The 113,109-nt window shown below is 72.9% G+C and carries 105 protein-coding genes and 1 riboswitch (1 of these 106 running past the window's edge); of the genes, 46 read left to right on the forward strand and 59 right to left on the reverse strand.

What is annotated here, in order from left to right:
• The first annotated feature begins 192 nt into the window (after positions 1-192).
• A complete protein-coding gene (locus FHX78_RS36755) occupies positions 193-765 on the forward strand; it encodes a hypothetical protein (RefSeq protein WP_167531752.1) in 573 nt (190 codons plus the stop codon).
• On the opposite strand, the gene FHX78_RS12680 is transcribed toward FHX78_RS36755, so the two are convergent.
• Together FHX78_RS12680 and FHX78_RS12685 are read right to left on the reverse strand one after the other, a co-directional pair.
• Positions 762-1,868, reverse strand: coding sequence for an adenylate/guanylate cyclase domain-containing protein (locus FHX78_RS12680; protein WP_145867559.1), 1,107 nt, complete (start codon positions 1,866-1,868; stop codon positions 762-764). The genes FHX78_RS36755 and FHX78_RS12680 overlap by 4 nt on opposite strands.
• A 287-nt stretch (positions 1,869-2,155) precedes the next feature.
• The gene (locus FHX78_RS12685; protein ID WP_145867560.1) at positions 2,156-3,025 is read right to left on the reverse strand and encodes a biotin--[acetyl-CoA-carboxylase] ligase; all 870 of its coding nucleotides are present in this window, start codon (positions 3,023-3,025) and stop codon (positions 2,156-2,158) included.
• 110 nt (positions 3,026-3,135) lie between these two features.
• On the opposite strand from FHX78_RS12685, the gene FHX78_RS12690 reads away from it, so the two are divergent.
• The 4 genes from FHX78_RS12690 (at position 3,136) to FHX78_RS12700 (ending at position 5,890) form a co-directional block, all read left to right on the forward strand.
• On the forward strand, positions 3,136-4,725 hold the full coding sequence (locus FHX78_RS12690; protein ID WP_145867561.1) for an acyl-CoA carboxylase subunit beta: 1,590 nt from the start codon (positions 3,136-3,138) through the stop codon (positions 4,723-4,725).
• A gap of 18 nt (positions 4,726-4,743) precedes the next feature.
• Positions 4,744-4,950 (forward strand): acyl-CoA carboxylase epsilon subunit, encoded by a 207-nt coding sequence (locus FHX78_RS12695; protein ID WP_145867562.1) that lies wholly within the window; start codon positions 4,744-4,746, stop codon positions 4,948-4,950.
• Between the two features lie 159 nt (positions 4,951-5,109).
• Positions 5,110-5,238 carry a morphogenic membrane protein MmpB gene (gene mmpB / locus FHX78_RS37935; RefSeq protein WP_268257179.1) on the forward strand — a complete coding sequence of 43 codons (129 nt, stop codon included), beginning with the start codon at positions 5,110-5,112 and terminating at the stop codon, positions 5,236-5,238.
• A 31-nt stretch (positions 5,239-5,269) separates the two neighbouring features.
• Entirely contained in the window at positions 5,270-5,890 is a 621-nt protein-coding gene (locus FHX78_RS12700) for a Maf family protein (RefSeq protein ID WP_145867563.1), read from the forward strand.
• Here FHX78_RS12700 and FHX78_RS12705 read toward each other — a convergent pair.
• Positions 5,859-6,323 carry a hypothetical protein gene (locus FHX78_RS12705; protein ID WP_189908515.1) on the reverse strand — a complete coding sequence of 155 codons (465 nt, stop codon included), beginning with the start codon at positions 6,321-6,323 and terminating at the stop codon, positions 5,859-5,861. The genes FHX78_RS12700 and FHX78_RS12705 overlap by 32 nt on opposite strands.
• Positions 6,324-6,702: 379 nt before the next feature.
• Between FHX78_RS12705 and FHX78_RS12710 the strand changes: the two genes are divergently transcribed.
• Positions 6,703-8,475 (forward strand): acetyl/propionyl/methylcrotonyl-CoA carboxylase subunit alpha, encoded by a 1,773-nt coding sequence (locus FHX78_RS12710; RefSeq protein WP_145867565.1) that lies wholly within the window; start codon positions 6,703-6,705, stop codon positions 8,473-8,475.
• Between the two features lie 412 nt (positions 8,476-8,887).
• On the opposite strand, the gene FHX78_RS12715 is transcribed toward FHX78_RS12710, so the two are convergent.
• Together FHX78_RS12715 and FHX78_RS12720 are read right to left on the reverse strand one after the other, a co-directional pair.
• The gene (locus tag FHX78_RS12715; RefSeq protein ID WP_145867566.1) at positions 8,888-9,889 is read right to left on the reverse strand and encodes a DeoR/GlpR family DNA-binding transcription regulator; all 1,002 of its coding nucleotides are present in this window, start codon (positions 9,887-9,889) and stop codon (positions 8,888-8,890) included.
• Between the two features lie 116 nt (positions 9,890-10,005).
• The gene (locus FHX78_RS12720) at positions 10,006-11,553 is read right to left on the reverse strand and encodes an NAD(P)H-quinone dehydrogenase (RefSeq protein WP_268257178.1); all 1,548 of its coding nucleotides are present in this window, start codon (positions 11,551-11,553) and stop codon (positions 10,006-10,008) included.
• Here FHX78_RS12720 and FHX78_RS12725 point away from each other — a divergent pair.
• From FHX78_RS12725 to FHX78_RS12735, 3 genes are all read left to right on the forward strand, one after another.
• Entirely contained in the window at positions 11,552-11,992 is a 441-nt protein-coding gene (locus FHX78_RS12725; protein WP_145867568.1) for a gamma-glutamylcyclotransferase family protein, read from the forward strand. The two genes, FHX78_RS12720 and FHX78_RS12725, sit on opposite strands and share 2 nt — an antisense overlap.
• A gap of 102 nt (positions 11,993-12,094) precedes the next feature.
• The gene (locus FHX78_RS12730) at positions 12,095-12,919 is read left to right on the forward strand and encodes a purine-nucleoside phosphorylase (RefSeq protein ID WP_145867569.1); all 825 of its coding nucleotides are present in this window, start codon (positions 12,095-12,097) and stop codon (positions 12,917-12,919) included.
• Between the two features lie 316 nt (positions 12,920-13,235).
• Entirely contained in the window at positions 13,236-14,867 is a 1,632-nt protein-coding gene (locus FHX78_RS12735) for a phospho-sugar mutase (protein WP_145867570.1), read from the forward strand.
• Between the two features lie 46 nt (positions 14,868-14,913).
• Here FHX78_RS12735 and FHX78_RS12740 read toward each other — a convergent pair whose 3' ends face one another.
• A complete protein-coding gene (locus FHX78_RS12740) occupies positions 14,914-15,627 on the reverse strand; it encodes a PH domain-containing protein (RefSeq protein WP_145867571.1) in 714 nt (237 codons plus the stop codon).
• Positions 15,628-15,739: 112 nt separating this feature from the next.
• On the opposite strand from FHX78_RS12740, the gene deoC reads away from it, so the two are divergent.
• Genes deoC through FHX78_RS12755 form a run of 3 tightly spaced genes read left to right on the forward strand, consistent with a single transcriptional unit; the run spans position 15,740 to position 19,037 of the window.
• A complete protein-coding gene (gene deoC, locus FHX78_RS12745; protein WP_145871905.1) occupies positions 15,740-16,693 on the forward strand; it encodes a deoxyribose-phosphate aldolase in 954 nt (317 codons plus the stop codon).
• Positions 16,694-16,705: 12 nt separating this feature from the next.
• Positions 16,706-18,151, forward strand: coding sequence for an aldehyde dehydrogenase family protein (locus FHX78_RS12750; RefSeq protein WP_145867572.1), 1,446 nt, complete (start codon positions 16,706-16,708; stop codon positions 18,149-18,151).
• Positions 18,144-19,037 carry an aldehyde dehydrogenase family protein gene (locus FHX78_RS12755; protein ID WP_145867573.1) on the forward strand — a complete coding sequence of 298 codons (894 nt, stop codon included), beginning with the start codon at positions 18,144-18,146 and terminating at the stop codon, positions 19,035-19,037. Before FHX78_RS12750 ends, FHX78_RS12755 begins: the two co-directional genes overlap by 8 nt.
• Positions 19,038-19,112: 75 nt before the next feature.
• Here the strand turns inward: FHX78_RS12755 and FHX78_RS12760 are convergent, their stop codons facing one another.
• Positions 19,113-19,442 carry a hypothetical protein gene (locus tag FHX78_RS12760; protein WP_145867574.1) on the reverse strand — a complete coding sequence of 110 codons (330 nt, stop codon included), beginning with the start codon at positions 19,440-19,442 and terminating at the stop codon, positions 19,113-19,115.
• 59 nt (positions 19,443-19,501) lie between these two features.
• Here FHX78_RS12760 and FHX78_RS12765 point away from each other — a divergent pair, with 59 nt between their 5' ends.
• Positions 19,502-20,230, forward strand: a complete 729-nt coding sequence (locus FHX78_RS12765; protein ID WP_167531753.1) for a uridine kinase family protein — start codon at positions 19,502-19,504, stop codon at positions 20,228-20,230.
• Between the two features lie 348 nt (positions 20,231-20,578).
• On the opposite strand, the gene FHX78_RS12770 is transcribed toward FHX78_RS12765, so the two are convergent.
• Entirely contained in the window at positions 20,579-21,313 is a 735-nt protein-coding gene (locus tag FHX78_RS12770; protein ID WP_145867575.1) for a SigE family RNA polymerase sigma factor, read from the reverse strand.
• 243 nt (positions 21,314-21,556) lie between these two features.
• Here FHX78_RS12770 and afsQ1 point away from each other — a divergent pair, with 243 nt between their 5' ends.
• The 5 genes from afsQ1 to FHX78_RS12795 all read left to right on the forward strand — a co-directional run bounded on the left by afsQ1 (position 21,557) and on the right by FHX78_RS12795 (position 25,432).
• Complete coding sequence (gene afsQ1, locus FHX78_RS12775) at positions 21,557-22,234, forward strand: two-component system response regulator AfsQ1 (protein ID WP_189908514.1); 678 nt, start codon at positions 21,557-21,559, stop codon at positions 22,232-22,234.
• Positions 22,231-23,829, forward strand: a complete 1,599-nt coding sequence (locus tag FHX78_RS12780; RefSeq protein ID WP_145867577.1) for a sensor histidine kinase — start codon at positions 22,231-22,233, stop codon at positions 23,827-23,829. Before afsQ1 ends, FHX78_RS12780 begins: the two co-directional genes overlap by 4 nt.
• A complete protein-coding gene (locus FHX78_RS12785) occupies positions 23,826-24,449 on the forward strand; it encodes a hypothetical protein (RefSeq protein ID WP_167531754.1) in 624 nt (207 codons plus the stop codon). The genes FHX78_RS12780 and FHX78_RS12785 overlap by 4 nt, the downstream gene beginning before the upstream one ends.
• A 143-nt stretch (positions 24,450-24,592) precedes the next feature.
• Positions 24,593-25,174 carry a VanZ family protein gene (locus FHX78_RS12790; protein ID WP_145867578.1) on the forward strand — a complete coding sequence of 194 codons (582 nt, stop codon included), beginning with the start codon at positions 24,593-24,595 and terminating at the stop codon, positions 25,172-25,174.
• Positions 25,175-25,234: 60 nt separating this feature from the next.
• On the forward strand, positions 25,235-25,432 hold the full coding sequence (locus FHX78_RS12795; RefSeq protein ID WP_145867579.1) for a PspC domain-containing protein: 198 nt from the start codon (positions 25,235-25,237) through the stop codon (positions 25,430-25,432).
• Positions 25,433-25,552: 120 nt separating this feature from the next.
• On the opposite strand, the gene FHX78_RS12800 is transcribed toward FHX78_RS12795, so the two are convergent.
• Together FHX78_RS12800 and FHX78_RS12805 are read right to left on the reverse strand one after the other, a co-directional pair.
• The gene (locus FHX78_RS12800) at positions 25,553-25,897 is read right to left on the reverse strand and encodes an ATP-binding protein (protein ID WP_145867580.1); all 345 of its coding nucleotides are present in this window, start codon (positions 25,895-25,897) and stop codon (positions 25,553-25,555) included.
• 138 nt (positions 25,898-26,035) lie between these two features.
• Positions 26,036-27,193, reverse strand: a complete 1,158-nt coding sequence (locus FHX78_RS12805) for an adenosine deaminase (RefSeq protein ID WP_145867581.1) — start codon at positions 27,191-27,193, stop codon at positions 26,036-26,038.
• 113 nt (positions 27,194-27,306) lie between these two features.
• On the opposite strand from FHX78_RS12805, the gene FHX78_RS12810 reads away from it, so the two are divergent.
• Positions 27,307-28,068, forward strand: coding sequence for an alpha/beta hydrolase (locus tag FHX78_RS12810; RefSeq protein WP_145867582.1), 762 nt, complete (start codon positions 27,307-27,309; stop codon positions 28,066-28,068).
• Positions 28,069-28,095: 27 nt separating this feature from the next.
• On the opposite strand, the gene FHX78_RS12815 is transcribed toward FHX78_RS12810, so the two are convergent.
• On the reverse strand, positions 28,096-29,058 hold the full coding sequence (locus tag FHX78_RS12815; RefSeq protein ID WP_145867583.1) for a LysR family transcriptional regulator: 963 nt from the start codon (positions 29,056-29,058) through the stop codon (positions 28,096-28,098).
• A 63-nt stretch (positions 29,059-29,121) separates the two neighbouring features.
• On the opposite strand from FHX78_RS12815, the gene FHX78_RS12820 reads away from it, so the two are divergent.
• Together FHX78_RS12820 and FHX78_RS12825 are read left to right on the forward strand one after the other, a co-directional pair.
• The gene (locus FHX78_RS12820) at positions 29,122-30,411 is read left to right on the forward strand and encodes an MFS transporter (protein WP_145867584.1); all 1,290 of its coding nucleotides are present in this window, start codon (positions 29,122-29,124) and stop codon (positions 30,409-30,411) included.
• A 166-nt stretch (positions 30,412-30,577) separates the two neighbouring features.
• Positions 30,578-31,591 (forward strand): sigma-70 family RNA polymerase sigma factor, encoded by a 1,014-nt coding sequence (locus tag FHX78_RS12825; protein ID WP_145867585.1) that lies wholly within the window; start codon positions 30,578-30,580, stop codon positions 31,589-31,591.
• Here FHX78_RS12825 and FHX78_RS12830 read toward each other — a convergent pair.
• Entirely contained in the window at positions 31,475-31,870 is a 396-nt protein-coding gene (locus tag FHX78_RS12830; RefSeq protein WP_145867586.1) for an STAS domain-containing protein, read from the reverse strand. The genes FHX78_RS12825 and FHX78_RS12830 overlap by 117 nt on opposite strands.
• A 137-nt stretch (positions 31,871-32,007) precedes the next feature.
• On the opposite strand from FHX78_RS12830, the gene FHX78_RS12835 reads away from it, so the two are divergent.
• Complete coding sequence (locus tag FHX78_RS12835) at positions 32,008-32,928, forward strand: AEC family transporter (protein ID WP_145867587.1); 921 nt, start codon at positions 32,008-32,010, stop codon at positions 32,926-32,928.
• A gap of 1 nt (position 32,929) precedes the next feature.
• Here FHX78_RS12835 and FHX78_RS12840 read toward each other — a convergent pair whose 3' ends face one another.
• The 13 genes from FHX78_RS12840 to FHX78_RS12900 form a co-directional block, all read right to left on the reverse strand.
• Entirely contained in the window at positions 32,930-33,514 is a 585-nt protein-coding gene (locus FHX78_RS12840; RefSeq protein WP_145867588.1) for a Uma2 family endonuclease, read from the reverse strand.
• Positions 33,515-33,609: 95 nt separating this feature from the next.
• A complete protein-coding gene (locus tag FHX78_RS12845) occupies positions 33,610-34,887 on the reverse strand; it encodes a thymidine phosphorylase (RefSeq protein WP_189908536.1) in 1,278 nt (425 codons plus the stop codon).
• 89 nt (positions 34,888-34,976) lie between these two features.
• Positions 34,977-35,375, reverse strand: coding sequence for a cytidine deaminase (locus FHX78_RS12850; protein WP_145867590.1), 399 nt, complete (start codon positions 35,373-35,375; stop codon positions 34,977-34,979).
• On the reverse strand, positions 35,372-36,646 hold the full coding sequence (locus tag FHX78_RS12855; protein ID WP_145867591.1) for an ABC transporter permease: 1,275 nt from the start codon (positions 36,644-36,646) through the stop codon (positions 35,372-35,374). Before FHX78_RS12855 ends, FHX78_RS12850 begins: the two co-directional genes overlap by 4 nt.
• Entirely contained in the window at positions 36,643-37,767 is a 1,125-nt protein-coding gene (locus FHX78_RS12860) for an ABC transporter permease (RefSeq protein WP_145867592.1), read from the reverse strand. The genes FHX78_RS12855 and FHX78_RS12860 overlap by 4 nt, the downstream gene beginning before the upstream one ends.
• Positions 37,767-39,326 (reverse strand): ABC transporter ATP-binding protein, encoded by a 1,560-nt coding sequence (locus tag FHX78_RS12865; protein ID WP_145867593.1) that lies wholly within the window; start codon positions 39,324-39,326, stop codon positions 37,767-37,769. The genes FHX78_RS12860 and FHX78_RS12865 overlap by 1 nt, the downstream gene beginning before the upstream one ends.
• Before the next feature lie 194 nt (positions 39,327-39,520).
• Complete coding sequence (locus FHX78_RS12870; RefSeq protein ID WP_145867594.1) at positions 39,521-40,570, reverse strand: BMP family lipoprotein; 1,050 nt, start codon at positions 40,568-40,570, stop codon at positions 39,521-39,523.
• Between the two features lie 264 nt (positions 40,571-40,834).
• The gene (locus FHX78_RS12875) at positions 40,835-41,884 is read right to left on the reverse strand and encodes a BMP family lipoprotein (protein WP_145867595.1); all 1,050 of its coding nucleotides are present in this window, start codon (positions 41,882-41,884) and stop codon (positions 40,835-40,837) included.
• Between the two features lie 269 nt (positions 41,885-42,153).
• Complete coding sequence (locus FHX78_RS12880) at positions 42,154-43,383, reverse strand: M20 family metallopeptidase (protein WP_145871910.1); 1,230 nt, start codon at positions 43,381-43,383, stop codon at positions 42,154-42,156.
• A gap of 339 nt (positions 43,384-43,722) precedes the next feature.
• Entirely contained in the window at positions 43,723-44,787 is a 1,065-nt protein-coding gene (locus tag FHX78_RS12885; RefSeq protein WP_145867596.1) for a hypothetical protein, read from the reverse strand.
• 49 nt (positions 44,788-44,836) lie between these two features.
• A complete protein-coding gene (locus FHX78_RS12890; protein ID WP_145867597.1) occupies positions 44,837-45,772 on the reverse strand; it encodes an N-acetylneuraminate synthase family protein in 936 nt (311 codons plus the stop codon).
• Positions 45,773-45,786: 14 nt separating this feature from the next.
• Positions 45,787-47,016: an N-acylneuraminate cytidylyltransferase gene (locus FHX78_RS12895; protein ID WP_145867598.1), complete on the reverse strand. Its 1,230-nt coding sequence runs from the start codon at positions 47,014-47,016 to the stop codon at positions 45,787-45,789.
• A 32-nt stretch (positions 47,017-47,048) separates the two neighbouring features.
• Positions 47,049-48,392 (reverse strand): DUF6716 putative glycosyltransferase, encoded by a 1,344-nt coding sequence (locus tag FHX78_RS12900; protein WP_145867599.1) that lies wholly within the window; start codon positions 48,390-48,392, stop codon positions 47,049-47,051.
• A 198-nt stretch (positions 48,393-48,590) separates the two neighbouring features.
• Here FHX78_RS12900 and FHX78_RS12905 point away from each other — a divergent pair, with 198 nt between their 5' ends.
• From FHX78_RS12905 to FHX78_RS12940, 8 genes are all read left to right on the forward strand, one after another.
• The gene (locus FHX78_RS12905) at positions 48,591-49,577 is read left to right on the forward strand and encodes a glycosyltransferase family 2 protein (RefSeq protein ID WP_145867600.1); all 987 of its coding nucleotides are present in this window, start codon (positions 48,591-48,593) and stop codon (positions 49,575-49,577) included.
• Entirely contained in the window at positions 49,577-50,908 is a 1,332-nt protein-coding gene (locus FHX78_RS12910) for an alpha-2,8-polysialyltransferase family protein (RefSeq protein WP_145867601.1), read from the forward strand. Before FHX78_RS12905 ends, FHX78_RS12910 begins: the two co-directional genes overlap by 1 nt.
• 133 nt (positions 50,909-51,041) lie before the next feature.
• The gene (locus FHX78_RS12915; RefSeq protein WP_145867602.1) at positions 51,042-52,298 is read left to right on the forward strand and encodes a tetratricopeptide repeat protein; all 1,257 of its coding nucleotides are present in this window, start codon (positions 51,042-51,044) and stop codon (positions 52,296-52,298) included.
• Positions 52,295-54,487 (forward strand): polysaccharide pyruvyl transferase family protein, encoded by a 2,193-nt coding sequence (locus FHX78_RS12920; RefSeq protein ID WP_145867603.1) that lies wholly within the window; start codon positions 52,295-52,297, stop codon positions 54,485-54,487. The genes FHX78_RS12915 and FHX78_RS12920 overlap by 4 nt, the downstream gene beginning before the upstream one ends.
• Positions 54,488-54,531: 44 nt before the next feature.
• On the forward strand, positions 54,532-55,497 hold the full coding sequence (locus FHX78_RS12925) for a glycosyltransferase family 2 protein (RefSeq protein WP_145867604.1): 966 nt from the start codon (positions 54,532-54,534) through the stop codon (positions 55,495-55,497).
• A gap of 3 nt (positions 55,498-55,500) precedes the next feature.
• Complete coding sequence (locus FHX78_RS12930; protein ID WP_145867605.1) at positions 55,501-56,856, forward strand: polysialyltransferase family glycosyltransferase; 1,356 nt, start codon at positions 55,501-55,503, stop codon at positions 56,854-56,856.
• Between the two features lie 132 nt (positions 56,857-56,988).
• The gene (locus FHX78_RS12935; protein ID WP_145867606.1) at positions 56,989-58,074 is read left to right on the forward strand and encodes an acyltransferase; all 1,086 of its coding nucleotides are present in this window, start codon (positions 56,989-56,991) and stop codon (positions 58,072-58,074) included.
• A gap of 205 nt (positions 58,075-58,279) precedes the next feature.
• Positions 58,280-59,206: a class I SAM-dependent methyltransferase gene (locus FHX78_RS12940; protein ID WP_145867607.1), complete on the forward strand. Its 927-nt coding sequence runs from the start codon at positions 58,280-58,282 to the stop codon at positions 59,204-59,206.
• Between the two features lie 19 nt (positions 59,207-59,225).
• Here the strand turns inward: FHX78_RS12940 and leuE are convergent, their stop codons facing one another.
• Together leuE and FHX78_RS12950 are read right to left on the reverse strand one after the other, a co-directional pair.
• Positions 59,226-59,873 (reverse strand): leucine efflux protein LeuE, encoded by a 648-nt coding sequence (leuE, locus tag FHX78_RS12945; protein WP_145867608.1) that lies wholly within the window; start codon positions 59,871-59,873, stop codon positions 59,226-59,228.
• A gap of 102 nt (positions 59,874-59,975) precedes the next feature.
• Complete coding sequence (locus FHX78_RS12950) at positions 59,976-61,556, reverse strand: acyl-CoA mutase large subunit family protein (protein WP_145867609.1); 1,581 nt, start codon at positions 61,554-61,556, stop codon at positions 59,976-59,978.
• A gap of 294 nt (positions 61,557-61,850) precedes the next feature.
• On the opposite strand from FHX78_RS12950, the gene FHX78_RS12955 reads away from it, so the two are divergent.
• Complete coding sequence (locus tag FHX78_RS12955; protein WP_167531755.1) at positions 61,851-62,711, forward strand: L,D-transpeptidase family protein; 861 nt, start codon at positions 61,851-61,853, stop codon at positions 62,709-62,711.
• A 188-nt stretch (positions 62,712-62,899) separates the two neighbouring features.
• Here the strand turns inward: FHX78_RS12955 and FHX78_RS12960 are convergent, their stop codons facing one another.
• The 9 genes from FHX78_RS12960 to FHX78_RS13000 form a co-directional block, all read right to left on the reverse strand.
• Positions 62,900-64,087: a hypothetical protein gene (locus FHX78_RS12960; protein WP_145867610.1), complete on the reverse strand. Its 1,188-nt coding sequence runs from the start codon at positions 64,085-64,087 to the stop codon at positions 62,900-62,902.
• The gene (locus tag FHX78_RS12965) at positions 64,087-64,761 is read right to left on the reverse strand and encodes an RNA polymerase sigma factor (protein ID WP_145871914.1); all 675 of its coding nucleotides are present in this window, start codon (positions 64,759-64,761) and stop codon (positions 64,087-64,089) included. Before FHX78_RS12965 ends, FHX78_RS12960 begins: the two co-directional genes overlap by 1 nt.
• 401 nt (positions 64,762-65,162) lie before the next feature.
• A complete protein-coding gene (locus FHX78_RS12970; RefSeq protein WP_145867611.1) occupies positions 65,163-66,125 on the reverse strand; it encodes a hypothetical protein in 963 nt (320 codons plus the stop codon).
• Between the two features lie 251 nt (positions 66,126-66,376).
• Positions 66,377-66,994, reverse strand: coding sequence for an RNA polymerase sigma factor (locus FHX78_RS12975; RefSeq protein WP_145867612.1), 618 nt, complete (start codon positions 66,992-66,994; stop codon positions 66,377-66,379).
• Positions 66,995-67,198: 204 nt separating this feature from the next.
• Positions 67,199-67,630, reverse strand: a complete 432-nt coding sequence (locus FHX78_RS12980; RefSeq protein ID WP_229923839.1) for a hypothetical protein — start codon at positions 67,628-67,630, stop codon at positions 67,199-67,201.
• A 207-nt stretch (positions 67,631-67,837) separates the two neighbouring features.
• On the reverse strand, positions 67,838-68,233 hold the full coding sequence (locus tag FHX78_RS12985; RefSeq protein ID WP_167531756.1) for a hypothetical protein: 396 nt from the start codon (positions 68,231-68,233) through the stop codon (positions 67,838-67,840).
• 146 nt (positions 68,234-68,379) lie between these two features.
• The gene (locus FHX78_RS12990; protein ID WP_145867614.1) at positions 68,380-68,940 is read right to left on the reverse strand and encodes a hypothetical protein; all 561 of its coding nucleotides are present in this window, start codon (positions 68,938-68,940) and stop codon (positions 68,380-68,382) included.
• A 108-nt stretch (positions 68,941-69,048) separates the two neighbouring features.
• On the reverse strand, positions 69,049-69,555 hold the full coding sequence (locus tag FHX78_RS12995) for a hypothetical protein (RefSeq protein WP_145871918.1): 507 nt from the start codon (positions 69,553-69,555) through the stop codon (positions 69,049-69,051).
• Between the two features lie 102 nt (positions 69,556-69,657).
• Positions 69,658-71,268: a beta-N-acetylhexosaminidase gene (locus tag FHX78_RS13000; RefSeq protein ID WP_145871920.1), complete on the reverse strand. Its 1,611-nt coding sequence runs from the start codon at positions 71,266-71,268 to the stop codon at positions 69,658-69,660.
• A gap of 381 nt (positions 71,269-71,649) precedes the next feature.
• Between FHX78_RS13000 and FHX78_RS13005 the strand changes: the two genes are divergently transcribed.
• The 6 genes from FHX78_RS13005 (at position 71,650) to FHX78_RS13030 (ending at position 76,703) form a co-directional block, all read left to right on the forward strand.
• Positions 71,650-72,063, forward strand: a complete 414-nt coding sequence (locus FHX78_RS13005) for a 2-oxo-4-hydroxy-4-carboxy-5-ureidoimidazoline decarboxylase (RefSeq protein ID WP_341874761.1) — start codon at positions 71,650-71,652, stop codon at positions 72,061-72,063.
• A gap of 253 nt (positions 72,064-72,316) precedes the next feature.
• Positions 72,317-72,697: a succinate dehydrogenase, cytochrome b556 subunit gene (sdhC, locus tag FHX78_RS13010; protein WP_078903214.1), complete on the forward strand. Its 381-nt coding sequence runs from the start codon at positions 72,317-72,319 to the stop codon at positions 72,695-72,697.
• A gap of 5 nt (positions 72,698-72,702) precedes the next feature.
• Positions 72,703-73,185 carry a succinate dehydrogenase hydrophobic membrane anchor subunit gene (locus FHX78_RS13015; RefSeq protein ID WP_145867616.1) on the forward strand — a complete coding sequence of 161 codons (483 nt, stop codon included), beginning with the start codon at positions 72,703-72,705 and terminating at the stop codon, positions 73,183-73,185.
• 19 nt (positions 73,186-73,204) lie between these two features.
• Complete coding sequence (sdhA, locus tag FHX78_RS13020) at positions 73,205-74,959, forward strand: succinate dehydrogenase flavoprotein subunit (RefSeq protein ID WP_145867617.1); 1,755 nt, start codon at positions 73,205-73,207, stop codon at positions 74,957-74,959.
• Complete coding sequence (locus tag FHX78_RS13025) at positions 74,959-75,738, forward strand: succinate dehydrogenase iron-sulfur subunit (protein ID WP_145867618.1); 780 nt, start codon at positions 74,959-74,961, stop codon at positions 75,736-75,738. Before sdhA ends, FHX78_RS13025 begins: the two co-directional genes overlap by 1 nt.
• Before the next feature lie 182 nt (positions 75,739-75,920).
• Positions 75,921-76,703 carry a TetR/AcrR family transcriptional regulator gene (locus FHX78_RS13030; protein ID WP_145867619.1) on the forward strand — a complete coding sequence of 261 codons (783 nt, stop codon included), beginning with the start codon at positions 75,921-75,923 and terminating at the stop codon, positions 76,701-76,703.
• On the opposite strand, the gene FHX78_RS13035 is transcribed toward FHX78_RS13030, so the two are convergent.
• Complete coding sequence (locus FHX78_RS13035) at positions 76,594-79,632, reverse strand: type 1 periplasmic-binding domain-containing protein (protein ID WP_145867620.1); 3,039 nt, start codon at positions 79,630-79,632, stop codon at positions 76,594-76,596. The genes FHX78_RS13030 and FHX78_RS13035 overlap by 110 nt on opposite strands.
• 193 nt (positions 79,633-79,825) lie before the next feature.
• Complete coding sequence (locus tag FHX78_RS13040) at positions 79,826-80,191, reverse strand: DoxX family protein (protein ID WP_145867621.1); 366 nt, start codon at positions 80,189-80,191, stop codon at positions 79,826-79,828.
• 61 nt (positions 80,192-80,252) lie between these two features.
• Here FHX78_RS13040 and FHX78_RS13045 point away from each other — a divergent pair, with 61 nt between their 5' ends.
• Complete coding sequence (locus FHX78_RS13045) at positions 80,253-81,131, forward strand: LysR family transcriptional regulator (protein ID WP_145867622.1); 879 nt, start codon at positions 80,253-80,255, stop codon at positions 81,129-81,131.
• Between the two features lie 262 nt (positions 81,132-81,393).
• Here FHX78_RS13045 and FHX78_RS13050 read toward each other — a convergent pair whose 3' ends face one another.
• Together FHX78_RS13050 and FHX78_RS13055 are read right to left on the reverse strand one after the other, a co-directional pair.
• Positions 81,394-82,740, reverse strand: a complete 1,347-nt coding sequence (locus tag FHX78_RS13050) for a metallophosphoesterase (RefSeq protein WP_145867623.1) — start codon at positions 82,738-82,740, stop codon at positions 81,394-81,396.
• 24 nt (positions 82,741-82,764) lie between these two features.
• Entirely contained in the window at positions 82,765-83,013 is a 249-nt protein-coding gene (locus FHX78_RS13055) for an SCO4848 family membrane protein (RefSeq protein ID WP_145867624.1), read from the reverse strand.
• 91 nt (positions 83,014-83,104) lie between these two features.
• Here FHX78_RS13055 and FHX78_RS13060 point away from each other — a divergent pair, with 91 nt between their 5' ends.
• Positions 83,105-84,394, forward strand: a complete 1,290-nt coding sequence (locus FHX78_RS13060; protein WP_229923838.1) for a D-alanyl-D-alanine carboxypeptidase family protein — start codon at positions 83,105-83,107, stop codon at positions 84,392-84,394.
• Here the strand turns inward: FHX78_RS13060 and FHX78_RS13065 are convergent.
• Genes FHX78_RS13065 through FHX78_RS13080 form a run of 4 tightly spaced genes read right to left on the reverse strand, consistent with a single transcriptional unit; the run spans position 84,342 to position 87,200 of the window.
• A complete protein-coding gene (locus tag FHX78_RS13065) occupies positions 84,342-85,259 on the reverse strand; it encodes a YihY/virulence factor BrkB family protein (RefSeq protein WP_145867626.1) in 918 nt (305 codons plus the stop codon). The two genes, FHX78_RS13060 and FHX78_RS13065, sit on opposite strands and share 53 nt — an antisense overlap.
• Positions 85,247-85,738 carry a GtrA family protein gene (locus FHX78_RS13070; RefSeq protein WP_145867627.1) on the reverse strand — a complete coding sequence of 164 codons (492 nt, stop codon included), beginning with the start codon at positions 85,736-85,738 and terminating at the stop codon, positions 85,247-85,249. The genes FHX78_RS13065 and FHX78_RS13070 overlap by 13 nt, the downstream gene beginning before the upstream one ends.
• Complete coding sequence (locus tag FHX78_RS13075) at positions 85,735-86,670, reverse strand: decaprenyl-phosphate phosphoribosyltransferase (RefSeq protein WP_145867628.1); 936 nt, start codon at positions 86,668-86,670, stop codon at positions 85,735-85,737. The genes FHX78_RS13070 and FHX78_RS13075 overlap by 4 nt, the downstream gene beginning before the upstream one ends.
• Complete coding sequence (locus tag FHX78_RS13080) at positions 86,667-87,200, reverse strand: phosphatase PAP2 family protein (RefSeq protein WP_145867629.1); 534 nt, start codon at positions 87,198-87,200, stop codon at positions 86,667-86,669. The genes FHX78_RS13075 and FHX78_RS13080 overlap by 4 nt, the downstream gene beginning before the upstream one ends.
• A gap of 133 nt (positions 87,201-87,333) precedes the next feature.
• Here FHX78_RS13080 and dprE1 point away from each other — a divergent pair, with 133 nt between their 5' ends.
• A complete protein-coding gene (gene dprE1, locus FHX78_RS13085) occupies positions 87,334-88,689 on the forward strand; it encodes a decaprenylphosphoryl-beta-D-ribose oxidase (protein WP_145867630.1) in 1,356 nt (451 codons plus the stop codon).
• Between the two features lie 19 nt (positions 88,690-88,708).
• Complete coding sequence (gene dprE2 / locus FHX78_RS13090) at positions 88,709-89,464, forward strand: decaprenylphospho-beta-D-erythro-pentofuranosid-2-ulose 2-reductase (protein ID WP_145867631.1); 756 nt, start codon at positions 88,709-88,711, stop codon at positions 89,462-89,464.
• Positions 89,465-89,476: 12 nt separating this feature from the next.
• On the opposite strand, the gene FHX78_RS13095 is transcribed toward dprE2, so the two are convergent.
• The 6 genes from FHX78_RS13095 to pdxR all read right to left on the reverse strand — a co-directional run bounded on the left by FHX78_RS13095 (position 89,477) and on the right by pdxR (position 96,186).
• Entirely contained in the window at positions 89,477-90,055 is a 579-nt protein-coding gene (locus tag FHX78_RS13095) for a 2'-5' RNA ligase family protein (protein ID WP_145867632.1), read from the reverse strand.
• A gap of 213 nt (positions 90,056-90,268) precedes the next feature.
• Positions 90,269-91,282, reverse strand: a complete 1,014-nt coding sequence (gene trpS, locus FHX78_RS13100) for a tryptophan--tRNA ligase (RefSeq protein ID WP_145867633.1) — start codon at positions 91,280-91,282, stop codon at positions 90,269-90,271.
• A gap of 156 nt (positions 91,283-91,438) precedes the next feature.
• On the reverse strand, positions 91,439-92,890 hold the full coding sequence (locus tag FHX78_RS13105; RefSeq protein ID WP_145867634.1) for a glycine hydroxymethyltransferase: 1,452 nt from the start codon (positions 92,888-92,890) through the stop codon (positions 91,439-91,441).
• A 33-nt stretch (positions 92,891-92,923) separates the two neighbouring features.
• Positions 92,924-93,023: riboswitch (ZMP/ZTP riboswitch) on the reverse strand.
• Positions 93,024-93,084: 61 nt separating this feature from the next.
• Positions 93,085-94,269: a glutathionylspermidine synthase family protein gene (locus tag FHX78_RS13110; protein ID WP_145867635.1), complete on the reverse strand. Its 1,185-nt coding sequence runs from the start codon at positions 94,267-94,269 to the stop codon at positions 93,085-93,087.
• 7 nt (positions 94,270-94,276) lie between these two features.
• Entirely contained in the window at positions 94,277-94,630 is a 354-nt protein-coding gene (locus tag FHX78_RS13115; RefSeq protein ID WP_145867636.1) for a hypothetical protein, read from the reverse strand.
• A gap of 170 nt (positions 94,631-94,800) precedes the next feature.
• Positions 94,801-96,186, reverse strand: coding sequence for a MocR-like pyridoxine biosynthesis transcription factor PdxR (gene pdxR, locus FHX78_RS13120; protein ID WP_145867637.1), 1,386 nt, complete (start codon positions 96,184-96,186; stop codon positions 94,801-94,803).
• Positions 96,187-96,233: 47 nt separating this feature from the next.
• On the opposite strand from pdxR, the gene FHX78_RS13125 reads away from it, so the two are divergent.
• From FHX78_RS13125 to FHX78_RS13135, 3 genes are read left to right on the forward strand one after another with little or no spacing between them, the layout of a single operon-like run.
• Positions 96,234-96,737 (forward strand): carboxymuconolactone decarboxylase family protein, encoded by a 504-nt coding sequence (locus FHX78_RS13125; protein WP_145867638.1) that lies wholly within the window; start codon positions 96,234-96,236, stop codon positions 96,735-96,737.
• The gene (locus FHX78_RS13130; RefSeq protein WP_145867639.1) at positions 96,734-97,219 is read left to right on the forward strand and encodes a carboxymuconolactone decarboxylase family protein; all 486 of its coding nucleotides are present in this window, start codon (positions 96,734-96,736) and stop codon (positions 97,217-97,219) included. Before FHX78_RS13125 ends, FHX78_RS13130 begins: the two co-directional genes overlap by 4 nt.
• Positions 97,216-97,938 (forward strand): isocitrate lyase/PEP mutase family protein, encoded by a 723-nt coding sequence (locus FHX78_RS13135; protein WP_145871922.1) that lies wholly within the window; start codon positions 97,216-97,218, stop codon positions 97,936-97,938. Before FHX78_RS13130 ends, FHX78_RS13135 begins: the two co-directional genes overlap by 4 nt.
• 3 nt (positions 97,939-97,941) lie before the next feature.
• Here the strand turns inward: FHX78_RS13135 and FHX78_RS13140 are convergent, their stop codons facing one another.
• The 9 genes from FHX78_RS13140 to FHX78_RS13180 all read right to left on the reverse strand — a co-directional run bounded on the left by FHX78_RS13140 (position 97,942) and on the right by FHX78_RS13180 (position 110,369).
• Entirely contained in the window at positions 97,942-98,892 is a 951-nt protein-coding gene (locus FHX78_RS13140; protein WP_145867640.1) for an ABC transporter substrate-binding protein, read from the reverse strand.
• 1 nt (position 98,893) lies between these two features.
• The gene (locus FHX78_RS13145) at positions 98,894-100,843 is read right to left on the reverse strand and encodes an ABC transporter permease (RefSeq protein ID WP_145867641.1); all 1,950 of its coding nucleotides are present in this window, start codon (positions 100,841-100,843) and stop codon (positions 98,894-98,896) included.
• Entirely contained in the window at positions 100,843-102,060 is a 1,218-nt protein-coding gene (locus FHX78_RS13150) for a quaternary amine ABC transporter ATP-binding protein (RefSeq protein WP_145867642.1), read from the reverse strand. Before FHX78_RS13150 ends, FHX78_RS13145 begins: the two co-directional genes overlap by 1 nt.
• A complete protein-coding gene (locus FHX78_RS13155) occupies positions 102,060-103,601 on the reverse strand; it encodes a GMC family oxidoreductase (protein ID WP_145867643.1) in 1,542 nt (513 codons plus the stop codon). The genes FHX78_RS13150 and FHX78_RS13155 overlap by 1 nt, the downstream gene beginning before the upstream one ends.
• Positions 103,602-103,699: 98 nt before the next feature.
• Positions 103,700-105,220 carry an aldehyde dehydrogenase family protein gene (locus FHX78_RS13160; protein ID WP_145867644.1) on the reverse strand — a complete coding sequence of 507 codons (1,521 nt, stop codon included), beginning with the start codon at positions 105,218-105,220 and terminating at the stop codon, positions 103,700-103,702.
• A gap of 274 nt (positions 105,221-105,494) precedes the next feature.
• Entirely contained in the window at positions 105,495-106,484 is a 990-nt protein-coding gene (locus tag FHX78_RS13165) for a malate dehydrogenase (protein WP_145867645.1), read from the reverse strand.
• Between the two features lie 803 nt (positions 106,485-107,287).
• Positions 107,288-108,457, reverse strand: coding sequence for a helix-turn-helix domain-containing protein (locus tag FHX78_RS13170; protein ID WP_145867646.1), 1,170 nt, complete (start codon positions 108,455-108,457; stop codon positions 107,288-107,290).
• A 561-nt stretch (positions 108,458-109,018) separates the two neighbouring features.
• Entirely contained in the window at positions 109,019-109,525 is a 507-nt protein-coding gene (locus tag FHX78_RS13175) for a DUF3017 domain-containing protein (protein WP_145867647.1), read from the reverse strand.
• Positions 109,515-110,369, reverse strand: a complete 855-nt coding sequence (locus FHX78_RS13180; RefSeq protein WP_145867648.1) for a bifunctional methylenetetrahydrofolate dehydrogenase/methenyltetrahydrofolate cyclohydrolase — start codon at positions 110,367-110,369, stop codon at positions 109,515-109,517. Before FHX78_RS13180 ends, FHX78_RS13175 begins: the two co-directional genes overlap by 11 nt.
• A gap of 296 nt (positions 110,370-110,665) precedes the next feature.
• On the opposite strand from FHX78_RS13180, the gene FHX78_RS13185 reads away from it, so the two are divergent.
• Both FHX78_RS13185 and FHX78_RS13190 read left to right on the forward strand, forming a co-directional pair.
• A complete protein-coding gene (locus tag FHX78_RS13185) occupies positions 110,666-111,259 on the forward strand; it encodes a hypothetical protein (RefSeq protein ID WP_145867649.1) in 594 nt (197 codons plus the stop codon).
• 416 nt (positions 111,260-111,675) lie between these two features.
• Positions 111,676-113,109: the 5' portion of a protein kinase domain-containing protein gene (locus tag FHX78_RS13190; protein ID WP_145867650.1), read on the forward strand. 270 nt of this gene lie beyond the right edge of the window; 1,434 of the gene's 1,704 nt are visible here — the first part of the coding sequence; the start codon lies at positions 111,676-111,678; its stop codon lies beyond the right edge, outside the window.

The following is a 113,109-nucleotide window of genomic DNA, read 5'->3' on the forward strand; positions in this document are numbered from 1 at the left end:
AACGTGACTCGCCATCGATCATCGCAGCCGGCGCCCACCCGGAAAAGGGCGCACGGCCGGTTCCCCCGTCACCCCCCGCCCACCCGTTCGAGTGACATCCGCCCGACTCCCGCCCCGCCACCCCCACGCCGGCGCATAGCGTGCGCACACCGCGGCGCGTCGGGGAGCGCGCACGCAGGGGAGGGAAGCGCGATGCCACGGACCACACCACCCGACGAGCCGCCGAGGGCGCCCCGCTTCCGGGGCCGTCACCGCAAGCCGCGCCCGCGCAAGGCCCTGCTGGCCGCAGGGGGCCTGGCCCTGGCCGCGGGCGCCGTGAGCCTGGTCCGCCTGGCCGCCGCTCCCGACGCCGGCACGGACATCGGCGTGGAGGCGGGCCCCCGCCCCGTCGTCCCCCACGCGGACACCACCACACCCCGCCCGATCCCCACGCCGGACACGGTCACCCCCGAGGCGAGCCCGTCCTCCCCCACGGCCCTGGGCGCCAAGAACCCCACCCCCCTCACCACACCCGCCCCGGAGAAGTCCGCTCCGGACACCACGCACACCCCGACCAGCCCACCCCCGGAGAGCGGTCCCGCCACCCCGGGCCCGCCCCCACCCGCTCCCCCCACACCACGGGACCCGGCACCGGACCGCCCCCACCCGTCGCGCCCCCACCCCACGCCGGAACCCACACCCGAGCCGACGCCCGAGCCGAAGCCCGAGCCCGGCCTGTGCGTACCGATCATCGGCATCTGCGTGGGCGGCGAAGGGCCGCGCTAGGAGGAGGGGACCCCGTTCCGCCGCGTGAGCAGCCAGGGCTCCACCACTCCCAGACCACGCACCGGCCGCTGCCACATCGGCTGGAGCGCGAACCGGTACACCGGCGGCTCCTCGCCCTCCTTCTCGGCGGTGGCCAGCGCCTCGGCCGCCGCCGCCTCGGAGGCGGGGGCGTCACCGGTGCGGATGAGCTCCTCCGCGAACGCGGTGTCGACGAGCACGGCGTCCCGGGGAGCTATGGAGGTGAGCCGGGAGGCCAGATTCACGGTCGTACCGAACACATCACCCATCCGGGTGGTGACCGTGCCGAACGCCATGCCGACCCGCAGCTCGGGCATGGTCTCGTCGTGCGCCATGGTCTCGATCAGCCGCATCGCGATCTCCGCGGCCACACCCGCGTCGTCGGCGGCGTACAGCACCTCGTCGCCCAGCGTCTTGATGAGCCGCCCGCCCCGCGCGGCGACCAGATCGGCGGCCGTGGTCTCGAAGGCCTCGACCAGCTCGCCCAGCTCCTCCTCCTCCATCCGCCGGGTCAGCCGTGTGAACCCCACGAGGTCGGCGAAGGCGACGGCGAGCCGCCGGTCGACCATCTCCTCGTCGTCGGCGCCCTGCACGACCCGCCCGGCCGAAGCGGCGAGCTGCCGCCGCCAGACGTACACGAGGAACTCCTCCAGCTCGGGCAGGAGCAGCTCGACGATCGGATACGTCACCTCGGTACGGGTCATCCCCGGCTCGGGCGGCTCGGTCAGCCCCTCCAGGAAGGAGTCGATCTGCCATTCGGCCAGCCGCGCGGTGGTCTGCCCGGTGGACCGGGCCACCTGCACCGCCATGGCCTCGCTGAGCAGCCCCGCCTCCACCAGGCCGGCCAGCCGCCGCAGCGCCAGCACGTCCGCCTCGGTGAGCGCCTTGGCCTGCCCGACGTCGGCGAAGCCCATGGCCCGCCAGAACCGCGTGGCCAGCTCCATGGTGACGCCGGCACTGCGGGCGGCCTGGAACGGGGTGTAACGGCGCTCGGCGCCCAGGATGAGCTGTTCGAGGCGCAGAGCAAGCGGATCCTCGCCGGCGCCCTGCGCGTCCGTACCGGAACCCGAGTCGTCGACGGTCACGCGTTGCTGCCCTTCCGATCTGCCACGGCCATATATCGACCGGCCACAACTCTACGGCAGGTGTGCGCCAGCTCACTCCGTGAGGTTGGGCCAGGGGTGAGCCGGCCGACTCTCCTGGCACCCGACACGGGTGCGGACCGTAAAGCGCCACGCAGCCCGCACCTCCGGAATACCGCCCAGCGGCCCGACTGCCCACCGTGGGCGAGGCGGGCGATGTGCCGCGTACGGCCAGGAGGGGACGCGCTACGCGCACCCCCACCGAACAGCCCCCTGCGCCGCAGGCACCCTCACCCCGCCGGCCGCAGATGCACGATGTCCCCCGCCCCCACCGGCTCCTGCACCCCCTCCTCCGTGGCCAGCACCAACCGCCCGTCCCCGTCCACCGCGACCGCCTCCCCCACCAGCGCCCGGTCCCCGGGCAGCTCCGCCCGCACCGTCCGCCCCAGCGTCGCGCACCCCGCCGCGTACGTCTCCTGCAAGCCGCACGCCCCCGCGTCCCCCCCGGCCTCCCGCCACCGCCCGTACCACTCCTCCAGCGCCCGCAGCACCCCCCGCAGCAGCGGATCCCGGTCCGTACTCACCGCACCCGCCAGCGCCAGCGAGCCCGCCGTCGGCACCGGCAGCTCGTCCGCCCGCAGGCTCACATTGATGCCGACGCCCACCACGACACCCCCCTCCCCGGCCCCCTCCGCCAGGATCCCCCCGGCCTTGCGCTCCTCTCCCCCCACCGTGACCAGCACGTCGTTCGGCCACTTCAGCGCCGTATCGACCCCGGCCGCCCGCGACAACCCCGTGGCCACGGCGACCCCCGTCAGCAAGGGCAGCCACCCCCACCGGTCCACCGGCACCTCGCGCGGCGTGAGCAGCACGGAGAAGAACAGCCCGGACCGGGGAGGCGCACTCCACTGCCGATCCAGCCGGCCCCGCCCGGCGGTCTGCTCCTCCGCGACGAGGACGGCCCCCTCACCCACCGTCCCCGAGACCGCCCGCGCGACCAGATCGGAGTTCGTCGACCCGGTCCGCTGCACCACGTCCACCTGTGACCACAGCGCCCCCTCCCGCACCAGCCCTCGCTTCAACGCGCCCGCGTTGAGCGGCGGCCGCTCCAGGTCGGACCAACGGCTCCCGTACGGATCTGATGCATCTTTCGGCGTCATGCAAGCCACCCTAGGTGTGGTAAACGCCGCACTGCCGAAGCGGAGGCCCCCCACTACGCTACGGATGAGTAACCGTCCCCCCTTTTGAGCAGGCAGGGAGCCGCATCCCGATGTCCGAGCCGGAAGAGCAGCAGCCTGACATTCACACGACCGCGGGCAAGCTCGCGGATCTCCAGCGTCGTATCGAAGAGGCGACGCACGCCGGCTCCGCACGCGCCGTCGAAAAGCAGCACGCCAAGGGCAAGCTGACGGCCCGTGAGCGGATCGACCTCCTGCTCGACGAGGGCTCCTTCGTCGAGCTGGACGAGTTCGCCCGGCACCGCTCCACCAACTTCGGCCTCGACGCCAACCGCCCCTACGGCGACGGCGTCGTCACCGGTTACGGCACCGTCGACGGCCGCCCGGTCGCCGTCTTCTCCCAGGATTTCACCGTCTTCGGCGGAGCCCTCGGCGAGGTCTACGGCCAGAAGATCGTCAAGGTGATGGACTTCGCGCTGAAGACCGGCTGCCCGGTCATCGGCATCAACGACTCCGGTGGCGCCCGCATCCAGGAGGGCGTCGCCTCCCTCGGCGCGTACGGCGAGATCTTCCGCCGCAACACCCACGCCTCCGGTGTGATCCCGCAGATCAGCCTGGTCGTCGGCCCCTGCGCGGGCGGCGCGGTCTACTCCCCGGCGATCACCGACTTCACGATCATGGTCGACCAGACGTCCCACATGTTCATCACCGGCCCGGACGTCATCAAGACGGTCACCGGTGAGGACGTCGGCTTCGAGGAGCTGGGCGGCGCCCGCACCCACAACACCGCGTCCGGCGTCGCCCACCACATGGCCGGCGACGAGAAGGACGCGATCGAGTACGTCAAGCAGCTCCTGTCGTACCTCCCCTCCAACAACCTCTCCGAGCCGCCCGCCTTCCCGGAGGAGGCGGACCTGACGCTCACCGACGAGGACCGCGAACTCGACACCCTCGTCCCGGACTCGGCGAACCAGCCCTACGACATGCACACCGTCATCGAGCACGTCCTCGACGACGCCGAGTTCTTCGAGACCCAGCCCCTGTTCGCGCCGAACATCCTCACCGGTTACGGCCGCGTCGAGGGCCGCCCCGTCGGCATCGTCGCCAACCAGCCGATGCAGTTCGCCGGCTGCCTGGACATCACCGCCTCCGAGAAGGCGGCCCGCTTCGTCCGCACCTGCGACGCCTTCAACATCCCGGTGCTCACCTTCGTCGACGTCCCCGGCTTCCTGCCCGGCGTCGACCAGGAGCACGACGGCATCATCCGCCGCGGCGCCAAGCTGATCTACGCCTACGCCGAGGCCACCGTCCCCCTCATCACCGTCATCACCCGCAAGGCCTTCGGCGGCGCCTACGACGTCATGGGCTCCAAGCACCTGGGCGCCGACCTCAACCTGGCCTGGCCGACCGCCCAGATCGCCGTCATGGGCGCGCAGGGCGCCGTCAACATCCTGCACCGCCGCACCATCGCCGAGTCGGACGATCCCGAGGAGACCCGCGCCCGCCTGATGCGGGAGTACGAGGACGCCCTCCTCAACCCCTACGTCGCGGCCGAGCGCGGCTACGTCGACGCGGTGATCATGCCGTCCGACACCCGCCGCCACATCGTCCGGGGCCTGCGTCAGCTGCGTACCAAGCGGGAATCCCTCCCCCCGAAGAAGCACGGCAACATCCCCCTCTGAGCCCTGCAAGGAGCCGACGTGATCAAGGTCGTACGGGGCAACCCGACCCCGGAGGAGCTGGCCGCCGCACTGGCGGTGGTTCGCGCACGCGCCGCGGCGGCGTCCGCCCTGCCGTCCGGCGCGCCCGCTCCCCGCGACTCCTGGTCCGACCCGTCCCGCGTCGCCGCCCACCGCCTGCCCCAGCCGGGGCCGGCCTCTTGGACGCGCACGTACTGGCCGGCCTAGCAGTCCCCCCGGGGCCGGGCCGACACCCGGCCCGGCCCCGGACACCTGCGCCACACCCCTTCCCACTTCACCTCACCCCACCGCGCCGCGCCGCGCCGCGCCGCAACTTGAGTACCCGTACTCAGGCGCCCTCCCCCGGCTCAGCCGCACGCTAGGGGGATGCTGTGGTCCGACCCCGAGAACGAGCCGCCCGAGGAACTGCGGGACACGCAGGAGATGCTGCGGCGGCTGGGCATTCTCGTGGCGCTGGCCATGGTGCTCGCGATGCTCGTGATCGGCGTGAGGTGAGGCATCCGGGCGACGTCGATACGCTGACCGCATGACAGATCAGCCGCGCCGCCGACTCGTGCTCGCCTCCCAGTCCCCCGCCCGGCTCGGACTGCTCCGCCAGGCGGGCCTCGACCCCGAGGTGATCGTCAGCGGGGTCGACGAGGACGCCGTCACCGCCCCCACCCCCGCCGAGCTGGCGCTCGCCCTGGCCGAGGCCAAGGCGTCCGTCGTCGCCGCCAAGCCCGAGGTCAAGGGCGCGCTGGTGATCGGCTGCGACTCGGTCCTGGAACTGGACGGCCGGGCGCTGGGCAAGCCCGCGGACGCCGAGGAGGCCACCGCACGCTGGAAGTCCATGCGCGGCCGCGCGGGCACGCTCCAGACCGGCCACTGCGTCTACGACACCCTCAGCGGCCGTTACGCCTCCGCCACCGCCTCCACCGTGGTCCGCTTCGGCGACCCCACGGACGAGGAGATCGCCGCCTACGTCGCCTCCGGCGAACCCCTCCACGTCGCCGGGGCGTTCACCCTGGACGGCCGCTCGGCCCCGTTCATCGACGGCATCGACGGCGACCACGGCAATGTGATCGGCATCAGCCTGCCCCTGGTGCGCCGGCTGCTGGCCGACCTGGGCGTCGGCATCACGGAGCTGTGGGCGCCGCGGGAGGCGTGAGCGGCGCGCCGTCACCGCCGGTGCCGCCCTCGCGCGCGGCGCCGGCGGGCTCGCCGGGCCGGCCGTCGTACGTCATCAGCAGCAGGACGACGAGCCCGAGCACCGCCACCATGAACAGGAACGCGGTCCGGCCGACCAGCCCCCACACGACCGCGCCCAGCAGCCCGTGCACCACCGCGGCGCTGATCAGCACCACCCGGCCGAAACCGGCCGGCGCCCGGTCGCGCACGGCGACCAGCAGGGCCACCAGGGCACACAGGGCGAAGTAGAGGCCGAAGACGATCCCGCCGATCTTCGAGCCGACCGACATCGCGTGCGGGTCGAGACCGGCCAGGGACATGTCCTGCCGGTCGACGACGACGCCGAGGAACCAGTTCAGCGCCGCGACGCCGAACGCCTCGGCGAACAGCACGAGCGCCAGGACCCAAGCCACCGGTCTGCGCACCACCGGCCCCCACCCACTTTCGAGCACGACTGTGGTTACCCCGAGTATGTTCGGGACGACGCGAAGGCTACTAACGGGTAAACCTCGGTACAAGGGCCCTGCGGACGGCAAAGAATCATTGGGCCATTCGTAGGGACTCCACAAAGAAACCGAGTGGGCCGCAGCACGCTCTCACAGAGACCTTGACCACATGGGACGGCTAGGGTTTCCGGGAGGAGCCCGGCGCACCTAGGTGCGACAAGGGATTTCCCGGGTCGAGCAAGCCTCGCATCACGCTCCGTGTGGGCAAGCTCACCAGTGGGGACGGGTCGAAGTGTCGTGTCGGCAGTCCCTAAACTCGGCTTGTTTCAAGGAGGGAGCCTCAATCGTGCGCAAGGTGCTCATCGCCAACCGTGGCGAAATCGCTGTCCGCGTGGCCCGGGCCTGCCGGGATGCCGGAATCGCGAGCGTTGCCGTATACGCCGACCCGGACCGGGACGCTCTGCATGTCCGCGCCGCGGATGAGGCGTTCGCCCTGGGCGGTGACACTCCCGCCACCAGTTACCTCGACATGGACAAGGTGCTGAAGGCCGCGCGGGAGTCGGGCGCCGACGCCGTCCACCCCGGCTACGGCTTCCTCTCCGAGAACGCCGAGTTCGCCCAGGCGGTCCTGGACGCGGGCCTGATCTGGATCGGCCCGCCGCCGCAGGCCATCCGCGACCTCGGTGACAAGGTCGCCGCCCGGCACATCGCGCAGCGCGCGGGCGCTCCGCTGGTGGCGGGCACGCCGGACCCGGTGTCCGGCGCGGACGAGGTCGTCGCGTTCGCCGAGGAGCACGGGCTGCCGATCGCGATCAAGGCGGCGTTCGGTGGTGGCGGCCGCGGCCTGAAGGTGGCGCGGACGCTGGAAGAGGTGCCGGAGCTGTACGACTCCGCGGTGCGCGAGGCGGTCGCCGCCTTCGGTCGCGGAGAGTGCTTCGTCGAGCGTTACCTGGACAAGCCGCGGCACGTGGAGACCCAGTGCCTGGCCGACCAGCACGGCAACGTGGTCGTCGTCTCCACCCGTGACTGCTCCCTCCAGCGGCGGCACCAGAAGCTGGTCGAGGAGGCGCCGGCGCCGTTCCTGTCCGAGGCGCAGGTCGCCGAGCTGTACCGCGCGTCCAAGGCGATCCTCAAGGAGGCCGGTTACGTCGGTGCCGGCACCGTGGAGTTCCTGGTCGGTGTCGACGGCACGATCTCGTTCCTGGAGGTCAACACCCGTCTGCAGGTGGAGCACCCGGTGACCGAGGAGGTCGCGGGGATCGACCTGGTGCGGGAGATGTTCCGCATCGCGGACGGTGAGGAGCTGGGGTACGACGACCCGGTGCTGCGGGGCCACTCGTTCGAGTTCCGCATCAACGGTGAGGACCCGGGGCGCAACTTCCTGCCGGCGCCGGGCACGGTGACGAAGTTCGCGGCGCCGTCGGGGCCGGGTGTGCGGCTGGACGCGGGTGTGGAGTCCGGGTCGGTCATCGGTCCGGCGTGGGACTCGCTGCTGGCGAAGCTGATCGTCACCGGGCGTACCCGTAAGGAGGCGCTGGAGCGGGCCGCGCGTGCGCTGGCGGAGTTCCAGGTCGAGGGCATGGCGACGGCGATCCCGTTCCACCGCGCGGTGGTCGTGGACCCGGCGTTCGCTCCCGAGCTCACCGGTTCGGCCGATCCGTTCACGGTGCACACCCGCTGGATCGAGACCGAGTTCGTCAACGAGATCAAGCCGTTCGCCGCCGCCGTGGACACGGAGGCCGAGGAGGAGGCGGGCCGCGAGACCGTCGTCGTCGAGGTCGGCGGCAAGCGCCTGGAGGTCTCCCTGCCCGTGTCGCTCGGCATGTCCCTGGCCCGTACGGGGCTGGCGGCCGGTGCGAAGCCGAAGCGGCGGGCGACGAAGAAGTCCGGGCCGGCGGCTTCGGGCGACACGCTCGCCTCGCCGATGCAGGGCACGATCGTCAAGGTCGCGGTGGAGGAGGGGCAGGAGGTCAAGGAGGGCGACCTGGTCGTCGTCCTGGAGGCCATGAAGATGGAGCAGCCCATCAACGCCCACCGGTCGGGCACGGTGAAGGGTCTGAACGCGGAGGTGGGGGCGTCGGTCACCTCGGGCGCGGCGATCTGCGAGATCAAGGACTGAGTCCGTGCGAAGCGGCACCCGCGCCCTGTCTGCGGCGCGGGTGCCGCTTCGGCGGTTGGTGCGGTAGCGCCCACGGGTGGGGGGTGGGTTCGGGGCCGGGGCGGGGGTGTCCGTCCTCGGTCCGGCGCGGAATCGGTCACTCGAGAAGGCTCAGGGTGCGGACGCGACGGCCGCTGCGGGCGGACACCCCCGCCCCGTCCCCTTCCCGCCGTACGCGGCCGTCGCCGCCCGGACAGCTGCGGGCAGCCACTGCCGCTCACGGCGGGCGGCCGTTGGGGGAGGGTGGGCGTGGCGGCACCCGTGAGCGTCGGGCCGCGCGACCCGACCCCGGCACGGCACGGCACCGGATCATCGCGCGGACGCCGGTCACGGCACAGGCAGCCTCACCGCGCCCCGCCCGCGCAGCGACCCCTCACCGCCTCCGCAGATCCGCCACCCGCGCACCCCGCTCCGCACCGGCGGCCTGGTCCGTCCCCAGCCCCACCGTCGCCGACCGGAGCCCGGGCCCCTGCCGTCGGGGCCCCGGAAGCGGCACATCCCGACGCTGCTGGCGCGCCGCCGACGACCCCTCACCCCCCGCGCTTCCCGCTCCCGCGGACCCTCCCGGCGCCCCCGCCACAGCGATCTGCACGCCCTGATCGGCGAGCGCCTGAAGCTCCGTCGCCGCGCGGTCGTCGTGCGCGGGCGGCTCGTCCGTCACCAGGCGTGTGATCACATCGGTCGGCACCGTCTGGAACATGGTGTCCGTACCGAGCTTGGTGTGGTCGGCGAGGACGACCACCTCCGCCGCGGCCTGCACCAGCGCCCGGTCGACCGAGGCCGACAGCATGTTGGACGTGGACAGCCCGCGCTCGGCGGTCAGGCCGCTCCCGGAGAGGAAGGCCCGGGACACCCGCAGCCCCTGGAGGGACTGTTCGGCGCCGCTGCCGACGAGTGCGTAGTTCGAACCGCGGAGCGTTCCCCCGGTCATCACGACCTCGACGCGGTTGGCGTGGGCCAGGGCCTGGGCGACGAGCAGGGAGTTGGTGACGACGGTCAGCCCGGGCACCCGGGCCAGCCGGCGTGCCAGCTCCTGCGTGGTGGTACCCGCGCCGACCACGATGGCCTCGCCCTCTTCCACGAAGTTCGCGGCGAGGTCGGCGATGGCGGTCTTCTCGGCGGTCGCGAGATGTGATTTCTGCGGAAAACCGGACTCTCGCGTGAAACCGCCCGGGAGTACCGCACCGCCGTGCCGGCGGTCGAGGAGTCCTTCTGCCTCCAGCGCGCGCACGTCCCGCCGTACGGTCACTTCGGAGGTCTGGACGACGCGGGCGAGCTCACGGAGCGACACGGCCCCGTTCGCTCGCACCATTTCGAGGATCAATTGGCGACGTTCTGCAGCGAACACGAAACTGACAGTAACGCCAGCGACCATCTGCTTTCAGCAGTTTGCGCTGAATAGCAGAAGTTGTTCGCACAGCGGTACAGCGAGTGGTATAAGGCGCGACAGGTGACAACTCCCCGTGACCGGCGGGGAGTCGGTTCCGGCCGTCAGGCCTCGCCGCCCGACTTCCGCGTGTGCAACTGCCGTGCCACTTCCGCAATCGACCCCGACAGCGAGGGATACACGGTGAAGGCGTTCGCGATCTGTTCGACGGTCAGGTTGTTGTCGACCGCGAGCGAGATGGGGTGGATCAGTTCCGAGGCGCGCGGTGCCACGACCACACCGCCCACCACGATGCCGGTGCCCGGGCGGCAGAAGATCTTGACGAAGCCGTCGCGGATGCCCTGCATCTTGGCGCGCGGGTTGCGCAGCAGCGGCAGCTTCACGACCCGGGCGTCGATCTTGCCGGCGTCGACATCGGCCTGGGAGTAGCCGACGGTGGCGATCTCGGGGTCGGTGAAGACGTTCGACGAGACCGTCTTCAGGTTCAGCGGGGCCACCGCGTCGCCCAGGAAGTGGTACATGGCGATACGGCCCTGCATCGCCGCCACCGAGGCGAGCGCGAAGACACCGGTGACGTCACCGGCGGCGTAGACGCCGGGAGCCGTCGTCCTCGAGACCTTGTCGGTCCAGATGTGGCCCGAGTCCCGCAGCCTGACGCCGGCCTCCTCCAGGCCCATGCCCTCGGAGTTGGGGATGGCGCCGACGGCCATCAGACAGTGCGACCCGGTGATGACCCGCCCGTCGGCGAGGGTCACCTCCACCCGGTCCCCGACCCGCTTGGCGGACTGGGCCCGGGACCGCGCCATGACGTTCATGCCGCGGCGGCGGAAGACGTCCTCCAGCACGGCGGCGGCGTCCGGGTCCTCGCCCGGCAGCACCCGGTCGCGCGACGACACGAGCGTCACCTTCGACCCGAGCGCCTGGTAGGCACCGGCGAACTCGGCGCCCGTGACACCCGATCCGACCACGATGAGCTCCTCGGGGAGCTCGTTCAGGTCGTACACCTGGGTCCAGTTCAGGATGCGCTCGCCGTCGGGACGGGCGTCCGGCAGCTCGCGCGGGTGTCCGCCGGTCGCGATCAGCACGGCGTCCGCGGTGAGCGTCTCCTCGGTGCCGTCCGCGGCGCGCACCACGACCTTGCGCGAACCGTCGAGCGCCTGCATGCCCTCCAGCCGGCCCCGCCCGCGCAGCACCCGCGCGCCGGCCCGCGTCACGGACGCGGTGATGTCGTGCGACTGGGCCAGCGCGAGCCGCTTCACCCGCCGGTTGACCTTGCCCAGGTCCACGCCCACCACCCGGGCGGCCTGCTCCATGGGCGGGGTGTCGTCGGCGACGATGATCCCCAGTTCCTCGTACGACGAGTCGAAGGTGGTCATCACCTCGGCCGTGGCGATCAGGGTCTTGGACGGCACGCAGTCGGTGAGCACCGACGCCCCGCCCAGACCGTCGCAGTCGACGACGGTCACCTCCGCACCGAGCTGCGCGGCGACCAGCGCCGCTTCGTATCCGCCGGGTCCGCCACCGATGATCACGATCCGAGTCACGTACTCCATTGTCCCGCACACTTCACCGTGCGACCGCCCGGGGGCCTCAGCCGTGGCCCCCCTGTTACCGGAGGGGCCCGGTAAACGGCTGCCGTACCCTTCCCCCATGTCGCTCTACGCCGCGTACGCCGGCAACCTCGACGCGCGGCTGATGTCCCGCCGCGCTCCGCACTCGCCGCTGCGCGCCACGGGCTGGCTGAACGGGTGGCGGCTGACCTTCGGGGGCGAGCACATGGGCTGGGAGGGCTCGCTCGCCACGCTCGTCGAGGATCCGATCTCGCAGGTCTTCGTGGCGCTCTACGACATCGCCCTGATGGACGAGGAGTCCCTGGACCGCTGGGAGGGGGCGGGCGGCCTGGACCTCTACCGGCGCACCCGGGTCCGCGCCCACACGCTGGACGGCGAGGAGCCGGCCTGGACGTACGTCCTGAACAGCTACGAGGGCGGCCTGCCCTCGGCCCGCTACCTGGGGGAGATCGCCGACGCGGCCGAGTCCGCGGGCGCCCCCCACGACTACGTGATGGAACTCCGCAAGCGCCCCTGCTGAGCCCCGCCCCGGGACCCCTCCCAGGAAACGACGGGACAACGATCGCCAACCCGCCACCTCCCGCATCTACGCGCGTAGGCGAATACCGGCTACCCTCGACGCGTGAACGCTTCTCTTCTTCCGGACGACATCCAGGGCGACCCCTACGCCGCAGCCGACGCCGCCGCCGCGCGCCTGCGCGAACTCACCGGCGCCGAGACCCACGACGTCGCCCTCGTGATGGGCTCCGGCTGGGCACCGGCCGCGGACGCCCTCGGCACGCCCGAGGCCGAGTTCCCGGTGACCGAGCTGCCCGGTTTCCCGCCGCCGGCGGTCGAGGGCCACGGAGGCAGGGTCCGCTCGTACCGCATCGGCGCGAAGCGCGCCCTGGTCTTCCTGGGCCGCACGCACTACTACGAGGGGCGCGGGGTCGCCGCCGTCGCCCACGGCGTGCGCACCGCCGTGGCGGCGGGCGCGAAGACCGTCGTCCTGACCAACGGCTGCGGCGGCCTGCGCGCGGGCATGCGCCCCGGCCAGCCGGTCCTGATCAGCGACCACATCAACCTCACCGCCACCTCCCCCATCGTGGGCGCCCACTTCGTCGACCTCACCGACCTCTACTCCCCCCGCCTGCGCGCCCTGTGCAAGGAGGTCGACCCCACGCTGGAGGAGGGCGTCTACGCCCAGTTCCCCGGCCCGCACTACGAGACCCCGGCCGAGATCCGCATGGCCCGGGTCATCGGCGCGGACCTGGTCGGCATGTCCACGGTCCTGGAGGCCATCGCCGCACGCGAGGCGGGCGCGGAGATCCTGGGCATCTCCCTGGTCACCAACCTGGCCGCGGGCATGACGGGCGAACCCCTCAACCACGAGGAGGTCCTCCAGGCGGGCCGCGACTCCGCCACCCGCATGGGCTCCCTCCTGACCCAGGTCCTCGGCCGCCTGTAACACCCGAGACCGGCGGCGGGGCGCGCTGCCCGCGTACCGCGTACGGCGCGAAGGGGACGGGGCGGGGGTACCCGCCCCCCGGCGGCCGACGCGTCGACCGGGGAACATGTCAAGTGACCGATTCCGCGCCGGACCGAGGACGGGTACCCCCGGCCCGGTCCCGCCCCGCCCACCGGCCCCAGGCGCCACCGCACCCCCACCACAGCCGCACAGGCGCCGCCGGCACCCCAGGTACCGCCCGAGCCGGGCACCGCCCCCCACCCCCGCGCCGCAGGCACAGAACACGCACCCCACCGGACCGAGAGGCTGACCGAACGTGCACGACGCCCTCATCGCACAGGCCCAGGCATGGCTGACCGAGGACCCCGACCCGGACACCCGTGAGGAACTCGCCCGTCTCATCGACGCCGACGACCGCGCCGAGCTCGCCGCACGCTTCGCCGGCACCCTCCAGTTCGGCACCGCCGGCCTCCGGGGCGAACTCGGCGCGGGCCCGATGCGCATGAACCGCTCCGTCGTCATCCGCGCCGCCGCCGGCCTCGCCGCGTACCTCAAGAAGAACGGCCACACCGGCGGCCTGGTCGTCATCGGCTACGACGCCCGCCACAAGTCGGCCGACTTCGCCCGCGACACCGCCGCCGTCATGACCGGCGCCGGTCTGCGGGCGGCCGTCCTCGACCGCCCCCTCCCCACCCCCGTCCTCGCCTTCGCCATACGGCACCTCGGCGCCGTCGCGGGCGTGGAGGTCACCGCCAGCCACAATCCGCCCCGGGACAACGGCTACAAGGTGTACCTCGGCGACGGCTCGCAGATCGTCTCCCCGGCGGACGCCGAGATCGCCGCCGAGATCGAGGCCGTCCCCTCCCTCACCACCGTCGACCGCCCCACCGAAGGGTGGGAGACCCTCGACGACACCGTCCTGGACGCCTACCTGGCCCGCACGGACGCCGTCCTGTCCAAGGACTCGCCCCGCACCGCCCGCACCGTCTACACGGCGATGCACGGCGTCGGCAAGGACGTCCTGCTCGCCGCCTTCGCCCGGGCCGGCTTCCCCGCCCCCGACCTCGTCGCCGAGCAGGCGGACCCCGACCCGGACTTCCCGACCGTCGCGTTCCCCAACCCGGAGGAGCCGGGCGCGATGGACCTCGCCTTCGCGAAGGCCCGTGAGACCGACCCGGACCTGGTCATCGCCAACGACCCCGACGCCGACCGCTGCGCCGCGGCCGTCAGGGACGGCGCCGACTGGCGCATGCTGCGCGGCGACGAGGTCGGCGCGCTGCTCGCCGCCCACCTGGTCCGCCGCGGAGCGACCGGCACGTTCGCCGAGTCGATCGTGTCGTCGAGCCTGCTCGGCCGCATCGCCGGGAAGGCCGGGCTGCCGTACGAGGAGACGCTGACCGGCTTCAAGTGGATCGCCAGGGTGGAGGGCCTGCGCTACGGCTACGAGGAGGCCCTCGGCTACTGCGTCGACCCGGACGGCGTGCGCGACAAGGACGGCATCACGGCGGCGCTCCTGCTCACGGAGCTGGCCTCCGAGCTGAAGTCGGAGGGCCGTACCCTCCTCGACCTCCTGGACGACCTCGCCGTGGAGCACGGCCTGCACGCCACCGACCAGCTCTCGGTCCGGGTGCAGGACCTGTCCGTGATCGCCGCGGCGATGCGCCGCCTGCGCGAGCGGCCCCCCACCGAGCTGGCCGGTCTGGCCGTCGTCACCGCCGAGGACCTGACCCGGGGCACGGACCGGCTCCCCCCGACGGACGGCCTGCGCTACACGATGGACGGCGCGCGGGTCGTGGTCCGCCCCAGCGGCACGGAACCGAAGCTGAAGTGCTACCTGGAGGTGGTGGTCCCGGTCGCCGCGAAGGCCGGCCTGCCCGAGGCCCGCGCCAGGGCGACGGCCCTTCTGGAGCGGATCAAGCAGGACCTGTCCCGCGCGGCCGGCATCTGAGGGAGCGGGGCCGGGGGAACACCACCCCTTGGCCCCACTCCACCCCTCACCCGACGGCCAGCAGCACCGCCAGCAGCACCACCCCCGCGACGACGGGCCCCACGATCTCGTAGGCCCAGCGCACGGTCACCTCGCCCTGCGCGGCCTCCGCCTCCTGCCGCCGCTCGCGCAGCTCACGCATCTCGTCCATCGCCCGGTCGCTCTCGGCCCGCCGGGGCCCCTCGGCAGCGGCCCCCGCTCCGAACGCGCCCCGGCCGCCCCGCCGTCCCCCGCGTTCGCCGTCACCGCCGCCCTCGCCGCGTGCGGCCCGCGCCGCCGCCCGCGTCTCCTGCCGGGCCGCCTTGCTGCGGGCCCGCAGGGAGACCGGAAGCGCCCACAGCTGGTACTTGGCGCCGGAGTCGTCGACGACCTCGTTGGAGAACCCGGACCGCAGCGAGGCCACCCGCCCCCAGGGCAGCACGATCACGCGGAACGGGTTGCGGACGCGCAGCCGGTCGTCGTTGACGTACACGGCGGGACGCAGGGTGTAGGCGACGACCAGGGGCGCGAGGAGGAGCATGGTGGCGAGGGACAGCCACGGGGTGCGGCCCTCTCCGGCGACCACCGCGTCGATGCCGAGCCATCCGATGACGGCGAGCAGCAGCACCCCACCGGCGAGGGCCGCGGGCGAGCGGTAGATCCGGTCCTGGTACTGCGGTGCCGCGGACCCCGAGGGCTTCGAGGGCTCCGGGGCAGGCGACTGAGGGTCGGGGGTCGTCATGCTCCCGATTCTGCACGACGGCTCCCAGAACGCCGTACGCGGTGGACGCCCGCCGGGATCGGTGGGAGGGCTGTACAGCCGCTACGCGCGTAGATATGCTCGTCTGGTGACCATGCCCACCACTGCACCCCACGCTCTCAGCGACGTCACCGCGTCCGACGGCACGCTGCGCCGCTTCCTCCACGGGCTGCCCGGCGTCGACGCGGTCGGCCTGGAGGCGCGCGCCGCCTCCCTCGGCACCCGTTCGATCAAGACGACCGCGAAGGCGTACGCCATCGACCTCGCCATCTCGATGGTCGACCTGACGACGCTGGAAGGCGCGGACACCCCGGGCAAGGTCCGGGCGCTCGGCGCGAAGGCGGTCCGCCCCGACCCGACCGACCGCACCACGCCCGCCACGGCCGCGGTCTGCGTCTACCCCGACATGGTGGCCACGGCCAAGGAGGCCGTCGCCGGTTCCACCGTCAAGGTCGCCTCGGTCGCCACCGCGTTCCCGGCCGGCCGCGCCCCGATCGCGGTCAAGCTGGCGGACGTCCGCGAGGCCGTCGCCGCCGGTGCGGACGAGATCGACATGGTCATCGACCGCGGGGCGTTCCTCGCGGGGCACTACCTGAAGGTGTACGACGAGATCACCGCCGTGAAGGAGGCCTGCGGGACGAGCGCCCGCCTCAAGGTCATCTTCGAGACGGGCGAGCTGTCGACGTACGACAACATCCGCCGGGCGAGCTGGCTCGGCATGCTGGCGGGCGCGGACTTCATCAAGACCTCGACCGGGAAGGTCGCCGTCAACGCGACCCCCGCGAACACGCTCCTGATGCTGGAGGCGGTCCGCGACTTCCGTGCCCAGACCGGCGTCCAGGTCGGCGTGAAGCCGGCCGGCGGCATCCGCACGTCCAAGGACGCCATCAAGTTCCTGGTCCTGGTCAACGAGACCGCGGGCGAGGACTGGCTGGACAACCACTGGTTCCGCTTCGGCGCCTCCTCGCTGCTGAACGACCTGCTGATGCAGCGGCAGAAGCTGGCCACCGGCCGCTACTCCGGCCCTGACTACGTGACGGTGGACTGAGACCCCATGACCATGGAAAAGCGGACATCCGCATTCGAGTACGCGCCGGCGCCCGAGTCCCGCGCGATCGTCGACATCGCCCCGTCCTACGGCCTGTTCATCGACGGCGAGTTCACCGAGGCGGCCGACGGCAAGGTCTTCAAGACCGTCTCCCCCTCCACCGAGGAGGTGCTCGCCGAGGTCGCCGAGGCCGGTGAGGCGGACGTCGACCGGGCGGTGAAGGCCGCCCGCAAGGCGTTCGAGAAGTGGTCGGCGCTGCCCGGCGCCGAGCGCGCGAAGTACCTCTTCCGCATCGCCCGCATCATCCAGGAGCGCAGCCGCGAACTGGCCGTCCTCGAAACGCTCGACAACGGCAAGCCGATCAGGGAGACCCGCGACGCGGACCTCCCCCTGGTCGCGGCGCACTTCTTCTACTACGCGGGCTGGGCGGACAAGCTCGACCACGCCGGCTACGGCGCCGACCCGCGCCCCCTCGGCGTCGCCGGCCAGGTCATCCCCTGGAATTTCCCGCTCCTGATGCTGGCGTGGAAGATCGCCCCGGCGCTGGCGACGGGCAACACGGTGGTCCTGAAGCCCGCCGAGACGACCCCGCTCTCCGCGCTCTTCTTCGCGGACGTCTGCCGCCAGGCCGGGCTCCCCAAGGGCGTCGTCAACATCATCACCGGCGACGGCCGCGCCGGCGCCGCGCTGATCGCCCACCCCGACGTGAACAAGGTCGCCTTCACCGGCTCCACGGCCGTCGGCAAGGAGATCGCGCGCACGGTCGCGGGCACCCGCAAGAAGCTGACGCTCGAACTGGGCGGCAAGGGCGCCAACATCGTCTTCGACGACGCGCCGATCGACCAGGCCGTCGAGGGCATCGTCAACGGCATCTTCTTCAACCAGGGCCAGGTCTGCTGCGCGGGCTCCCGCCTGCTGGTCCAGGAGTCGATCCACGACGAGCTGCTGGACTCCCTCAAGCGCAGGCTCACCACCCTCCGCCTGGGCGACCCGCTGGACAAGAACACCGACATCGGCGCGATCAACTCCGCCGAGCAGCTGGCCCGGATCACCGCGCTGGCCGACCTGGGCGAGGCGGAGGGCGCCGAGCGCTGGTCCCCGGCCTGCGACCTCCCGGAGAGCGGCTACTGGTTCGCCCCGACGCTCTTCACGAACGTCACCCAGGCGCACACCGTCGCCCGCGACGAGATCTTCGGCCCGGTGCTGTCGGTCCTGACCTTCCGCACCCCCGACGAGGCCGTCGCCAAGGCCAACAACACCCCGTACGGCCTGTCGGCGGGCATCTGGACGGAGAAGGGCTCGCGCATCCTGGCGGTCGCGAACAAGCTCCGCGCGGGTGTCGTCTGGTCCAACACGTTCAACAAGTTCGACCCGACGTCGCCGTTCGGCGGCTACAAGGAGTCGGGCTTCGGCCGCGAGGGCGGCCGCCACGGCCTGGAGGCGTACCTCGATGTCTGATCAGAACCGCCTGAGCGTCTTCAAGACCTACAAGCTGTACGTCGGCGGGAAGTTCCCGCGTTCGGAGAGCGGCCGGGTGTACGAGGTGACCGACTCCAAGGGCAAGTGGCTGGCGAACGCGCCGTTGTCGTCCCGCAAGGACGCCCGTGACGCGGTGGTCGCCGCGCGCAAGGCGTTCGGCGGCTGGTCCGGGGCGACGGCGTACAACCGCGGGCAGATCCTCTACCGCGTCGCGGAGATGCTGGAGGGCCGCCGCGACCAGTACGTCGCGGAGGTCGCGGACGCCGAGGGGCTGTCGAAGTCCAGGGCGGGGCTCCAGGTGGACGCGGCGATCGACCGCTGGGTCTGGTACGCGGGCTGGACGGACAAGATCGCCCAGGTGGTCGGCGGCGGCAACCCGGTGGCGGGCCCGTTCTTCAACCTGTCCTCCCCCGAACCGACGGGCGTGGTCGCCGTACTGGCCCCGCAGGAGTCGTCGTTCCTGGGCCTGGTGTCGGTGGTCGCCCCCGTCGTCGCCACGGGCAACACGGCGGTCGTGGTGGCGTCCGAGAAGGCTCCGCTGCCCGCCCTCTCCCTCGGCGAGGTCCTGGCCACCTCCGACCTCCCCGGCGGCGTGGTCAACGTCCTCTCCGGCCGTACGGCGGAGATCGCCGCCCCGCTCGCCGCGCACCAGGACGTCAACGCGATCGACCTCGCGGGCGCGGACGAGGCGCTGGCGAAGGAGCTGGAGATCGCGGCCGCAGACAACCTCAAGCGGGTGCTGCGTCCACAGCCTGTGGACAACTGGTCGGCCGATCCGGGAACGGACCGCATGACGGCGTTCCTGGAGACCAAGACGGTCTGGCACCCGACGGGTTCGCTGGGCGCCTCGGGCTCCGCCTACTGACCGGCCCCCCATGACCGGAGCGCCGCACTCCGCCACCGTCCGGGCGGGGTGCGGCGCTCTGCCGTGCGCCGGACGTCAGCGGACCGGCAGGCTCGTCACCGAGCCGACCACCGGAACGCCGCCGACCGACGGCGCCTGCGCGACCGGCCCGGTCACCGCCCGCGAGTCCACCGGCCGGAAGTCGGCGACCTGGGTGCCGACGCCGTTGTCGAGCGGGTCCACGCCCGTACCGGCGAGCGGATTGGGCTTGAGGTCCGCGACCGTGCCCACGACCTGGCCGGCGCTGTCGGGCAGCACGTCCGCCTCCGCGGCCGTCGCCCCGGCGCCGAGCGCCGCTCCCGCGGTCGCGAGCACGGCCAGCGCGCGTCGGGCGGCCGGAGTCCTGGGTGCCTTGTGTCGGGCCATCGCTGTGCCACCTGTCGCCTTCACTGGGTGATCGGATCGACGCGAAGAGTAGTGGAGATGTGACGCGCGCTTCAAAGCCGCACCGCGGGGTCGTACGCCACCCGAACGATGCCTCACACTGGTGTCCCGTGAGTTCCCAGTCGCCCATATCCGCGCGAGTCGTGCTGCTCTGCGGCCCCTCCGGCTCCGGCAAGTCCCTCCTCGCGGCCCGCTCCGGCCTCCCGGTGCTGCGCCTCGACGACTTCTACAAGGAGGGCGACGACCCGACGCTGCCGCTGGTGGCGGGCACCTCCGACATCGACTGGGACCACCCGGGCTCCTGGGACGCCGACACCGCTGTCGCCGCCATCGACCGGCTGTGCCGCACGCGTCGCACACAGGTGCCCGTCTACGACATCTCCCTGAGCGCCCGCACCGGCGAGGGGACCGTCGACATCGGCGGGACACCGCTGTTCATCGCGGAGGGCATCTTCGCCGCGGAGATCGTCACCCGCTGCCGTGAACTGGGGCTGCTGGCGGACGCGCTGTGCCTGAGCCGCGGCCCGGTGCGCACCTTCCGCCGGCGCTTCCTGCGGGACCTGAAGGAGAGCCGCAAGTCGGTGCCGTTCCTGCTGCGGCGCGGCTGGCGGCTGATGCGGCTGGAGCGGTCGATCGTCGCCCGCCAGACGGCGCTGGGCGCGTACGCCTGCGACCGGGACGAAGCGCTGGGCCGGCTCGCCAGGGCGGCGGTCGCCGGACGGACGGCGACGGGCACGAGCACGAGCACGAGCACGAGCACGCCGGCCTAGCGGAGTTCCGAGGCGCGGGGAGTCCACGCACACGAAAGGCGGGACTGGGCGGGCCCCCCGGCCCTCCAGTCCCGCTGTTTCGCACTCCCCCGTGATCCCCGTGTCCCCAGAGGTCCCCCGTGACCCCCTTGTGCTCCCCCTTTTTGTTCCCCCGCCGGTTCCCCCGTCGGTCCCCCATGAGTTCCCCATGGGTTCCCGGCGGATTCCCCGGCGGATTCCCCCGTCGGTCCCCCACCCGTGACGGTGACGCCCCCCGGCGTCCCGTCGGTTCCCCCGTGGCCCCGGTCTCCCGGGTCCCCCGATCCCTCGGTTCCCCGATCCCCCCGGGTCCCCGTTTCCCCCGTACCTTCAGGCGACGAGCTCCCCGAAGGCGTCCTCCTCGTCACGGCCGAAGCTGAGGACCTCGTCCTCACGCAGCCGGCGGAGCGACCGCCAGATGCTGGACTTCACCGTGCCGACACTGATGCCGAGGATGTCCGCGATCTCCGGGTCCGTGCGGCCCTCGTAGTAGCGCAGGACCAGCATGGTGCGCTGGAGTTCGGGCAGCCGGGCCAGCGCCTGCCACAGGACCGCGCGCAGTTCGGTGCCGCGCATCGCGTCCGTGTCACCGGCCGTCTCCGGCAGCTCCTCGGTCGGGTACTCGTTCAGCTTGCGGCGGCGCCACGCGCTGATGTGCAGGTTGGTCATGGTCCGGCGGAGGTAGCCGCCGACCGCCGCCTTGTCGCTGATCCGGTCCCACGCCCGGTAGGTCGAGAACAGCGCGCTCTGCAGCAGGTCCTCGGCCTCGAAACGGTCGCCGGTCAGGTGGTAGGCGGTGGCGTACAGGGAGGCGCGGCGCTCCCGGACGTAGGCGGTGAACTCCACCTCCGTCAGCGAGCCGCGCTCCCCCGGGTCCTCCCCGTACGCGTTCCCCCCGGTCTCCCCCTTGGGTGCGTCAACCACCGTCATGATCGTGGTGTGCTGACGCCCGGTGCCGCGGGCGCACCCCCGCATGCCCGCCGCACCGGACTTCTCGGAACCCCGGTGCACGTCGTGCAGACGCGTGATCACTGCGCTGGTGCTGGTGCCGTGCAGCGTGTTCATCTCGCGCCCCCCGTCGTGGACTTCCGGTGTTCGGTCCTGCTGTTGTGCTCGTGCCGAAAAGCTTGCCGGGGGACCTTCATGGCCGTGTCCGCCGACTGTCACAGACCTGTCACAGGGGCCGGGCACGGCGGGAACACAGATCCTTCACAGGAGTCGGTGCACGTAGCGCCACGTATGCGGGCCCAATGGGCATCTGTCGTCCACGGGTCGAACAGGGAGCCCTCCATGGGCCAGAATGAGCCCGTGCCTTCCCTGTTGCTGATCGAGGACGACGACGCCATCCGCACGGCCCTGGAGCTCTCTCTGACGCGCCAGGGCCACCGGGTGGCGACCGCTGCCAGCGGTGAGGACGGTCTGAAGCTGCTGCGCGAGCAGCGGCCGGATCTGATCGTGCTGGATGTGATGCTGCCCGGCATCGACGGGTTCGAGGTGTGCCGGCGCATCCGGCGCACGGACCAGTTGCCGATCATCCTGCTGACCGCCCGCAATGACGACATCGACGTCGTGGTCGGCCTGGAGTCCGGCGCCGACGACTACGTCGTCAAGCCGGTGCAGGGCCGGGTGCTGGACGCCCGGATCCGGGCGGTGCTGCGGCGCGGGGAGCGGGAGTCCAGCGACTCGGCGACCTTCGGCAGCCTGGTCATCGACCGTGCGGCGATGACGGTGACGAAGAACGGCGAGGACCTCCAGCTGACGCCGACCGAACTGCGGCTGCTGTTGGAGCTGAGCCGGCGGCCGGGCCAGGCGCTGTCCCGGCAGCAGTTGCTGCGGCTGGTGTGGGAGCACGACTACCTGGGCGACTCCCGGCTGGTGGACGCCTGTGTCCAGCGGCTGCGCGCCAAGGTCGAGGACGTGCCGTCGTCCCCGACGCTGATCCGTACCGTGCGCGGTGTCGGCTACCGGCTGGACCCGCCTCAGTGACCGAGGAGCACCAAGGGGGGAGCCGCGGCTGGTCCGCGGCACGCAAGGGAGTCTGGTCACGGCTGCGCTTCACCAGCCTGCGGCTGCGGCTGGTGGTGGTGTTCGGGCTGGTCGCGCTCACCGCCGCGGTGTCCGCGTCCGGCATCGCGTACTGGCTGAACCGCGAGTCCGTGCTGACCCGTGCGCAGGACGCGGTGCTGCGCGACTTCGAGCAGGAGATGCGCAACCGGGCGGGCGCGCTGCCCGAGCACCCCACACAGGACGAACTGCAGCGCACTGCGGGCCAGATGGCGAACAGCGGGCAGCGCTTCACCGTGCTGCTGGTCGCCGAGGACCCGGACGGGCGGACCGTCTACGGCGGTTCGGGCGGGCTGAGCGGCTTCTCGCTGCGGGACGTGCCGGCCTCGCTGCGCGAGGCGGTCACCGAGCGGCAGAAGGTCACCTCGGCGAACAAGTACCCGCACCACCTGTACTGGCAGCGGATCGTCGACGGCGACACCCCGTACCTGGTGGCGGGGACCCGGATGATCGGCGGCGGGCCGACCGGCTACATGCTGAAGTCGCTGGAGCCGGAGGCCAAGGACCTCAACTCGCTGGCCTGGTCGCTGGGCATCGCCACCGGGCTGGCGCTGATCGGTTCCGCGCTGCTCGCGCACGCCGCCGCCACGACGGTGCTGAAGCCGGTGCAGCGGCTCGGCGTGGCCGCCCGGCGGCTCGGCGAGGGCAAGCTGGACACCCGGCTGAGGGTGTCGGGCACCGACGAACTGGCGGATCTGTCGCGGACGTTCAACAAGGCGGCGGAGGCGCTGGAGAAGCGGGTGGCCGACATGGCGGCGCGGGACGAGGCGTCCCGCCGGTTCGTGGCGGACATGAGCCATGAGCTGCGGACGCCGCTGACCGCGATCACCGCCGTGACCGAGGTCCTGGAGGAGGAGCTGGAGTCCGAGGGCGGCGGCGGCATGGACCCGATGATCGAGCCCGCCGTGCGGCTGGTGGTGAGCGAGACCCGCCGGCTGAACGACCTGGTGGAGAACCTGATGGAGGTCACCCGCTTCGACGCGGGCACGGCCCGCCTGGTCCTCGACGACGTCGACATAGCCGACCAGATCACCGCCTGCATCGACGCGCGTGCCTGGCTGGACGCGGTCGAGCTGGACGCCGAGCGCGGCATCCACGCCCGGATCGACCCGCGCCGGCTGGACGTGATCCTGGCCAACCTGATCGGCAACGCGCTCAAGCACGGCGGTTCGCCGGTGCGGGTGGCGGTGCGCGAGGAGGACACCGAGGGGGACGGGGGCGTGGTGGTCATCGAGGTGCGGGACCACGGGCCGGGCATCCCCGAGGAGGTCCTGCCGCACGTCTTCGACCGCTTCTACAAGGCCAGCGCCTCCCGGCCGCGCTCCGAGGGCAGCGGTCTGGGCCTGTCCATCGCGCTGGAGAACGCCCACATCCACGGCGGTGGGATCACCGCGGCCAACTCCCCCGAGGGCGGCGCCGTGTTCACGCTGCGACTGCCGCGGGACGTGTCCGCGCAGAGCCCCGCGGAGCGGACCGGAGACGCCGGGGGCGAAGGCGCCGAGGGGGACGCCCGATGAACGCACGACGCGGGACCGTACGCCGTGCGGCGGCGCTGCTGGCCTTCGGGATGCTGGGCGGTCTGCTCACCGGGTGCGGGATCCGGGCCACGGAGGTGCCGACCGACTTCGGCCCCGCGCCCTCACGGGTGAGCTGCTCGCTGGCCGAGCCGGAGGTGTCGACGCAGGCCGTGCGGGGACTGCCGGTGCGGGTGTTCCTGCTGTGCGGGTCGTCGCTGGTGGCCGTGGACCGGACGGTCCGGGTGCCGGACGGGGCGGCGGACTCGCGCCGCGTGCCGGTGGCGCAGGGGCTGCTGGACGAGCTGTCCCGGCAGCCGACGGCGGCCGAGCAGGAGGCCGGGTACACCACGCGGGTGCGGCGCGGGACGACCGTGAGCGGTCCGCGGTCCGGCGACCCGGAGGACACGCTGCGGCTGAGCACCGCGCCCGGGAGCCTCGCCTCCGCCCAGCTGGCGCAGATCGTGTGCACCTTCTCCGACTCGGCGGCGGCCGAGGGCGACGGATCGGTGATCCTGGGCGGTCCCGACGACGGCCGGCCGCGCCGCTACGAGTGCACCGACGAGGTCCGGACCCGTCCGGACCAGGAGGAACCGCCGTCCTCGGAGACCACGGGGAACTGAGCCGCGCGGCGGGCGCGGCACGCGGCACGGTGCGGTGGTCCGCGCGGTGGTCCGCGCGGTGCGCGGCACTGTGGCGCATGCCTCACCCGGCGAACGGGTGACATCCCGGAACCGATCCCGCGGGACGCCGCGTCTAGGGGGTCGTGCAGCGTCAAGGCTTCGTCGGCGGCACCGCCGCGTTCCGTGTCCGTGTGACAGGAGGGCTCCTCCTGGCGGCGTATCTCGCGTTCGTCGCCTGGTTCGCGCTGCGGCCGCTGGACGTGCCCTGGGTGATGCCCGCCAATCTGCGGCCCTTCGACGGGATCCGGGCGGATTTCGCGCTGGGCTGGGCGGAGGGGGTCCGCAGGACCTGCGAGGGGCTGGCGCTGCTCGCGCCGCTGGGGGTGCTGCTGCCCATGGCCGGGGGCCGGCCGGACGTCCCGCCGGTGGGTTCGCTGGTGCGCACCATGGCGGCGACCGCCCTGGTGTCGCTGGCCGTCGAGATGCTGCAGACCGCGGTGCCGGGCCAGGTCGTGGACATCGACTCGCTGCTGCTGAACACCGTGGGCGCGGGGCTCGCGCACGCGGCCGTGGTGCCCGCGGGCCGCTCCTGGCTGCGCCGCCACGGCATGGGACGGCCGGTCACCGCCGTCCTGGCGGAGGAGCCGGCTCAGGGTAGGACCCCGACGATTCCCAGGGTCGGGATCGCCCCGTGGAGCGACGCTTTGCCCCCTTCGTCTCCGTAACGTGGAGTGCATGGAGGCAACCGACCGGGAAGCCTCGCACCGCTCACGAAGGAGCCGCAGATGAGCCGCCCCGTCCGCCCCCACGACCGCATGATCGGCGGAGTGTGCGCCGCGCTGGCCCGGCGCTTCGGCACCTCCGCGACCACGATGCGGGTGATCTTCCTGCTCTCGTGTCTGCTTCCGGGCCCGCAGTTCCTGCTCTACATAGCGCTGTGGATCCTGTTGCCCTCGGAGGAGAAGGCCCGGACGGCCTGGTAGTCCCGCCCCGCGGAGCGACACCGTCTCCCTCAGGGCCGTGTACGGCCCTCTCCCCGAGTACGCCGATGGGGCGCACCCCGAGTCCGGGTGCGCCCCATCGGCCGTCGCGGCCCGGGTGGGTCAGGCGCCGAGCGGGACACCGTTGAAGGCGAGGCCCTGGGTGGGCACGCCGCCCTGGAGGGGCAGGCCGCCGAGGAGATTGGCGGCGGGGAGCTGCGAGCCCGCCTGCTCGGCGACCGGCTGCGCGGTCGCCGAGCCGGTCAGCTCCTGTCCCTGCGCGAGCAGGCGGTCCGAGCCCGGCAGCCCGCCGGACAGCTGCTCCGCGGGCACGGCCTGGGTGACGGTGTCCAGCGCCGGCAGGGCGTCGGGGACGGCGGGGGCGGCGTGGGCGGCGCCCGCACCGGCGGCGGCGAAGGCGGCACCGAGGGCGGCGACACCGAGGGTCTTGGCAGCAGACTGCTTCATGAAATGCGTCCTCGAAATGGGATACGGGGATGTGAGCGGTGTGGTGACCGTAAACACGCGGCACCTCCCGCCGCAAACATCGAAATGCGGACGGATGGTGAACGCCGTCCGCGGTCCCGTCATCCGAGAACGCCCCGTTCAGTCTTCCGTGGCCGGGGAACCGCTGGTGGAAGCGGTCTGCCGGAACAGCCATTCGGATTTCAGCTCGGCATATCCGGGCTTGATGACGTCATTGATCATGGCCAGACGTTCATCGAAAGGAATGAACGCTGATTTCATCGCATTGACGGAGAACCACTGCAGGTCGTCGAGCGTGTAACCGAAGGCGTCGACAAGGTGCTCGAATTCCCGGCTCATGCCGGTGTGCGACATCAGACGGTTGTCGGTGTTCACCGTGACCCGGAAGTGCAGCCGGCGCAGCAGTCCGATGGGGTGCTCGGCGTACGAGGCGGCCGCGCCGGTCTGGAGGTTGGAGCTGGGGCACAGCTCCAGCGGGATGCGCTTGTCCCGGACGTAGGAGGCGAGGCGGCCGAGCTTCACGGTGCCGTCCTCGTGGACCTGGATGTCGTCGATGATGCGCACCCCGTGTCCGAGCCGGTCGGCGCCGCACCACTGGAGCGCCTGCCAGATGGACGGCAGGCCGAAGGCCTCACCGGCGTGGATGGTGAAGTGGTTGTTCTCGCGCTTGAGGTACTCGAAGGCGTCGAGGTGCCGGGTGGGCGGGTAGCCGGCCTCGGCGCCCGCGATGTCGAAGCCGACGACGCCCAGGTCCCGGTAGCGGTTGGCGAGTTCGGCGATCTCCAGGGCGCGGGCGGCGTGCCGCATCGCGGTGAGCAGGGCGCCGACGCGGATGCGGTGGCCGTTCTCCTTGGCGCGGCGCTCGCCCTGCCGGAAGCCCTCGTTGACCGCCTCGACGACCTCTTCGAGGGTCAGTCCGCCGTCCAGGTGCTGTTCGGGGGCGTAGCGCACCTCGGCGTAGACGACACCGTCCTCGGCGAGGTCCTCGGCGCACTCGGCGGCGACCCGGACGAGGGCGTCGCGGGTCTGCATGACCCCGACGGTGTGCGAGAACGTCTCCAGGTAGCGCTCCAGGGAGCCGGAGTCGGCGGCCTCGCGGAACCACAGGCCGAGCTTGCCGGGATCGGTCTCGGGGAGCTGGTCGTATCCGGACGCGCGGGCCAGGTCGACGACGGTGCCGGGGCGCAGTCCGCCGTCGAGGTGGTCGTGCAGCAGAACCTTGGGGGCCCGGCGGATCTGGTCCGTGTCCGGGGTGTTCGCAATGGTCTGGCTCGTCATTTTCGCACTCTAACTCCTACGCGCGTAGATCACTCGTCGCCCGCCCGCGTCGATACGCAACGGTGACCGCACGGACGGGTGGAGTACACCGGTGCTTCTGACACTGTTCTGTCATGGCACAGGAAGCGACGCCGGTGCGCACGGCCCGGCTGGGGCGGGCGCTCGGCCCGGAACCGACGGCGGTGGACGGCGTGGTGCTGCTGCTCCCCGGCGGCGAGGAGTTCTCCGGCCGCAGGCCGTCCGCCCTGGTGGCGGCCGCCTCGGTGCGGGGTCTGGGACGCCGTCTGACCCGCGCGGCCCGGGACCGGAGCCTCGCCACCCATGTCGTCCACTACCGCTACCGGGGCTGGAACGGCAGCGAGGCGCATCCGGCGCGCGACGCCGCCTGGGCCGTCGACGAGGCCGTCCGGCGGTACGGCGACGTCCCCGTGTGTCTCGCCGGGATCGGGATGGGCGGCAGGGCCGCGCTGCGCGCGGCGGGCCACGAGGCCGTCAACTCCGTGCTGGCGCTGGCTCCCTGGCTGCCGGAGGAGGACGTGGCGGCGCCACCCGAACCGGTGAAGCAGCTCGCCGGGCGGCGGGTGCTGATCGTGCACGGCACCAACGACGCCCGGACCGACCCGGAGCTGTCGTTCCGGCTGGCGTCGCGGGCGAAGAAGGCGAACCGGGAGGTGTGCCGGTTCGAAGTCCACTCGGACGGCCACGGGTTGCACCAGTACCGGGACGAAGTGCTGGCGCTGGCCGAGGACTTCGTGATGGGCGCGTTGTTCGGGCGGGCGCTGTCCCGGCCCGTGCGGGACGCCTTGGCGGCGCCTCCTCCGCTGGGGCTGCGGATGCCGCTGGCGGCGGGATTCGGCAGGTCGTTGCGGCGCTGACGCCGTCCGGCTGTCCGCGCCCCCGGTTCACGTCGGCAGGAGGCTGCCCCGCTTCGACAGCAGGAACTTCTTGAAGGCGGTCACCGGCGGGGTGTCCGGGCGGCCCGCCAGCCAGGCCACGCCGATCTCCCGGGCGGCCTTCGGGGCCGTGACGCTCAGTTCGACCACGCCCGGACGGGGGAAGGCCGGCGGGGGCAGCAGGGCGACGCCCAGGCCCGCGGCGACCAGGCCGCGCAGGGTCTCGGCCTCCTCGCCCTCGAAGGCGACACGGGGCTTGAAACCGGCCTGCGCGCAGAGGTCGTCGGTGATGCGGCGCAGGCCGTAGCCGGGCTCCAGGGTCACGAACATCTCGTCGGCGGCCTCGGCCAGCCGGATGCGGCGGCGGCCGGCGAGCCGGTGGTCGGCCGGGACGACCAGGCGCAGTTTCTGCTCGTCGAGGCGGCGGGCGACGAGGTCGGGGGCGTCGGGCACCGGGGAGGTCAGGCACAGGTCGAGTTCGCCCGCGCGCAGGCGTTCCAGCATGGCCTCGCCGTAGTTCTGGACGAGGCTGAAGCGGATGCGCGGGTGGTCCGCGCGGAAGGCGTGCAGCAGGCCGGGCACGGTCTCGGCGCCCATGGTGTGCAGGAAGCCGAAGGCGACCTTGCCGGTGGCGGGGTCGGCGTCGGCGCGGACCTCGTCGGCGGCGCGTTCGATCTCGGCGAGGGCGCGCTCCACGGAGGCGAGGAAGGTGCGGCCGGCGGGGGTCAGGGAGACCGTGCGGCCGTGGCGGGCGAACAGGTCGACACCCAGGTCCTGTTCGAGGCGGACCATGGCCCGGGACAGGGTGGACTGCGGGACCTGCATCTCCTGCGCGGCGCGCGTGACGTGCTCGGTGCGGGCCACACCGGCGAAGTGGGCGAGGCGCGGCGCCAGCAGCCTCGACATGTCGGTGGTGTCTCGTGTGTCACTGCTCCGTGACAGCCGACCCCGTGACCTCTGCTCATGCACCATGGGAACGATTATGACGATTCCGTGCATTGGACGGATCAGCCGGGGCGTCCGTACGTTCGAGGCATGACTCCCGCCAGTACCGGGGCGTCCACCAGTGTGGGCGCCGTCGCTTCCGTTCCTCCGATCCAGCCCGTCCCCGAGGCCGTCTCCGCGTCCCGGATGTCCCCGGGCGGACCCGGTTACCGCCGGATGAGTCTCGCCCTGTTCCTCGCGGGTGTCGCGACCTTCGCGCTGCTGTACTCCACCCAGGCCCTGCTGCCGCTGATCTCCGCCGACTTCGCGGTGAGCGCGGGCGACGCGAGCTGGACGGTGGCGGCGGCCACCGGCGGCCTCGCGCTGTTCGTGCTGCCGATGAGCGCGCTGTCGGAGCGCTTCGGCCGCCGTACGGTCATGACGGCCTCCCTCGCCGTCGCGGTGACCGTCGGCCTGCTGGTGCCCTTCGCCCCGTCGCTGGAGGCGCTGGTGGTCCTGCGGGCGCTCCAGGGCGCGGCCCTGGCCGGGCTGCCCGCCTCGGCGACGGCGTACCTCGCGGAGGAGGTGACGCCCAAGGCGCTGGTGACCGCGATCGGGCTGTTCGTCGCGGGCAACAGCGTGGGCGGGATGAGCGGCCGGGTGATCACCGGCTGGGTGGCGCAGGAGTGGGGCTGGCGGGTCGCCGTCGGCGTGATCGGCGCGGTGGCGGTGGCGTGCGCGGTGGCCTTCCGGCTGCTGCTGCCGGCGCCGCGGCACTTCCGGCCGGGCTCGCTGCGGCCGCGCGTGCTGGCGCGCACCGTGCGGGACCACCTCGCCAACCCCCTGCTGCGGCGGCTGTACGCGATCGGCGCGCTGTTCATGACGGTGTTCGGCGGTGTGTACACGGTCATCGGCTACCGGCTGACCGAGGCGCCGTTCTCGCTGCCGCAGGGCATCGTCGGCTCGATCTTCCTGGTCTACCTGGTGGGCACGGTCTCGGCGTCGGCGGCGGGCCGGCTGGTGGGCCGGCTGGGCCGCCGGGGCGCGCTGTACGCGGGCGGCGGGACGACGGCGGCCGGGCTGCTGCTGTCGCTGGCCGGGTCGCTTCCGGTGGTGCTGCTGGGTCTGGTGCTGATCACGGCGGGCTTCTTCGCGGGGCACGCGGTGGCGTCGTCGGCGGTCGGGAAGACGGCGACGACGGGGCGTGCGCAGGCGTCGGCCCTGTACCAGTCCGCCTACTACGTCGGTTCCAGCGTGGGCAGCACGGTGGGGGCGCTCGCGTTCCACTCGGGCGGCTGGGCCGGGACGGTGGCGGTCGGCCTGGTGGCGGTGGCCGGAGTCGCGGCGATCACCCTGGCGGGAACGCGCGCGGCGGCACGGGCGGTGGCCCGGCCTGCCTGACCCCCTCCCGTCCCCCGAGCTTCGGACCCCGGGGGACGGAACGGGAAACGGCCCCCTGAGCTGCGATGTCTCGCGCTCGGGGGGCCGTTGTCAGTGGCCTGCGGTAGCTTCCGAAGTGCCGGGTGCGATGGCGCGCCCCGAGGACGCCACATGGGGTGGGTGGACGATGACGAACGGCACGGCGACGACGGACCTGGACACCAGGCTGGAAGCACACCGCGTCGAGCTGACCGGGTACTGCTACCGGATGCTCGGTTCCTCCTTCGAGGCGGAGGACGCGGTGCAGGACACGATGGTCCGCGCCTGGCGCGGCTACGCCACGTTCGAGGGCCGTTCCAGCCTGCGTTCCTGGCTCTACCGGATCGCGACCAACGTCTGTCTGGACATGCTGGCGGCGGGCAACAAGCGCGCCCGCCCGATGGACCTGACGGAGTCCACCCCGCTCGCGCAGGCGGCCCTGTCGCCCCGTCCCGACCACACCTGGCTGGAGCCGATGCCCGACGCGAGGGTGCTGCCCACGCCCACCGACCCGGCGGAGGCCGCGGTCGCCAAGGAGTCGGTGCGGCTCGCGTTCATGGCCGCGCTCCAGCAGCTGCCCGCCAAGCAGCGGGCGGTGCTGATCCTGCGCGAGGTGCTGGCCTGGAAGGCGAGCGAGGTCGCGGAGCTGCTGGACACCTCGGTCGCGTCGGTCAACAGCGCGCTCCAGCGCGCCCGGGCGACGCTCGCCGAGCGGCGGCAGCCGGGCGCCGACGCGTCGGTGTCCGACCCGCTGGACGAGGAGCAGCGGAAGCTGCTCGACCGCTACGTCGCGGCGTTCGAGGGCTACGACATGACGGCGCTGACCGCGCTGCTGCACGAGGACGCCATCATGACGATGCCGCCGTTCGACCTGTGGCTGACCGGCCCCGCCGACATCACGGGTTTCATGACGACACTGGGCGCGCCCTGCGCGAACTCGCGGCTGGTGCCCGTCCAGGTCAACGGGCTGCCCGGGTTCGCGCAGTACAAGCCCGACCCGGACAGCGGCGGTTTCGTCCCATGGGCGGTGCAGGTGCTGGAGATCTCAGACGACCGGATCACCGGGTTCCACTGCTTCCTGGACACCCAGCGGTGGTTCCCGCTGTTCGGGCTGCCCCTCCGTCTCGAAGCGGAGGCCGACCAGGTCGAGCAGGGCGCATAGGGTCGGGGAGGGGTCGCGCAGCCGGATCCGGCCCCCGGCTCTGCGGGCGGTGAGCTGGAGCCGGGCGAGCAGGTCCACGGCGGCGAGCCCGGGCGGTCCGAGACCGCCGACGTCGCAGACGACCACCCCGCCCGGCCCGCCGCCGCCCCTCTCCAGCAGGGCCCGCAGCGCGTCGCAGGGCCCGCTCACCCCGTCCCGGGCGAGGGGGCCGCTGAGCACGAGTACGGGCGGTGTCATGGCGTCCACGATCGGTAGACCGGCGGTGCGCGCGTAACTCATCGCGCCGGTCCGCGGCGTCCCGCGCCGGAAGGATCACATTGACCTGGGCATGCCCCTCCCCGGAGAGTTGGGTGTATGCGCCATAGATCATCCCCGCCCGCGGTGTCCGGTGCCCTTCGCCTCCGCGAGGAGCTGCCGTGCAGGGGGTGCTGAGCGGGTTCCTGGTGATCGCCGTCGTCATCGGCGTCGGCTACGTCATCGGCCGCCGGGGGTATCTCGGCGCACAGGGCCGCGAGGTCCTGACCAAGCTGGCGTTCCACGTGGCCTCGCCCGCCCTGCTGTTCACCACGCTCGCCCGGGCCGACCTGTCGGTGGTCTTCTCCAGCCGGCTGCTGGTCACCGCGCTGAGCACGGCGGCGGTGGCGGGCGTCTTCGTCGCGGTGGGTGTGGTGCGCGGCTGGGGCGTGGGCCACACCACCATCGGCGCCCTGTGCTCCAGCTACGTCAACTCCGGCAACCTGGGCATCCCCATCGCGGTGTACGTCCTCGGGGACGCCTCCCTCGTGGCTCCGGTGCTGCTGTTCCAGCTGGTCGGGGTCACCCCGATCGCGCTGACGATCCTCGACCTGTCGACGGCGGGCGAGAAGCGGCCGTTGTGGCGGCGGGTCCTGACACCGTTGCGCAATCCGGTCGCGGTCGCGTCGCTGGCGGGGGTGGCGGTGTCGGCGGCCGGGATCGGGATACCCGGCCCGGTCTGGGACCCGATGACGCTGATCGGCAACATGGCGGTGCCCGCCGTGCTCCTCGCCTTCGGCATCTCGCTGCGCGGCAGCACCCTGCCCCTGCGGGGCGGTGACCGGGGCGCCGTCCTGCTCGCCGTGGCGCTGAAGGCGGTGGGCCAGCCGCTGGTGGCCTGGGTGCTGGGGGCCGGCGTCTTCGGGCTGCGCGGGGCGCATCTGCTGGACGTGGTGGTGACCTCGGCCCTCCCGGCCGCGCAGAACCTCTTCACGTACGCGAGCAGCTACCGCGTGGGCGAGAAGCTGGCCCGGGAGGCGATCCTCGTCTCCACGGTGCTCTCGGTGCCGGTACTGGTGGTGGTCGCGGCGCTGCTGGGGTGACTCAGGCCTCGGGGAACTCGCCGGTGTCGATGACCAGGTCGAAGGGGGCGGGGAGCTTGATCGGCTCACCGAACTTCGCGGTGCTCAGGGGACGGTGGACGTCACCCTTCGGTTCACCGTAGAGCGTCACGGCCGGGCCGTCGGGGGCCCAGCGGTCGACGAGGAGGTACAGCGGGATACCCGCGGTGGCGTAGGCGGCGGGCTCGCTGACGCGGTCGTCACGGGCGTTGGACTTCGAGGTGACCTCGACGACCAGTTCGGCGAGGGCGGCGGGGATGTGGGTGTCCGACTCCGTGTGCTCCCGTACCGGGGCCACCACGAGGTCCGGGATCAGCATGCCCAGACGCGAGGGCACAGCGATGGCCAGGGTCTGGAAGATCTCCCAGTCGTCGGGGATCACGGAGTAGAGGCGCCGCTGAATGCGGGCCGCGATCACGTTGTGACGGTAGGCGGGAGCGGGTGACACGGTGATGATCCCCTCAATGATCTCCACCTTGCTGCCCTCGGGCCATTCCATCCCCTCCCAGAACCGGACGAGGTCGTTCCAGCTCTGCTCGGGGTCCTGGCTCACGGTGAGTGCGCTCACGACGGTCCCCAATCGGTGCGTCACCGAGTCCAGCATGCCGAACGGGACCGGTGGGGGTCCACCGGTCCCGTTCACCCGAAAGGGGAAACTCCAGGTCAGGCGATGCGTTCCAGCACCACCGGCGTGGCGGAGAAGTCCGTGCCGGGGGCCGCGATGTCGTACGAGCCCTCGACCGCCTGGAGCGCGTACGCGAAGCGGTCCGGGGTGTCCGTGTGGAGGGTGAGGAGGGGCTGGCCCTCCGTCACCGTGTCGCCGGGCTTGGCGTGCATCTCGACGCCCGCGCCCGCCTGCACCGGGTCCTCCTTGCGGGCGCGGCCCGCGCCGAGGCGCCAGGCGGCGACACCGATGCCGTAGGCGTCCAGGCGGGTCAGGACGCCGGAGGCGGTGGCCTTCACCACGTGCTGCTCCCGGGCGACCGGCAGCTCCGCGTCCGGGTCGCCGCCCTGGGCGGCGATCATGCGGCGCCAGACGTCCATCGCGGAGCCGTCGGCGAGGGCCTTCGCCGGGTCGGCGTCGCGCAGGCCCGCCGCGTCCAGCATCTCGCGGGCGAGGGCGAGGGTCAGCTCGACGACGTCCGCCGGACCGCCGCCCGCCAGGACCTCCACCGACTCGCGGACCTCCACGGCGTTGCCCGCGGTCAGGCCGAGCGGGGTGGACATGTCGGTGAGCAGGGCGACCGTCTTCACGCCGGAGTCGGTGCCCAGGCCGACCATCGTGGCGGCCAGCTCGCGGGCGTCGTCGATCGTCTTCATGAAGGCGCCGGTGCCGACCTTCACGTCGAGGACCAGGGAGCCGGTGCCCTCCGCGATCTTCTTCGACATGATCGAGGAGGCGATGAGCGGGATCGCCTCGACCGTGCCCGTGACGTCCCGGAGGGCGTAGAGCTTCTTGTCCGCCGGGGCCAGTCCGTCGCCCGCCGCGCAGATCACGGCGCCGGTGCCGTCCAGCACCGACAGCATCTCCTCGTTGGAGAGCAGGGCGCGCCAGCCGGGGATGGACTCCAGCTTGTCGAGGGTGCCGCCGGTGTGGCCGAGGCCGCGACCCGACAGCTGCGGGACGGCCGCGCCGCAGGCCGCGACGAGCGGGGCCAGCGGGAGGGTGATCTTGTCGCCGACGCCGCCGGTGGAGTGCTTGTCGGCGGTGGGGCGGGAGAGCGAGGAGAAGTCCATGCGCTCGCCGGAGGCGATCATCGCGGCGGTCCAGCGGGCGATCTCGCCCCGGTTCATGCCGTTGAGCAGGATCGCCATGGCGAGGGCCGACATCTGCTCGTCGGCCACCTCCCCGCGGGTGTACGCGTCGATGACCCAGTCGATCTGCTCGTCACTGAGTTCGCCGCGGTCCCGCTTGGTGCGGATGACGGAGATGGCGTCCATGGCCATGGCTGGCGTTCCTTCCGGGGTGCGAAGGGTACGGCCCCCGCGAACGACGGTAACGGCAGTCGCTCACAGGGGCCGTACGGGAGTTACTTGGTGAGGTACTGCGGGCCGAAGGCCTGGGGCAGCATCTCCGACAGCGGCAGGATGCCCGCCGGGGTCTCCAGCAGCAGTCCGGGGCCGCCGAACTCGTACAGCAGCTGGCGGCAGCGGCCGCACGGGACGAGGATCTCGCCCCTGCCGTCCACGCAGGTGAAGTGCGTGAGCCGGCCGCCCCCGGTGCGCTGGAGCTCGGAGACCAGTCCGCACTCGGCGCACAGGCCGAGACCGTACGAGGCGTTCTCGACGTTGCAGCCGGAGACCGTGCGTCCGTCGTCGACCAGGGCGGCGACGCCGACCGGGTAACCCGAGTAGGGGGCGTAGGCGTGGGACATGGCGTCCCGCGCGGTGGCGCGCAGCGCCTCCCAGTCGACGTCGGCCGCGGTCACTTGCCCTGTCCCTTCCGGTACGGCATGCCGTTGGCCCTCGGCATCCGCAGCCGCTGCGCGGACAGGGCGAGGACGACCAGGGTGATGACGTACGGCGTGGCGGAGACGACCTGGTTGGGGACCTCGTTGGTGCCGGCGTACCAGGCGAAGACGAGGGCGCCGATGACCAGGGTGATCACCGCCTGGACGTACTTCTTGCGGACCACCAGCCAGATCGCGCCGATGAGCAGCAGCAGCGCGCCGAGCAGCAGCAGGGCGTGCACGTTGGCGGAGCCGCCGCGCAGGTTGAGGCTGTCGGTGTAGCCGAAGAGGCCGGCGCCGATGGCGAGGCCGCCGGGCATCCAGTTGCCGAAGATCATCGCGGCGAGGCCGATGTAGCCGCGGCCGCTGACCTGGCCCTCCAGGTAGAAGGGGTTGGCGACGAGGGAGAGGAAGACGCCGCCGAGGCCGGCCAGACCGCCGGAGATGATCACGGCCAGGTACTTGTACTTGTAGACGTTGACGCCGAGGGACTCGGCCGCGATCGGGTTCTCGCCGCAGGAGCGCAGCCTGAGGCCGAAGGCGGTGCGCCACAGGATCCACCAGGTCGCGGGGATGAGCGCGACGGCGATCAGGGTCAGCCAGGAGACGTCGGTGACCAGTCCGCCGAGCAGGCCCGCGATGTCGGAGACCAGGAACCAGCCCTTGTCGTTGAGGTCCCGGAGTCCGTCGGAGAGTCCCGGCACGGTGAAGTGGCCGAGGGACTCGATCGCCGGGGACTGCTTGGCGGAGCCGCCCGGGTGGCCCTCGAAGGCCAGCGGGGCGAGGTAGCGGGTGGCGCCGAGGGCGAGGATGTTGATGGCCACGCCGGAGACGATGTGGTTGACGTTGAAGGTGACGGTGACGAGCGCGTGCAGCAGGCCGCCGATCGCGCCGCCGATGATGCCGACCAGGACGCCGGTCCACGGGCCCCACTGGAATCCGGCCCAGGCACCGAACCAGGTGCCCATGATCATCATGCCTTCGAGGCCGATGTTGACGACGCCCGCGCGCTCGGCCCACAGGCCGCCGAGGCCGGCCAGGCCGATCGGCACGGCGAGCTGGAGGGCGGTGGACATCTGGCTGACGTTGGTGATGCCGTCCGCGCCGGTGATCAACCGGACGATCGAGGTCAGCGCCAGGGCTCCGGCGATGACCAGGAGCAGGACGGGCCAGGACAGGCGGCGGCCGGTCTTGGGTGCGTGCTCCAGCGACGGCTGGTTGACGTCGGTCGCTGTGGTCGGTGCGGTCATCGGCCGGCCACCTCCTTCGTGGTGTTGTTGTCGGCGCCCAGGACGTGACCGGCGGCGAGCTCGGCGCCGACCCGGCGCTGCTGGCGGCGCAGGCCCCACTCGCGGACGGCCTCGTAGGAGACGACGACGGAGAGGACGATCAGGCCCTGCATGATGACCGCGATCTCCTTGTCGTAGCCGTGGAAGTCCAGCTCGGGCGAGGCCTTGTCGAGCCAGGCCCACAGCAGGGCCGCGAAGGCGATGCCGACCGGGCTGTTGCGGCCGAGCAGGGCGATGCCGATGCCGAGGAAGCCGATGCCGGTGGGGAAGTTGAGGCTGTAGGTGTGGGTGTCGCCCATCAGGATGGGCAGGCCCGCGAGTCCGGCGATGGCACCGGAGATCAGCATGGCGGTGAGCACCATGCGCTTGGGGTCGACGCCGCTGGCCGCGGCGGCGGACTCGGAGGCGCCGGAGGCGCGCAGGTCGAAGCCGAAGCGGGTGCGGTTGAGGACGACCCAGTAGCCGATGCCGAGCAGGACGGCCAGGATGACCAGGCCGTAGATCTCGCCGGCCTCGCCCATGTCGATGCCGGGGATCCAGCCGGACTCGTGCATCTCGCCGGTGGTGTTGTTGTTGCCGACCTTGACGCCGAAGACGGTGGGCAGCCACAGGTAGCCGATGACGGAGGTCGCGATCGCGTTGAGCATGATCGTGGCGACGACCTCGCTGACGCCCCGGGTGACCTTGAGGACACCGGCGATGCCGGACCAGAAGGCGCCGGTGAGCACGGCGGTCAGGAGCAGCAGCGGGATCTGCAGGGCGGCCGGGAGGGCTGCGTGGGCGCCGACGATGGCGGCCATCATGGCGGCGAGCTGGTACTGGCCGTCGACGCCGATGTTGAAGAGGTTCATCCGGAAGCCGATGGCCACCGCGAGGGCCGCGATGTAGTACATCGACGCCTGGTTGATGATCAGGACCTGGATGTCGGAGAACCCGGCCTGCTCGAACATCAGGGCGAACGGCTCGACCGGGTTCTTGCCGGAGGCGAGCAGCACGATCGCGCTGAGGGCGAAGGCCACGGCGAGCGCGATGACCGGCCCGGCCACCGCGAGCAGCACGCGCTCCTTGTCGAACTTCTTCATCAGCGGGCCTCGTCTTCCGCACCCGGGCCGCCGTCGGCCGGGGTCTCCTCGTGCTCCAGGTGTCCGGAGGCGGCGCCGGTCATGGCGGTGCCGAGTTCCTCCGGGGTGATGGTGGCGGGGTCGGCGTCCGCGACCAGCTTGCCGTCGTAGATCACCCTCAGGGTGTCGGACAGGCCGATGAGCTCGTCCAGGTCGGCGGAGATCAGCAGCACGGCCAGGCCCTCGCGGCGGGCCTCGCGGATGTGGTCCCAGATCGCGGCCTGCGCGCCGACGTCCACACCGCGGGTGGGGTGGGCGGCGATCAGGAAGCGCGGCTCGTGGCTCATCTCGCGGCCGACGATCAGCTTCTGCTGGTTGCCGCCGGACAGGGAGGCGGCGGTGACGTCGATGCCGGGGGTGCGGACGTCGTACTCCGTCACGATCCGGCGGGTGTCCTCCTGGGCGGCCTTCGGGTCCAGCCAGACGCCCTTGGCGTTGGGCCGCTCCGTGACGTGGCCGAGGATGCGGTTCTCCCAGAGGGGGGACTCCAGGAGCAGGCCGTGGCGGTGGCGGTCCTCGGGGATGTAGCCGATGCCCTGCTCGCGGCGGCGGCGGGTGGGCCAGGCGGTGATCTCCTCGTCGGCCAGCCGGATGACGCCGGAGTCGGCGTGCTTGAGGCCGATGAGGGCGTCGACCAGCTCGGTCTGGCCGTTGCCCTCCACGCCGGCGATGCCCAGGACCTCGCCCGCGTGGATGGTGAAGCTGATGTCGTCCAGCAGGGCCTTGCCGCCGGGGGCGGTCAGGCGCAGCGTGTCGACGGTGAGGACGGGCCGGTCGGTGACCGTGGACTCGGCGGTCTCCGGGGTCGGCAGTTCGCTGCCGACCATCATCTCGGCGAGCTGGCGGGGGGTGGTCTCGGCGGGGACGGCGGTGCCGACCGTGGTGCCGCGACGGATGACGGTGATCTCGTCGGCGACGGAGAGGACCTCGCCCAGCTTGTGGGAGATGAAGATGACCGACAGGCCCTCGGCCTTCAGCTCGCGCAGGTTGTCGAAGAGCGCGTCGACCTCCTGCGGGACGAGGACGGCGGTGGGCTCGTCGAGGATCAGGGTGGTGGCGCCGCGGTAGAGGACCTTGAGGATCTCCACGCGCTGGCGAGCGGCCACGCCGAGCTCCTCGACCAGGACGTCGGGGCGCACGCCGAGGCCGTAGCGGTCGGAGAGTTCCCTGATCTTGCGGCGGGCCTTCGCGCCGATGCCGTACAGCTTCTCGCTGCCGAGGACGACGTTCTCCAGGACGGTGAGGTTGTCCGCGAGCATGAAGTGCTGGTGCACCATGCCGATGCCGCGGACGATCGCGTCGGCGGGCGAGGAGAAGCTCACCTGTTCGCCGTGGATCGCGATGGTGCCCTCGTCCGGCTTCTGCATGCCGTAGAGGATCTTCATCAGGGTCGACTTGCCGGCGCCGTTCTCCCCGACCAGGGCGTGGACGGTGCCCTTGCGGACGGTGAGGTGGATGTCGTGGTTGGCCACGACACCCGGGAAGCGCTTGGTGATCCCGGCGAGCTCGACGGCGGTCACCGATTCGTTGACCGCCGCTCCGGCCGGAGGGCTGCTGGACGCGTTGATGGCGCACTCTCCTGGGGACGGGGGCCGTCTACGCGCGTAGTGCCCCTACGGCATGCAAAGCGGTGGCGCACCGAACCGACGGGGTACGGGGAGCCCGACTCCCCGTACCCCGTCGAGCGGACGCGACCCCGCGGTTACTCGGGTGGTCAGCTCGACTTGACCTTGATCTCGCCGCTGACGATCTTCTCCTTGGCCGTCTCGATGGCTTTCTGGAGCTCGGCGTCGTCCGCGAACTTCGGGTTGGAGTTCGACAGGCTCACCTCACCCGTCTTCAGATCGCCCCTGACGATACCGGTCTCGGGCTTGCCGTCCTCGACCGACTTCGCCAGGTTGTACACCGCCTTGGCGACGTCCTTCATCGCCGAAGTGAGGATCGAGTCCTTGTACTTGGCGAGGGCTTCCTGCCGGTACTGGTCGGAGTCGACGCCGATCGCCCACACCTTGTTGGCGGCGGCGGCCTCGATGACGCCCTGACCGGACAGACCGGCGGCCGCGTAGATGACGTCGGCCTTCTTCTCGATCTGGCCCTCGGCGGCGGTCTTGCCCTTGTCGGGGCTGGAGAAGCCGCCCTCCTCGGCCGTCTGCGTCAGGTACTGCGAGACGACCTTCACCTTGGCGTCGGTGTCCTTGACGCCCTGCTCGAAGCCCGCCTGGAACTTGTGGATCAGCGGGATGTCCACACCGCCCACGAAGCCGACCGTGTCGGTCTTGGTGCTCTTGGCGGCGGCGACGCCGGCCAGGTAGGAGGCCTGCTCCTCGGAGAAGACCAGGTCGGCCACGTTCTCCGCCTCGATCGTGGCGTCGTCCACGATGCCGAAGGTGGTGTCCGGGAACTTCTCCGCGGCGCCCTTGACGGCGGCGGCGTAGGCGTAGCCCACACCGATGACCGGGTTGTAGCCCTGCTTCGCCAGCGACGCCAGGCGCTGCTCCTTGTCGGCGTCCGTCTCGCCCTCGGTGGGCTCGACGTCGGCCGTCTCGTAGCCGAACTCCTTCTTCGCCTGCTCCAGGCCCGCGTACGCGGCGTCGTTGAAGGACTGGTCGCCCTTGCCGCCGACGTCGTAGGCGATGGCGAGGCCCTTGTCCCCCTTCGACTCCGAGGAGCTGGAAGAGGTCGAGGTGCCGCCGCAGGCGGAGAGGGCGAGGGCCAGGGAGGCGGTCGCTGCGCCTGCGACCGTGATCCGGGAAATCCGGCGCATGAGTGGTGCTCCTAGGGTCGTACAAGCGCCGGGGACAGGTCGGCTACGGCGCTGGCTTCGCCGCAGATTAACGCGCGTAGACCTGCCTGAAAACCCCTTCTGTCCACCTTGTTATGCGCCCGTGGCCAACCCGGCGCCGAGCCCTGGTCACGGCCTTGCCGTTCGCGAACGGGAGGTGGCGGTGGGTGAGCGGACGCGCGGACGGCGGAGCGGGCGGGCACCCGGGGTGCCCGCCCGCTCCACGGTCATCGGCCGCGCCGGCCGCTACTGCTCCGTCCGGACCTTGATGGAGCCGTCGATGATGCCTTCCTTGGCCTTGGCCACGGCGTCCGTCAGGCCCGTCACCTCGGCCATCTTCGGGTTGCTCTCCGACAGGCCCACGCCGTTCACCTTCAGGTCGAAGACCTGGGTGCCGGTCAGCGGCTTGTCGTCGTGCACCGACTTGGCCAGCGCGTACACCGCGCCGCCGACGTCCTTCAGGGCGGAGGTGAGGATGTAGTCCTTGTAGGCCGCGAGGGCTTCCTGCCGGTACTGGTCGGAGTCGACACCGATCGCCCAGACCTTCGCCTTGGCGGCGGCCTCGATCACACCCTGACCGGACAGACCGGCCGCCTGGTAGACCACGTCGGCGTTCTTCTCGATCTGGCCCTCGGCGGCGGCCTTGCCCTTGTCGGGGCTGGAGAAGCCGCCCTCCTCCGCGGTCTGCGTCAGGTACTGCGGGATCACCTTCACCTTGGCGTCGGTGTCCTTGACACCCTGCTCGAAGCCCGCCTGGAACTTGTGGATCAGCGGGATGTCCACACCGCCCACGAAGCCGACCGTTTTGGTCTTGGTGGCCTTGGCGGCGGCGACGCCGGCCAGGTACGAGGCCTGCTCCTCGGCGAAGACCAGGGAGGCGACGTTGTCGCCCTCGACGACGGAGTCGACGATGCCGAAGGTGGTGTCCGGGTACTTCGCGGCGACGGCCTTCATCGCGGGGCCGTAGGCGAAGCCGACGCCGATGACCGGGTCGTAGCCCTGGCGGGCCAGCGAGGCCAGGCGCTGCTCCTTGTCCGCGTCGGTCTCGCCCTCGGTGGGCTCGACGTCGGCGGTCTTGTAGCCGTACTCGTCCTTGGCCTTGGTGAGGCCGGCGTACGCGGCGTCGTTGAAGGACTGGTCGCCCTTGCCGCCGATGTCGTAGGCGATGGCGAGACCGAGGTCCTCCTTGGGGCCGCTGTCGCCCTTGTCACTGCTGGTGCCACCGCAGGCGGTGGCGGCGAGTGCGAGCGACGCGACCCCCACCGCGACGCGGGTCAGTTTGGATATCCGACGCATCTGAAGTTCCCCATTCTCCAAAGCCCCGCAGCGGGTGCTCGGTTCGGCGCACATTAACGCGCGTAGACACTCCTGGGAACGGGGTACCGCGGGGCCGTTATCCATTCGTGCCGATGGCCGGTTACGCCCTTGTGAACCAGGGGGCCGTAGGGGACCGAAAGGGGCGATCGGCGGGACGCGCATGCCTGGGCGGCACGCCCCACGGTGCCCCTCCCCCGCCCGGCACGCAAGCGGAGCGCGCGGACGGGGGACGGACGGAGCGGCGGTGGTCAGCGCAGGGCGTCCAGCAGGGCGGCGGCGGTGAAGAGCTCCACGCCCACCGTGATGGCGTGCTCGTCGACGTCGAAGTCGCCCTGGTGCAGGTCGCGCACGGTGCGCTCGCCGGGGGTGCGGACGCCGAGGCGGGCCATCGCGCCCGGGACGCGCTCCAGGTACCAGGAGAAGTCCTCGCCGCCGAGGCTCTGCTCGGTGCCCTCGACCGACTCCACGCCGCGCCGGGCGATCATGGCGTCGCGCAGCAGCTCGGTGGCGCCGGCCTCGTTGACGACCGGCGGGACGCCGCGCACGTAGGTGATCTCCGACTTGGCGCGGTGCAGGTTGGCGACCTCGTCGATGGCCGCGACCACCAGGTCGGGGGCCTGCCGCCAGGTCTCCAGGTCCAGGCAGCGCACGGTGCCGGACAGTTCGGCGTGCTGCGGGATGACGTTGGGCGCGTGGCCCGACTCGACCCTGCCCCAGGTCACGGCGAGTCCGCTGCGGCTGTCGACGCGCCGGCCGATCAGGGCGGGCACGTCGGTGACGACACGGGCGGCGGCGGTGACGAGGTCGGTGGTCAGGTGCGGGCGGGCGGTGTGGCCGCCGGGGCCGTCGAGGGCGATCTCCAGCCGGTCGCAGGCGGAGGTAATGGCACCCTCGCGCAGACCGATCCTCCCGGCGTCGACGCGGGGGTCGCAGTGCACGGCGATGATCCGGCCGATGCCGTCGAGCGCGCCGTCCTCGATGGCGTCGGCGGCGCCGCCGGGCAGCACCTCCTCCGCGGGCTGGAAGATCAGCCGCACGGGGCGGGGCAGCAGGCCCTGCCGGTGCAGCTCGGCCAGGACGAGTCCGGCGCCGAGCACCACGGTGGTGTGCACGTCGTGACCGCAGGCGTGGGCGCGGTCGGGCACGGTGGACCGGTAGGAGCACCCGGCCTTCATGTCGGGGATGGGCAGGCCGTCGATGTCGGCGCGCATCGCGAGCATCGCCGAGTCGGTGCCGGCCTCGCCGTCGGTGCCGATGTCACAGATCACGCCGGTCCCGCTGGACAGAACGCGGGGCCTGAGGCCGGCCCGCTCCAGTCGTTCCTTGATCGCGGCGGTGGTGCGGAACTCCTGGTTGCCGAGCTCCGGGTGCATGTGCAGGTCGCGGCGGAACGCGACCAGCTCGGCACGCAGGGCCTCGGGCAACGCGCCGGGGAGCACCGCTCCACCGGGGAGGTCGACCTCGGTCTCCAGTGACATCAGTGGTTTCACCCTTTGAAGAGTAGGGCGCCGGAGCCCACGACTGACCCTCGATCAAGAAAAATCAGCCCGTTGGGCGCAGAAAATTCGGCGTCCCTACGCATAGCTGTCGGTTGCGATGGGTAGAATCAGCGCCTTTTTGCGAGGGTATCGGCTGATGGCCTGCCGGGCCGTGATGCCGTTCACACCCCGCGCATGCTTTCCGGCACCTGTCCACTCCTCACGGTTACCACGATCGGCCGAAGCCACGCGGACCGGTTCATCCGGCCTACGCCGAACGCCCCGCCGGCGCGTTCGGCACCGGTCGGGGCGGGAGGGCGGGGAGGGCGGCCGGGCGGGTCAGACCGCCGGTGCCGTCCGCAGGTGGTGGGCGTCCCGGGCCGTGTCCGTGACGTTGGACAGGAAGCCCTGGGCACGGGGGGAGGCCGTCTTGGTCAGCCAGGCCGGGTCTATGTCGCACACCGAGACGCGCACGCCGGTGCCGCTCAGGGCGAGGGGCAGGGTGTGGACGACCGTGGAGGGGAAACTGAGGACGGTGCGGCCGATCGGGCCGCGGCGGGCGATCAGCTCCAGGGGGAGTTCCGGGCGGACGATCTCCAGGCCGGTCTCGACGGCCAGGCGGTGCAGCTTCTCGGTGCTCTCGCGGCGGTGGGCGAAGTAGCGCCGCGCGCCGTGGGTCCTCGCCAGGGAGCGGACGGCCCCGAGATAGGCGTCGGCGTCCACCACGCCGGTCTCCACCAGGGAGGTGCCCACCATGTCGGCGCCCTGGGTGACGCTCGGCGGGCCGAAGCGGTCCCGGGTCCAGGCGAAGGTGTGGGCGCTGACGGTCACCCCGGGCGGGGTGTCCGCCATGGGCATCGAGGTGAACACCTCGACGGCGCGCTTCCCTCCCGGGGTGAGCCGGCGCCGGGCGACGGCGGAGACGGGGGCGAGGACCAGGTCCCGGGGGCCGGGGCGGCCGCCCTTGCGGTGCCAGCGCACCAGGCGTTCGCCCCGGGCCAGCTGGCCGACGAACTCCATGGTCGCCGTGCCGTCGTCGACGACGACGAGGTCACGGGCCCGGGTGATGGTCAGCAGCAGCTGGACGTAGCGCGAGAAGGGGTCGCCGAGGACGATCCGGGTGGCCCGGCGCAGCAGGCGCGCCAGTCCGCCGACGGTCTGCACCGGGGCGCCCGCCCCTCCCCGCGCCTCCTCCCAGCGGACCTCGTGGCCCTCCTCGCGGGCCAGCTCGGCCATGCGGCGCAGCTGACCGCGGGTCATCGGATCGACCGGGGACAGCACCACGAGGGTGAGCCCCACGCCGGGCGCATGCGCGTGCGCCCACTCCAGCACGTTGAGCAGTTGTACCGGGCTCTCGACGAAGGCGAGAGTGTGGGGGCCGGGCCGGCCGGCGCGGGGGCTCATCGACGTAGGACCGTTCCCGTCGTCGTCAGGTGGGGGTGGGTGCGGTGCGTCAGACGGCCAGCGGCTCGCCGGCGGCGGTCGCGATCTCCGCCTCGGCGACGGCACCGGTGACGCGGCGCAGCTTCTTCATCGGGCCCAGCTCGGACTCGTAGACCTTCTTCACGCCGTCGCCGAGGGAGGCCTCGATGGTGCGGATGTCGCGGACCAGGCGGGTCAGGCCCTGCGGCTCGACGGAGGCGGCCTGGTCGGAGCCCCACATGGCGCGGTCGAGGGTGATGTGGCGCTCGACGAAGACGGCGCCGAGGGCGACGGCGGCGAGGGTGGTCTGCAGGCCGGTCTCGTGGCCGGAGTAGCCGATCGGGACGTTCGGGTACTCCTGCTGGAGGGTGTTGATCACACGGAGGTTCAGCTCCTCCGCCTTCGCCGGGTAGGTGGAGGTGGCGTGGCAGAGCAGGATGTTGTCGCTGCCCAGGACCTCGACCGCGTGGCGGATCTGCTTCGGGGTGGACATGCCGGTGGAGAGGATGACGGTGCGGCCGGTGGCGCGCAGGGCGCGCAGCAGCTCGTCGTCGGTGAGGGAGGCGGAGGCGACCTTGTGGGCCGGCACGTCGAACTTCTCCAGGAAGGCGACGGCCTCGGTGTCCCACGGGGAGGCGAACCAGTCGATGTTCTTGGACTTGCAGTACTCGTCGATCTGGCGGTACTCGTCCTCGCCGAACTCCACGCGGTGGCGGTAGTCGATGTACGTCATCCGGCCCCAGGGGGTGTCGCGCTCGATGTCCCACTGGTCGCGCGGGGTGCAGATCTCCGGGGTGCGCTTCTGGAACTTGACCGCGTCACAGCCGGCCTCGGCGGCGGCGTCGATCAGCTTGAAGGCGTTCTCGAGGTCGCCGTTGTGGTTGATGCCGATCTCGCCGGTGACGTAGACGGGGCGGCCGGGGCCGGCCTCGCGCGAACCGAGGGTGCGGATGCGGGAGTTGCTCATGACAGGGGGTTTCCTTACTTGGGGAGGGAATCGAGAGAGGGACCGAGGATCCAGCCGGCGATCTCTCGGATCGCGCCCTCACCACCGGGCAGGGTGGTGACCGCGCGTGCGGCGCCGCGTACGACGTCGTGGGCGCTCGCGACCGCCACGGGCCAGCCCACGAGGGCGAAGCACGGGAGGTCGTTGACGTCGTTGCCGACGTAGAGCACGCGCTCCGGCGCGATGCCCTGCTCCTCGCACCACTGCTTCAGCGCGAGGTCCTTGCGGTCGATGCCGTGCAGCACGGGCAGCTTGAGCTTGCGCGCGCGGGCGGCGACGACCGGGTTCTGTTCCGTGGACAGGATCAGCAGCTTCAGGCCGCTGCGGCGCAGGGCCGCGATGCCGAGTCCGTCCCCGCGGTGCACGGAGACGAACTCCCGTCCGTCGGAGTCGATCAGCACCCGGTCGTCGGTCTGGGTGCCGTCGAAGTCGAGGACGACCGCGTCGATGTCGTCGGCGGTCGGGAGGGCGCCGGGCCGCTCCGCGTCGAAGAGCGGGGCGAGGGCGCGGGCCCGGGCGAGGTCGTGCGGGTCGTCGACCTCCAGGACGCGGGCCGGGTCGGTGCGCACGAGTTCGGTGCGGCCGAAGAACCGGTGCCGGTGCTCGCGGAAGCCGGCCGCGTCCATCGCGTAGGCGGCGCCGGTCTCCAGGAAGTCCTGGGGGCGGTCCTGGCGGCGGGGGCGGAAGGACTTGTCGTGGTTGACGCCGTGACCGCCGTCGGCCGCGTCGTCGCCGTCGCGCCAGACGAAGCCGTGGAACGGGGCGACGGTCACCGCGGTGTCGGCGCCCTGCTCGACGACCGCGCCGGCCACCCCGTCGATGTCCTCGCGGACCAGGAAGGGGCTGGTGCACTGCACGAGCAGGACGACGTCCACGGGGGCGCCGTGCAGGGCCTCGTGGGAGTCCATGGCGTGCAGCACGGCGGCCTCGGAGGTGGCGGTGTCACCGGCGATGGCGGCGGGCCGCAGCACGACCTCGGCGCCGGCCTGCCGGGCGGCGGCCGCGATGGCCTGGTCGTCGGTGGAGACCACGACGTCGGTGATGTGGCGGGCGGCCCGGCACTCGCGCACGGCGCGCGCCACCAGGGGCACGCCGCCGACCGGGGCGAGGTTCTTCGCGGGCACGCCCTTGGAGCCGCCGCGCGCGGGGATCACGGCGAGCACCCGGCGCACCGCGGCGCCCTGGCCCGCTTGCGGGTGGGACATGGGATCAGCTCCTTGAGCGGAGGTCGGGGCGGTCACAGCTCGCCCATCCGGCGGATCACCGGGGCCACGCGCTGCACGCCGTGCCGGTAGGCGCCGCGCGCCGCCCGGCGCACGATCTGCCGGACCGGTCCGGGCTCCTTGTCGGCGGCGGGGGCGCCGGGCAGCGGGGTGCCGTCCGGGCCCAGGTGGTGGCGGGCGAGGATGCCGGGCAGGTAGCCGGGCGCGGTGACGGGTGTGTAGTACGGGGTCAGCGGGGGCAGTCCGCCGGGCCGGGCGAGCAGCTTGGCGATGCGTTCGCGGGCGGTGTCGAAGGCCGTGTCGTACGAGCCGTCGGCGGCGACGCCCTGCCGTGCCACCCAGTCCTCGTCGGGTTCCGGGCGGTGTCCGGCGTCGAGCTGGTCCCACGAGGCGAGGCAGCCGGAGCCGACGAAGTGGTGGTTGCCGAGGGCTTCCCGGATGCCGAGGTCGGTGAGGACCGCGGTGGGGACGCGGCGGTGCAGCGACTCCAGGGCGGCCGTGGAACTGACCGTGACCAGCAGGTCGGTGCGGTCCAGGACCTCGCCCATGTGCCCGTAGACCAGGCGGAAGTTGGGCGGCAGGTCGAGCCGCTGGGACAGCTTCTGGTAGGGCAGTTCCTCGATGTGGGTGGTGTGCTCGCCGGGCTTGGAGCGCAGCTTGAGCAGCACTTCGCGCTCGGGGTGCCGGCGGGCGTGCTGCACCAGCCGGTTCAGCAGGTACGTACGGTCCTTGCGGCTGTCCGGCACGGAGGGCTGGGCGGCGAAGACGACCGTGTAGGGGTCGTGCTCACCGGTGTAGGGGGCGCCGCCGAGGAAGGGCAGCGCCACCTCGGTGACCGAGCCGGCGTCGGCGCCCACTCCCTCGTACACGGCGCGGAAACGGTCCGCGTCCTGGCGGGAGTTGGCGAGCACCAGGTCGGCGCCGTGGCGCAGCAGCAGGCCGTCGGCGAGCTTCTCGTAGACGACACCGACGTATCCGGTGACGACGACGGGACGCCGCGGGCGGTCCTCCCAGACCCGCTTGAGGCCGTGCAGCATCGCCTGCACGCCCCCGCCGACCAGGGAGAGCACGAGGAGGTCGTAGGGCTCCTCGCGCATGGCGCGCAGGAACTCGACCGCGGTGACCTCGCGGAGCGAGTCGGCGGTGACGCCGACCTCGCCGAGCTGGCGGGCGGTGGGGGTGGCGCGGCCCCGCAGCAGGAATCCGTCCAGACGGATGTCGGCACCGCCGGCCGTGTCGCCCGGAATTCCGGGCGCGGACGGCGCGATGCGGTTCGCGGTGAGCGCGCCCCATTTCCACCGGGTGTCGGAATCCGCGAGGACCGCCACCCTGAGGGGCTTCGTTGCACTTGCTGGCACGTCGAAGACGCTAGGAAGCGAATTCTAGGTATGGCCCAACCGTGAATCAACGAAAAGTTAACAACAGCCCACCGAGAGCCGAACTGGCCTGCCGGGAAGCCGGAAGTACACACGGTGCACCGTACCGACACATCGAGTTCACCTCCCGTACGGGCGCCGGAAAGTTGCCGAGCCGGGCCGCCTCCTAGTGTTTTGCGGGTGCCGAAGCTTTCCGTGATCGTCCCGTTCTACAACGTTCAGCGATACGCGCCCGACACCCTGAGAAGTCTCCGCGCGAACGCCCGGCCGGATTTCGAGTTCGTTCTGGTCGACGACCATTCCGAGGACGGGACGCCGGCGATTCTCGAGCGTGCGGCCGAGGACCTCGCGGACGTCGCCCAGGTGCGCCACATCCGTCATGACAGGAATGGCGGGATCGCCACCGCGCGCAACACCGGGCTGGACGCGGCGCGGGGCGAGTACCTGGCGTTCCTGGACGGGGACGACTGGCTCGCTCCCGGCTACCTGTCCGAACTGGTCGCGGCCGCCGAGCGGTTGGGCTGCGACTTCGTGCGCACCGACCATGTGCGGGTCACCGACCGCGCCCGGTCCGTGCGCCGGGTCCCGGTCGGCCTGCGCGACGAGGTGCTGAACCCGCGGGACGCCATCCTGCCCGCGGACCGGACGACCTCGGTGGACTACGTGTCCGTCTGGGCCGGCGCCTACCACCGGCGGCTGCTGGAGCGGGGGCTGCTGCACTTCACCGAGGGGCTGCACACGGCCGAGGACCGGCCGTGGACCTGGAAACTGCACCGCGAGGCGGAGTCGTTCGCGGTGATCAACCTGCTGGGCGTGTTCTACCGCCGCGGGGTCACCTCCTCGCTCACCCGCATCGGTGACGCCCGCCAGCTCGACTTCATCCGCGCCTTCGACCAGATCGTCGAGGAGACGGCGGCGGACCGGGACGCCGGGCGGCTGCTGCCCAAGGCGGTGCGGCAGTACTGCGCGATCATGGCGCACCACCTGGCCGAGGAGGACAAGTTCGAACCGGCCGTGGCGCGGCGGCTGCGGGCGATGAGCGCGGCGGCGCTGCGCCGCATGCCGCAGGACGCGCTCGACGACGTACTGGGGAGCATGGACATGGAGCGTTCCGCCCGGCTGCGACGGCTGCGGCGCCGGACCGGCACCGCGAGGGAGGCCGTCTGATGTCCCGCACGACCCAGATCTTCTGCGTCTCGACCCTGTACGGCCTGGCCACGCTGGCGGCGGCGATCGAGTCCGACTGCTTCGCGGAGGCGGAGCGGCGGGTGCTGCTGGTCTGCGCCGACTCCGCGGTCCCGGAGACCGCGCCGGCGCTGGACGGGATGCCGGGCTTCGCGCCGCTGCGCGACCACTTCGACGACGTGCTCTCCTGGAACGAGGCGATCACACCCTTCCACCCGGCGGCCTGGACGCCGCGCGCCGAGGACGTCCCGCTCCTGGAGCGGCATCTGCGGCGGCTGTGGGGGCTCGGCGACGACCGTGTGGAGCTGGTCCTGGAGTCCCTCCCGGTTCCCCCCGCCCTCGCGGTGGCGCAGGTGTTCACCGGGGCGCCGGTCCATGTGTACGCCGACGGGCTGATGACGTACGGCCCCACGCGCGGCAGGCTCGACCCGCTGGTGGGCACGCGCGTGCGGCAGGTGCTGCACCTGGACCTGGTGCCGGGCCTCACGCCGATGCTGCTGCGCGAGTTCGGCGTGCCGGCCCGCGTGGTGCCGACGGACGCCTTCCTGAAGGCGGTCGGTGAGATCGCGGCGGCCACCGACGGGGTGCCCGAGGTGCCGGACGGCTCGGCGCTGCTGATCGGCCAGAGCCTGTCCGCGCTCGGCGTCCTCTCGGCCGGGGAGGAGGAGGACCTGCATCTGCGGATGCTGCGGGGCGCGGTCGGACGCGGCCACCGCACCCTCTTCTTCAAGCCGCACCCGGCCGCGCCGGCCCCGTACAGCCGTGCGCTGGAGACCGAGGCGGACCGGCTCGGGGCGTCCCTGACCGTCCTGGACTCCGCCGTCCTCGCCGAGGCGCTGTTCGAGAAGTCCCCGCCCGCGCTGGTCGTCGGCTGCTTCTCGACCGCGCTGTTCACGGCGTCCGCGCTGTACGGCCTGCCGGTCGCCCGCACCGGCACCGGGCAGCTCCTGGAGCGGCTCACGCCCTATCAGAACGGCGACCGGGTGCCGGCCGTCCTGGCCGACGCGCTGCTGCCGGACCTGGAGTCCGGCCGGGGTGCGGCGGCCCTTCCCGCGGACGAGCTGGACGCCCTGGTCACCACGCTGGGCTTCACCATGCAGCCGCAGGTCCACCCGGCGCTGCGGCCGGTCGCCGAGCGGTACCTCGCCCGGCACTTCGGGCCGCGCACCCGGCACTGGTTCAAGCGCAAGCGGCTCACCTCGCTGGGTCTGCCCGGCGGCATCCCGCGGCGGCTGGCGTTCCTGCCCCGCAACGCCGCCGCGCGCCGGATGGTGCGGCGGGCGCGGGCGCTGAAGAAGGCCGTGCGGCGCTGACGGGGCCCCTCGTGGGAGGCGTACGCGCGGCCGGGTGTTGGAGGCCGACTGTTCACCCCGTGTCCATCCGGAAGCCACCGGCGGACCGTCGTACTGGGGCACATTCGGCCTCCGATCGGAGGACGGTGGAAGCATGACGAACCCCCTGGCGGGATTGTTCACGGCACGCCAGAAGGAGGCCGCCAGGCGGGACCTGTACGCCCGCGGCCTGCGCCTGTGCGGTGACTACCTGGCGGCGCGGGACGATCGGCCCACCGTCCGGGACACCCGGCTCACCCAGGCGATCGGCGTGTTCGCCGGCTCCCTCGACACCCCGTCCGCCGACCCCTTCGACGCGCTGCTCCAGGTCGGTGTGCGCGCGCTGGAGGCCGGCGGGGACGACGGGCTCGCCCTGGCCCTCGGGGTCGCCGAGACGGCGACCGAGGTCCGGCAGCGGTCCCGGGGGGCGTGGCGGCTGCGCGGCCGCGCGCTGGACGGGCTCGGCCGCGGCGACGAGGCGCTGGAGTGCTACGAGCGCCATCTGACGCTGCTGGGGGACGGCGAGGCGGCCGAGGACGTCACCCGCAGGATCGACACGCTGCGGCGCCGGCGGGCCTGCCTGGAGGAGGCGGCCACGCTCTTCCCCGGGCCCGGGGCGGCGCTGCGCGACCTGGCCGGGAAGCCGGCCCCGGTCGCGGCGCCGGAGTTCGCCGCCCACGCGCGGGCGCGGGTGGCCGAGCACGGCCCGGGCGACCCGGCCGTACGGCGCCTGCTGGAGCTGTACGGCACCTACCGGCGGCTCGTCGAGCGGTCCGGCATGTCCGACCCGCTGCTCGGCGGGACCACGCCGGTCGGTGTCGGCGGGCTGCGCGGCCTGGTGGCGGGGCGGACGGTGTGCCTGGTGTCGAACGCCGCCGAGGTCGCCGGGAGCGGCCTGGGCGCCGAGATCGACGCCTACGACCTGGTGGTGCGCTGCGACTCGTTCCGCACCCACGCCGGGGGCGCCGGTGAGCGCACCGGCCTGCACGCCGTCTCCCTGCGCGGCGACGCCCCCTGGGACGGCCCCGCCTGGACGCGGCCGGCGGGCATCCGGCTGGTGTTCGGCGACCCGGCGGCGGCCTGGCGGCGCGCCGTGCGGCAGCGGCTGGCGGCCGGGGCGCAGGAGCACGTCGGTGACGCCTCGCTGCGCCGGCCCCTGAGCGACCCGGCGCTGCTGGGCGAGGGAGGCTGGGGCTCGGGGACCACCACCGCCTTCACCGTCCTCAGGCTCCTGGACTTCCTGGACGTCAGCCCCCGCCTGGACCTCATCGGCTTCGACAAGCCCGGCCGGCTGCGGCCGAAGGAGGCCGAGTGGGTCATGGACCGCGCGACGCACGTCGACGACAGCAAGATGAGGATCGCCCTGCGATGACCCACTCCTCCGCGGACGACCGGAGCACCGTCACCGGCAGACGCCGGATCGCCTTCGCCGTCCACACCGACACCGCCGGCCTGCCCGGCCTGGCCACGCTGCTGCGCAGTCTGGCGCTCACCAACCCGGGTGTGTGCGAGGACTTCGTGGTGCTGCACCCCGGGCTGCCGGACTCCGCGTTCGACGCGCTGCGCCGGCTGCACCCGCGGCTGGTCGCGCGCCGGGCGGACGGCCGGGGCGAGGTCTTCCGGCTGGAGGGCTACGACACCGTCGTCGCCCTCGCCCCGTCCATGGTCGTGCTGGACGGCATCGGTGAGCTGCTGCGGATGCGGCGCGGTGTGGGGGCCGTCCCGCAGCTGCTCTGGGACGGGCGGGGCGAGGAGCGGCGCGCGGTCCTGCCGGACGGCCTGCTGGTCGTCCAGCGCGCCGACGTGGACGGCGCCGTGCCGGCCGGCACGGACACGGTGCCCGCGGAGCTGCTGACACCGGTCGACGCGCGGTTCGACTTCCTCACCCGGCGGCTGTACGACGACGCGCCGGTGCCGGCGCGGGTCGCGGTGCTGCACTTCACCGGCCCGTCCGACGAGCCCGGGTACGCTCCGGCGGCCGAGGCGCGGCGCCGCTTCGAGATGAGCGACGAGGAGTTCCGGGCCGCGTACTGCGCCCTGCCCGGCGACAAGCACCCGGACCTGCTGGCGCACCTCGCGCCGCCCCTGCTGCGGGCGCGTCCCTCGCTCGACCTGGCCCGCACGGTCGCCGACGTGTACCGCAGGCAGGGCCGCTACGACGAGGCCGTCGAGGTGCTCGCCCCGGTCGTCGGGGACCGGCTGGACGCGCCGCGCTGCCAGGAGACGCTCGGCGTCTGCCTGATGGCGCTGTCGCGCTACGACGAGGCCGAGGCGCGGCTGCTGCTGGCGGCGGCGTCACCCGATGTCGCCCCGCGTGCCTTCGCCCAGCTGGCCCGTCTGGCGTGGCTGTGCGGACGGGACGCGGACGCGCACGCCTACGCCCGCGACGGCCTGGAGGCCGACCCCACCGACGCCGGGTGCCACGCCTGGTACGTCCGTACGCGCCCGGAGGAGCGGACGGAGCCGGTGGCCGCCGGGGAGCAGTTGGCGCACGTGGCGCTGTTCGCCGAGGGGCAGGAGAACGCGGGCGACAAGGTGCTGCCCGAGGCCGTGCGCCTGTGCTTCGGCAGCGACACCGGCCCGCGCCACTGGTACCAGCAGCCGGTGCACCGGCTGGTGGACGAGGCGGCGCTGGAGGAACTGAACGCCCGGCGCGGGGTGGTGGTGGGCGGCGGCGGACTGTTCCTGCCGGACACCTCCCCCAACGGCAACAGCCACTGGCAGTGGAACGTCCCGGACGGCGTGCTGTCCCGGCTGACCGCGCCGCTGGCGGTGTTCGCGGTCGGTTACAACGTGTTCGACGGGCAGCTCTACCGGCGCGGCCGGTTCGCCGAGAGCCTGCGGGTCCTCGTCGAGCGGTCGGCGTTCTTCGGGCTGCGCAACCACGGCTCGATCGAGCGGGTCCGCGAGCTGCTGCCCGCGGAGCTGCGGGACCGGGTGCGCTACCAGCCCTGTCCGACCACGGTGGCGCGGTACCTCGTGCCCGGCTGGACCGACCCGGTGGAGCGGGCCGACACCGTCCTGGTGAACTGCGCGTACGACCGCGCCGGGCTGCGCTTCGGGCACGACTACGGCCATTTCCTCGCCCAGCTGGCCCGCGCGCTGAAGGGCCTGCGGGACAGGGCCGACGTACGGTACGCGGCCCACATGCCCGCCGACGAGAAGTTCGTGCACGACCTGCGCCGGGAGCACGGCATCGCCCTGCCCGTGGAGCAGTTGTACGACATGACCAACGACGGGATCCGTGAGCTGTACCGCCGGGCGCGGCTGGTGATCGGGATGCGCGGGCACGCGGGGATGATCCCGTTCGGCTGCGGCACCCCGATCCTCAGCCTGGTCTCCCACCCGAAGCTCGCCTACTTCCTGACCGACATCGGCCGCCGGGAGTGGGGGCTGTCCGTGCACGACCGGGACCTCGGCTCCCGGCTCGGGGAGCGGGCGGCGGCGATCCTCGACGACCACGCGGCCGCGGTGGCGGACGTGCACGGCGCGCAGAAGCTGCTGTGGGAGACCACCCGGTCCAACCTGGACGAACTGCGGGAGACCTTCGGCCGGGCATGAGCCATCGCACCACCGCCGCTACGAGCCCCGAAAGGGAGAACCACGTGCCCAAACTGTCCGTCGTCGTGCCGATGCACAACGTGGAGGCGTTCGCCGAGAGCACCCTGCGCAGTCTCGCCGCCAACGCGCACCCCGACTTCGAGTTCCTGCTGGTCGACGACTGCTCCACGGACGCCACGCCCTGGGTGATCGACCGCTGGGCGGAGAAGCTCCCGGGCGCGCGGGTGATCCGGCACGAGACGAACAGGGGCATCGCCCAGGCGCGCAACAGCGGCATCGACGCGGCCGAGGGCGAGTTCGTCACGTTCCTCGACGGCGACGACTGGTACGGGCCGCGCCACCTCGCCGGCATGGTGCGGGCCATGGAGGACCTGGGCTGCGACTTCGCCCGGACCGACCACGTCCAGGCCACCGGCACCGAGCGGGTGATCCGCCGGCCCCCGGCCGCCGTGCGCAACGCCGTGATGGATCCGCGCGACGGGATCACGCCCGCCGACACGGAGACGATGGTCGACTACCCGTTCGTCTGGGCGGGGATCTACCGGCGCCACCTCTTCGACGACGGCGGCATGCGCTTCGTCACCGAACTGCGCACGGCCGAGGACCGGTTGTGGATCTGGCGGCTGCACCTGACGGCCCGGACGTACGCGTCCCTGGGCCTGCACGGGGTGTTCTACCGGCGGGGCGTGGCGACCTCGCTCACCCAGATCAAGGACGACCGCCAGCTCGACTTCATCCCCGCGTACGACGCGCTGCTGCGGGACGTGCGGGAGGACCGGGAGGCCGACCGCTTCCTCCTCAAGGCCGTGCGCACCTACTGCGCCATGATCGCCTTCCACATCGGCAAGGTGAACGAGTACGAGCCCGCGGCGGCCCAGCGGCTGCGGCGGGAGACGCGGGCCGCGCTCCAGCGGATGCCGGAGCAGGCGCTGGAGGAGACCCTCAAGACCATCGACAGCACTCGGAGCAGGTTGCTCAGCCGCCTGCGTGACGGGCGGAAGGCTGCCTGATCCATGCCCCACACGACCCAGATCTTCCAGGTCTCGACCCTCTACGGAGCGGCCACCCTCGCCGCGGCGCTGGACGCGGGCCTGTACGGACCGCGCGGCGGGGCCCGGCGCGTCCTGCTGGTCTCCAACAACGCGGCCGTCCCGGAGACCGCGCTGCGCATGGACGAGATGCACGGCTACGGGCCGATAGCCGGCCGGTTCGACGCGGTGGTCAGCTGGAACGAGGCGATCAGCCCGTACCACCCCAGCACCTGGGGCCCGCGCGGACACGACACGGTGCTGTGGCAGCGGGCGTTCCGCCTGCTGTGGGGCATCGGCGAGGACGACATGATCGAGCTCGCCGTCGAGTCGATCCAGGCCAACCCGGCCCGCGCCCTGGCGGCGATCTTCACCGAGGCCGCCGTCGACGTGTACGCCGACGGTCTGATGAGCTACGGCCCGACCCGCGAGAAGCTGCCGCTGACCATCGCGCGCCGCATCCGGCGGCTGCTCCACCTCGATCTGATCCCGGGCCTGCGGCCGCTGCTGCTGTCCGAGTACGGCGTCGAGCCGGAGATCGTCCCGGACGGGGCGTTCCGTGCCGTGCTCGACGAGATCTCCCTGGAGGCGGCGGACGACGCGCGGCTCGCGCCCGTCCTCGAGGAGGCGCCGACGGCGGTGCTGCTCGGCCAGTACCTGGCGGCGATCAACATCCTGACCGCGCAGGAGGAGGAGGACCTGCACGTCCGCATGCTCACCGGGGCCGTGCGGGCCGGGCACCGGTCCATCGTCTTCAAGCCGCATCCGACGGCGCCCGCCGGCTACTCGGCGGCGCTGAGCAAGGCGGCGGCGGACGCGGGCGTACGGCTCACCGTGCTGGACGCGCCGCTGCTCGCCGAGACGCTGTACCACCACTGCCGTCCCGAACTCGTCGTCGGCTGTTTCTCCACGGCGATGGTGACCGCCTCCGCCTACTACGACGTGCCCGTCGCCCGGGTCGGGACCTCGCTGGTGATGGGGCGCCTGCGGCCCTACCCGAACAGCAACCGGGTGCCGCTGGCCGTGATCGACCACCTGGTGCCCGACCTGGAGCGCGAGGAGTCCCCGGCCCTCGTCGGACCGGCGCCCGACACCCTGTCGCCGCTGGTCCGGGCGATCGGCTTCTGCATGCAGCCCAAGACGTACCCGGGTCTGCGGGAGCCGACGGCGCAGTGGCTGCGCGCCCATCTGGCCGACAGCCCCGGCTACTACTTCCCCGAGCTGCGGCTGGCCGAGCTGGGTCTGCCCGGCAGCCGCCCGCGCTCCCGCGCCCGGGTCCGGGTGGGCCGGGCCAAGCGCCGGGTGGGCCGGGTGGTCCGGCGCGGCACCCGCAGGGGCTGACCCGGGCGGCCGCCGGGGCGGGTGGTGCGGCGGACCGCCCCACCCGCCCCGGGGGCCAACCGAGACGCACCGGTCACGAGCGTGCCATCCGCTCGACAACTGCCGTACACCGGACGGACTGAGAGTTGCGCGGTGCCGAACGACATCGCCGTACGCCTGCCGCAGCAGCAGGGCAGCGCCCCCTCCGGGCAGACCGCCGCACCGCGGGAACACCGCTTCGACATCGACCTGATGCGGCTGATCTGCTCCGCGACCATCATGCTGGGGCACGTGGGCGCCCAGTTCATCCGCTCCACCGGCAACGACCCGGCGAACGGCGCGGGTTCGTACTGGGCGGGACACCTGGCCGAGGCGGTCAACCCGTTCGCCGTCCCCCTGTACTTCGCGATCGCGGGCTGGGCCGTACTGGTCGGCGCGCCCCCGCGGGACAGCGCCCGGATGTGGCAGCGCATCGTCCGCAACATCGTGCCGCTCTTCGTGTGGACGGCGGTCTACCTGGTCTGGGCCTGGCTGCGGGACCGCAACGACCGGCCCATGACGGAGCTGGCGGCGGACTCCGTGTTCGGCTCCGTGCAGCCGGCCTACCACCTGTGGTTCATGTACGCCTACATCCCGATCATCGCGCTGCTCGCCTTCGCGATGCTGATCAAGGCGGGCAAGCGGCCCTGGGGGCTGGGGGCGGCCCTGCTGGGCATCGCGGTCCTGCCGAGCGTCATGACCACGGCCACCGAGGTCACGGGACGCGAACTGCCGCACGTCGCCTGGGGTTTCGGCACCTACTCGCTGGTGTACGCGGTCGGCGGCGCGCTGCTGTTCGCCCTGCCGGCCGGGACCCTGCGGTGGCGGTGGCCGCTGTACGTGGCTCTGCCGCTCACCATGGCCGGGGCCCTCTGGTACAACACGCGGATCCACTACGTGATGCCGAACGCGCACCTGTTCGTGGCCGCGATGAGCATCTGCGTGCTGCTGCTGGTCTCGCGGGTCCGCGTTCCCGAGAAGTGGCGGCCGTCGCTGCGCACGCTGGCCAACGCCGCGCTCGGCGCCTACATGGTGCACGTGCTGTTCGTCGAGGAGATCGTCACCCGTTTCGTGTCGCCGGACCTGAGCGCCCCGGCGGCCGGGCTGCTGCTGGCCGGCCTGGTGATCACGGTCATGACGCTGTCGTTCGCCACCAGTCTGCTGTGGGGGAAGCTCAACCTGCGGCGGCTGCTCGGCTGACCCCGCGGCGACCGCCCGCCCGGCCGACCGGCGGGGCGGGGCGGGGCACGAGGGGACGTGCGGGCTCCATGCGGAGTTCGCCTGCTGTTCGCACGTCGCTCAACTCCGCATCCTTCGCCCACCGGCGCCTCCCGCCTAGCCTGTCCTCAACCCGCGAGCCACACCACTCACACCGAGCTTTCGACGGATTGAGGTCTCCGGATCCATGAACACCCGCTCCCTGCTCACCAGTTCGGCATCACGGCGGCTTCTGCGACCGGTCGCCGACCTCATCGACCAGCGCATCGACCGGCGTCTGCGTTCGGCGGCCGCGGCGGACGCGGCGGGCAGAGAGAGGCTGCGGGAGACCGCCGAGCTGGTGGAGCGCCAGCAGCTCACCCTGGATCTGCTGCTCGGCTCCTCCGGGCGCGGTCTGTCCCGGATCGTCAGCCCCGGCCCGCTGAAGCGGCTGCAGTCGGAGGTGGCGGAGCTGGCCGGGGACCGTGACGCCGCCGTGCGCAACGTGGCGACCGCCTACCGGCTGCTGGTCGGGCTGGAGTCGCTGGGGGTCGGCCGGATCGCGGGCGGCACCATGAACATCTGCGGCAAGCTCGGCACCATCCCCCTGCTGGACCCGCCGAACGACGAGATCCTGGAGATCGGCACGCTGTACGGCATGTTCTCCACGGGGCTGATCCGGATGATGGAGCGGGACGGCCGCAGCCCGAACGTGACGATCGTCGACCCGTTCGCCGGTGTGCAGCTCCAGCCCGGCACCCCGCGGCGCTCCGACCCCACGGGCACCCCGGTCGACGAGCACGCGGTGCGCACCAACCTCGCCCTGGCCGGTCCGGCGGGCGTGGCCGCCCGCGTCCAGCGGGGCTTCTCCGAGGACCCCGCGACCCGTGCGGCCGTCTCGGACCGCCGCTACGGCGTGATCGTCGTCGACGGCGACCACTCGGCCGAGGGGGTCGCCAAGGACCTGGAGTGGGCGGAGGAGATCGCCGCCCCGGGCGGGATCGTCGTCCTGGACGACTTCGGCGACCCCAAGTGGCCGGGCATCAAGGAGGCGCTGGACAAGCACCTCACGGGTGACACCCGCTTCACCTACCTCGGCAAGGCGGCCCTCTCGGCGTTCCTGCGGGCTTCCTGACCCCCTCGGCCCGGAGGGTCTAGCCGCCGGCCATGGACAGCTTGGCCGCGAAGCCGAGGAAGAGGGCGCCGGCCGCCGAGGTGGCTCCCGCCGACAGGCTCCTGCGGCGGCGGAAGGCCGCGGCGAGCCGGGTGCCGCCGAAGATCAGCGCGCTGAGGTAGAGCACGCTGGCGATCTGGGCGAGGGTGCCGAGGACGACGAAGGAGAGCGCCGGATAGGCGTAGCCCGGGTCGACGAACTGCACGAAGAAGGCGATGAAGAACAGGATCGCCTTGGGGTTGAGGAGACTGACGACCAGGGCCCGGCGGAACGGACGCTCACCGGGCGCGGCGGCGGGGGCCTCGGTCACGTCCTCGTCCCGCCGCGTCCGCCACATCCCCCACGCGGCGCGCAGCATGCCGACGGCCAGCCAGGTCAGATAGCCGGCGCCCGCGTACTTCACGATGCCGAACAGCACGGCGTTGGCCTGGAGCAGGGAGGCCACCCCGGCGGCGGAGAGCGTCATCAGCACGGTGTCGCCGCACCAGACGCCGGCGGCGGCCGTGTACCCGGCCCGTACTCCGCGACGGGCGGCGACGGAGAGCACGTACAGCGAGTTGGGGCCGGGCAGCAGGACGATGAGGACCAGGCCTGCCAGGTAGGTGGGAAGGTCGATGACGCCGAACATGGCGAGAGTGTCGCACGCCGGTACGACACTCCGCTGCGGCATTCCAGCCGCCGAGAAGGGTGCCCACCGGGAGGTGGGCACCCGGACCGTCGACCGGCCGTGTCAGAAGGCGTCCGACGGCACGTACGTCCCCCACACCTCGCGCAGGGCGTTGCAGACCTCGCCGACGGTGGCGCGGGCGCGGAGGGCGTCCTTCATGGGGTAGAGGACGTTGTCGTCGCCCTCGGCGGCCTTCTTCAGGGCGGTCAGGGCGGTGTCGACGGCCTGCTGGTCGCGCTCCGCGCGGAGGGTGGCGAGGCGTTCGGCCTGCTGGGCCTCGATGGCGGGGTCGACGCGCAGGGGCTCGTAGGGCTCCTCCTCGTCGAGCTGGAAGCGGTTGACGCCGACCACGACCCGCTCACCGGCGTCGGTCTCCTGGGCGATGCGGTAGGCGGAACGCTCGATCTCGTTCTTCTGGAAGCCGTGCTCGATCGCGTTGACCGCGCCGCCCAGGTCCTCGACCTTCCTCATCAGTTCCAGCGCGGCCGTCTCGACGTCGTCGGTCATCTTCTCGATGACGTAGGACCCGGCGAAGGGGTCGACGGTCGCCGTCACGTCCGTCTCGTAGGCGAGGACCTGCTGGGTGCGCAGGGCGAGCCGCGCGGACTTGTCCGTCGGCAGGGCGATCGCCTCGTCGAAGGAGTTCGTGTGCAGCGACTGCGTACCGCCCAGGACGGCGGCGAGGCCCTGGACGGCGACGCGCACCAGGTTCACCTCCGGCTGCTGGGCCGTCAGCTGCACCCCGGCCGTCTGCGTGTGGAAGCGCAGCATCAGCGACTTGGGGTTCTTCGCACCGAACTCCTCGCGCATCACCCGCGCCCAGATCCTGCGCGCCGCACGGAACTTGGCGACCTCCTCCAGGATCGTCGTCCGCGCCACGAAGAAGAACGACAGACGCGGGGCGAAGTCGTCCACGTCCATACCGGCCGCGACCGCCGTGCGCACGTACTCGATGCCGTCGGCGAGGGTGAACGCGATCTCCTGCGCGGGCGAGGCGCCCGCCTCGGCCATGTGGTAGCCGGAGATCGAGATCGTGTTCCACTTCGGGATCTCGGCCCGGCAGTACTTGAAGATGTCCGCGATCAGGCGGAGTGACGGCTTGGGCGGGAAGATGTACGTGCCCCGCGCGATGTACTCCTTCAGCACGTCGTTCTGGATCGTGCCCGTCAGCTTGTCGGCCGGGACGCCCTGCTCCTCCGCGACCAGTTGGTACAGGAGCAGCAGGAGCGCGGCGGGCGCGTTGATCGTCATCGACGTGGACACCTTGTCCAGCGGGATCCCGCCGAACAGCACCCGCATGTCGTCGACCGAGTCGATCGCCACGCCCACCTTGCCGACCTCGCCGTGCGCGATCGGCGCGTCGGAGTCGTGGCCCATCTGCGTCGGCAGGTCGAACGCCACCGACAACCCCATCGTGCCGTTCGCGATCAACTGCTTGTAGCGGGCGTTGGACTCCGTCGCCGTGCCGAAACCCGCGTACTGACGCATCGTCCACGGACGGCCCGTGTACATCGAGGGATACACACCCCGCGTGAACGGGTACGCCCCCGGCTCCCCCAGCTTCTCCGCCGGATCCCAGCCTTCGAGAGCCCCCGGCCCGTAGACCGGCTCGATCGGCAGTCCGGACTCCGACTCGCGCGCCATGGTGTGATGCCTCCCGCTGAGCAGCGATGCTCGACTCGACTGTCCGTGACCCGTCTCGTGCCCCGCCGGTACAGGCCGATCCTCCGACGGACTGTAGCGGTGCGCGTGCGACCCGGTGGAGGGGCACACGCTGGGACCTTCCTCACAGCCGCGGTGGGATTCCGATCACAGGGCCCACCTCGGCCGTTGCCCGTCCGGACATTCACCACCATGCCCCGTTGTTCGGCGGTGGTCACCTCCTGGGTACATCTCGGATGGTGACCGGGCACGGGACCGAGACGACGGGGGGCTGGTGTGCGGAGGACGGGCACGGGGAGAAGGGGCGTCGTCGCGTGCGCGGCACTCGCCGCCCTGACCGTCGGTGCGGCGGGCTGCACGGTGCAGCCGGCCGGGGCGGACGGGGCGGGCGGGCCGCCGGTGCGGGTGGACCTGCCGGGCCGGACACCGTCGGCACCGGCCTCAGGGGCTCCCGACGAGGACCGCGGTCCGTCCGGTGCGGGTGCCCCGCCGACGAGCCGGACGCCGCGCGTGCTGTGGTCGCGGGGCGACTCCGGGCGCGACGTCCGCGAACTCCAGGCCCGGCTGCGCCAGGTCGCCTGGATCTTCCACGGGCCCACGGGGACGTACGACGAGCCGACGGTGGAGGCGGTCCGGGGCTTCCAGGGCAAGCGCGGGCTGCCGAGGACCGGGGTGACGGACAGCACCACGTGGCAGCGGCTGGTCGCCATGACGCGTGAACCGGGCCGCTGGGAGCTGTATCTGATGGGCGGCCAGCCGGCGGACGCGCCCGACGCGCGCTGCCGGACCGGCCGGGTGCTGTGCGTCAGCAAGTCCAGCCGCACCCTGCGCTGGATGATCGACGGGCGGACGGTGTCGACGATGGCGGTCCGCTTCGGTTCCGAGTACACGCCGACCCGTGAGGGTGTCTTCAGCGTCTACTGGAAGTCCCGGCACCATGTGTCCACGCTCTACGACTCGCCGATGCCGTACGCCATGTTCTTCAGCGGCGGGCAGGCCGTGCACTTCTCCGCCGACTTCGCCGCGCGGGGATACGCCGGTGCCTCGCACGGATGCGTCAACGTCCGGGACGAGGGTGCCGTCGCGCGGCTCTACGGGCAGGTGCGGAACGGCGACAAGGTCGTCGTGCACTGGTGAGAAGGGGCGCGGGCGGGACCGGGGGAACGTGTCCCGCCCGCGCCGATGTGCACGAGCCGCGGGTACGGGGGGAACCCCGGCTCCGTGCGACGGCCGATGACCAGTCGGCTCACTGATTACTGCGCTGCGGGTGCCGAAAGTGTCACACCCGTGCGGGAAGAAATTTCAGCGGTCAACAAAACTGCTGGTCACGGGCGGTTTTCCTGGGGCTGCTGAGTCTGCTGGGGCACCTGGTTCTGCTGTGCCTGCTGGGTCCCCTGGTTCCGGTTCGCCTCGTTGCCTTCGCTCCCCTGGCTCCCCTGGCTCCGCGTGCTCTGCGGGTTGTCCTGGCTCCGGGAGTTGCCCTGGTTCCCCTGGGTGCCCCCGGTCCCCTGGTTCCCGCCGGCGCCCTTGTCGCCGCCGCCCTCGCGGGTGTCGCCGTTGCCCTGGCCACCGTTGGTGCCGTTGCCGGGGCCGTTGCCGTTCCCGCCGGCGCCCGTCCCGGCCGCGGCGCCGGTGTCGGCCGGGGCGTCCGGAACGTCCGGGACGTCGGGGTCGACGCCGCCCGTGCCGCCCGTGCCGCCCGCACCGGCCGTGCCGGCCTCGGACAGCACCCCCGCGCAGTAGGCACCCACGCGGGAGGGGCCGCCCGCCGCCTTCTCGACCAGGCGCTTGTGGTGGCCGTCCAGTTCCTCGCCGTCGTGCCACGCCCGGCAGGCGGAGACGATCTGCTGGCCTCCGCGTCCGGAACCGGCCCCGCTCTCCCCCGGCTCCGGGCCGTCGGCGTCCCCGTCCTCGTCCTTGTCCTCGTCGCCCCGGGCGCCCACCCCGTCCCGCGCCGTACCGTCGGCACCGTCCGGCTGCCGGCCCCCGGGGGCGGCTCCGCCGGAGGTGCCGTCGTTCGGCGGCGACGACAGCAGCGGACGTTCGGCGTGGGTGGCGGAGGCGGCCGGGCCGGAGCCGTCGGACGGGGTCGGGAGGACCCCTGTTCCGGCCAGGACCGCGGCGCCGCCGACCAGACCGGTGACCAGGGCGGCGGCCAGCCCGAGGCGCACCGGGCGCGTGCGGCGGGGCCCGGCCGTGGTTCCGGAACCGTCACCGCGCGGGGCACGGATATGGATCGGGCCCAGGTCGGAGGGCTGCGTTCCGGCCTGCGGGCCGGTGCTCGCGGCCCCGGCGGCCCGCTCCTCCCGCGCTGCGCGGAAGGCGGCCAGCGCGGCCGCCTCGCCGGGAAGTCCCTCACCGGCCGCAGGGGGCGGGGCGGAGAGTGCGCGCAGGGTCGCGGCGAGCCGTTCGGCCTGGTCACGGGCGTCCGGATCGGCAGCTTCGGGGGGCTCTCCGCTCAGCAAACGCTCCGCTGTCCCGCGGTCCAGCCACCTGTCCTGCTCGTCGGCCATCACATGTCCTTCTGCGTCCGCGCTCGCATCCGCGTCACCCTCGCGGAGGTCACCGTACGACGGCGTGGTTCTCTCTGGGCCGGAAGTGCGTCGAGCACCCCGGCGGATTCCGGATGGGCCTCCGGATCGTCACCGAGCAGTTCGGCCAGGCGCTTCAGACCCCGGTGCGCGGCCGTCCGTACCGCGCCCGGACGCTTGCCCAGCGTCTCGGCGGCGGTCTTCGCGTCGAGTCCCACCACCACGCGGAGCACGACGGCCTCCGCCTGGTCCTGCGGCAGCCGGGCTATGAGCGAGAACGCGCCGTCGGTGGCCAGCGCCTCGATGGCCTCGCCGGCGGTGTCGGACTCGGCGGCCCGGCCGGTCAACTCGGTCTCGTCGCCGCCGATCGCGGGGCGGCGCCCGCGCATGCGGATGTGGTCCAGCGCCCGGTTGCGCGCTATCCGTGCGGCCCAGCCGCGGAACCGGTCCGCGTCGCCGGTGAACCGCTCCAGGTCACGGGCTATCTGCAGCCAGGCCTCGGACGTCACGTCCTCGGCGTCGGGCTCGCCGACCAGTGTTCTCACGTATCCCAGCAGCCGCGGGTGCACGGCTCGGTACACAGTCCGGAACGCGGTCTCGTCCCCGTCCTGTGCCGCACTCACCGCAGCGGTCAGCTCCGCGTCGTCCCCCAGCACCGCGCGCGCCCTTCTGCGCCTCAGCCGGCGCCGCTCTCGCGGACCGGGTTGCTCGCCGTCGTGGTTGCTCAATTGGTGGTTGCGGTCTCTAGGCCGCAGGTGGCGGTTGTGGTTGTTTGTCCCTGGCGGCCTGGCGCGAAAGGCACGTTACGACCTGAAACCTCTCCCCGTCCATGTCCGTCCAAGATGCAACTAACCCGTGACACAGGATGGTGTGACAGAAAACGCACTCATGGCGCTGTAGGAAGTACGGGCCGCCGCGCGGTCCGTGCCGCGCGACGGCCGGGGCCTCTCCTGTGGGGGGTGGCGGCCCCGGCCGTTGCCTCGGCGCTGCGCCGCAGGCGCTTCCGCACCTGGGGGATCCCCCGACTTCCCTGGTCACAACTGCCGCAGAGGCGCGCTTACGGGTTCCGGGCACCCGGCTTGACGGCCGTCCCGCCGGGGTTGGCCGTGGCACCGTCCGCACCGCCGTCCGCGCCGTTGCCGGCGCCGCTTTCCGCGTTGCCCGCCCCGCTGTCCGCGTTGTCCTCACCGTTGCCCGCGTTGTCCGCGCCACCGGTCGCCCCGCTGCCCGCGGTGCCCGCCGCGCCGCCGCTGTCCGCACCGCGGGAGGCGTTGTCGTTCGCGTTGCCGGAGGTGCCGTTCCCGGCCCGGCCGGACGCGCCGGTCGGCTCCGTCCCGGGCGCCTCGGTGTCCTCGGGCCGCGCCTCGGCCGAGGCCCGCCCCAACCGCTCGGCGCAGTAGGCGTCGACGTGCGCCGCGCCGCCCGCGGCCTCGGTGAGCTGCTTCCAGGCCGTCGCGTCCAACGCCTGGCCGCGCCCCTCGACCTGCTCGTAGGCGCGGCACTGGGCCTCGGTGTCCCCGGCGGTGCCGGGGTGGTCGTGCCCGCCCGCGCCGGCGCCCGGGCCGGTGGACTCCCGCAGGGACGGAGCGGTGCTGCCGGCCGGCGTGCCGGTGGGCCCGCCCTCGCCCTCCGGGCCGTCCGAGGACGAGCCCGCCACTCCTATGCCGGCGACGGCGACCCCGCTCAGGGTGAGGCCGGCGAACACCATGGAGAGCGTCGCCTTCAGCGAGTGGCTGCCGAGCCGCCGCCGGCGGGCCCGCCAGTCGTCACGGCGCCGGGTGCGCGCCCGCAGGGCGCCCGCGTCCCGGGCGGCCACGAACGCGGCGACGGCCCGCTGCTCGGCACCGGCGTCCACGCCGTCACGGATCAGCGCGGCGGCGAGCAGGGTCTCCAGGTCGGCGGCGTCGATGACATGGTGCCCGCCGAGGACCGGACCCGGGCCGCCCTGCGAGGGCGGCGTGCCCTCAGGGTGCACACGCCGACGGCCGGCCGGCCCGCCGTCGCTCTGCCGTTCACCCATGTCCGTTCCCGTCCCTGCTCGATCCTGCTCGCTCCGCCTGATGCGCGCGGCCCGCGCGACCCCGGCCCGCCGCACCCTCGGTCCCTCCGGGCGGGCGGTGCCGCCCGGGCCGGGGGATACGTTCGGATACGTTCCGCATGTCCGGCCTGTTCAGCCTCCGGCCCCGGGCGGCCGCCGCGGGCCGCCGGGTCCGGCGGTCCCGCGTCGGACGTCGCCGCGCGGGCCGCCGGATGCGCCGTCCCGGCCTACGTTCATGTCGACTCACCCAGCGTCTGCGACGCCTCATCCGTCACACTTTCGACGCCGAGCTGCTTGGCCAGGCGCTTCAGACCCCGGTACGCGGCCGTCCGTACCGCGCCCGGACGCTTGCCGAGGACGCGGGCGGCGGCGGGGCCGTCGAGTCCGACGACCACGCGCAGCAGCACGGCCTCGGCCTGGTCCCGCGGCAGTCCGCCGACCAGTTCCAGGGCGTACTCGGTGGACATGGACTCCATGGCCTGGTCGTAGGTGTTCTGCGGCCCGGGCAGGTCCAGTACGTCCTGTTCCAGCGTCGACGGCCGGGGCCGCACCCGCTGCCGGCGCAGGTGGTCCAGCGCCCGGTGCCGGGCGATGGTCGCCGTCCAGCCCCGGAACCCGGCCCCGTCGCCCTTGAACCGGCCCAGGTCGCGGGCGATCTCCAGCCAGGCGTCCGACATCACGTCCTCGGCGTCGTCCCCGACCAGCCCGCGCACATAGGCGAGCAGTCCGGGCTGCACCAGCCGGTAGGCCACGGCGAAGGCGGCCTCGTCCCCCTTCTGGGCCCGCGCGACGGCCGCACCCAGTTCCCCGTCGTACGCCTGTGCGCGGCGGGGTTCCCCTCCGTGGCCCAAGAACTGTCCTCGTCCGTACCGAGCGCGTAGCGCATGGCTCTCGCTTGGCGCGGGCGCGAAAGCGCCCACACCCCCACGGTCATCAGCGTTCGGCGCCACGAAAATGTCACAGCACCTCACGCGCCCCGTGGGACACGGACGCGGGCGGACCGGACGGTTCCTGACGGTTCGTCAGGGAGACCGGCGGGTCCACCCGGTCCGCGGTCAGGCGACGGACCGTCGGGCGCGCCCGTGCAGCAGCAGGTAGAAGGTCTGCAATGACTCCTGGGGGCCGCCCGCCTCGAACCGGTTGTGCACCTTGCCGACCGGGTTCCAGATCCGGCCGTCCGGCATCCGCACCCCGACCGGCTGGCCGAAGTACGCGCGCTGCTCCTCGTCGAGGTCCACCCACTCCCCGCCCGCGCGGCGCACCAGCACCTCACCGACGTAGGCGCCGAGGCCGAACAGCGTGCCGCGCGCCCGCTCGCGGTCGGCCCCGCCCTTGCGCAGGCCGTCGACCAGCGCGTCGACGAGACGCAGGCTGGCCACCGAGTAGTCCAGCGGGAGCCTGCTGCGGGCGGTCGCCCCGGCCACGAAGGCGGCCGCGCACGGCCGCATCCGTCCCGCACCCGGCAACCGCTCGTCCGCCCGTTCCATGGGACACCGCCCCTCCGCCCCGGTCCGCCGGAAAACCCGGACGGGCTCCCCGGCAGACCAAGCGGGCGCCGCGCGGCGAACATCACGGGTCACGGACGTGGCGATCACCACACAGCCGTGCCACGGACCCCGTACAACCTTTCGGCGTCTCGTCCGTCCGGGACGGCACCCGGCGCCATGACACCGCCGTCACGGGCCGCACCGCCCTCAGGCGCGTGCCGCCGAGTCCGTCGCGTCCCGGCAGAGCAGGCGCAGGGACCCGTCACCCGTGTAGCAGCGCCGGGCTTCCTCCATGGGGTCCCAGAGGCGGCCGTCGGGGGTGCGGACCCAGTGCTCGCCACCGGAGGACCACCACTCGCCGCCCGTCTGACGGACCACCACCTCACCCGCGTAGGCGCCGAACCCGCGCAGCACCAGTTCCACGGCGGCGAAGGGGGCCGCCTCCTGGCGTATGTCCTCGATCATCCGGTCGACGCTCCACAGACTGCGCGCCGAGTAGTCGAGGCGCAGTCGTGCCCCCTCGCGCATCGCCGCCACCGCGTCCGCCGCCCAGCGGACCGGCTTCGTCGCGGCCGAGGGCCTGGTCTCCTGCTGTGTCGTCACAGTCGTCACAGTCGTCACAGTCGTCACACTCACTAGAGCGCGCCGGTGAAGCGTTTCATCACCCGCGGGCGCCGAGGTCCCGCAACCGGCGCAGGACCACCGCAGGACTGTCACAGGACCCGCCGGGGCAGGGGATCCGGTGGAGGTCAGCCGTCCCGGCGGCTCCGGCGCGAGACCGCGGCGCGCAGCACCCGCCGCCCCTCCGTCGCCACCTCCAGCGCACCGCGCAGGCCGGCCGGTCCGTGCGCGGACAGCAGCTCCAGGACCGTGATCTGACGGCGCAGCTCGGCGGCGAGCAACGGCGAGACGCCGCCCGTACGGCCCGCGCGCCGGGCCTCGTCCAGGTCGGTGCCGTCGTCGGCGGTGCCGTCCAGCAGCCGGTGGACGCGCAGCGCGGCGACGGAACAGGCGTCGGCCCACTCCCGCAGGCCGGCGGCGGTCCGCCGGGCGGGGGCGGCGGCCAGCATCCGGTGCGCGAGCGTCACGGCCTCGTCCCCGCCGGCGGACGCCGCGTCCAGCGTGCCGCGCGTCTGCTCCAGCCGCTCCGCCCAGTCGTCCGGCGCGGCGCCCTCCGCGAGGCTCGCCCACAGCGGCCGGAGCACCTCGTCGTCGCCGCCGAGCAACGGCACGCACCGATCCAAACAAGCCAACCCGCTCGCGGCCAGCCCGCGTTCGTCGGCCTGTGCGATCAGTTCCACCAGGCTCATCCACGCCTCCCTCTGCGGGTCGTCACAGGCCCCCCGATGAGGCCCCACACGGTCTCATCGTTGACGGAGCCCGCACCTCCCCTTACTGCGTGCGACGGCCCGGGAGTGTCACTCGGGCACCACTCCGAGCCGGTCGAGGAAACGGAAGAAGAGATTTTCGGCCATGTGGTCGGGGTCGGCGGTCAGCACGTCCAGCAGGTCCTCGCCGGACACCGTGTGCCCGGCCTCCTCTGCCCAGAAGACGGCGCGTTCGGCGGCGTCGGCGGGCTCCAGGAAGTAGTCGTCGACGGTGAGCCCTTCGCGCTGCCCCTCGAGGTACCCGGCCATCGCGGCCCGCGCCAGGCAGGTGGCCCACGCCCCGCTCTCCGGGGACGCCGCCTCCACCGCCACGCAGTCGCTGTTCATGACGTAGCCGAACAGCGCGGGCGCGCCGGTCTCGCGGGCCAGGTCGTTCATGCTGCCGACGCCGTCCCCGCCGCCCGGGTACTCCCAGACCTGCCAGCCCCCCGGTGCCGAGGTGCGCAGGATCATGCCCCCGGCCGCGCCGGCCAGCGCGTCCAGTCCGGTGAGCGGCCGCTCCGCGCGGCCCACGACGAAATAACCCCAGTAGCCCATGTGCTGCGGTCCCCCCGGCGTTTCGGTTCGGCTCACCGGAACACCACCACAGCCGTACGGGGGTGCGCAGGCGTATGCGGCAATCCGTCCGGTCCGGGAGGCTCAGTCCAGCTTCCCGGCCAGGGTCCGGAACTCCGCCCAGGACAGCTCGGGTTCGTCCGGGTCCCACAGCTTCTGGACGGTCGCCCGCAGCGGCAGCCGGATCCCGGCCGCGACCTGCTCCTGGGTCTGGGCGCGGGGCAGGTCGCCCCAGACGGCGAAGGACCCGCCGGCGATCCGGTCGTCGTAGCGCTCGGGGACGGGGGTGGTGCCGCGCAGCACCAGCGGCGTCCACTGCTCGTAGATCCGCTCGCCCGTCGGGTAGACGAAGGTCAGGGGCTCGCCCAGCACGTAGTAGAGGAACTCGTCGTTGTAGTTGACGACCTCGCGGCCCTCGCCCAGGTACTCCGCGGGCTGCCGGGCGCCGATCTCCTTGCCGGTCCAGTAGGCGACCCGGATGTCCTCGTCGGCCCGTACGGACCCGCCCCGGAAGAAGCCGTCGTTCCAGGCGCGGGGCGTGCGGCCGTGGGCGCGGACGGTGGCGGCCCGGTCGTTGAGCCAGCCCGTGGTCAGGTCCTCCACGGTCGCGCCGGACCCGTACTTCTCCCGCGCGGCGGCGGCCAGGCCCGGGAAGGACGCCTCGGGGTCGGGCACGACCAGCGCCTGGTACTCGTCGCCGCCGAGGTGCCACTGCCCGCCGGGGAAGAGCCCGGCGTACTCGTCGAGCAGGTCGTCGACGATCTCGGCGGACTCGGCCCGGGAGATGTCGATCGCGCCGCGGACCGCGCCGCCGCTCGCGTCGCGCAGCTGGAGGTCCGGGTGGGCGGCGATGACCGCGCCGAGGTGTCCGGGCGAGTCGATCTCGGGGACGACGGTGATGTGCCGGCTCTCCGCCAGGTCGACGATCCTCTTGACCTGCGCCTTGGTCAGACGGTCCTCCGACACGATCTCCGGGTGCGAGTCGGACTCGATGCGGAAGCCCTGGTCGTCGGAGAAGTGCAGGCCGATCTCGTTGAACTTCAGGTCGCCGAGTTCGCGGATCCGGTCCTCGATCCAGTCGGCGGTGTAGTGCTTGCGCGCGATGTCCAGCATCAGGCCGCGCCGCTGCTTGGCGGGCTCGTCGCGCACCACGCCCTCGGGGGCGGTCCCGGCGCCGCGTATCGCCTGCTTGAGCGTGCGGGTGCCGTAGAAGACGCCCGCCTCGCCCGGTGCGCCGACGGTCACCCGCCCGTCCCGCACGGTCATCGTGTACGACTCGGGGTTCGCGCCGGCGTCCCGGTTCAGCTCCAGCCGCAGGTCGCCCTCGCGCCGGTCGTCCCGCTCCCCCGCGTAGGCCAGTCCCAGCTCGCCCGCTATCAGGCGGCCCTCGTCGGCCAGCGCGGGGTCGTCCACCACCACCCGGTGGCCCTCGGCGGGGCGCCAGCCCGGGCCGCGCCCGGCGGTGTGCTCCCGTACGGCGGGTATGGTGCGCGGCGCCCGCGACAGGGGGTAGGAGCGGGTGGGGCTCGGGCGCTCCCCCGGGGTCGTGCCGGCGGCCTCGTCCGGGTCGCCGGGGCGCTGCGCGGAGGACGCCGTCGTCGAGCCCGCGGCGCCGTCGTCGTCCGAGGCCGCCCAGAGGCCGAGTCCCACCCCGGACGCGGCCACCACCGCTCCGGCGGCGAGGGCCACGACCAGCGCCCGCCGCTGCCTCACCGTCCGCGCCGCCGCGCGGCGCCCGTGCTGCCTCTGCTGCCTGTGCCGACTCACTCCGCCAACGTACGACCCGTTCGGGTGAAGGGTGTCGTCGAACGGCTCTCAAACTCTGCCGTGCGGGTGAATTCTGGGTACCGATCGGACACGTCTCGGACTCACTCGATAACGTGATGTCAGAACTCTCACAGCATCTTCCACCGACACACACGCGACGCCCACGAGGACCCCACGCTGCCTGCGCACCGTCTACCCGACCTCCCCGGCCGAGTCGCCATACCCGAGCAGTCCCGCGGCGCGCCCGGCACTCCGTCCCCGCTGGAGCAGTTCAACACCGCTCCCGCCCAGGACGCCGAGCGCGCCCTGCTGGCCTGCCTGCACAGCCTGCGCTGGGCCCTGCGCCTGGCCGGCCACCGCCCCTACCCCGACCCGGCGTCCCTGCTGGCCGCCTCCGACGAGGCGGCGTACGACCTGTCGCCCAAGGAGCTGGCCGAGGCCCTGACCGCCGAGGCCCTGCCCGCGCTCCCGGACGGCACGTACTCCGCCGCCCACACGGCCCTGAACGCGGCGCACGCGGCCTACGAGACGAAATTCGGACACTCGTTCGTCATCTGCCTCGACGGCGTCCCGGAGGCCGAGCACCTGGACCGGGTCCTGGAGGACATCCGGTCACGATTGGCGAACGATCCGGACGAGGAACGGGTGGTGGCGGCCGAGGAACTCCGCCGCCTGGCCAGGGAACGGCTGACGCGGATGCTCGCTGGCGGCCCGCGCGGGTGAAGCGCCGGCGGCCCCGCCGCACCGGCGCGACGCGCCGGGAGGCGGCCCCGACCAGGGACGTAACGGGACACACCACCTCAGATGCCGCCGCTCTAGCCCGTAAGCGTGCCAGTTTGATCACATCAACGACCCCCGCTGAGCACGGCGCCGACGCATCGCTACGATGCTGGGGGCCGGTGGACCGTACCCGGCCGGGCCCGACCGACAAGGAAAGCCGGCGCGGCCCCAGTCCCCGCTCCCGGAGGAAATTTCCGTGCCGGCTGGAACGCTGTACCGCGGCCGGGAAGGAATGTGGTCCTGGGTGGCTCATCGAGTCACCGGCGTCCTCATTTTCTTCTTCCTGTTCGTTCACGTGCTGGACACCGCACTCGTGCGCGTGTCCCCCGAGGCCTACGACACCGTCGTGGCCACGTACAAGACGCCGATCGTCGCGCTGCTGGAGTACGGCCTCGTCGCCGCCATCCTCTTCCACGCGCTCAACGGCCTGCGTGTCATCGCCGTCGACTTCTGGGTCAAGGGCGCCCGCTACCAGAAGCAGATGCTCTGGACCGTCGTCGCCCTGTGGCTCGTGCTGATGATCGGGGCGATCTACCCCGTGCTCGGCCACGCCGCTCGTGAACTGTTCGGGAGCTGACGCCCATGTCCACGACTGACACCACCACCTCGGGCATCGGCCCCGTCGAGGGCGCCTCCCTCTACTCCGTCGACAACCCGGCGCCGGTCATCGAGCCCCCGCGCAAGCGGACCAAGAAGACCCCGAAGAGCACCCGGGGCAACTTCGAGCTCGCCGCCTGGCTGTTCATGCGCCTGTCCGGCGTCGTCCTGGTCGTCCTGGTCATCGGCCACCTGCTGATCCAGCTGGTGCTGGACGGCGGCGTCTCCAAGATCGGCTTCGCCTTCGTGGCCGGCCGCTGGGCCTCGCCGTTCTGGCAGGTCTGGGACCTGCTGATGCTGTGGCTCGCCATGCTGCACGGCGCCAACGGCCTGCGCACGGTCATCAACGACTACGCGGAGCGGCCGAACACCCGGCTCTGGCTCAAGGGCCTGCTCTACACCGCCACGGTGTTCACCATCCTGCTGGGCACGCTGGTGATCTTCACCTTCGACCCGAACATCCGCTAGGCACGGGGCTGCGAGAATCATGAAGATCCACAAGTACGACACCGTCATCGTCGGCGCCGGCGGCGCGGGCATGCGCGCGGCCATCGAGTCGACGAAGCGCAGCCGCACCGCCGTCCTGACCAAGCTCTACCCCACCCGCTCCCACACGGGCGCCGCGCAGGGCGGCATGGCCGCCGCGCTGGCCAACGTGGAGGAGGACAACTGGGAGTGGCACACCTTCGACACGGTCAAGGGCGGTGACTACCTGGTCGACCAGGACGCCGCCGAGATCCTGGCGAAGGAGGCCATCGACTCCGTCCTCGACCTGGAGAAGATGGGCCTGCCGTTCAACCGGACCCCGAACGGCACGATCGACCAGCGCCGCTTCGGCGGTCACAGCCGCAACCACGGCGAGGCCCCGGTCCGCCGGTCCTGCTACGCGGCCGACCGCACCGGCCACATGATCCTCCAGACGCTGTACCAGAACTGCGTCAAGGAGGGCGTGGAGTTCTTCAACGAGTTCTACGTCCTGGACCAGCTGATCACCGAGGTCGACGGCGTCAAGAGGTCCGCCGGCGTGGTGGCCTACGAGCTGGCGACCGGCGAGATCCACGTCTTCCAGGCGAAGGCCGTGATCTACGCGTCCGGCGGCACCGGCAAGTTCTTCAAGGTGACGTCCAACGCGCACACCCTGACCGGTGACGGCCAGGCCGCCGTCTTCCGCCGGGGGCTGCCGCTGGAGGACATGGAGTTCTTCCAGTTCCACCCGACCGGCATCTGGCGCATGGGCATCCTGCTGACGGAGGGCGCCCGCGGTGAGGGCGGCATCCTCCGCAACAAGGACGGCGAGCGCTTCATGGAGAAGTACGCGCCGGTCATGAAGGACCTCGCCTCGCGTGACGTCGTCTCGCGCTCCATCTACACGGAGATCCGCGAGGGCCGCGGCTGCGGTCCCGAGGGCGACCACGTCTACCTGGACCTCACCCACCTCCCGCCGGAGCAGCTGGACGCCAAGCTGCCCGACATCACCGAGTTCGCCCGTACGTACCTCGGCATCGAGCCGTACACGGACCCGATCCCGATCCAGCCCACCGCGCACTACGCGATGGGCGGCATCCCGACCAACGTCCAGGGCGAGGTCCTGGCGGACAACACCACGGTCGTGCCGGGCCTCTACGCGGCCGGCGAGGTCGCCTGTGTCTCCGTGCACGGCGCCAACCGCCTGGGCACCAACTCGCTGCTGGACATCAACGTGTTCGGCAAGCGGGCCGGCATCGCGGCGGCCGAGTACTCCCAGAAGGCCGACTTCGTCGAGCTGCCGGAGAACCCGGAGTCCCTGGTCGTCGAGCAGATCGAGCGGCTGCGCACCTCCACCGGCAACGAGCGGGTGGCCACCCTCCGCCGTGAGCTGCAGGAGACCATGGACGCCAACGTCATGGTGTTCCGCACCGAGCAGACGATCAAGACGGCGGTCGAGAAGATCGCCGAGCTGCGCGAGCGCTACAAGAACGTCGCCATCCAGGACAAGGGCAAGCGGTTCAACACCGACCTGCTGGAGGCCGTCGAGCTGGGCAACCTGCTCGACCTGGCCGAGGTCATGGCCGTCTCCGCGCTGGCCCGCAAGGAGTCCCGCGGCGGTCACTACCGCGAGGACTACCCGAACCGCGACGACGTCAACTTCATGCGCCACACGATGGCGTACCGCGAGGTCGGCGCCGACGGCTCCGAGACCGTCCGTCTGGACTACAAGCCGGTCGTCCAGACCCGCTACCAGCCGATGGAGCGTAAGTACTGATGGCTACCCCTGTTCTGGACAAGGCGGACGCGGCCGGTTCCCCCGAGCCCGGTTTCGCCGACTCCCCCTACATCACCGTCACGATGCGGATCCGCCGGTTCAACCCGGAGATCTCGGCCGAGGCGACCTGGGAAGACTTCCAGCTGGAGATCGACCCGAAGGAGCGTGTCCTCGACGCGCTGCACAAGATCAAGTGGGACCTGGACGGCACGCTGACGTTCCGCCGTTCCTGCGCCCACGGCATCTGCGGCTCCGACGCCATGCGGATCAACGGCAAGAACCGCCTGGCGTGCAAGACGCTGATCAAGGACATCAACCCCGAGAAGCCGATCACGGTCGAGGCCATCAAGGGCCTCACGGTCCTGAAGGACCTGGTCGTGGACATGGAGCCGTTCTTCCAGGCGTACCGGGACGTGATGCCCTTCCTGATCACGAAGGACACCAACGAGCCGACGCGCGAGCGGCTGCAGTCCGCCGAGGACCGCGAGCGCTTCGACGACACGACCAAGTGCATCCTGTGCGCCGCGTGCACCACCTCGTGCCCGGTGTTCTGGAACGACGGGCAGTACTTCGGCCCGGCGGCCATCGTCAACGCGCACCGCTTCATCTTCGACTCGCGTGACGAGGCCGGCGAGCAGCGCCTGGAGATCCTCAACGACAAGGACGGCGTGTGGCGCTGCCGCACGACCTTCAACTGCACGGACGCCTGCCCGCGCGGTATCGAGGTCACCAAGGCGATCGCCGAGGTGAAGCGTGCGCTGATCACGCGCCGCTTCTGAGGCCGTCCGCGTATCTCCCCGAGGGCCCCGTCTCCGCCGGAGACGGGGCCCTCGGGCATCTGCCACGAGGTCCCGGTGCACGTGATCGTCGACCGGAAGCACAACCGCCGCCACCCGGGTGGCGCCGCAGGCTCCTGCACCGCTCCGTGGGGCGCCCGTCGCTGACGTTAGGCTCTCTTCCCGTGCCCGTGAAAGACGACGGCCCGGACGACGGCGCCGCACCCAGCAAGTCCGAGCAGACCCGCGCCCTGATCCTGCAGACGGCGATGCGGCTGTTCCAGGAGCGCGGGTACGACCGGACGACCATGCGGGCCATCGCCAAGGAGGCGGGGGTCTCCGTGGGCAGCGCGTACTACTACTTCGACGGCAAGGAACACCTGATCCAGGGGTTCTACGACCGGATCGCCGCCGAACACCAGGTGGCGGTGCGCGAGGTGCTGGACCGGGAGACCGATCTGGAGGCCCGGCTCGCGGGCGTGCTGAAGGCGTGGCTGGACATCGCCACGCCGTACCACGAGTTCGCGGTGCAGTTCTTCAAGAACGCCGCCGACCCGGACAGTCCGCTCAGCCCCTTCTCCCCCGAGTCGGAGCACGCGCGCGTGGAGGCGATCAGCGTGCACCGGGCGGTGCTGGCCGGCGCGCGGACCAAGGTGCCGGAGGATCTGCGGGACGTCCTGCCCGAGTTGATGTGGCTGTCGCAGATGGGGCTGTGCCTGTACTGGATCTTCGACCGCACCGAGGGCCGCGAGCGCAGCTACCGGCTCGCCGAGCGGGGTGCCCGGCTCACCGCGCGGGGTGTCGCCCTGGCCCGTTTCCGGGTCCTGCGGCCCCTGGTGCGCGAGGTGCACGAACTGTTCACGGAGTTCCTGCCGGGGATGACGAGGATGCTTCCGGCTCCTTCCCCTGCGCGCACACCCGCGTCAGGGGAACCGAGCCCCCCGCGGGACGACCGCACGGCCCCGTGACCCGCAGGCGGGCCCCCTCGCCCGAACCGGTCACCTCGTAGCGGCCGATGCCGTGGCCGCGCCGGTCCGGGCGGACCGCGTCCGCGTTCCGGAAGCTGATGTAGCCGGTGCTGCCCTGGAACTCGATCGAGTGCAGGGCCGCCAGCACCACCGGCGCCCCGCCCCTGGCCGGGACGCCCGCCTCCTGGGCGATCGTGTGGAAGGCCGTCGTCGCGTCGTGGGACAGCGCGAGGAAGCCGTCCGCGTAGAGGGAGGGCCCGGTGTCTCCCGGGCGCGCGACCCGGTCGAAGCCGGAACGGAACACCTCGGCCGCCCGGTCGTACAGCTGCGCGGTCCGCGGGTACTCCTCGTACGTCAGGGAGGTGTAGTCCAGCCGGGCCCCGGCCGGGAAGGGCATGGTCGCGTCCTGGAACGACTTCTTGCTCGCCTCGTCGCCGACCAGGACGGTGACGCGGTGGGCGGACCGCTCGGTGCAGCTCGCGTGGGTGCTCAGCTCCGTCATCAGGGACGGGATGTAGCCGGCCCGGCCCGCCAGGTACACGACGTCGATCCCGCTGTCGCAGATCCGGCCGGCCGTCTCGTGCAGCTGCGCGCTGGTGCCCTCGACGGGGTACTCGAACGGTCCGCGCACGTCGAAACCGGCCGCGCTCAGCGCCTCGTGGCCGTACTTCGCCTGGTCGTGGGTGTAGGAGTGGCCGCTCCCGCCGGTCCCCTCGGGGCGCAGGACCGCGGCCCTGCGCCCCGCCGCCGCGCCGAGGGAGGTCACCAGGAGGGTCGCCTGCTCGTGGTCGGTGGGGGCCATGCCGACGTAGTTGCGGTGATCGCGGGCCAGTCCGGTGGCCGAGTTGGTGGTGCCGATCACCGCCAGTCCCGCCCGCTGGAGCTGTTCCATCGCCCCGGCGCTGCCGGGCGTGTGGATGCCCATGCCGACCACGCCCACGACCGTCGGCTCCCGGCGGGCGAAGGCGACGATCCGCTCGGCCATCTCGCCCTGGTGCTCCATGCCCTGGCCGCCGTTGGCGATCTCGATGCGCAGCCTGGGCAGCCGGTTGGACTGCTGGGAGTCGTTGACGAGGTGCTGGGCCAGGTACACGCCGGCCAGCTGGCGCACGACGTCGACCGCCTCGGCGCGGTTCTGCGCCCTGGTGCTCAGCGCGCCGGCGAAGACCAGCGTGATGTGCTCCTCGTCCGGGTCGATCCTGCGGTTCGCCTCGTCGATCGCCTTCAGCAGGCCCTCCGCGCCGACGGCGCGGCCGGAGGCGTCCAGCAGCACGGCGTCGCGGGAGGGCCGCCAGTCCGTCTCGGAGACCACGCCGACGCACTGCCCGCCGACCGTGCGCACCAGGTCCCGGTCCCAGACGACGGAGCCGCCCATGCCGCAGTACCGCTCCTTCAGCGTCTGGTAGTGCAGGGCCCCGCCGGTCGTCCCGAGCAGGCACGTCGCCACCAGCGTCCAGCGCGACCACAGCAGCCACGGGCTGCGCGGCACCCGGTGCGTGCTGCGCTGCTCCCCGGTGTGGGCGGGGTGCCCGCAATCCGTGGGGCCGACGCTGCTCACGGGAACCGGCAGCACCCAGGGCAGGGCCGTGTTCACGCTCGGCGCCTGGCCGGTGCGCAGGCTGCGGGTCACCCAGGCCCGGTACAGCGGGTCGAGTTCCCGGCCGGAGCCGGACGCGGACAGCACCGGCAGCGGCAGCGGGGTGGGATCACGCAGGTCGGCCAGGTCCCGGTGGGAGACACCGGCGACCACCAGCAGGGGGTCCTGCTCGCTGCGCCGGCTGCGCACGTCGCTGATCGCCCGCAGCACGGGCAGGGCGCCGCTGGCCCAGGTGGCGCGCGGGATCAGCAGCAGCGGGGGGACCGTGCGCTTGCGGTGGCGCAGGTCCCAGGCGGGACGGTGGTTGTCGCGCAGGTCCTCCAGCAGGGCGAGGGTGCGCAGTTGCAGACAGAACTGGCGGGCCTGTTCGCGCTCCGCCGCGACGGCCGCCGCGTCGTGGGCCGGACCGGAGGGAGTGCCGGACGCCGTGATCAGCTGCCCGACGACCTCCGCCGCCCGGTCCTCCAGCGTGGCCCGGGACAGCCGGGGATGCCACGGCGACCAGACCGGCGCCTCGCTGTTGGAGTGCACCGGGAAGGTCGTCGTGGCGAACCAGCGGCAGCCCGGCCCCAGCCACGGCGGGCCCGCCCAGCGCCGGACGCCGTACCCGGTGGCCACCACCAGCAGCACGCCCAGCGTGGCGGCGGTCAGGGCCGGGCTGCCCACGTTCCCCGCCAGCGCGCTCACACAGGCCACGATCGCCGCGCCCAGCGCGGTGGCCGGGCTGAGCAGGGCCGCCATCGACCGCCAGAAGCCGGCCGGGGCCCGCGCCGGGCGGGGCCGCCAGCGCAGCTCCGCCAGCCGGGCCACCACGGCGCGCGGGTCGGGCGCCCCGCCGGCGCCGTCCGTCGTGTCCGCCAGGGCCTGGTCGAGCGCGGCCATGAGGAGCGAGCGCGGCATGCGGTAGGGGCGGTACTGGCACCGGTTGTGGTTCTCCCAGTCGCCCTCGGCCACGTCCTTGACGAGCGCCGTGGCGGCGGTGAACGTCCGGTCGTCCAGGACCGGTACGGGGCGGCCGGCGCCGTGTGCGGGGTCCCCGGGCCCGCCCGCCGGGCCGTCGGCCCCCTCCTCCGGCCCGGCGGAGGGGGCCGGCCGGCGCAGCAGCAGCCAGCGGGGCCGGTGGGCCCGGTGCACCAGGTCGACGATCTCCGGCACCCGGTCGTCGTCGGCCCCCGCGTTCTCCCGGGCCGCGTGCACCACCACCACGGGCATGGGGCCGCGGCGCCGCGCGTAGCCGTCGATCAGGTTCCCGCAAAGGTCCAGGACGAGTCGGCCCGCCGCGCTGGGCACCGCGTCCCGCCACACCTCGGTCCCGCTCCGACGCAACGCCACCCGTCCGCCTCCGCTCCGCCCGGACCGGCCGCCCCCTGCGACCGGATCACGGGGAACGTAGGGCCTGCGGCGGCCGGGCTCGGCCCGATACGGGCGCCGGTCACCCGATCGAAGGGACCGGCGCCCCGCCGGGAACTCCGGTTCGGCCGACGGCGTCCGCCTCACCGGGCGCGCGTCGCCCGTCGTGCGGCCGTCAGGAGGACACGGTCAGGACCAGCGAGGCGACGGCGGTGGCGCAGTAGAGGCCGGAAAACGCCAGGTTGTGGAGCACGCGGGCGCGCAGGTGGAAGGCGAGCGCGCCCAGGTAGAGCAGGACGAGACCGCAGGCCGCGGCGGCAGCGAGGGGGCGCAGTGCCGCGTCGAGGAGGCCGAGGAGGAGGCCCGCCGCGCCGGCCAGCTTGAGGACGGCCAGCCGGGGCAGCCAGGATCGGGGCACACCCACCTGCGCCGAGTTGGCCAGGACGAAGCGCGCCCCGGCGAGGTCGGCCGCGGCGATGCCGATGTTGGCAGCGGCGGTGAACGAGGTGACGACGAGGAACGCGAGCGGGACACCGGTCATGCCCTCAGGGTCCGCGGGCACTCGGGGTACCGTCCAATACCTGCTTCTATAACCTGGCGGCATGGATGTGGACACGCGCCTGCTCCGGTACTTCGCCGCAGTGGCGGAGGAAGGCAGCCTGACCGGGGCGGCGCGGAGGCTGTTCGTCTCGCAGCCCGCGCTGACCAAGCGGATCCGGCGCCTGGAGGACGAGCTCGGGGTGGCGCTCTTCACGCGTTCGCGGTCCGGGACGGCGCTGACGGAGGCCGGCCGAGAGCTGGCCGCGCGGGTGCCCGCGCTGCTGGACGGCTGGGACGAGACGGTACGGGCCACCGGCCGGGCGGCGAAGGTGCTGCGCCTGGGCTTCCTGGACGCGGGCGCCGTGGGCGCCGTCCACGAGGTCGTCGCCGAGTTCCGCCGCGCGCGGCCGGAGTGGCGTGTGGAGCTGCGTCAGTTCGACTGGTCGGACCCGAGCGCCGGCCTGGCCCGGGGCGACGTGGACGCGGCGGTGGTGCGTCTGCCGTTTCCGGGTCAGGAGAGCCTGGACGTGCGGGAGTTGTTCGTCGAGGAGCGCGGGGTGCTGCTGCCCGCCCGCCATCCGCTGGCGGACAGCGGAACGGTCGAGTTCCGGGATCTGTGGGACGAGCCCTTCGTCGCGGCCGGGGCCGAGACCGGAGCCTGGAGGGATCACTGGCTCGCGGCGGAGGAGCGGGGAGGGCACCCGGTCCGCGTCGGTGCCGTCGCCGGCCGGCCGGACGAGTGGCTCGGAGCGGTGGCCGCCGGCTGCGTGGCGCTGGCCCCGGCGTCGGCAGCCCGCTTCCACTCCCACCCGGACGTGGTGTTCCGTCCCGTCCGCGGGGTCTCGCCGAGCCGGGTGGGGCTGGCCCGCAGGAGCCGGACACGCGGGGCGGCCCTGAACGAGCTGCTGGAAGCCATCACGCGGCGGTCGAGCCGGAGCTGACGGCAGGGCCGCCGGACCACCGGTGCCCCGCCCGGCCGGATCGGCGCCCAGGCCGCCGGGTTCTCCCGGCGGCAGCCGCGTCGCCGGTGGTGGCCCGCGCGCTCCAGGGGCTGTCCGGGCCGCGCGCGGCCACGCCGGCCGGTACCCGGCGTCGGTCGGCACACCGTGGTGGCGGGCAGTCGTGCCGCGGGGCGGCACGGGTGGGCGCACCGGCACCCCGAAGGCGCCGGGCCGCGCGACCCGCCCCCGGCCCGCCCCGGCCTCACGCCTGCCGGGACGCCAGCTCGATCACCGTGACGTCCGACGGCGCGCCCACCCGGGTCGGCGGCCCCCACGCCCCCGCCCCCCGGCTGACGTACAACTGCGTGTCGCCGTACCGCTCCAGGCCCGCCAGCGTCGGATTCGCCGCCCCGGCGATCAGGTTGGCGGGCCAGAGCTGCCCGCCGTGGGTGTGCCCGGACAGCTGGAGGTCCACACCGTGCTCGACGGCGTCGTGGATCTGCACGGGCTGGTGCGCGAGGAGCACGCAGGCCCGCTCCCGGTCCCGGTCGCCCAGCGCCTTCACGTAGTCCGGTCCCTGCCCCTCGTCCTCGCCGGACACGTCGTTGACGCCCGCGAGGTCGAAGTACGGCAGCTCGGTGCGGGCGTTCTCCAACGGGTTGAGACCGAGCCGGCGCACCTCCTGGACCCACTGTTCGGCGCCGGAGAAGTACTCGTGGTTGCCGGTGACGAAGAAGGAGCCGTGACGGGCTTTCAGCTGGGCCAGTGGGGCGGCGGCCGGGCCGAGGTCCTTCACGCTGCCGTCCACCAGGTCGCCGACGACCGCGATCAGGTCGGGCTGGGTGGCGTTGACCGTGTCGACGACCGTCTGCGCGAACCCGCGGCCCAGCACCGGGCCCAGGTGGATGTCGCTGACCACCGCGATGCGGAAGCCGTGCGCCGCGCGGGGGAGTTTGGCGAGCGGCACGGTGACCCGCTTCACCCGCGGTCCGCGCAGCACTCCGTACGTCCCGTAGCCGACGGTGCCCACGGCCGCCGCGGCGGCGGCCCCGCCGACGACCCGGGACACGAACAGCCGGCGCGACGGCCCGGACGGAGGTACGGGGGCCTGGTGGGCGCCGGTGTGCGCGGGGGGCGCGGGGGTCTCCGCACCGTCCCCGGAACCGGCCGCCCCGGCACCCGGTGCGTCACCCGGGCCGCGGCCCGCGCCCTGCCCCGCCGGTATCGGCTCCGGTGCCGGTTCCGGCTCCGGTGCCGCGGGCACGGTCACCGGCTCCGCCGTCGCCGCCCGCCGCTCGAGGATCCGGCGCAGCACCGGGCGCACCAGTTCGCCCGCCACCGTCGCCAGCAGCAGGTACAGGCACAGGGCCAGCCACAGGAAGCCGGGCCAGGCCAGGACCTGCTGGAGCCAGAAGGGTGCTCCGCCGCGCTCGGCCACGAAGGCGCCGACGGTCACCGCCCAGCCCCCGGCGATCACCACCGCGCCGACGCGGCGCACCGCGCCCGGGCCCCGTGTGGTGTCCCGGAACAGACGCCGCCACAGGTACCAGTTGCCCGTCACCAGGACGGCCACGACCAGCAGCGCGATGAGTACGAAAACGATGGCCACGGTGCGGAGTTCCCCTGCTTTTCGTCAGGACGTGCGTGACGTCCGGCTCAGTGCGCGCAGTCCGCGCAACCCGATGCCCCCGATGATCGTCCCCCATACGAAGGACACCACGGCGAGCGTCAGGTGAACGAAGAAGTAGGCCGTCGGGTGCCCGTCGTCGAACGCGAGTCCGCTGCCGTCCTTGACCAGGTTCCTGACGAAAGTGATCCAGATGACCCAGCTCCAGACCCCGAAGGCGAGCAGGAACCAGGAAAGGGGGCGGCTGAGCGTCATGCGTCCAGTATCGCCGCCCGGTGTCCGGTTCCTTGCCCGGGGTGCGCACCGGGGCGGGACATCGCCGGACCTGGCATGTACGTTTCCGACCGTGCCCGCACCCAAGAACGCCGTCCGGCGATCACTGCTGATCGCCTCTGCCGCCCTGTTGTCCACCGCGCTGACCGCGCCCGTCGCCCTCGCGGCTCCCAAGCCGTCGGCGAGTCCGTCGGCCACTCCCCCGGCGAGGATGTCGACGGTGGGCGGCGCCCGGCTCGGGCAGCCGGGCACCCAGGTCAACCTCGCGAGCGGGGTGCCGGTGCTGCCGAAGGACCTGTCGGCCCGGTCCTGGATCGTCGCCGACGCGGAGACCGGCGACGTGCTCGCCGCGCACAACGCGCACTGGCGGCTGGCCCCGGCGAGCACGCTGAAGATGCTGTTCGCCGACACGCTGCTGCCGAAGTGGCCCGGGACGACGGAGCACAAGGTCGAGCCGTCCGACCTGGCGGGCATCGGGGCCGGGTCCAGCATGGTCGGCATCAAGGAGGAGGAGACGTACACCGTCCACGACCTGTGGCTCGGTGTCTTCCTTCGCTCCGGCAACGACGCCGTGCACGTGCTGTCGGCGATGAACGGCGGCGTCGAGAACACCGTGGCCGAGATGAACGAGCACGCCGAGGAGCTCCAGGCCCTCGACACGTACGTGGTCAGCCCGGACGGCTACGACGCCGAGAAGCAGGTGTCCTCCGCGTACGACCTCACCCTGATCGCCCGCTCCGGGCTGCAGAAGAAGGACTTCCGGGAGTACAGCTCCACGGTCTCGGCGAAGTTCCCGGGCGAGACGAAGAAGAACAAGAAGGGCAAGAAGGTCCGCGGGACCTTCGAGATCCAGAACACCAACCGGCTGCTGGCCGGCGACGCCGACGTGCCCGTCTACCAGGGCATCGCGGGTGTGAAGAACGGCAACACCACCAATGCGGGGGCCACCTTCACCGGTGTCGCCGAACGGGACGGCAAGGTGCTCCTGGTCACTGTCATGAACCCGCAGAAGAACGAGAGCAACGAGGTCTACAAGGAGACCGCGCGGCTCTTCGACTGGGGGTTCAAGGCGGCCGGCAAGGTCCGGCCGGTGGGTGAGCTGGTGCCGCCGAAGAGCGCCGCGCCGGCCGGTGCCCAGCCCGGACCGTCCGTCTCCGCGGGTGAGGCCGGGGGTGCCGGGGAGCACGTCGGGGCGGCCGGGACGAACGCGGTGGTGAGCACCACGGCGACCGGCGGCACCGACGGCATCGGCGTCGCGCTCGGCATCACCGGCGGGGTGCTGGTGCTGCTGGCGGGCGGCGCGTTCCTGGTCAACCGCCGCTGGCCACTGCCCGACCTGGTGCGCCGCCGCCCGCGTCCGTGAGCCCGGGGGCCTCGGCCTGCTTGCTCGGCGTCGCCGTCCAGGCGGCGCAGAACAGGACCAGCTTCATGGTGAAGTTGATCCACAGCAGCAGGGCCACCGGGACGCCGAACGCGCCGTACATGCTCTTCGCGGCCACGCCCTGCATGTAGCCGCTGAGCAGCAGCTTCAGCAGTTCGAAGCCGATCGCGCCGGTGAGCGCGGCGACCAGCAGCCGGTGCCGGGCGGGCTCGACGCCCGGCAGCAGGGTCAGGACGTACAGCAGGAGCAGGAAGTCGGCGCCCACGGCGACGGCGAACGCCGCGATGTGCAGCACGATGCCGCCCCAGCCGCCCTTCTCCAGCCCGATGGCGTCGCTGATCCGCCCGACCATCGCGGAGGCGACGGTGGAGGCGCCCAGGGTGATCAGGACCGCGCCGCCCAGCCCGACGAGGATGCCCGTGTCCTTGCCCTTGCGCAGCAGCGGGTTCTCCTCCTCGTCGGGCAGCTCCCACACCGCGCGCAGGCACTCGCGCAGCGAACCGGCCCAGCTGATGCCGGTGAACAGCAGCGCGGCACCGGCGATCAGGCCGACGGTACCGGCGTTCTGCACCAGGCCCTCGATGTCCAGCTGCTCGGAGATCCCGGGCACCTGGTCGGCGATCCTGTCCTGGAGGGTGTCCTGCTGGTCCTGGCCGAGCGTGGCGGCGCCGACGGCGGCGGCCACGGTGAGCAGCGGGAACAGCGCGACGAAACTGGTGAACGTCATCGCGGCGGCCAGCCGCGTCCAGTGCACGCGGTCCAGCCGCTCGTACGACCGCCAGGCGTGCGTGAGCATCAGCCGTGCCAGCCACGGCCCGACGACCGGGAGTCCTTTCAGCCAGTCCATGGTCCGACTCTGCCCCCGTTGCGGAAGACCAATGTCCTGGTACCCCAGAAACGGACCCCGGTGGCCAGCGCCATGCCGACCACCGCGCCCGAGACGGTGTCCGCGCGCTGCGAGGTGAGGCCCAGCCCGTAGTGGCTCACGGCCAGGCACAGCAGTTGTACGGCGGCCCCGGCGAGGTTGACCGCGAAGAAGACGGCGCCGGCCCGCAGCCCGCGCACCCGTGCGGCGCGGTAGGTGCCGTGGGCGTTGCCCAGGTAGGCGACCGAGCAGCCGGCGACGAAGGAGAGCGCCTTGGCGGTGAGCGGGCCGAGCCCGGCGGGGCCGCGCAGGTAGGTGAAGAGGGCGAGGTCGACGGCGTAGGCGAGCAGTCCGGTGGTGGCGAAGCCGAGGAGTTCGCGCCCGAGGGCGGTCCGGCGGCGCCGCCGGGCCGGGCCGGGAGCGGGTGCCGGGCGGCGCCCGCGGACCGAGCGGAGTGTCACCAGTCCGCCACCGCCAGGGCGTACATCGCCGCCCACACCAGGCCGATGAGGGCGAGCGCGCGGTCGCCGAGCACCACGTCCTCCGGTTCGCCGGCGGTCCCGCGGTCGGCGAAGACGGCGTACCGGAGCACGGCGAGGACGAAGGCGACCACGGACAGCTGCCGCCAGGGCAGCACGCTGGTGTGCGGGAGCCCGCCCTCCTCCAGGGCCCACAGGCAGTAGCCGAGGACGGCGACACCGGCCGCGAGCTGCCACACGAAGCGCAGGTAGCCGGGGCTGTACTCGGTGAGCAGCGCCCGCGTGGCGCCCGCCTTCCCGGCCAGCTGCACGGCCTCGGAGTAGCGCTTGGCCGCGACCATGAACAGCGCGCCGAAACCGGTGGTGATCAGGAACCAGCGGGACAGCGGGATGCCGAGGGCCAGCCCGCCGATCACCGCCCGCATCACGAAGCCCGCGGTGACGACGGCGAGATCGACGACCAGGACGTGCTTGAGGCTGACGCAGTACGCCAGTTGCATGCCGAGGTACGCGGTCAGCAGCCCGGCGACCTCCGGCGGGCACAGCCGGGCCGCGACGACCGGCGCGAGCACACCGAGGACGGCTCCGGCGGCGTAGGCGAGCGGTACGGGCACCTGGCCGGCGGCGACCGGGCGGCGGCACTTGGCGGGGTGGGCGCGGTCGGCCTCGGCGTCGCGCGCGTCGTTGACGAGGTAGACGGCGGCGGCGCAGGCGGTGAACAGGACGAAGACCAGCGCGAGCCGGGTCAGCGCGACAACGGAGAACAGTTCGCCGGCGGCGGCCGGGGCGGCGATCACCAGGACGTTCTTGACCCACTGCTTGGGCCGCGCGGTCAGCAGCAGGCCCTTGAGGAGGCCGCCCGCGCCGGGCGGCCCGGCCTGCCGCCGGCCGGAGCGCTCGCGCAGCAGGGTCACGCCGGGCCCCCCGTCATCCAGCGGGCGCCGAGCCGGGCCGTCAGCGCGCCCAGGGCGGCGCCGGCCGCCACGTCCGAGGGGTAGTGGACGCCGGCCACCAGGCGGGACAGGCACACGGCGACGGCGAGCGGCGGCACCGCGCGGGACCCCAGCGCGCCGAAGGCGACGGCGGCGGCCGCCGCGGAGGTGGCGTGCGAGCTGGGGAAGGAGTGCCGGCCGGCGGTGCCCACCAGGGGTGCGACATGGGCCGGGCGCGGGCGGCGCACCACCCGTTTCACCCCCATGCTGACGACGTGGGCGCCCGCGGTGAGCGCGGCGCCGCGCAGCCAGGCGCCGCGCCGCGGGCGGTCCGCGACGGCCCCGGCGAGCCCCGCCGCCAGCCAGAGCGCCCCGTGCTCCCCCGCCCAGGACAGGGCGCGCGCGGCACCGGCCACGCGCGGGTCGCCGCCGCACGCCCTGAGGGCCGAGACGACGCGGTGGTCCAGGCCGCGGAGACCGAGGGGGCGGCGGTGGTCGTGGTGGTCGTCCATGGGGACCCACTGTTCACGCCCGGCGGGCCGGAACTCCGCCACTCCGGGACGACATCCCATTAATCACCCATTTCGGGGACGGGATTGACGTTTCAAAACTAATCAGTCACATACGGACGATACGGTCGCCGTCATGCCTGCCGACACCGTTTCCGTCACGGGGTGGGGCCGCACCGCTCCCACCGCCGCCCGGCTGATCCGCCCACGGACGTACGAGGAGGCCGCCCTCGCCGTCCGGGACTGCGGGGCCCGCGGGGGCATCGCCCGGGGCCTGGGGCGGGCGTACGGGGACGCGGCGCAGAACGCGGGCGGCACCGTGCTCGACATGACGGCCCTGGACCGCGTGCACGCCGTCGACGCGGACGGCGGCACCGTGCTGTGCGACGCGGGCGTCTCCCTGCACCGGCTGATGGAGGTGCTGCTGCCGCTCGGCTGGTTCGTGCCGGTGACGCCGGGCACGCGCTACGTGACCGTCGGCGGGGCGATCGGCGCCGACATCCACGGCAAGAACCACCACGTCTCCGGCTCCTTCTCCCGCCACGTGCTGTCGCTGGAGCTGCTCACCGCCGACGGCCGGGTCCGTACCGTCGTGCCCGGCACGCCCCTGTTCGAGGCGACCGCGGGCGGCATGGGCCTGACCGGGGTGATCCTGACCGCGACGATCCGGCTGCTGCCGGTCGAGACCTCGCTGATGTGCGTCGACACCGAGCGCGCGGCCGACCTCGACGACCTGATGGCCCGCCTCGCCGACACCGACCACCGCTACCGCTACTCGGTCGCCTGGATCGACCTGCTCGCCCGCGGCGCCGCCACCGGCCGCGCGGTGCTCACGCGCGGCGACCACGCGCCCCTGGACGCGCTGCCCCGGCGCACCCGCGCGCGCGGCGAGCCCCTGTCCTTCCGCACCACCCGCCTCCCGGCCGCCCCCTCCTTCGTCCCGGAGGGCCTGCTCAGCCGCACCACCGTGGGCCTGTTCAACGAGCTCTGGTACCGCAAGGCCCCCCGCGCGCGGACGGGGCAGCTCCAGCGCATCCCCGCCTTCTTCCACCCGCTGGACGGCGTGCCCCACTGGAACCGGGTCTACGGCCGGAGCGGCTTCGTGCAGTACCAGTTCGTCGTCGGCCACGGGCGGGAGGACGCCCTGCGCCGGATCGTGCGCCGGATCTCCGGACGCCGCTGCCCGTCCTTCCTCGCCGTGCTCAAGCGCTTCGGCGACGCCGACCCGGGCTGGCTGTCCTTCCCCGTGCCGGGCTGGACCCTCGCCCTGGACGTCCCGGCGGCGCTGCCCGGCCTCGGCGCCTTCCTCGACGAACTCGACGAGGAGGTCGCCGGCGCCGGCGGGCGGGTCTACCTCGCCAAGGACTCCCGGCTGCGCCCGGACGTGCTCGCCGCCATGTACCCCCGCCTGGACGACTTCCGCGCCCTGCGGACCGCACTGGACCCGCGCGGGGTGTTCACCTCCGACCTGGCCCGCCGCCTCCATCTGTAGGCAACCCCTAGGAGCTGTCATGAAGGACGCCTTCGGCCTCCCCCAGTCCCTGCTCGTCCTCGGCGGTACGTCCGAGATCGCGCTGGCCACCGCGCGGCGGCTGATCGCCCGGCGCACCCGCACGGTGTGGCTGGCCGGCCGCCCCTCCCCCGGCCTGGACGAGGCCGCCGGGCAGCTGCGCGGCCTCGGCGCCGAGGTGCGCACCGTCGCCTTCGACGCGCTCGACCCGGCCGGGCACGAGGAGGCGCTCGGGAAGGTCTTCGCGGAGGGCGACGTCGACATGGTGCTGCTGGCCTTCGGCACCCTGGGCGACCAGGCGCACGACGAGCGCGACCCCCGGGCCGCAGTGCGGGTCGCGCAGACCAACTACACCGGCGCGGTCTCCTCGGGCCTGGTGTGCGCGGGCGCGCTCCAGGCACAGGGCCACGGCTCCCTGGTGGTGCTGTCGTCCGTCGCGGGCGAGCGGGCCCGCCGCGCGAACTTCATCTACGGCTCCAGCAAGGCCGGACTGGACACCTTCGCCCAGGGCCTCGGCGACGCCCTGTACGGCACGGGCGTGCACGTCATGGTCGTCCGTCCCGGGTTCGTCCGTACGCGGATGACCGCGGGGCTGCCCGAGGCGCCGCTGGCCACCACCCCGGAGGCGGTCGCGGCCGCCGTCGAGCTGGGGCTGCGGCGGCGCGCGGAGACGGTGTGGGTGCCGGGCGCGCTGCGGGTGGTGATGTCGGCACTGCGGCATCTGCCGCGCGCGGTGTTCCGGCGGCTGCCGGTCTGAGGGCCGGCCCGCTCAGTGGGCGGAGACGGAACCCCGGTCCGCGTGGCCGCCCTGCGGGGGCACCACGGCGGAGCCGAAGGGGAACTCGCGCAGTTTGCGCCACACGCCGTCGGCGCCCTGCTCGTAGAGCGCGAAGCCGGTGCAGGGCCACTCGGCCCCGTAGTCGGCGAGCTCCTCGAAGGCGCGGTCCATGGCCGCCTCCGCGATGCCGTGCGCCACGGTGACGTGCGGGTGGTAGGGGAACTGCAGCTCCCGGGCGAGGGGGCCGGAGGGCTCGCGGACCCGCTGCTGCAGCCAGGTGCAGGCCTCGCCGCCCTCGACCACCTGGACGAACACCACCGGCGACAGCGGCCGGAAGGTGCCGGTGCCGGACAGCCGCATGGGGAACGGCCGGCCCGCCGCGGCGACCTCGCCCAGGTGCGCCTCGACGGCCGGCAGGGCGGCGGCGTCGATCCCGGTCGGCGGCAGCAGGGTGACGTGCGTGGGGATGCCGTGCGCCGCGGCGTCGCCGAAGCCCGCGCGCAGCTGCTGAAGCCGGCTGCCGTGAGGCTCCGGGACCGCGATCGACACGCCGATCGTTACGGTCCCCACGTCGTCTCCTGTCGTTGTGGTGGTGAAGCGTGGTGTGAAGCGTGGTGGTGGAGCTGCGGTGAGCGCCGGGTGACCGCCGAAACGGTCACCCGGTTATCGACTGTACGACCACGACCCGGATCCGGGCAGGCGCAACGGGAGTGATGTGCAGCGCTGTGCGGTGGTACGGACCGGTGCCGTGGGCCGGTTCAGCGCCGGCCCGACAGGCGGCGGTCAGTGCTTGGCGGGCAGGAAGCCCACCCGGTCGTACGTCCGGGCGAGGGTCTCCGCGGCGACCGCGCGGGCCTTCTCCGCGCCCTTGGCCAGGACCGAGTCGAGCGTCTCGGGGTCGTCGAGGTACTGCTGGGTGCGCTCCTTGAACGGGGTCACGAACTCGACCATGACCTCGGCGAGGTCCGTCTTGAGCGCCCCGTAGCCCTTGCCGGCGTACCGCTCCTCCAGCTCGGGGATCTCCGCCCCGGTGAGCGTCGAGAGGATCGTCAGGAGGTTGCTCACGCCGGGCTTCTCGACGACGTCGTAGCGGATCACCGTGTCGGTGTCGGTGACCGCGCTCTTGACCTTCTTGGCGGTGACCTTCGGCTCGTCGAGGAGGTTGATGAGGCCCTTCGGCGTGGACGCCGACTTGCTCATCTTGACCGTCGGGTCCTGGAGGTCGTAGATCTTCGCCGTCTCCTTGAGGATGTACGGCTTCGGGATGGTGAAGGTCTCGCCGAACCGGCCGTTGAAGCGCTCGGCGAGGTCGCGGGTGAGCTCGATGTGCTGGCGCTGGTCCTCGCCCACCGGCACCTCGTTGGCCTGGTAGAGCAGGATGTCCGCGACCTGGAGCACCGGGTACGTGAACAGGCCGACGGAGGCGCGGTCGGCGCCCTGCTTGGCGGCCTTGTCCTTGAACTGGGTCATGCGGGAGGCCTCGCCGAAGCCGGTGAGGCAGTTCATGACCCACCCGAGCTGGGCGTGCTCGGGGACGTGGCTCTGGACGAAGAGCGTGCAGCGGTCCGGGTCGAGACCGGCGGCCAGCAACTGGGCGACGGCCAGCCGGGTGTTGGCGCGCAGCTCCTTCGGGTCCTGCGGGATCGTGATCGCGTGCAGGTCGACGACCATGTAGAACGCGTCGTGGGTCTCCTGCAGGGCCACCCACTGGCGGACGGCGCCGAGGTAGTTGCCGAGGTGGAACGAGCCTGCCGTGGGCTGGATTCCGGAGAGCACGCGGGGTCGGTCAGTGGCCATGCCCACCATTCTCTCAGGTCCCGCGGGGCGCTCCGGAACAGACCGGAAACAGATCCGAACCGATCCGTCTCCGGCCGTGCGACGGAGCCGGGGCCTCCCGCGCGGCGGCCCGGTGCGTGACCGGACCGCCGCGGGGGGCGTCGAGCGGGGGCCGCCTCAGCCGAGGTCGACCTCCGGGTAGAGCGGGAAGCCGGCGACCAGGTCGGTGGCGCGGCGGGAGATCTCGTCGGCGACCTTGGCGTCGAGGACGTGGGCCGCCTTGGAGGGGGCGCCGGACTTGGTGGTGCCCGCCTCCGTGGTGGTCAGGACGCGGTCGATGAGGCCCGCGACCTCGTCCATCTCCGCCGTCCCGAGACCGCGCGTGGTCAGTGCGGGGGTGCCGACGCGGATGCCGGAGGTGTACCAGGCGCCGTTGGGGTCGGCCGGGATGGCGTTGCGGTTGGTGACGATGCCCGAGTCGAGCAGGGCGGCCTCGGCCTGGCGGCCGGTGAGGCCGTAGGAGGTGGCGACGTCGATCAGGTTGAGGTGGTTGTCGGTGCCGCCGGTGACCAGGGTGGCGCCGCGCCGCGTCAGGCCCTCGGCGAGGGCGCGGGAGTTGTCGACGATGCGCTGGGCGTAGTCCTGGAAGGCGGGCTGCCGGGCCTCGGCGAGGGCGACGGCCTTGGCGGCCATGACGTGCGGCAGCGGGCCGCCGAGGACCATCGGGCAGCCGCGGTCGACCTGGTCCTTGAGGGAGTCGTCGCACAGCACCATGCCGCCGCGCGGGCCGCGCAGCGACTTGTGGGTGGTGGTGGTGACGATCTGGGCGTGCGGGACCGGGTCGAAGTCGCCGGTGAGGACCTTGCCGGCGACCAGACCGGCGAAGTGGGCCATGTCGACCATGAGCGTGGCGCCGACCTCGTCGGCGATCTCGCGCATGATCCGGAAGTTCACCAGGCGCGGGTAGGCGGAGTAGCCGGCGACGATGATCAGCGGCTTGAAATCGCGGGCGGAGGCGCGCAGCGCCTCGTAGTCGATCAGGCCGGTGGCCGGGTCGGTGCCGTAGGAGCGCTGGTCGAACATCTTGCCGGAGATGTTCGGGCGGAAGCCGTGGGTGAGGTGGCCGCCGGCGTCCAGGGACATGCCGAGCATGCGCTGGTTGCCGAAGGCCTGGCGCAGCTCGGCCCAGTCGGCCTCGGAGAGGTCGTTCACCTGGCGGGCGCCGGTCTTCTCCAGGAAGGGGGCCTCGACGCGGTCGGCGAGCACGGCCCAGAAGGCGACCAGGTTGGCGTCGATGCCGGAGTGCGGCTGGACGTAGGCGTGACGGGCGCCGAAGAGCTCCTTGGCGTGCTCGGCGGCGAGCGACTCGACGGTGTCGACGTTGCGGCAGCCGGCGTAGAAGCGGCGGCCGACGGTGCCCTCGGCGTACTTGTCGCTGAACCAGTTGCCCATCGCCAGGAGGGTGGCCGGGGAGGCGTAGTTCTCGGAGGCGATCAGCTTGAGCATCTCGCGCTGGTCGGCGACCTCCTGGCCGATGGCGTCGGCCACGCGCGGCTCGACGGCGCGGATCACGTCGAGGGCGGAGCGGAAGGCGGTGGAAGCGGTGGAGAGGGGCTGCTCGGCGGGCATCGGGACCTCCGGAGACGTGGCGTTCGGCGTTCACGGTACGGCCCAGGCGCACGGCACTGTTTCCGGACCCGAAGGGTCCGGGGCCGCTTCCCGATGGTTGCTCCATCCCAGCACGCCAGTCACGGCCCACGGTCACATTACCGGGCGCCACGACGTGCCACGGCGAGCCGTCCACCATGCGGGCGACAGGGGCCCTAGAGGATCACGTGGGGCAGGAAGCGGGCGTACTCGTCGGTGACCAGGCCGGAGGACTCGCGGATGCCGAGGCCCGCGGACTCGCCCTCCACCACCCAGGCGCCCAGCACGACGTGGTTGCCGTCGAAGGTGGGGAGGGGGGCGAGCTGCTGGTAGCAGCAGGGTTCGTCGCGGGGGACGGGGCCGGAGCCGGGCTCGTGGATCGTCACGCCGGCGCCCTCGCGGCCGAGCAGGGGCTTGGCGACCCAGCCGGTGGTGTCCGCCAGCTCGCGCGGGCCGTCCAGGTAGGCGGGCAGCAGGTTGGGGTGGCCGGGGTAGAGCTCCCAGAGGATCGCCAGCAGCGCCTTGTTGCTGAGCAGCATCTTCCAGGCGGGCTCGATCCACAGGGTGGAGCCGGTGCCGCCGCCGTTGTCGAGGGTGCTCAGGACGTGGCCGGCGAAGCGGTCGGTGGTGAGCCACTCCCACGGGTACAGCTTGAAGATGCTGCGGATGAACCGCAGTCTGTTGTCGACGAACCGTCCGGAGAGCCGGTCCCAGCCGATCTCCTCCATGGAGATCCAGTCGGTGTCGAGGCCGGCCTGTTCGGCGGTCTCCTTGAGGTAGGCGACGGTCATCAGGTCCTCGCCGTACTCGTCGGCGGAGGAGTGGGCGAAGTACAGGGGGCTGCCCGGCGGGAGGAGGGCGGCCTGCTTCCTCCAGGCGTCGACGAGGCGTTCGTGGAGGGAGTTCCACTGGTCGGCGCCCGGGAAGCGCTCCTCCATCCAGAACCACTGGGGGGAGGCGGCCTCCACCAGGGAGGTGGGGGTGTCGGCGTTGTACTCCAGGAGCTTGGCCGGTCCGGTGCCGTCGTGGCGCAGGTCGAAGCGGCCGTACACGGAGGGGAGTTCGGCGCGCCGGTGCCAGGCCTCGGCGACGGTGCGGGCGATGCGCGGATCGGTGATGCCGAGGTCGGTGAAGCGGTCGGCGGTGACGATGTGGTCGGCCGCCGCCAGGCACATGCGGTGCAGTTCCTCGACGACCTCCTCCAGCGCCTCGACCTCCTCCAGGGAGAAGACGTAGTAGGCGCTCTCGTCCCAGTAGGGGCGCAGGGACCCGTCGGGGTGACGGGTGAGGGGGTAGATGAGCCCCTGCTCCTCGACGGTCTCCTGCCAGCCGGGGCGGGGCTCGGTCGTACGCCGTTCCACGACCCGCTCAGCCGCCGCTGCTGCCGGAGCCCGAGCAGCCGAAGCCGCCCCGGTCGACGGCCTCGCTGCGGCTGAAGGTGCCGTAGTCGGCGTAGCCGCCGCTGACGTCGGCGTCGTAGTACCAGTCGGCGTCGGCGGTGCGGGACTTGCCGGCCCGGCCGGAGGAGCCCGTGCCGGTCGTCCCGGAGGACGTGCAGTTCTTGTCGGCGACGATCTTGTAGCCGTTGAGGTAGTCGTAGCTGTCCCGGTCCACGCACCGCCGGTCCGGTTCCGACCCGCAGGAGGTGAGCGCCGCCGCGAGGACGCCCATGCCGCCCAGCACCACCGTGCTGGACCGCACCCGTCGCCGTGTCTCCGCCATGTTCTCCGCTCCCCCGTGATGTGACTGCCGCTTCTCGCGCGGCCGTTGCTTCGCGGCTCGCGGCGGCCAGCCTAGAGACCGGCCGTGCGGCGCCCGCGCAGGCCCCCCGCCGACAACGCCTCCCGGGCGTCCTTTTGTGGCCCTTGGCGCCGTATGCCGATTCCGGACGTTCAGGGGAGGGCCTTGCACAGCGCTTCGAGGGTGCCCGTCCAGGCGTGGTCCGGCGGGGTGGCGTAGCCGACGACCAGGGCGTCGGCCGGGGGGACGGTGGCGGCGGGGTGGCGGAAGCGGGACAGGCCGTGGACGGCGAGGCCCTGCCAGGTGGCGGCGCGGACCACGGACTGCTCGGTGCCGGGCGGGAGCCGCAGCACGGCGTGCAGGCCCGCCGCGATGCCGGTGACCCGCACCTCGGGTGCCCGGGCGGTGACGGCGGCGACGAGGGCGTCGCGGCGGCGCCGGTAGCGCAGGCGGGCGGCGCGGACGTGACGGTCGTAGGCGCCGGAGGTGAGGAACTCGGCCAGGGTGAGCTGTTCGAGGACGCCGACGGACCGGCCGGCGCCCTGGGCGAGGACGTCCGGCAGCAGGCGCTCGGGCAGCACCATCCAGCCGAGGCGGAGGCCGGGGGCGAGGGACTTGCTGGCCGTGCCCAGGTAGACCACGTGGTCGGGGTCGAGGTCCTGGAGCGCGCCGACGGCCTGGCGGTCGTAGCGGAACTCGCCGTCGTAGTCGTCCTCCAGGACCAGTCCGCCGGTGCGGCGCGCCCAGTCGACCGCCTCCGCGCGGCGTTCGGGCACCAGGGCGCCGCCCAGCGGGAACTGGTGCGCCGGGTTGAGCAGCACCGCGCCGGCGTCCCCCGCGTCCCCGGGGCGCGGGCCGGCGTCGTCCACGGGGAGCGGCACGGTGCGCAGTCCGGCGCGTTCGACCAGGTCCCAGTGGACGTCGAGTCCGTAGGGCTCCACGGCGAGGGTGCGGGCGCCGCGGGCGCGCAGGGCCGTGCAGAGCAGGCGCAGGCCCTCGGCGAACCCGGCGCAGACGACGAGCCGTTCGGGGTCGGCGCGCACGCCCCGCACCCGGGCGAGGTAGTCCGCCAGCGCGGTGCGCAGTTCGGGCCGGCCGCGCGGATCGCCGTAGCCGAAGGCGTCGTTGGGGGCGGCGGTGAGGGCGCGGCGGGCCGCCCTCAGCCATCCGGCGCGAGGGAAGGAGGCGAGGTCGGGGGTGCCGGGGACCAGGTCGTACGGGAGCCGGCCCGGGGCGCGTCCGGGAGTGGACGGGCGGGCCGGCGGCCGGGGCACCGCGCGGTCGGCGACCCGGGTGCCGGAGCCCTGCCGCGCGGTGAGCCGGCCCTCGGCGACCAGGTCGGCGTAGGCGTCGGCGACGGTGTTGCGGGCGATGCCGAGGTCGGTGGCGAGGGAGCGTGAGGAGGGCAGCCGGGTGCCGGGGGCGAGCCGGCCGGTGCGGACGGCCTCGCGCAGCGCGTCGGTCAGGCCGCGGCGCAGGCCGGGACCGGTCGGTTCCAGGTGCAGGTCGATGCCGAAAGTGGCCCAGCGTTCCGCCATGGAAGTGGACCATACCGCTGGGCTGCTTCGCTCCTAGGGTCGAGGGCATGACGACGAACGCGGAAACGACCAAGGAATACGTCCCCGAGCTGCCCGTCCGGCTGGAGTGGGCCGAGCACGCCCCCGAGGTGTTCAAGGCGATGGTCCGGCTGGACGCCGCCGCCCGGAAGGGCCTCGACCCCACGCTGCTCGAACTGGTGAAGATCCGCGCCTCCCAGGTCAACCACTGCGCGTTCTGCCTGGACATGCACACCAAGGACGCCCTCGCGGCGGGCGAGAGCGTGGAGCGCCTGGTGCAGCTCAGCGCCTGGGAGGAGTCGCGGCACTTCTACACGGCCAAGGAGCTGGCGGCGCTCGAACTGACGGAGGCCGTGACGGTGCTGACCGACGGTTTCGTGCCCGACGAGGTGTACGAGCGGGCGGCCAAGCACTTCGAGGAGGCGGAGCTGGCGCAGCTGATCGCCTCGATCACGGTGATCAACGCCTGGAACCGGTTCGGTGTGACCTGCCGGAAGACCCCGGGCCACTACACGCCGGGACAGCACGCGTGACCGCCCGGACGACCCGTCTGGACGACGGGGTCCGCGGCGCCCTGCTGGCGGCGGGCGCCGCGGCCAAGAAGGGCTTCGGCGATCCCGGGCTGGCCGAGCTGGTGCAGATCCGGGCCTCGCAGCTCAACCACTGCGCGTTCTGCCTCGACATGCACCTGACGATCGCGCGCAAGAACGGGGTGGTGCGCGAGGCGCAGCTCGACCTCCTGGACGCCTGGGAGGAGGCCGGGGACGTCTTCGACGCGCGGGAGCGGGCGGCGCTGGAGCTGACCGAGGCGGTGACCCTGATGACCGGGGGCTCCGGCTCCGGCTCCGGCTCCGGCTCCGGGGGAGGGTTCGTCCCCGACGAGGTGTACGAGCGGGCCGCCCGGCACTTCGACGCCACCGGACTCGCCCATCTCGTCGCCCTGATCACCGTCATCAACAGCTGGAACCGGCTGATGGTGAGCCGGCGCATCCCTGCGGGGAGCACCGAGTGGTGAACGGGGCCGCCACCTTCCGCGCGCTGCACCACCACCGCGCACCCGACGACCCGCTGGTCCTGCCCGGCCCGTGGGACGCCGCGAGCGCCCGGGTGTTCGCCGAGGCCGGGTTCCCGGCGCTCGCCACCCCGAGCGCCGGGGTGGCGGCCGCCCTAGGCCACGAGGACGGGCACACCCCGGCCGACGAGATGTTCGCGGCGGTCGCGCGGATCACCCGGGCGGTGGACGTGCCGGTGTCGGCGGACGTCGAGGGCGGGTACGGGCTGGCGCCCAAGGAACTGGTGGAGCGGCTGCTGGAGGCGGGCGCGGTCGGCTGCAACCTGGAGGACTCCGCGGACGGCGTGCTCAAGGACCCGCACGCGCACGCCGAGTGGCTGGCGGAGGTGCGGGCGGCGGCCGGGGACCGGATCTTCCTCAACGCCCGGGTCGACACCTTCGTCCGGGGCGTCACCGACCCGGAACGGGCCATCGAGCGGGCCGCCCTGTACGTGGCCGCGGGCGCCGACTGCGTGTATCCGATCGGCGCCCCCGCCGCCGTACTGCCCCTGCTGCGGGCCGGGATCCAGGGGCCGGTGAACGTGCTCGCGCTGCCCGGCCGGGGCCCCTCGCCCGCCGAACTGGGCGGGCTCGGGGCCACCCGGATCACGTTCGGACCCGGGCTCCAGCAGCGCGCCGCGCGGGCGCTGCGGGAGATCGCGGACGGGCTGCTGCCGAAGTGAGGGTCAGGGCAGCCACTTCTTCCAGACGGATGCGTGGCTGTCCACCCACTTCCGCGCCGCCTCCCGCGGTGACAGCTTCTGCTCGGCGATCATCAGGGAGACCTCGTTCTGGTCCTCGGTCGTCCATCGGAAGTTCCTGAGCAGGTGCGCCGCCTCGCCCCCCTTCCTCGCGAAGTCCGCGTTGAGGTACTTCTGCAGCGGGGTGACCGGGTAGGCGCAGGCGACCTCCGCCGGGTCGGCGTCGCAGCCCTCCTCGTACGCGGGCAGCCTCACCTCGGTCATGGGCACCTTCTCGAACAGCCACTGGGGTGTGTACCAGTAGGTGAGGAAGGGCTTCTTCTCCTTGGCGAACTGCTTGATCTGGGTGATCTGCGCGGCCTCGGAGCCGGCGAACACCACCCGGTAGTCCAGCTTCAGGTTCTTCACCAGCGCCTTGTCGTTGGTGACGTAGGACGGTGAGCCGTCCAGCAGCTGGCCCTTGCCGCCGCTCTCCGGGGTGCGGAACCGCTCGGCGTACTTGTCGAGGTTCTTCCAGTCGGTGACGTCGGGGTGCTGCCGCGCGAAGTACGTCGGCACGAACCAGCCGATGTGCCCGGTGACGCCGAGGTCGCCGCCGCGCGCGATGGTCCCCTTCTCCTCGACGTAGCGCTGTTCCTGCTCGGGGTGGCCCCAGTCCTCCAGGATGGCGTCGACGCGGCCCTGGCTGAGCGCGTCCCAGGCGGGCACCTCGTCGACCTGGACGGTGTCGACGCGGTAGCCGAGCTCGTGCTCCAGCAGGTACTGGGCGACGGCCACGTTGGCCTGCGCGCCCACCCAGGACTGCACGGACAGGGTGACGGTCTTCGCGCCGCGGGCGTTCGAGAACGGTGACGCCTGCCGCGTCATGTCGGCGGCACCGCAGCCGGTGGCCAGCACCAGCGCGGCGGCGGCCGCCGTCGTACGCGTGCGGAACATCTCAGGCTCCCTTCGCCGTGCGGCGTTCGGTCGGCTGGGTCACCCGGTCGAGCATCAGCCCCAGGCAGACGATCGCGGCCCCGGCGACCAGGCCGGTCGCCAGGTCGCCCTGGGCTAGGCCGAAGACGACGTCGTAGCCGAGCGCGCCGCCGCCGACCAGGCCGCCGATGATGACGACGGCGAGGACCAGGACGACGCCCTGGTTGACGGCGAGCAGCAGCGCCGGGCGGGCCAGCGGGAGCTGGACCTGGCGCAGTTGCTGGACGCCGCTCGCGCCGAGTGAGCGGGCGGACTCCAGGGCGGCCGGGTCGACCTGGCGCAGGCCCTGGGCGGTGATGCGGACGACGGCGGGCAGCGCGTAGACGACGGCGGCGGCGACGGCCGGGGCGCGGCCGACGCCGAACAGGGCGACCACCGGGATCAGGTACACGAACTGCGGCATCGTCTGGAACACGTCCAGCACCGGGCGCAGCAGCCGTTCGAAGCGGTCGCTGCGGGCGGCCGCGATGCCGGTGGCGAAGCCGGCGACGAGGGTGACGGCGACGGCGGCGAGGACCTGCGAGAGCGTGTCCAGGGACGGCTTCCACACGCCGAGCACCCCGATGGCGGCCAGGGCGAGGACGGCGGTGAGCGCGGTGCGCCAGGTGCCGATCAGCCAGGCCAGGGCGGCGACGACCAGGAGCAGCGACCACCAGGGCAGCCACTGCAGGCCGTCGCGGAGCGGGTCGAGGACCCAGGTGGTGAAGCGGCCCGCCCAGTCGGCGGTGCCGCCGACGACGGGGACGCCCGAGTAGAGGTGGGCGGTCATCCAGTCGACGGCCCGGTTGACCGGCTCGGCGATGCCCACGACCCATCCGTCGGGCCATTCGAGGCGGCCCGCGAGCCGTCCGGCGACCGCGGCGGCCACGGCGGCGAGGAGGGCGTACGCCCACAGCGTGCGGGAGTTCGACGCGGGCGCCTGCCCGAGCCGCGCGCCGGCCGCGCCGGTCACCCGGTCGAGGACGACGGCGAGCAGCACGATCGGGATGCCGGCGGCGAGCGCGGCTCCCACGTCGACGGAGGCGAGCGCCTGGTAGACGCGGTCGCCGAGGCCGCCGGCGCCGATCACGGAGGCGATCACGGCCATGGACAGCGCCATCATGATCGTCTGGTTGAGGCCGAGGAGGAGTTCCCCGCGGGCCAGCGGGAGGCGGGCGGTCAGCAGGCGCTGGCGGGCGGTGGCCCCGAGCGACTCGACCGCCTCCAGCACCTCCTTGTCGGCGCCGCGCAGCCCGAGCGCGGTGAACCGGGCCATGGGCGGGGCGGCGTAGACGACGGTGGCGAGGACGGCCGCCGGGACGCCGATGCCGAAGACGAGGACGACGGGGAGGAGGTAGGCGAAGGCCGGGAGGACCTGCATGGTGTCGAGGACCGGGCGCAGGACCCGGTCCATGCGGTCGGACAGGCCGGCGGCGAGCCCGAGCAGCGCGCCGACGACGACGGACGCGGCGACCGCGACGGCCATGAGGGCGAGCGTCTGCATGGTCGGCACCCACATGCCGAGCAGTCCGCAGGCGAGGAACGCGGCGGCGGTGCCGAGGGCGAGCCGGAAGCCCGCGACCCGCCAGGCGACCAGCGCGGACACGGCGGTCACCCCGGCCCAGCCGACGGCGAGGAGGGCGAGGTAGACGGCGCGTACGGCGATGACGACCGCGTTGCTGACGTGGCCGAGGAAGTAGAGGAACAGCGGGTGGCTGTCGCGGTTGTCGATGATCCAGTCGCTGGCCGTGCCGAGCGGGCCGGAGAGGTCCACGGTGAGCGCGGCGGGCCAGCTGCCGTTCGGCCAGCGGGTGACGGCGAGGGGCACGAGGACCGCGGCGATCAGGGCGAGGGCCGCGAGCTTGCGCAGCGCCGGGCTGGTGCGGAGGCCCGGCGGGGCGGTCTTGCGGGGGGTCGCGGTGAGGGTCGCCATCACACCGGCTCCTCGCGGGTGGGGGCGGGGGTTGGCTCCTCGCGGGTGGGGGCGGGGGTTGGCTCCTCGCGGGCGGGGGCCGGGGACGGTTCGCGGTGCTCGGCCGGTGCGTCCACCGCCCGCGGCTCCGTCCGGGGGGCGGGGCCCCCGGCGGCAGGGCCGCCCGGAGCCGCGTCGGCGACGACCGACAGCAGGGCGTCCGAGTCGACCACCCCGACGCAGCGGCCCTCGTCGAGGACCCGGGCGGAGGTGCCCGCGCGGGCCACCGCCTCGATGGCCTCGGAGACGGTGGCGTCCGGGCGGACGGCCGGGCCGGTGCCCGCCTCCTCGGCCGACGCGGCCGGGCGCATGGCCGTACGGACCGTCATGACCTGCTCGCGCGGGACGTCCCGGACGAACGCACGGACGTAGTCGTCCGCGGGCGAGCCCACGATCTCCTCGGGCGTGCCCAGCTGGACCACGCGGCCGTCGCGCATCAGGGCGATCCGGTCGCCCAGTCTCAGGGCTTCCTGGAGGTCGTGGGTGATGAAGACCATCGTGCGGCCCTCCTCCCGGTGCAGCCGGATCACCTCCTCCTGCATGTCGCGCCGGATGAGCGGGTCGAGCGCGCTGAACGGCTCGTCGAAGAGCAGCACTTCGGGGTCGACGGCCAGTGCGCGGGCCAGACCGACGCGCTGGCGCTGGCCGCCGGAGAGCTGGGCGGGCCTGCGCTGCTCCATGCCCTCCAGACCGACCTTGGCGACGACCCCGGCGGCCCGCTCACGGCGCTCCGCCCGGCCCACGCCCTGGATCTCCAGGCCGTAGGCGACGTTGTCGAGGACGGTGCGGTGCGGCAGCAGGCCGAAGTGCTGGAACACCATGGCGGCGCGGTGCCGGCGCAGGGCGCGCAGCCGTGCCTTGTCCATGGCGCGCACGTCCTCGCCGTCGATGGCGATGGTGCCCGCGGTCGGCTCGATCAGCCGGGTCAGACAGCGCACCAGCGTGGACTTGCCGGATCCGGACAGGCCCATGACGACGAAGACCTCGCCCCTGCGCACGTCGAAGGAGACGTCACGGACGGCGGCCGTGCAGCCGGTGCGGGAGCGCAGTTCGGCCGGGTCCAGGGCGGTGAGCCCGGGGTCGGCGGGGACGCGGTGGGCCTTCGGTCCGAAGACCTTCCACAGGCCGTCGACGGAGAAGACGGGGGCGCTGCCCGGGGTGGCGGTGACCGTGCTCATCACGCGTCACCACCGATCAGTTCGACGGCCCGCTCCCCGACCATGAGGACCCCGATCATCGGGTTCACGGCCGTCATGGTCGGGAACACGGACGCGTCGGCGATCCGGATGCCCCGCAGTCCGCGGATGCGCAACTCGGGGTCCACGACCGCCCGTTCGTCGTCGGCGTCGCCCATCCGGCAGGTGCCCGCCGGGTGGTAGACGGTGTGGGCGACCTTGCGGGCGTACGCGCCGAGTTCCTCGTCGCCGGTGATGTCCGGGCCGGGCGCCACCTCGCGCTTGAGCCAGCCGGCCAGCGGTTCGGTTCTGGCGATCTCGCGGGCGATGCGGATGCCGTCGACGAGGGTGCGGCCGTCGTAGTCGTCCTCGTCGGTGAAGTAGCGGAAGTCGAGGGCCGGTTTCACGGACGGGTCGGCGCTGGTCAGGTAGAGCCGGCCGCGCGACCGGGGCTTGGGGATGTTCGGGGTCATGGAGACGCCGAACTCCGGCCGCCGGTAGCCCAGTCGCTCCGGGTTGTCGGTGAACGGGATCTGGTAGAAGTGGAACATCAGGTCGGGGCCCGCGTGCCCGGGGTCGCGGCGCACGAACAGCCCGGCGTCGGAGTCCATCGCGGAGTTCTCCGGGAGGGGTCCGTTCGTCTCCCAGACGATCACCGACTCGGGGTGGTCGAGGAGGTTCTCGCCGACGCCCGGCAGGTCGTGCGCCACGGGTATGCCGAGCGCCTCCAGGTCGGCCTTCGGGCCGATGCCGGAGTGCAGCAGCAGCCGGGGCGAGTCGACGGCTCCGGCGCACAGCACGACCTCGTTGCGGGCGCGGACGAGGATCTCCTCGCCGTCCTTGGTGCGTACGTGGACGCCCTCGGCGCGGGTGCCGTCCAGCTCCAGCCGGTACGCCCAGGTCTCCAGCAGCAGCGTCAGGTTGGGGCGCTCGTCCATCACCGGGTGGAGGTACGCCACCGACGCCGACGAGCGCTTGTTGTCCTCCGGGTGGTAGGCGAGGTCGAAGAAGCCGACGCCCTCGGTGAACGGCTTGCGGTTGAAGCCCTCCACGCGCGGCACGCCCAGCGCGGCCTGCGCGGAGTCGACGAAGTCGCGGGCGATGGCGTTCCGGTCCTTCTCGTCGACGGGGACGATGTTGTTCTTGAGGCGGGCGTAGTACGCCTCCATCTGCACCGCGCCCCAGCCCTTGGCCCCGGCCCGCTCCCACTCGTCCCAGTCGGACGGCAGCGGCTTGAAGGCGATGAGGGTGTTGTGCGAGGAGCAGCCGCCGAGGACGCGGGCGCGGCTGTGCCGGATGTGCGAGTTGCCGCGCGGCTGTTCGGTGGTGGGGTAGTCGTAGTCGAGTTCGCCGCCGAGCAGGCCCATCCAGCGGCGCAGCGTCAGCACGTCGTCGCGGCCCACGTCGCTGGGGCCGCCCTCGATGACGGCGACCGTGACGTCCGGGTTCTCGGTCAGCCGGGAGGCGATGACGGACCCCGCGGTGCCGCCGCCGATGACGACGTAGTCGTAGTCGATTTCACGTGCGTGGGTGTGAGCGGGCATTCGGGTGGTACTCCTCCGGGGACTCGGGACAGGTGGGTGGGTTGTGGGGCGGCACCGGGGTGCGGCGGTGCGGGGAGCACCGCCCGGCGGTCTGCGGCTCAGCCCGCGAACCAGCGCACCGGCTTGGGCGCCAGGTTCTGGTACACGTGCTTGGTCTCGCGGTACTCGGCGAGACCGGCCGGGCCGAGTTCGCGGCCCACTCCGCTCTTGCCGAAGCCGCCCCACTCCGCCTGCGGGAGGTAGGGGTGGAAGTCGTTGATCCACACGGTGCCGTGGCGCAGCCGCCCGGCCACCCGCCGGGCGCGGCCCGCGTCGGCGGTCCACACGGCGCCGGCCAGTCCGTACTCGGTGTCGTTGGCGAGGGCGACGGCCTCGTCCTCGGTGCGGAAGGTCTCGACGGTGAGGACCGGTCCGAAGACCTCCTCGCGCACGACCCGCATCTCGCGGTGGCAGCGGTCCAGGACGGTCGGCTCGTAGAAGTAGCCGCTCCCGGGGCGCTCGGCGGACGGCGCGGGCCGCTTGCCGCCGGAGCGCAGCACCGCGCCCTCCTTCAGCGCGGACTCGACGTACGCCTCCACCTTCGCGCGCTGCTGCGCGGAGACCAGCGGGCCGCACTCGACGCCGTCCTCGGTGCCCCGGCCGAGCCTGATGCGCTCGGCCCGGCGGGCGAGTTCGGCGACGAAGCGGTCGCGGACGGACTCCTCGACGATCAGCCGGGAGCCCGCCGAGCAGACCTGGCCGCTGTGAATGAAGGCGGCGTTGAGGGCCTGGTCGACGGCGGTGTCGAAGCCCTGCTCGGTGGCGCAGGCGTCGGCGAAGACCACGTTGGGGTTCTTGCCGCCGAGTTCGAGGGCGACCTTCTTCACGCTCGGGGCGGCCGCCCGGGCCACCTCGGTGCCGCTGGCCAGGCCGCCGGTGAAGGAGACCAGGTCGACGCCGGGGTGCTCGGCGAGCCGCGCGCCGACGGTGCGGCCGGGCCCGGTGACGATGTTGGCGACCCCGGTGGGCAGCCCGGCCTCGGTCAGCAGCTCGATGAGCGCGACGGTGGTGAGGGGGGTGATCTCGCTGGGCTTGACCACGAAGGTGTTGCCGGCCGCGAGCGCGGGGGCGATCTTCCAACTGGCCTGGAGCAGCGGGTAGTTCCAGGGTGTGATCATCGCGCAGACGCCGACCGGCTCGTGCACGACGACGCTGTGGACGTCGGGCGAGCCGGCGTCCACGACCCGTCCGGGCGCCTCCCCCGCCACCAGGTCGGCGAAGTAGCGGAAGGCGTCGGCGACACAGTCGATGTCGACGCGGCCCTCCTCGACGGTCTTGCCCGCGTCCCGGCTCTCCAGCAGCCCGAGCGCCTCCCGGTCCCGTACGAGCAGGCCGGCGACGCGGCGCAGCAGTGCGGCCCGTTCGGCGACGGGCGTGTGCGGCCACGGCCCCTCGTCGAAGGCGCGCCGGGCGGCGGCCACCGCGAGGTCGGCGTCCCTCTCGTCGCCCTCGGCGACCACGGCGAACGGCAGGGCGTCCGCGGGGTCGAGGATCTCGCGCACGGCCCCCGAGACGGCCGCCCGCCACTCGCCTCCCGCGTGGATGGTGTCGCGCACCCTGGGTTCTGTCCTGTCCGCCATGATCGGTCCGCTGCCTTCCGTTCCTGTTCAGCACCCGTGAGTCGCACAGGTGTCGTCCACGGGACCGGGTGCGCCTGCCCTTCGCCCTCGGATGCATGCGCGATCCATGGCCGAAAGTGCGCTGGGTCACGGAACATGAGGGCGAAAGGGAGAAATGGCTTGGTTTCGCGGCCCGCTGGCACCCTCCCGGCCCTCCCGGATGTCTTCGGGGGAACGCGACGGGCCCCGCACCGGCAGAACCGGTGCGGGGCCCGTGGCCCGGAAAGCGGGTCGGTCAGATGAGGCCGAGGCCGCGGACCGCCTCGCGCTCCTCCTCGAGCTCCTTGACGGAGGCGTCGATGCGGGCGCGGGAGAACTCGTTGATCTCCAGGCCCTGGACGATCTCGTACGTGCCGTCCTTGACGGTGACCGGGAAGGAGGAGATCAGGCCCTCCGGGACGCCGTAGGAGCCGTCGGACGGGATGCCCATGGAGGCCCAGTCGCCGTCGGCGGTGCCGTTGACCCAGGTGTGGACGTGGTCGATGGCGGCGTTGGCGGCGGAGGCGGCCGACGAGGCGCCACGGGCCTCGATGATCGCGGCACCGCGCTTGGCGACGGTCGGGATGAAGTCCTCGGCCAGCCACTTCTCGTCGTTCACGACCTCGGCGGCGTTCTTGCCGGCGACGGTGGCGTGGAAGATGTCCGGGTACTGGGTGGCGGAGTGGTTGCCCCAGATCGTCAGCTTCTTGATCTCGGAGACCGGGACGCCGGTCTTCTTCGACAGCTGGGTCAGGGCGCGGTTGTGGTCCAGGCGGGTCATGGCGGTGAACCGCTCGGCGGGTACGTCCGGCGCGGCGGCCTGGGCGATCAGGGCGTTGGTGTTGGCCGGGTTGCCGACGACCAGGACCCGGATGTCGTCCGCGGCGTGGGCGTTGATGGCCTGGCCCTGCGGCTTGAAGATGCCGCCGTTGGCCTCGAGGAGGTCACCGCGCTCCATGCCCTTGGTGCGCGGGCGGGCGCCCACGAGGAGGGCGACGTTGGCGCCGTCGAAGGCCACGTTCGGGTCGTCCGTGATGTCGATGCCCTGGAGCAGCGGGAACGCGCAGTCGTCCAGCTCCATGGCCGTGCCCTCGGCGGCCTTGAGCGCCGGGGTGATCTCCAGCAGGCGCAGCTTGACCGGCACGTCCGCGCCGAGCAGCTGGCCGGAGGCGATGCGGAAGAGCAGGGCGTAACCGATCTGGCCGGCCGCGCCGGTGACGGTGACGTTCACGGGAGTGCGGGTCATGGCGTTCTCCGTATGACAGCTGGCGGTGGGGCGGTCCCTGCCCCGGGTTGCGGGATCCCGCCGCGATGATCGATCACAGATTTCGATGATCGATCTCTTGGCGTCAAGAGAGATCCAGCGGTCAGGCTATCGCGCATCCCCGATCTCGGACGTCCGGGCTCCCTGTGGCCCGCCCCACAGAGTGACCGCCCGTGTACTCGGGTACCGCGGGGGAGACGGAAGGGGCGGCCGCTCCGCCCGGGAGAGGTGGGGGCGGAGCGGCCGCCGTCGGGGACCGAACGCGCCGGAATCCCGTGGGGGTACTACTCGCGTGCCCGCCTTTCGACCCGTCATTCGCATCCCCACGAATCCCCCACATATATGAGCCCGTATGGGCTCAGATGAGCCCATAGGGGGGTGTGGGGCGGCCTTCGGAGCGGTGGGGACTGCCGGGGCGGGGCGGCGCTTCGGAGCAGCGGGGGCTGCCCGGCGGGGCGGGCCTTCCGGCCGCCGAGCGGAGCTGCCCTGGACCGGGGAAGCCACCCGCGTACGCGCCGTTCCCGAGCGCTTCAAGGGCAGGGGAGCCGGGACGAGGCGGGCCCGGAACGAGGCGGCCGGGGCGGAGCTGCCCGAGTGGCGGGCGCGGCGCTCGTACGCGGACCGTTGGTGGGCGGCCCGTTCATGAGCGGAGCGACGACCGCTCGGGCACAGTCACCCGGGCGGGCGGCGGCCGCGGCGCCGAGCCGGCGCAGTGGACGGCCGGTGCGCCGCCCGGCTGCCGCGGGCCGGGCGGGTCGGGCGGGTCGGCCCGGGTGCTCCGCCCGTTACTGCGTGTCCGTGCAGCCCTTCTCGCCGGAAGCGGCCAGGATCGCGCAGGCCTCCGCCTCCGCCGCGTCGGCGACCGGCACCATCGGGGTGTACGCGACCGTGTCGCCGGCCGCGGTGATGGTGTCGCTCTGCTTCGAGCCGCCCGCGGTGATCTCGACCCTGTCCCCCTGCGCGGCCTGCGTGATGCGCCCCCATGCCGCACCGCAGGTCTCGCTGTAGCGGACCTCCACCGTGGCGGCGCCGACCGTCACCGTCCGGGTCGTGGTGACGAGCTCACCGCTGCACCCCATGACCTCCGCGTCCTTGCCGTCGCAGGCGTCACCGCTGCACTTCACGCCCGGCGGCAGGTTCGCGTCGGTGGTGACGGTGGGCGACGGGGACTTCCGGGCGTCGTCGCCCTTCTTGTCGCCCTCGGTCCCCGTGACGTAGAACGCGGCGGCGATCACCACCAGCGCGCCCACCGCCCCGGCGATGAACGTCGACGTCCGCCGCTTGCCCCCGGAGCCACCCGCGCCGCCGCGGCCGGACGTGTCGCGGGGCGGTGCGCCGTACCCCCCCGGGACCGGTCCGCCACCGGCGGGCGGGACGGCCGGGGCACCGGAGCCGGCGCGGCCCGGCTGCGGCGGCGGCGCCGCGACCCCCCAGGAGTTCCCCTGGGAGCTCTCCCCGGACGAGCCGCCCCATCCGCCGCCGGAGGCGTCACGCACGTCCGAGGCGGTCGGCTGCGGTGGCACGCTCGGGGCGACACCGGCCGGTCCGGCCACGCCCGGACGGACCGCGGCGCCGCCCTTGCGGGATCTGGCGCCCTGCCCCGTCGACGGCCCGGCCAGCTCGCTGAGCGCGGCACGCGCCTGCGAGATCCGGATCGCCTCCATCGTCATGTCGTGGCGCATCTCCGAGCGGCTCCAGGCGCGCTCGGCGAGCTCCCACATGGTCGTCAGGTGCGTCGGGTTGGTCCCGGTGACCTCGGCCAGGGCCACGATCGCGCCCTTGGGCGCGAGCAGCCGGCCGTTCAGATACCGCTCCCAGGACGTCTTGCTGTAGCCCGTGCGGTCGGAGACCGACGCGACGCTCAGGCCGCTGCGGTCCACCACCCGCCTGAGCTGGCTCGTGAACTCCCTGATCTGCGGATCGAGTTCATCCGGCAAGGCCTTCCAACGAGGCATTGCTTCCCCCCTCTTCCCCCCGGTTGGTGCTGGTTCTTCCCTCGCGCATGGTGCCCTCTGCCGAGTCCCCGTTCTGGCTACCCACAGGGATGCCGCCGGGCGGGGCCTCAGTTCCCGGGGTGGGGGCGCACAGGAGCGTCAGGGCTTCAGGCGTACGCCCTCGCACGCCTCATCGCTTGCGGCCCAGTGTCCCATCGGTCACCCCCTCGACCGAACGGAACCCGGAACAAGCAAGGGACGTCCCGGGCCGCCCCAATTGTTCACGCTAGACCTGTAGTCCCATCACTTCGTCGTACATCCGCGAACTTGTCAATACATCGACACAGAGCGGCCACACGGGCGGACCCATACGCCCCGGGCGACACGTCCGTCCCACGGAGGACACATCGCAAGGCTGTACGAGGATTCCGGGTGACGTAGCGGAACGGTCACTTCCGTGCCACAGCGGCCGGACAGCCGTTGATCAGGCGCTTCACCGTGCAGGAGTGTTGGTCCCGGCGGCGGCCCGTCCTCTCACGGGGGTGTGGACGGGCCGCCGTTCGGGACAGGATCCGCCGTCGGCTAACCGCTGACCGTGAAGTGCAGGGTGTCCTTGAGGAACGGGATCTCCAGCCACGGATCGGGCTGCACCATCAGCGCCAGCATCGCGATCGCCAGGCCCAGCCCGCCGTAGGTCACGATGTCCGTGAAACGGGAGCGGACCGCCAGCATGCCGACGTCCGGCACCAGCCAGCGCAGTACCGCCCCGGCCAGCAGGGCCACGCCGATCAGCAGCGTGCCCAGCCGGAACACGTCCAGCGCGGTCAGCAGCAGCCCCAGCCCGACCGTGAGCAGCACGGCGAGGATCGGCCACTGGCGGGCGGGCGCGGGGGCGTCGCCGGAGGCCGCCCTGCCGCCGCCCTCGGGACGCGCGGTGTCCCGGGTGAACAGCGGGAACCGGCGGGTGGTGCGCCGCGGGACGCCGTCGGCGTCGGGCGCGCTGACGGGATCGCGGACCGTGATCTCCTCGTCCCGCTCCCGCGCCTCGGGGGCGTCCGGGGCGTCCGGGGCGTTCTGCTCAGCCGACACTGCGCTCCGCCGCCTCGACCACGTTGACCAGCAGTTGGGCCCGGGTCATCGGGCCGACACCGCCGGGGTTGGGGGCGACCCAGCCGGCCACCTCGGCCACGCCCGGGTGGACGTCGCCCACGATCTTGCCCTCGGCGCTGCGGGAGACACCGACGTCGAGGACGGCCGCGCCCGGCTTGACGTCCTCCGGACGGATCAGGTGGGCCGAACCGGCCGCGGCGACGATGATGTCCGCGCGCCGCATGTGCGCCGACAGGTCGCGGGTGCCGGTGTGGCACTGGGTCACGGTGGCGTTCTCGCTGCGGCGGGTCAGCAGCAGCGGCATCGGGCGGCCGATGGTGACACCGCGGCCGACGACCACGACCTCGGCGCCCTTGATCTCCACGCCGTGGCGGCGCAGCAGGGTGATGATGCCGTTCGGGGTGCAGGGCAGCGGGGCCGGCTCGTTGAGGACGAGGCGGCCGAGGTTCATCGGGTGGAGGCCGTCGGCGTCCTTCTCCGGGTCCATCAGTTCGAGGATGCGGTTCTCGTCGATGCCCCTGGGCAGCGGCAGCTGGACGATGTAACCGGTGCAGGCGGGGTCCTCGTTCAGCTCGCGGACGACCGCCTCGATCTCCTCCTGCGTGGCGGTGCCGGGCAGTTCGCGCTGGATCGAGGCGATGCCCACCTGGGCGCAGTCGCGGTGCTTGCCGGCGACGTACTTCTGGCTGCCGGGGTCCTCCCCTACGAGGATCGTGCCGAGGCCGGGCGTGACGCCCTTCTCCTTCAGCGCCGCCACGCGGGCGGTCAGCTCGGACTTGATCTCGGCCGCGGTGGCCTTGCCATCGAGAATCTGGGCGGTCATGTCACCCATCCTCGCCGATGAGCGGTCCCCGGTTCCAATCAGCCCGCATTCCGGGCGGCCGCGGCGTTCCAGACCCCGGGACCGATCCGTTCCGGTCGAATTCGGCCAAGATCAGTGATGTTGCACTTGCACAACACATACGGTTCACGGCTGGACAAGCAACAGAACGGTCAAGAACGATAAGTCGCACAGTGCCGCGGGCAGAACCGGGGGGACGGACCGCATCTGTAGAACTTCCTCCGCGCCGTGCCTCGCGTCGTCCCCGCACCTGACGCACAGACGGAGGAAGAAGCGCCATGAGTTTCGGCGACCCGAACAACCCCTACGGGCAGCCGCCCCAGCAGCCCCCGGCCGGACCCGGCTACGGCTACCCCCAGCAGCAGCCCGGCGTCCCGCAGCAGGGCTACGGCTACCCGGCCGCGCCGCCGGTGTCCCAGCCGTACGGCGGCGGCTACGTCCCCACCCGGATGCCCGGCCTCACGCGTGCCGCGCAGATCCTGCTCGCGGTGATCGCCGTGGCGCACGTCCTCATCGCGGCCGCGTACGGCAAGGCGCTGGGCGAGTGGGACGAGACGATGCTCGAGGCCGGCATCACCGGTGACGCCGAGGCCGAGCGGTACGCCGACCTGGGCAAGGGCGTCGTCGTCTTCTTCCTGGGCCTGGCCGCCGTCTTCGCGATACTCGGCCTCGTGCTGCTGCTGCAGTACGCCAAGGGCGGCAACGGCGTCCGCGTCTGCTCGATCGTGTACGCCTCGTTCGCCATCGTCAGCGGCATCTTCTCGCTGGCGCTCTACGGACTGGGCCTGCTCATCATGGTCGTCTCGATCCTGGTGATCGTCTTCGCGGCGAAGCGGACCAGCGCGGAATGGTTCCGCCGGCCGCGGTACTGACACATCCGCACCGGCCCCGGACACATCCGCACCGGCCGCGCTCCTGACACACCACGTCGGCCGCGGTACCGAACACCCGCCCCGGTCCCGCCCACCGCACGGGCGCCTCACCGCCGCCGGGGCGACCCCCTCACCCCCTCCCCCGCTCGCATCAGGGAACGCGACCCCGAACAGTCGGGGGAGGGGGAACGACTCCCCTCGCGGCACCACCGCCGCGCCGTCGCGCCGGACCCGCGCGACGGCGCCTCCGGCCCGCTGATCCACGGAGCGGTCGTCAGCGGTCGTCACCTTCCCGGAACGGGCCGCACTCGTCCGTGACTCCGGGCCACTCCCCCGTCACAGAGACGGTAACCTCCCGTCAGCTGGAGCGACACACCAGCACTTTACGGGCGTAAGGACAGTCGGGGGACTCATTCATGACAGACCAGCGGCCCGGGCCGCCGTACCCGTCGGCGTCCGGTGAGGCCGCCGTCCCGCAGACCGGGGCGGCTCCGTTGCAGCCGGGGGATCCGGCGCGGATCGGGCCGTACGTGCCGCTCGGGCGGCTGGGCAGCGGCGGCATGGGCCGGGTCTATCTGGCCCGGCCCGCCGACGGCCGGCCGGGGCTCGCCGCGGTGAAGGTGATCCGGCCCGAGTACGCGGAGGACCCCGAGTTCCGGCGGCGGTTCGAGCGGGAGGCCGCCGTGCACGGCCGGGTCAGGGGGCCGTACGCGCCGCAGCTGCTGGGCACCGGGTTCGCGGACTCGCTGCTGTGGATGGCCACGCAGTACCTCCCGGGCGTCAACCTCACCGACGCCGTCCGCGGCTGCGGCAGGCTGGACGCGGCCGGGATGTGGTGGCTCGTCGGCGAGCTGGGACAGGCCCTGTCGGCGCTGTCCGGTGCCGGGATCATCCACCGGGACCTCAAACCGTCCAACGTGATCCTCACCCTGCGCGGTGTCCACGTCATCGACTTCGGCATCTCGCAGGCCGTGGACAGCAGCGCGATCACCTCGACCGGCGCGCGGGTCGGCACGCCCGCCTACATGTCCCCCGAGTACCTGCGCGAGGGCCGCTGCGACACCGCCTCCGACGTGTTCTCGCTCGCCGGCACCCTCGTCTACGCGGCCACCGGCAGCGCGCCGTTCGGTGACGGAACCGGCGTGGACGTGATGCACCGCGTCGCGTTCGAGGACCCGAACCCTGAGGTCATGGCGGTACTCGCGGCCCTGGACGCCGGGTTGGCCGCGCTGCTCTCCGCCTGCCTCGCCAAGGACCCCGCCGCCCGGCCCACCCCGGGGCAGCTGGCCGACGCGGCGGAGCGGCACCGCGGCGCCCCTTCGTGGCAGGAGCCGCTGGGCGCCCGTCTGCTCGCCCGGCAGCAGGCGTACGACGCGCTGGAGAACGCGCCCGCCGGGCGGGCCGGCCCCGGGCGCACGCCGACCGAGCGGGTCGCCGCCCCCGTGCCGGGCCCCGGCTTCGGACCGGCGACGCCACCGGGCGCGTACGGGGTGCCGACGGTGGTCGAGCGTGGGCAGCGGTGGTGGCGCAGGCCCCACCTCGCCGTCGCGGCGGGGCTCGCGGTCTGCGCCGTGGCGGCCGGCGCCCATCTGCTCACCCGCCCGCCGGTCGACCAGGGACCCTCCGCCTCCTCCGCGGCGTCCGGCGGCAGCACCGCCGACGACGCCCTGGCCTCGCTGCTGCCGTTTCCGTCCGGGGCGCCGTCCGGCGCGGGCGGGGAGAAGGAGGGCAAGGAGGGGAAGGGCGGTACGGATGCGAAGTCCCCGGAGGACGAGCGGGGTTCGGGCGCGGGTGAGGAGGACGCCGGTCCGGGCGGCGACGGCGCCCCGTCCCCCGGGCCCACCCGGTCG

It is taken from the genome of Streptomyces capillispiralis (assembly GCF_007829875.1).
GTDB classification, from domain to species: Bacteria; Actinomycetota; Actinomycetes; order Streptomycetales; family Streptomycetaceae; genus Streptomyces; species Streptomyces capillispiralis.

Coding starts and splice junctions, on each gene's coding strand:
- FHX78_RS12880 (WP_145871910.1), bottom strand. CDS start 43,383: ATGTCACTGGAGACCGAGGTCGACCTCCCCGGTGGAGCGGTGCTCCCC.
- FHX78_RS12815 (WP_145867583.1), bottom strand. CDS start 29,058: ATGGTGCATGAGCAGAGGTCACGGGGTCGGCTGTCACGGAGCAGTGAC.
- FHX78_RS12770 (WP_145867575.1), bottom strand. CDS start 21,313: ATGAACACGCTGCACGGCACCAGCACCAGCGCAGTGATCACGCGTCTG.
- FHX78_RS13155 (WP_145867643.1), bottom strand. CDS start 103,601: ATGCCCGCTCACACCCACGCACGTGAAATCGACTACGACTACGTCGTC.
- FHX78_RS12950 (WP_145867609.1), bottom strand. CDS start 61,556: ATGGCGCGCGAGTCGGAGTCCGGACTGCCGATCGAGCCGGTCTACGGG.
- FHX78_RS12995 (WP_145871918.1), bottom strand. CDS start 69,555: ATGGGCTACTGGGGTTATTTCGTCGTGGGCCGCGCGGAGCGGCCGCTC.
- FHX78_RS13170 (WP_145867646.1), bottom strand. CDS start 108,457: ATGCCTCGTTGGAAGGCCTTGCCGGATGAACTCGATCCGCAGATCAGG.
- FHX78_RS12755 (WP_145867573.1), top strand. CDS start 18,144: ATGTCTGATCAGAACCGCCTGAGCGTCTTCAAGACCTACAAGCTGTAC.
- FHX78_RS13145 (WP_145867641.1), bottom strand. CDS start 100,843: ATGGCGACCCTCACCGCGACCCCCCGCAAGACCGCCCCGCCGGGCCTC.
- FHX78_RS13065 (WP_145867626.1), bottom strand. CDS start 85,259: ATGGACTGGCTGAAAGGACTCCCGGTCGTCGGGCCGTGGCTGGCACGG.
- FHX78_RS13160 (WP_145867644.1), bottom strand. CDS start 105,220: ATGGCGGACAGGACAGAACCCAGGGTGCGCGACACCATCCACGCGGGA.
- FHX78_RS12750 (WP_145867572.1), top strand. CDS start 16,706: ATGGAAAAGCGGACATCCGCATTCGAGTACGCGCCGGCGCCCGAGTCC.
- leuE (WP_145867608.1), bottom strand. CDS start 59,873: ATGTTCGGCGTCATCGACCTTCCCACCTACCTGGCAGGCCTGGTCCTC.
- FHX78_RS36755 (WP_167531752.1), top strand. CDS start 193: ATGCCACGGACCACACCACCCGACGAGCCGCCGAGGGCGCCCCGCTTC.
- FHX78_RS12760 (WP_145867574.1), bottom strand. CDS start 19,442: ATGGCCCGACACAAGGCACCCAGGACTCCGGCCGCCCGACGCGCGCTG.
- FHX78_RS13165 (WP_145867645.1), bottom strand. CDS start 106,484: ATGACCCGCACTCCCGTGAACGTCACCGTCACCGGCGCGGCCGGCCAG.
- FHX78_RS12805 (WP_145867581.1), bottom strand. CDS start 27,193: ATGACGAGCCAGACCATTGCGAACACCCCGGACACGGACCAGATCCGC.
- FHX78_RS12990 (WP_145867614.1), bottom strand. CDS start 68,940: ATGAGCCTGGTGGAACTGATCGCACAGGCCGACGAACGCGGGCTGGCC.
- FHX78_RS12870 (WP_145867594.1), bottom strand. CDS start 40,570: ATGCGCCGGATTTCCCGGATCACGGTCGCAGGCGCAGCGACCGCCTCC.
- FHX78_RS13045 (WP_145867622.1), top strand. CDS start 80,253: ATGGATGTGGACACGCGCCTGCTCCGGTACTTCGCCGCAGTGGCGGAG.
- FHX78_RS12690 (WP_145867561.1), top strand. CDS start 3,136: ATGTCCGAGCCGGAAGAGCAGCAGCCTGACATTCACACGACCGCGGGC.
- FHX78_RS12700 (WP_145867563.1), top strand. CDS start 5,270: ATGACAGATCAGCCGCGCCGCCGACTCGTGCTCGCCTCCCAGTCCCCC.
- FHX78_RS13105 (WP_145867634.1), bottom strand. CDS start 92,890: ATGCCCGCCGAGCAGCCCCTCTCCACCGCTTCCACCGCCTTCCGCTCC.
- FHX78_RS12980 (WP_229923839.1), bottom strand. CDS start 67,630: ATGGAACGGGCGGACGAGCGGTTGCCGGGTGCGGGACGGATGCGGCCG.
- dprE2 (WP_145867631.1), top strand. CDS start 88,709: ATGAAGGACGCCTTCGGCCTCCCCCAGTCCCTGCTCGTCCTCGGCGGT.
- FHX78_RS13150 (WP_145867642.1), bottom strand. CDS start 102,060: ATGAGCACGGTCACCGCCACCCCGGGCAGCGCCCCCGTCTTCTCCGTC.
- FHX78_RS12820 (WP_145867584.1), top strand. CDS start 29,122: ATGACTCCCGCCAGTACCGGGGCGTCCACCAGTGTGGGCGCCGTCGCT.
- FHX78_RS12860 (WP_145867592.1), bottom strand. CDS start 37,767: ATGAAGAAGTTCGACAAGGAGCGCGTGCTGCTCGCGGTGGCCGGGCCG.
- FHX78_RS13140 (WP_145867640.1), bottom strand. CDS start 98,892: ATGTTCCGCACGCGTACGACGGCGGCCGCCGCCGCGCTGGTGCTGGCC.
- FHX78_RS13025 (WP_145867618.1), top strand. CDS start 74,959: ATGGCTACCCCTGTTCTGGACAAGGCGGACGCGGCCGGTTCCCCCGAG.
- deoC (WP_145871905.1), top strand. CDS start 15,740: ATGCCCACCACTGCACCCCACGCTCTCAGCGACGTCACCGCGTCCGAC.
- FHX78_RS13080 (WP_145867629.1), bottom strand. CDS start 87,200: ATGGACGACCACCACGACCACCGCCGCCCCCTCGGTCTCCGCGGCCTG.
- FHX78_RS12920 (WP_145867603.1), top strand. CDS start 52,295: ATGACCCACTCCTCCGCGGACGACCGGAGCACCGTCACCGGCAGACGC.
- FHX78_RS12885 (WP_145867596.1), bottom strand. CDS start 44,787: ATGAGCCCCCGCGCCGGCCGGCCCGGCCCCCACACTCTCGCCTTCGTC.
- FHX78_RS12825 (WP_145867585.1), top strand. CDS start 30,578: ATGACGAACGGCACGGCGACGACGGACCTGGACACCAGGCTGGAAGCA.
- FHX78_RS12795 (WP_145867579.1), top strand. CDS start 25,235: ATGAGCCGCCCCGTCCGCCCCCACGACCGCATGATCGGCGGAGTGTGC.
- FHX78_RS12890 (WP_145867597.1), bottom strand. CDS start 45,772: ATGAGCAACTCCCGCATCCGCACCCTCGGTTCGCGCGAGGCCGGCCCC.
- FHX78_RS13115 (WP_145867636.1), bottom strand. CDS start 94,630: ATGGCGGAGACACGGCGACGGGTGCGGTCCAGCACGGTGGTGCTGGGC.
- FHX78_RS12800 (WP_145867580.1), bottom strand. CDS start 25,897: ATGAAGCAGTCTGCTGCCAAGACCCTCGGTGTCGCCGCCCTCGGTGCC.
- FHX78_RS12810 (WP_145867582.1), top strand. CDS start 27,307: ATGGCACAGGAAGCGACGCCGGTGCGCACGGCCCGGCTGGGGCGGGCG.
- FHX78_RS12940 (WP_145867607.1), top strand. CDS start 58,280: ATGAACACCCGCTCCCTGCTCACCAGTTCGGCATCACGGCGGCTTCTG.
- mmpB (WP_268257179.1), top strand. CDS start 5,110: ATGCTGTGGTCCGACCCCGAGAACGAGCCGCCCGAGGAACTGCGGGAC.
- FHX78_RS13125 (WP_145867638.1), top strand. CDS start 96,234: ATGACGACGAACGCGGAAACGACCAAGGAATACGTCCCCGAGCTGCCC.
- FHX78_RS12685 (WP_145867560.1), bottom strand. CDS start 3,025: ATGACGCCGAAAGATGCATCAGATCCGTACGGGAGCCGTTGGTCCGAC.
- FHX78_RS12715 (WP_145867566.1), bottom strand. CDS start 9,889: ATGGTCGCTGGCGTTACTGTCAGTTTCGTGTTCGCTGCAGAACGTCGC.
- FHX78_RS12725 (WP_145867568.1), top strand. CDS start 11,552: ATGTCGCTCTACGCCGCGTACGCCGGCAACCTCGACGCGCGGCTGATG.
- FHX78_RS12740 (WP_145867571.1), bottom strand. CDS start 15,627: ATGACGACCCCCGACCCTCAGTCGCCTGCCCCGGAGCCCTCGAAGCCC.
- trpS (WP_145867633.1), bottom strand. CDS start 91,282: ATGGCCACTGACCGACCCCGCGTGCTCTCCGGAATCCAGCCCACGGCA.
- FHX78_RS12875 (WP_145867595.1), bottom strand. CDS start 41,884: ATGCGTCGGATATCCAAACTGACCCGCGTCGCGGTGGGGGTCGCGTCG.
- FHX78_RS12845 (WP_189908536.1), bottom strand. CDS start 34,887: ATGGACGCCATCTCCGTCATCCGCACCAAGCGGGACCGCGGCGAACTC.
- FHX78_RS12895 (WP_145867598.1), bottom strand. CDS start 47,016: ATGTCCCACCCGCAAGCGGGCCAGGGCGCCGCGGTGCGCCGGGTGCTC.
- FHX78_RS12930 (WP_145867605.1), top strand. CDS start 55,501: ATGCCCCACACGACCCAGATCTTCCAGGTCTCGACCCTCTACGGAGCG.
- FHX78_RS13040 (WP_145867621.1), bottom strand. CDS start 80,191: ATGACCGGTGTCCCGCTCGCGTTCCTCGTCGTCACCTCGTTCACCGCC.
- FHX78_RS13015 (WP_145867616.1), top strand. CDS start 72,703: ATGTCCACGACTGACACCACCACCTCGGGCATCGGCCCCGTCGAGGGC.
- FHX78_RS13055 (WP_145867624.1), bottom strand. CDS start 83,013: ATGACGCTCAGCCGCCCCCTTTCCTGGTTCCTGCTCGCCTTCGGGGTC.
- FHX78_RS12720 (WP_268257178.1), bottom strand. CDS start 11,553: ATGGGGGAAGGGTACGGCAGCCGTTTACCGGGCCCCTCCGGTAACAGG.
- pdxR (WP_145867637.1), bottom strand. CDS start 96,186: ATGGCGGAACGCTGGGCCACTTTCGGCATCGACCTGCACCTGGAACCG.
- FHX78_RS12785 (WP_167531754.1), top strand. CDS start 23,826: ATGAACGCACGACGCGGGACCGTACGCCGTGCGGCGGCGCTGCTGGCC.
- FHX78_RS12910 (WP_145867601.1), top strand. CDS start 49,577: ATGTCCCGCACGACCCAGATCTTCTGCGTCTCGACCCTGTACGGCCTG.
- sdhA (WP_145867617.1), top strand. CDS start 73,205: ATGAAGATCCACAAGTACGACACCGTCATCGTCGGCGCCGGCGGCGCG.
- FHX78_RS12915 (WP_145867602.1), top strand. CDS start 51,042: ATGACGAACCCCCTGGCGGGATTGTTCACGGCACGCCAGAAGGAGGCC.
- dprE1 (WP_145867630.1), top strand. CDS start 87,334: ATGCCTGCCGACACCGTTTCCGTCACGGGGTGGGGCCGCACCGCTCCC.
- FHX78_RS13185 (WP_145867649.1), top strand. CDS start 110,666: ATGAGTTTCGGCGACCCGAACAACCCCTACGGGCAGCCGCCCCAGCAG.
- FHX78_RS12960 (WP_145867610.1), bottom strand. CDS start 64,087: ATGGCCGACGAGCAGGACAGGTGGCTGGACCGCGGGACAGCGGAGCGT.
- FHX78_RS12855 (WP_145867591.1), bottom strand. CDS start 36,646: ATGACCGCACCGACCACAGCGACCGACGTCAACCAGCCGTCGCTGGAG.
- FHX78_RS12970 (WP_145867611.1), bottom strand. CDS start 66,125: ATGGGTGAACGGCAGAGCGACGGCGGGCCGGCCGGCCGTCGGCGTGTG.
- FHX78_RS13180 (WP_145867648.1), bottom strand. CDS start 110,369: ATGACCGCCCAGATTCTCGATGGCAAGGCCACCGCGGCCGAGATCAAG.
- FHX78_RS12830 (WP_145867586.1), bottom strand. CDS start 31,870: ATGAGTTACGCGCGCACCGCCGGTCTACCGATCGTGGACGCCATGACA.